105 protein-coding genes and 2 tRNA genes (1 of these 107 running past the window's edge) are annotated in these 113531 nt (G+C 62.1%); 41 read left to right on the top strand and 66 right to left on the bottom strand.

All coding sequences use genetic code 11. From position 1 onward, the window contains the following. A protein-coding gene (locus LPB73_RS00570) for an amidase (RefSeq protein WP_231079189.1) crosses the window boundary here: on the top strand, positions 1-1163 show its 3' portion. The gene continues 175 nt to the left of window position 1, outside the view; 1163 of the gene's 1338 nt are visible here — the last part of the coding sequence; its start codon lies beyond the left edge, outside the window; it ends in the stop codon at positions 1161-1163. A gap of 45 nt (positions 1164-1208) precedes the next feature. Here the strand turns inward: LPB73_RS00570 and LPB73_RS00565 are convergent, their stop codons facing one another. After that, positions 1209-1745 (bottom strand): cupin domain-containing protein, encoded by a 537-nt coding sequence (locus tag LPB73_RS00565; protein WP_089266238.1) that lies wholly within the window; start codon positions 1743-1745, stop codon positions 1209-1211. Positions 1746-1910: 165 nt separating this feature from the next. Between LPB73_RS00565 and LPB73_RS00560 the strand changes: the two genes are divergently transcribed. From LPB73_RS00560 to LPB73_RS00550, 3 genes are all read left to right on the top strand, one after another. After that, on the top strand, positions 1911-2126 hold the full coding sequence (locus LPB73_RS00560; protein ID WP_231079188.1) for a CsbD family protein: 216 nt from the start codon (positions 1911-1913) through the stop codon (positions 2124-2126). Positions 2127-2363: 237 nt separating this feature from the next. Continuing rightward, entirely contained in the window at positions 2364-3161 is a 798-nt protein-coding gene (locus LPB73_RS00555) for a rhodanese-related sulfurtransferase (RefSeq protein WP_231079186.1), read from the top strand. Beyond that, positions 3154-3381, top strand: coding sequence for a SlyX family protein (locus tag LPB73_RS00550; protein ID WP_231079184.1), 228 nt, complete (start codon positions 3154-3156; stop codon positions 3379-3381). The genes LPB73_RS00555 and LPB73_RS00550 overlap by 8 nt, the downstream gene beginning before the upstream one ends. Positions 3382-3543: 162 nt before the next feature. On the opposite strand, the gene LPB73_RS00545 is transcribed toward LPB73_RS00550, so the two are convergent. Together LPB73_RS00545 and LPB73_RS00540 are read right to left on the bottom strand one after the other, a co-directional pair. Then, positions 3544-5082: a class I adenylate-forming enzyme family protein gene (locus LPB73_RS00545; RefSeq protein ID WP_231079183.1), complete on the bottom strand. Its 1539-nt coding sequence runs from the start codon at positions 5080-5082 to the stop codon at positions 3544-3546. 149 nt (positions 5083-5231) lie between these two features. Further along, a complete protein-coding gene (locus LPB73_RS00540; protein WP_184512045.1) occupies positions 5232-5837 on the bottom strand; it encodes a nuclear transport factor 2 family protein in 606 nt (201 codons plus the stop codon). Positions 5838-5920: 83 nt separating this feature from the next. Between LPB73_RS00540 and LPB73_RS00535 the strand changes: the two genes are divergently transcribed. After that, positions 5921-8020, top strand: a complete 2100-nt coding sequence (locus tag LPB73_RS00535; RefSeq protein WP_231079182.1) for a S9 family peptidase — start codon at positions 5921-5923, stop codon at positions 8018-8020. 127 nt (positions 8021-8147) lie between these two features. On the opposite strand, the gene hemC is transcribed toward LPB73_RS00535, so the two are convergent. The 5 genes from hemC to LPB73_RS00510 form a co-directional block, all read right to left on the bottom strand. Further along, the gene (gene hemC, locus LPB73_RS00530; RefSeq protein WP_231079181.1) at positions 8148-9131 is read right to left on the bottom strand and encodes a hydroxymethylbilane synthase; all 984 of its coding nucleotides are present in this window, start codon (positions 9129-9131) and stop codon (positions 8148-8150) included. A gap of 109 nt (positions 9132-9240) precedes the next feature. Then, on the bottom strand, positions 9241-10728 hold the full coding sequence (gene mctP / locus LPB73_RS00525; RefSeq protein WP_231079179.1) for a monocarboxylate uptake permease MctP: 1488 nt from the start codon (positions 10726-10728) through the stop codon (positions 9241-9243). Next, positions 10718-10903, bottom strand: coding sequence for a DUF3311 domain-containing protein (locus LPB73_RS00520; RefSeq protein ID WP_093757178.1), 186 nt, complete (start codon positions 10901-10903; stop codon positions 10718-10720). Before LPB73_RS00520 ends, mctP begins: the two co-directional genes overlap by 11 nt. A gap of 220 nt (positions 10904-11123) precedes the next feature. Continuing rightward, complete coding sequence (locus LPB73_RS00515; RefSeq protein WP_231079177.1) at positions 11124-12236, bottom strand: NADH:flavin oxidoreductase/NADH oxidase; 1113 nt, start codon at positions 12234-12236, stop codon at positions 11124-11126. A 260-nt stretch (positions 12237-12496) separates the two neighbouring features. Continuing rightward, entirely contained in the window at positions 12497-12799 is a 303-nt protein-coding gene (locus LPB73_RS00510; RefSeq protein ID WP_231081288.1) for a hypothetical protein, read from the bottom strand. A 390-nt stretch (positions 12800-13189) separates the two neighbouring features. Between LPB73_RS00510 and LPB73_RS00505 the strand changes: the two genes are divergently transcribed. Then, the gene (locus LPB73_RS00505) at positions 13190-14992 is read left to right on the top strand and encodes a carbamoyltransferase family protein (protein ID WP_231079176.1); all 1803 of its coding nucleotides are present in this window, start codon (positions 13190-13192) and stop codon (positions 14990-14992) included. 111 nt (positions 14993-15103) lie between these two features. On the opposite strand, the gene LPB73_RS00500 is transcribed toward LPB73_RS00505, so the two are convergent. The 10 genes from LPB73_RS00500 to LPB73_RS00455 all read right to left on the bottom strand — a co-directional run bounded on the left by LPB73_RS00500 (position 15104) and on the right by LPB73_RS00455 (position 31190). Beyond that, positions 15104-16783 carry a methyl-accepting chemotaxis protein gene (locus LPB73_RS00500; protein ID WP_231079175.1) on the bottom strand — a complete coding sequence of 560 codons (1680 nt, stop codon included), beginning with the start codon at positions 16781-16783 and terminating at the stop codon, positions 15104-15106. A 285-nt stretch (positions 16784-17068) separates the two neighbouring features. Beyond that, positions 17069-18760, bottom strand: coding sequence for a methyl-accepting chemotaxis protein (locus tag LPB73_RS00495; protein ID WP_231079174.1), 1692 nt, complete (start codon positions 18758-18760; stop codon positions 17069-17071). A 54-nt stretch (positions 18761-18814) separates the two neighbouring features. Continuing rightward, positions 18815-20575, bottom strand: coding sequence for a methyl-accepting chemotaxis protein (locus tag LPB73_RS00490; protein WP_231079173.1), 1761 nt, complete (start codon positions 20573-20575; stop codon positions 18815-18817). A 529-nt stretch (positions 20576-21104) separates the two neighbouring features. Continuing rightward, positions 21105-23105 carry a methyl-accepting chemotaxis protein gene (locus LPB73_RS00485; protein ID WP_231079171.1) on the bottom strand — a complete coding sequence of 667 codons (2001 nt, stop codon included), beginning with the start codon at positions 23103-23105 and terminating at the stop codon, positions 21105-21107. A gap of 281 nt (positions 23106-23386) precedes the next feature. Further along, a complete protein-coding gene (locus LPB73_RS00480) occupies positions 23387-25390 on the bottom strand; it encodes a HAMP domain-containing methyl-accepting chemotaxis protein (protein ID WP_231079169.1) in 2004 nt (667 codons plus the stop codon). A gap of 88 nt (positions 25391-25478) precedes the next feature. Beyond that, positions 25479-27509 carry a methyl-accepting chemotaxis protein gene (locus tag LPB73_RS00475; RefSeq protein WP_231079167.1) on the bottom strand — a complete coding sequence of 677 codons (2031 nt, stop codon included), beginning with the start codon at positions 27507-27509 and terminating at the stop codon, positions 25479-25481. Positions 27510-27813: 304 nt separating this feature from the next. Beyond that, the gene (locus LPB73_RS00470) at positions 27814-28545 is read right to left on the bottom strand and encodes an amino acid ABC transporter ATP-binding protein (protein ID WP_231081024.1); all 732 of its coding nucleotides are present in this window, start codon (positions 28543-28545) and stop codon (positions 27814-27816) included. Between the two features lie 51 nt (positions 28546-28596). Further along, entirely contained in the window at positions 28597-29289 is a 693-nt protein-coding gene (locus LPB73_RS00465; RefSeq protein ID WP_068728918.1) for an amino acid ABC transporter permease, read from the bottom strand. Between the two features lie 3 nt (positions 29290-29292). Beyond that, on the bottom strand, positions 29293-30024 hold the full coding sequence (locus LPB73_RS00460) for an amino acid ABC transporter permease (protein ID WP_068728920.1): 732 nt from the start codon (positions 30022-30024) through the stop codon (positions 29293-29295). A 248-nt stretch (positions 30025-30272) separates the two neighbouring features. Then, complete coding sequence (locus tag LPB73_RS00455; protein ID WP_093757187.1) at positions 30273-31190, bottom strand: amino acid ABC transporter substrate-binding protein; 918 nt, start codon at positions 31188-31190, stop codon at positions 30273-30275. A gap of 161 nt (positions 31191-31351) precedes the next feature. Here LPB73_RS00455 and LPB73_RS00450 point away from each other — a divergent pair, with 161 nt between their 5' ends. After that, entirely contained in the window at positions 31352-32770 is a 1419-nt protein-coding gene (locus tag LPB73_RS00450; protein WP_231079165.1) for a DHA2 family efflux MFS transporter permease subunit, read from the top strand. Here LPB73_RS00450 and LPB73_RS00445 read toward each other — a convergent pair. From LPB73_RS00445 to cpdR, 3 genes are all read right to left on the bottom strand, one after another. After that, on the bottom strand, positions 32730-33551 hold the full coding sequence (locus tag LPB73_RS00445) for a gamma-glutamyl-gamma-aminobutyrate hydrolase family protein (RefSeq protein WP_120287183.1): 822 nt from the start codon (positions 33549-33551) through the stop codon (positions 32730-32732). The genes LPB73_RS00450 and LPB73_RS00445 overlap by 41 nt on opposite strands. A gap of 172 nt (positions 33552-33723) precedes the next feature. After that, a tRNA-Val gene (locus tag LPB73_RS00440) sits at positions 33724-33798 on the bottom strand. A gap of 128 nt (positions 33799-33926) precedes the next feature. Next, complete coding sequence (gene cpdR / locus LPB73_RS00435) at positions 33927-34286, bottom strand: cell cycle two-component system response regulator CpdR (RefSeq protein WP_015669438.1); 360 nt, start codon at positions 34284-34286, stop codon at positions 33927-33929. 292 nt (positions 34287-34578) lie between these two features. On the opposite strand from cpdR, the gene LPB73_RS00430 reads away from it, so the two are divergent. From LPB73_RS00430 to hisN, 3 genes are all read left to right on the top strand, one after another. Continuing rightward, positions 34579-35466: an N-formylglutamate amidohydrolase gene (locus LPB73_RS00430; RefSeq protein WP_120287184.1), complete on the top strand. Its 888-nt coding sequence runs from the start codon at positions 34579-34581 to the stop codon at positions 35464-35466. 226 nt (positions 35467-35692) lie between these two features. Continuing rightward, positions 35693-35857 carry a Flp family type IVb pilin gene (locus LPB73_RS00425; protein ID WP_175367776.1) on the top strand — a complete coding sequence of 55 codons (165 nt, stop codon included), beginning with the start codon at positions 35693-35695 and terminating at the stop codon, positions 35855-35857. A 619-nt stretch (positions 35858-36476) separates the two neighbouring features. After that, positions 36477-37259 (top strand): histidinol-phosphatase, encoded by a 783-nt coding sequence (gene hisN, locus LPB73_RS00420; protein ID WP_231079163.1) that lies wholly within the window; start codon positions 36477-36479, stop codon positions 37257-37259. A 10-nt stretch (positions 37260-37269) separates the two neighbouring features. On the opposite strand, the gene LPB73_RS00415 is transcribed toward hisN, so the two are convergent. Next, positions 37270-38163, bottom strand: coding sequence for a LysR substrate-binding domain-containing protein (locus LPB73_RS00415; protein ID WP_120287186.1), 894 nt, complete (start codon positions 38161-38163; stop codon positions 37270-37272). 94 nt (positions 38164-38257) lie between these two features. Here LPB73_RS00415 and LPB73_RS00410 point away from each other — a divergent pair, with 94 nt between their 5' ends. Beyond that, a complete protein-coding gene (locus LPB73_RS00410; protein ID WP_120288012.1) occupies positions 38258-39010 on the top strand; it encodes a sulfite exporter TauE/SafE family protein in 753 nt (250 codons plus the stop codon). Here the strand turns inward: LPB73_RS00410 and LPB73_RS00405 are convergent, their stop codons facing one another. Both LPB73_RS00405 and LPB73_RS00400 read right to left on the bottom strand, forming a co-directional pair. Continuing rightward, positions 39011-39649, bottom strand: coding sequence for a LysE family translocator (locus LPB73_RS00405; RefSeq protein ID WP_120287187.1), 639 nt, complete (start codon positions 39647-39649; stop codon positions 39011-39013). It lies immediately after the preceding gene. A 12-nt stretch (positions 39650-39661) separates the two neighbouring features. Further along, positions 39662-40609: an alpha/beta fold hydrolase gene (locus LPB73_RS00400; protein ID WP_120287188.1), complete on the bottom strand. Its 948-nt coding sequence runs from the start codon at positions 40607-40609 to the stop codon at positions 39662-39664. A 199-nt stretch (positions 40610-40808) separates the two neighbouring features. Between LPB73_RS00400 and LPB73_RS00395 the strand changes: the two genes are divergently transcribed. Beyond that, positions 40809-41285, top strand: coding sequence for an Hsp20 family protein (locus LPB73_RS00395; RefSeq protein ID WP_068730352.1), 477 nt, complete (start codon positions 40809-40811; stop codon positions 41283-41285). A 99-nt stretch (positions 41286-41384) separates the two neighbouring features. Here LPB73_RS00395 and LPB73_RS00390 read toward each other — a convergent pair whose 3' ends face one another. Then, a complete protein-coding gene (locus LPB73_RS00390; protein ID WP_184512060.1) occupies positions 41385-42230 on the bottom strand; it encodes a hypothetical protein in 846 nt (281 codons plus the stop codon). Positions 42231-42777: 547 nt separating this feature from the next. On the opposite strand from LPB73_RS00390, the gene gltB reads away from it, so the two are divergent. Both gltB and LPB73_RS00380 read left to right on the top strand, forming a co-directional pair. Further along, the gene (gltB, locus tag LPB73_RS00385) at positions 42778-47535 is read left to right on the top strand and encodes a glutamate synthase large subunit (protein ID WP_231079156.1); all 4758 of its coding nucleotides are present in this window, start codon (positions 42778-42780) and stop codon (positions 47533-47535) included. Positions 47536-47682: 147 nt separating this feature from the next. Continuing rightward, positions 47683-49140, top strand: a complete 1458-nt coding sequence (locus LPB73_RS00380; protein WP_231079153.1) for a glutamate synthase subunit beta — start codon at positions 47683-47685, stop codon at positions 49138-49140. Positions 49141-49285: 145 nt separating this feature from the next. On the opposite strand, the gene LPB73_RS00375 is transcribed toward LPB73_RS00380, so the two are convergent. Continuing rightward, the gene (locus tag LPB73_RS00375) at positions 49286-49588 is read right to left on the bottom strand and encodes an endonuclease domain-containing protein (RefSeq protein ID WP_231079152.1); all 303 of its coding nucleotides are present in this window, start codon (positions 49586-49588) and stop codon (positions 49286-49288) included. A 153-nt stretch (positions 49589-49741) separates the two neighbouring features. After that, positions 49742-50248, bottom strand: a complete 507-nt coding sequence (locus LPB73_RS00370; protein ID WP_231079150.1) for an adenylate kinase — start codon at positions 50246-50248, stop codon at positions 49742-49744. Positions 50249-50972: 724 nt separating this feature from the next. Here LPB73_RS00370 and LPB73_RS00365 point away from each other — a divergent pair. After that, on the top strand, positions 50973-51353 hold the full coding sequence (locus tag LPB73_RS00365; RefSeq protein WP_120287194.1) for a DUF930 domain-containing protein: 381 nt from the start codon (positions 50973-50975) through the stop codon (positions 51351-51353). 15 nt (positions 51354-51368) lie between these two features. Here the strand turns inward: LPB73_RS00365 and LPB73_RS00360 are convergent, their stop codons facing one another. After that, positions 51369-51623: a PepSY domain-containing protein gene (locus tag LPB73_RS00360; RefSeq protein WP_093757199.1), complete on the bottom strand. Its 255-nt coding sequence runs from the start codon at positions 51621-51623 to the stop codon at positions 51369-51371. Between the two features lie 231 nt (positions 51624-51854). On the opposite strand from LPB73_RS00360, the gene LPB73_RS00355 reads away from it, so the two are divergent. Next, complete coding sequence (locus LPB73_RS00355; RefSeq protein ID WP_231079145.1) at positions 51855-53555, top strand: GDSL-type esterase/lipase family protein; 1701 nt, start codon at positions 51855-51857, stop codon at positions 53553-53555. A 158-nt stretch (positions 53556-53713) separates the two neighbouring features. On the opposite strand, the gene LPB73_RS00350 is transcribed toward LPB73_RS00355, so the two are convergent. Further along, complete coding sequence (locus tag LPB73_RS00350; RefSeq protein WP_089266232.1) at positions 53714-54076, bottom strand: CsbD family protein; 363 nt, start codon at positions 54074-54076, stop codon at positions 53714-53716. 82 nt (positions 54077-54158) lie between these two features. Beyond that, a complete protein-coding gene (locus LPB73_RS00345; protein WP_175367770.1) occupies positions 54159-54893 on the bottom strand; it encodes an SDR family NAD(P)-dependent oxidoreductase in 735 nt (244 codons plus the stop codon). Between the two features lie 107 nt (positions 54894-55000). On the opposite strand from LPB73_RS00345, the gene LPB73_RS00340 reads away from it, so the two are divergent. Both LPB73_RS00340 and LPB73_RS00335 read left to right on the top strand, forming a co-directional pair. Beyond that, positions 55001-55780 carry an SDR family NAD(P)-dependent oxidoreductase gene (locus tag LPB73_RS00340; protein ID WP_231079144.1) on the top strand — a complete coding sequence of 260 codons (780 nt, stop codon included), beginning with the start codon at positions 55001-55003 and terminating at the stop codon, positions 55778-55780. Positions 55781-55897: 117 nt separating this feature from the next. Beyond that, positions 55898-56785, top strand: coding sequence for a TauD/TfdA dioxygenase family protein (locus tag LPB73_RS00335; RefSeq protein ID WP_231079140.1), 888 nt, complete (start codon positions 55898-55900; stop codon positions 56783-56785). A 52-nt stretch (positions 56786-56837) separates the two neighbouring features. Here the strand turns inward: LPB73_RS00335 and LPB73_RS00330 are convergent, their stop codons facing one another. Together LPB73_RS00330 and LPB73_RS00325 are read right to left on the bottom strand one after the other, a co-directional pair. Further along, entirely contained in the window at positions 56838-57803 is a 966-nt protein-coding gene (locus LPB73_RS00330; RefSeq protein WP_231079139.1) for a Bug family tripartite tricarboxylate transporter substrate binding protein, read from the bottom strand. A gap of 96 nt (positions 57804-57899) precedes the next feature. Beyond that, positions 57900-59297 (bottom strand): lytic murein transglycosylase, encoded by a 1398-nt coding sequence (locus LPB73_RS00325; protein WP_093757204.1) that lies wholly within the window; start codon positions 59295-59297, stop codon positions 57900-57902. Positions 59298-59559: 262 nt separating this feature from the next. On the opposite strand from LPB73_RS00325, the gene LPB73_RS00320 reads away from it, so the two are divergent. Next, positions 59560-60444, top strand: coding sequence for a UTP--glucose-1-phosphate uridylyltransferase (locus LPB73_RS00320; protein ID WP_231079138.1), 885 nt, complete (start codon positions 59560-59562; stop codon positions 60442-60444). 3 nt (positions 60445-60447) lie between these two features. On the opposite strand, the gene LPB73_RS00315 is transcribed toward LPB73_RS00320, so the two are convergent. Next, the gene (locus LPB73_RS00315; RefSeq protein ID WP_170849588.1) at positions 60448-61944 is read right to left on the bottom strand and encodes a sensor domain-containing diguanylate cyclase; all 1497 of its coding nucleotides are present in this window, start codon (positions 61942-61944) and stop codon (positions 60448-60450) included. A 199-nt stretch (positions 61945-62143) separates the two neighbouring features. Between LPB73_RS00315 and LPB73_RS00310 the strand changes: the two genes are divergently transcribed. Continuing rightward, positions 62144-62416 carry a hypothetical protein gene (locus LPB73_RS00310; RefSeq protein ID WP_089266229.1) on the top strand — a complete coding sequence of 91 codons (273 nt, stop codon included), beginning with the start codon at positions 62144-62146 and terminating at the stop codon, positions 62414-62416. A gap of 33 nt (positions 62417-62449) precedes the next feature. Here LPB73_RS00310 and LPB73_RS00305 read toward each other — a convergent pair whose 3' ends face one another. Continuing rightward, positions 62450-64132, bottom strand: coding sequence for an outer membrane beta-barrel protein (locus LPB73_RS00305; protein ID WP_184512070.1), 1683 nt, complete (start codon positions 64130-64132; stop codon positions 62450-62452). 264 nt (positions 64133-64396) lie between these two features. On the opposite strand from LPB73_RS00305, the gene LPB73_RS00300 reads away from it, so the two are divergent. Continuing rightward, complete coding sequence (locus LPB73_RS00300) at positions 64397-65374, top strand: KpsF/GutQ family sugar-phosphate isomerase (protein WP_410001886.1); 978 nt, start codon at positions 64397-64399, stop codon at positions 65372-65374. 6 nt (positions 65375-65380) lie between these two features. Here LPB73_RS00300 and LPB73_RS00295 read toward each other — a convergent pair whose 3' ends face one another. Beyond that, on the bottom strand, positions 65381-65929 hold the full coding sequence (locus LPB73_RS00295) for a carboxymuconolactone decarboxylase family protein (RefSeq protein WP_089265790.1): 549 nt from the start codon (positions 65927-65929) through the stop codon (positions 65381-65383). Between the two features lie 73 nt (positions 65930-66002). Here LPB73_RS00295 and LPB73_RS00290 point away from each other — a divergent pair, with 73 nt between their 5' ends. Further along, on the top strand, positions 66003-66344 hold the full coding sequence (locus LPB73_RS00290; RefSeq protein ID WP_115032956.1) for a winged helix-turn-helix transcriptional regulator: 342 nt from the start codon (positions 66003-66005) through the stop codon (positions 66342-66344). On the opposite strand, the gene LPB73_RS00285 is transcribed toward LPB73_RS00290, so the two are convergent. The 6 genes from LPB73_RS00285 to LPB73_RS00260 all read right to left on the bottom strand — a co-directional run bounded on the left by LPB73_RS00285 (position 66345) and on the right by LPB73_RS00260 (position 73028). Continuing rightward, complete coding sequence (locus tag LPB73_RS00285; protein ID WP_231079136.1) at positions 66345-66788, bottom strand: NfeD family protein; 444 nt, start codon at positions 66786-66788, stop codon at positions 66345-66347. 10 nt (positions 66789-66798) lie between these two features. Next, entirely contained in the window at positions 66799-67788 is a 990-nt protein-coding gene (locus tag LPB73_RS00280) for an SPFH domain-containing protein (protein WP_089265787.1), read from the bottom strand. 234 nt (positions 67789-68022) lie between these two features. Next, positions 68023-69060: a ferrochelatase gene (gene hemH, locus LPB73_RS00275; protein WP_231079135.1), complete on the bottom strand. Its 1038-nt coding sequence runs from the start codon at positions 69058-69060 to the stop codon at positions 68023-68025. 71 nt (positions 69061-69131) lie between these two features. After that, positions 69132-70292, bottom strand: coding sequence for a nickel/cobalt transporter (locus LPB73_RS00270; RefSeq protein WP_231079134.1), 1161 nt, complete (start codon positions 70290-70292; stop codon positions 69132-69134). Further along, positions 70289-70924, bottom strand: coding sequence for a DUF1007 family protein (locus tag LPB73_RS00265; RefSeq protein ID WP_231079133.1), 636 nt, complete (start codon positions 70922-70924; stop codon positions 70289-70291). The genes LPB73_RS00270 and LPB73_RS00265 overlap by 4 nt, the downstream gene beginning before the upstream one ends. A gap of 13 nt (positions 70925-70937) precedes the next feature. Next, positions 70938-73028 (bottom strand): M3 family metallopeptidase, encoded by a 2091-nt coding sequence (locus LPB73_RS00260; protein WP_231079131.1) that lies wholly within the window; start codon positions 73026-73028, stop codon positions 70938-70940. Positions 73029-73159: 131 nt separating this feature from the next. Between LPB73_RS00260 and LPB73_RS00255 the strand changes: the two genes are divergently transcribed. From LPB73_RS00255 to LPB73_RS00230, 6 genes are all read left to right on the top strand, one after another. Beyond that, positions 73160-73411: a hypothetical protein gene (locus tag LPB73_RS00255; protein ID WP_068728984.1), complete on the top strand. Its 252-nt coding sequence runs from the start codon at positions 73160-73162 to the stop codon at positions 73409-73411. Between the two features lie 877 nt (positions 73412-74288). Next, entirely contained in the window at positions 74289-75431 is a 1143-nt protein-coding gene (locus tag LPB73_RS00250) for a type III PLP-dependent enzyme (RefSeq protein WP_068728986.1), read from the top strand. A gap of 148 nt (positions 75432-75579) precedes the next feature. Then, a complete protein-coding gene (locus tag LPB73_RS00245) occupies positions 75580-76176 on the top strand; it encodes a GNAT family N-acetyltransferase (RefSeq protein ID WP_184512074.1) in 597 nt (198 codons plus the stop codon). A 54-nt stretch (positions 76177-76230) separates the two neighbouring features. Continuing rightward, entirely contained in the window at positions 76231-76617 is a 387-nt protein-coding gene (locus LPB73_RS00240) for a RidA family protein (RefSeq protein ID WP_231079129.1), read from the top strand. Between the two features lie 271 nt (positions 76618-76888). Continuing rightward, complete coding sequence (gene rnk / locus LPB73_RS00235) at positions 76889-77293, top strand: nucleoside diphosphate kinase regulator (RefSeq protein WP_184512075.1); 405 nt, start codon at positions 76889-76891, stop codon at positions 77291-77293. A 128-nt stretch (positions 77294-77421) separates the two neighbouring features. Next, entirely contained in the window at positions 77422-78867 is a 1446-nt protein-coding gene (locus LPB73_RS00230) for a homospermidine synthase (RefSeq protein ID WP_231079128.1), read from the top strand. Positions 78868-79082: 215 nt separating this feature from the next. Here the strand turns inward: LPB73_RS00230 and LPB73_RS00225 are convergent, their stop codons facing one another. The 12 genes from LPB73_RS00225 to LPB73_RS00170 all read right to left on the bottom strand — a co-directional run bounded on the left by LPB73_RS00225 (position 79083) and on the right by LPB73_RS00170 (position 88752). Further along, positions 79083-79823 carry an acetoacetate decarboxylase gene (locus tag LPB73_RS00225; protein ID WP_231079126.1) on the bottom strand — a complete coding sequence of 247 codons (741 nt, stop codon included), beginning with the start codon at positions 79821-79823 and terminating at the stop codon, positions 79083-79085. A 228-nt stretch (positions 79824-80051) separates the two neighbouring features. Then, complete coding sequence (locus tag LPB73_RS00220) at positions 80052-80390, bottom strand: hypothetical protein (protein ID WP_175367751.1); 339 nt, start codon at positions 80388-80390, stop codon at positions 80052-80054. 105 nt (positions 80391-80495) lie between these two features. Beyond that, positions 80496-81212: an MgtC/SapB family protein gene (locus tag LPB73_RS00215; RefSeq protein WP_231079122.1), complete on the bottom strand. Its 717-nt coding sequence runs from the start codon at positions 81210-81212 to the stop codon at positions 80496-80498. Positions 81213-81308: 96 nt separating this feature from the next. Further along, complete coding sequence (locus LPB73_RS00210; RefSeq protein WP_414716838.1) at positions 81309-82331, bottom strand: WD40 repeat domain-containing protein; 1023 nt, start codon at positions 82329-82331, stop codon at positions 81309-81311. Beyond that, a complete protein-coding gene (locus LPB73_RS00205; RefSeq protein WP_231079121.1) occupies positions 82331-83371 on the bottom strand; it encodes a CobW family GTP-binding protein in 1041 nt (346 codons plus the stop codon). Before LPB73_RS00205 ends, LPB73_RS00210 begins: the two co-directional genes overlap by 1 nt. Before the next feature lie 51 nt (positions 83372-83422). Continuing rightward, positions 83423-84316 (bottom strand): metal ABC transporter substrate-binding protein, encoded by an 894-nt coding sequence (locus tag LPB73_RS00200; RefSeq protein WP_231079120.1) that lies wholly within the window; start codon positions 84314-84316, stop codon positions 83423-83425. Positions 84317-84327: 11 nt separating this feature from the next. After that, positions 84328-85197, bottom strand: coding sequence for a metal ABC transporter permease (locus LPB73_RS00195; protein ID WP_231079117.1), 870 nt, complete (start codon positions 85195-85197; stop codon positions 84328-84330). A 5-nt stretch (positions 85198-85202) separates the two neighbouring features. Further along, a complete protein-coding gene (locus LPB73_RS00190; protein ID WP_175367748.1) occupies positions 85203-85961 on the bottom strand; it encodes a metal ABC transporter ATP-binding protein in 759 nt (252 codons plus the stop codon). Continuing rightward, positions 85958-86170: a hypothetical protein gene (locus LPB73_RS00185; RefSeq protein WP_231079116.1), complete on the bottom strand. Its 213-nt coding sequence runs from the start codon at positions 86168-86170 to the stop codon at positions 85958-85960. The genes LPB73_RS00190 and LPB73_RS00185 overlap by 4 nt, the downstream gene beginning before the upstream one ends. Positions 86171-86260: 90 nt before the next feature. Further along, the gene (gene crcB, locus LPB73_RS00180) at positions 86261-86635 is read right to left on the bottom strand and encodes a fluoride efflux transporter CrcB (RefSeq protein ID WP_231079114.1); all 375 of its coding nucleotides are present in this window, start codon (positions 86633-86635) and stop codon (positions 86261-86263) included. Positions 86636-86805: 170 nt separating this feature from the next. Next, the gene (locus LPB73_RS00175; protein WP_093757222.1) at positions 86806-87405 is read right to left on the bottom strand and encodes a superoxide dismutase; all 600 of its coding nucleotides are present in this window, start codon (positions 87403-87405) and stop codon (positions 86806-86808) included. Positions 87406-87510: 105 nt separating this feature from the next. Then, positions 87511-88752, bottom strand: coding sequence for an MFS transporter (locus LPB73_RS00170; RefSeq protein ID WP_231079113.1), 1242 nt, complete (start codon positions 88750-88752; stop codon positions 87511-87513). A 116-nt stretch (positions 88753-88868) separates the two neighbouring features. On the opposite strand from LPB73_RS00170, the gene LPB73_RS00165 reads away from it, so the two are divergent. Together LPB73_RS00165 and LPB73_RS00160 are read left to right on the top strand one after the other, a co-directional pair. Next, the gene (locus LPB73_RS00165) at positions 88869-89393 is read left to right on the top strand and encodes a GNAT family N-acetyltransferase (protein ID WP_093757224.1); all 525 of its coding nucleotides are present in this window, start codon (positions 88869-88871) and stop codon (positions 89391-89393) included. A gap of 144 nt (positions 89394-89537) precedes the next feature. After that, positions 89538-89981, top strand: a complete 444-nt coding sequence (locus LPB73_RS00160) for a DUF2147 domain-containing protein (protein WP_231079111.1) — start codon at positions 89538-89540, stop codon at positions 89979-89981. Positions 89982-89995: 14 nt separating this feature from the next. On the opposite strand, the gene LPB73_RS00155 is transcribed toward LPB73_RS00160, so the two are convergent. The 5 genes from LPB73_RS00155 to LPB73_RS00135 all read right to left on the bottom strand — a co-directional run bounded on the left by LPB73_RS00155 (position 89996) and on the right by LPB73_RS00135 (position 95493). Beyond that, a complete protein-coding gene (locus tag LPB73_RS00155; protein WP_231079110.1) occupies positions 89996-91147 on the bottom strand; it encodes a DUF3095 domain-containing protein in 1152 nt (383 codons plus the stop codon). A 91-nt stretch (positions 91148-91238) separates the two neighbouring features. Further along, positions 91239-92543, bottom strand: coding sequence for a type III glutamate--ammonia ligase (glnT, locus tag LPB73_RS00150; RefSeq protein ID WP_231079109.1), 1305 nt, complete (start codon positions 92541-92543; stop codon positions 91239-91241). A gap of 39 nt (positions 92544-92582) precedes the next feature. Continuing rightward, on the bottom strand, positions 92583-93914 hold the full coding sequence (locus LPB73_RS00145) for an FMN-binding glutamate synthase family protein (protein WP_068729021.1): 1332 nt from the start codon (positions 93912-93914) through the stop codon (positions 92583-92585). Further along, on the bottom strand, positions 93914-94600 hold the full coding sequence (locus LPB73_RS00140; protein WP_231079108.1) for a protein glxC: 687 nt from the start codon (positions 94598-94600) through the stop codon (positions 93914-93916). Before LPB73_RS00140 ends, LPB73_RS00145 begins: the two co-directional genes overlap by 1 nt. Next, entirely contained in the window at positions 94600-95493 is an 894-nt protein-coding gene (locus LPB73_RS00135) for a class II glutamine amidotransferase (protein WP_231079106.1), read from the bottom strand. The genes LPB73_RS00140 and LPB73_RS00135 overlap by 1 nt, the downstream gene beginning before the upstream one ends. A 134-nt stretch (positions 95494-95627) precedes the next feature. Between LPB73_RS00135 and LPB73_RS00130 the strand changes: the two genes are divergently transcribed. Next, the gene (locus LPB73_RS00130; protein ID WP_231079101.1) at positions 95628-96290 is read left to right on the top strand and encodes a helix-turn-helix domain-containing protein; all 663 of its coding nucleotides are present in this window, start codon (positions 95628-95630) and stop codon (positions 96288-96290) included. Between the two features lie 3 nt (positions 96291-96293). Here LPB73_RS00130 and LPB73_RS00125 read toward each other — a convergent pair whose 3' ends face one another. From LPB73_RS00125 to LPB73_RS00115, 3 genes are all read right to left on the bottom strand, one after another. Further along, on the bottom strand, positions 96294-97256 hold the full coding sequence (locus LPB73_RS00125) for a GlxA family transcriptional regulator (protein WP_231079100.1): 963 nt from the start codon (positions 97254-97256) through the stop codon (positions 96294-96296). A 48-nt stretch (positions 97257-97304) separates the two neighbouring features. Then, on the bottom strand, positions 97305-98561 hold the full coding sequence (locus tag LPB73_RS00120) for an aminopeptidase (RefSeq protein ID WP_231079095.1): 1257 nt from the start codon (positions 98559-98561) through the stop codon (positions 97305-97307). A gap of 94 nt (positions 98562-98655) precedes the next feature. Beyond that, positions 98656-98892: a ribbon-helix-helix domain-containing protein gene (locus LPB73_RS00115; RefSeq protein ID WP_089265762.1), complete on the bottom strand. Its 237-nt coding sequence runs from the start codon at positions 98890-98892 to the stop codon at positions 98656-98658. 234 nt (positions 98893-99126) lie between these two features. Between LPB73_RS00115 and LPB73_RS00110 the strand changes: the two genes are divergently transcribed. From LPB73_RS00110 to LPB73_RS00090, 5 genes are all read left to right on the top strand, one after another. Then, a complete protein-coding gene (locus LPB73_RS00110) occupies positions 99127-100677 on the top strand; it encodes a methyltransferase domain-containing protein (protein ID WP_231079093.1) in 1551 nt (516 codons plus the stop codon). A 412-nt stretch (positions 100678-101089) separates the two neighbouring features. Next, positions 101090-103567 carry a nitrite reductase large subunit NirB gene (gene nirB / locus LPB73_RS00105; protein ID WP_231079090.1) on the top strand — a complete coding sequence of 826 codons (2478 nt, stop codon included), beginning with the start codon at positions 101090-101092 and terminating at the stop codon, positions 103565-103567. A gap of 2 nt (positions 103568-103569) precedes the next feature. Continuing rightward, positions 103570-103914, top strand: coding sequence for a nitrite reductase small subunit NirD (nirD, locus tag LPB73_RS00100; protein WP_374725601.1), 345 nt, complete (start codon positions 103570-103572; stop codon positions 103912-103914). Between the two features lie 47 nt (positions 103915-103961). Continuing rightward, positions 103962-104783: a formate/nitrite transporter family protein gene (locus LPB73_RS00095; protein ID WP_089265759.1), complete on the top strand. Its 822-nt coding sequence runs from the start codon at positions 103962-103964 to the stop codon at positions 104781-104783. Between the two features lie 71 nt (positions 104784-104854). Next, entirely contained in the window at positions 104855-106573 is a 1719-nt protein-coding gene (locus LPB73_RS00090) for a bifunctional protein-serine/threonine kinase/phosphatase (protein ID WP_231079089.1), read from the top strand. 131 nt (positions 106574-106704) lie between these two features. Here the strand turns inward: LPB73_RS00090 and LPB73_RS00085 are convergent. Together LPB73_RS00085 and LPB73_RS00080 are read right to left on the bottom strand one after the other, a co-directional pair. After that, a tRNA-Met gene (locus LPB73_RS00085) sits at positions 106705-106781 on the bottom strand. 285 nt (positions 106782-107066) lie between these two features. Next, positions 107067-107828, bottom strand: coding sequence for an SDR family NAD(P)-dependent oxidoreductase (locus LPB73_RS00080; RefSeq protein ID WP_184512096.1), 762 nt, complete (start codon positions 107826-107828; stop codon positions 107067-107069). Positions 107829-107939: 111 nt separating this feature from the next. On the opposite strand from LPB73_RS00080, the gene LPB73_RS00075 reads away from it, so the two are divergent. After that, positions 107940-108455, top strand: a complete 516-nt coding sequence (locus tag LPB73_RS00075) for a CvpA family protein (protein WP_089265754.1) — start codon at positions 107940-107942, stop codon at positions 108453-108455. A gap of 86 nt (positions 108456-108541) precedes the next feature. After that, on the top strand, positions 108542-109324 hold the full coding sequence (locus LPB73_RS00070; protein WP_231079088.1) for an SDR family oxidoreductase: 783 nt from the start codon (positions 108542-108544) through the stop codon (positions 109322-109324). 73 nt (positions 109325-109397) lie between these two features. Here LPB73_RS00070 and LPB73_RS00065 read toward each other — a convergent pair whose 3' ends face one another. Next, the gene (locus LPB73_RS00065) at positions 109398-109811 is read right to left on the bottom strand and encodes a DUF3775 domain-containing protein (protein ID WP_089266221.1); all 414 of its coding nucleotides are present in this window, start codon (positions 109809-109811) and stop codon (positions 109398-109400) included. A 130-nt stretch (positions 109812-109941) separates the two neighbouring features. Here LPB73_RS00065 and LPB73_RS00060 point away from each other — a divergent pair, with 130 nt between their 5' ends. The 3 genes from LPB73_RS00060 (at position 109942) to LPB73_RS00050 (ending at position 112472) form a co-directional block, all read left to right on the top strand. Further along, the gene (locus tag LPB73_RS00060; RefSeq protein WP_231079087.1) at positions 109942-110793 is read left to right on the top strand and encodes an MBL fold metallo-hydrolase; all 852 of its coding nucleotides are present in this window, start codon (positions 109942-109944) and stop codon (positions 110791-110793) included. An 89-nt stretch (positions 110794-110882) separates the two neighbouring features. Continuing rightward, positions 110883-111725 carry a fumarylacetoacetate hydrolase family protein gene (locus tag LPB73_RS00055; protein ID WP_175367643.1) on the top strand — a complete coding sequence of 281 codons (843 nt, stop codon included), beginning with the start codon at positions 110883-110885 and terminating at the stop codon, positions 111723-111725. Positions 111726-111854: 129 nt separating this feature from the next. Beyond that, on the top strand, positions 111855-112472 hold the full coding sequence (locus LPB73_RS00050) for a glutathione S-transferase family protein (RefSeq protein ID WP_231079084.1): 618 nt from the start codon (positions 111855-111857) through the stop codon (positions 112470-112472). 79 nt (positions 112473-112551) lie between these two features. Here the strand turns inward: LPB73_RS00050 and LPB73_RS00045 are convergent, their stop codons facing one another. After that, positions 112552-113094, bottom strand: coding sequence for a methylated-DNA--[protein]-cysteine S-methyltransferase (locus LPB73_RS00045; protein WP_093757381.1), 543 nt, complete (start codon positions 113092-113094; stop codon positions 112552-112554). Between the two features lie 105 nt (positions 113095-113199). After that, entirely contained in the window at positions 113200-113403 is a 204-nt protein-coding gene (locus tag LPB73_RS00040; RefSeq protein WP_068729147.1) for a hypothetical protein, read from the bottom strand. Positions 113404-113531: the final 128 nt, after the last annotated feature.

The following is a 113531-nucleotide window of genomic DNA, read 5'->3' as shown; positions in this document are numbered from 1 at the left end:
GCAAGCCGGGGCCGCTCTCCGGCATCCCCGTCGCCATCAAGGACATCATCGCCACCACCGACATGCCGACAACCAACGGCTCGGCCGTCTATGCCGATCACGTGCCATCGGCCGATGCCTGGGTGGTTGAACGGTTGCGCAATCTCGGCGCCACCATCTTCGGCAAGACGGTCTCCACCGAATTCGCCTGGCGCCATCCTGGCCCGACCACCAATCCCTGGAACAGCAAGCACACGCCGGGCGGTTCGTCCTCCGGCTCCGCAGCCTCTGTTGCCGCCGGTATCGTGCCCCTGGCGCTGGGCACGCAGACGCTGGGCTCCATCGTCCGCCCCGCCGCCTTCAACGGCGTCGTCGGCTTCAAGCCGAGCTTCGGCGCTATCCCCCGCAGCGGCGCGCACCACCTCAGCCAGTCGCTCGACCACATCGGTTTCTTCGCGCGCAAGGTCGATGACGTCGCCTATGCGCTGTCACTGATCGCAGGCACCAGCGACAGCGATCCGCATGGCGCGCCGGTGCCGGGTTTCGAAATCTCCGTCGAGCGCGGTGTACCGCCGCTGCCGTCACCACGTCTCGCAGTGGTGCGCTTTGCCAAATTCGCCAAGGCCGAGAGCGAACAGCAACAGGTGTTCGAGGCCTCTGTCGCGCGACTGCGCAGCGCCGGCGCGTCGATCGAGGAACTTGAACTGCCCGAACTGGATCGCAGCAACTGGGACGCGATCAACATCATTCTGGCCGCCGAAGGGGCGGTGATCTTTGGCGATCTCGTCGCACGCTACCCTGACAAGACCAGCGATCACCTGAAGAAACTGGTGGAAACCGGCAGCGCCATCAGCGCGGCAGCCTATCTCAAGGCCAAGGCGTTGCAGATGAAGCTGCGTGCGGATTTCACCGCGCAGATGACGAATTACGATGCGGTGCTGACGCTGCCGGCCTATGGCGAAGCACCGGAAGGGCTGAGCTATACCGGCGATGCCGAATATTGCGCGCCATGGACCCTGATCGGCGTGCCCGCGCTGTCGCTGCCGGCCGGGTTCGGCAAGAACCATCTGCCACTCGGCCTGCAGGTGGTCGGCACCTATCTGAACGACTTGCGCACGCTGCGTGTTGCGAAGTGGATCGAGAGCGCGCTGGCGTTTTCGCCGGGATTGCCGGAGATCAAATAGCAAGAAGCCCTCGCCCGGTCTCGGGCGAGGGCCTCAGCTTGATGCTTACTTCTTCACCGCGCCATCGGGATGCGTGGGATCGACCCACAACACCGTCTCCGGCTTCTCCACCGGCTCGATGTCGATATTAATGGCGACCGCTTCGCCGTCGCTGCGCACCAGCACGCATTCCAGCACTTCGTCGGCACTCGCATTGATTTCCTGATGCGGCACGTAAGGCGGAACGAAGATGAAATCGCCAGGACCGGCCTCCGCGGTAAACTGCAGGCGATCGCCCCAGCGCATCCGCGCCTTGCCCTTCACCACATAGATGACGCTTTCGAGATGGCCGTGGTGATGCGCTCCGGTCTTGGCATCCGGCTGGATCGACACGGTGCCGGCCCAGAGCTTCTGCGCACCGACGCGCGCGAAATTGATCGCGGCCGCGCGGTCCATACCTTTCGTCGAGGGCACGTTGGTATCGAGGTTGTCAGCCGGAATGACGCGAATGCCGTCGTGCTTCCAGCGATCCGGATCATGGTCGTGAGAATGATCATGCGCGTGATCGTGCGGATGAGTGTGATCGTGGCCGTGACCGGACATTTCAATGCCTTCTTGGGTTCCGAAGAAATGCTGCCACCGCATGCGGCATCACGCCCCCGGGAGTGAGGAACATTCAATTGAGCTGGCAATTGTCTCTGCGAAGCTCAAGCAGCGCGTATCGAGAATGGTCTCGGAACTGCGTCTGCAACATGACAGGAGTATCCCATGGGTGCCACCGCAGACAAGATCAAGGGAGCCGCGAACGAAGCCATCGGCAAGGCCAAGCAGGGCGTCGGTGAAGCGACCGGCTCTGACCGCCTGCAGGGCGAAGGCCTGATCCAGGAAGGCAAGGGCCACGCGCAGAAGGCCGTCGGCGATGCCAAGCAGGCTGCCAAGGACGCTGCCGACAAGGCGTCGGATTTCGCGAACCGCAAACTTTAACCAATTCCAACCGGCGGAGTTTTGACTCCTCGGTCGCAGGTGACGCTGCAAAAGAAGCCGGTCCCGTAAGGGGCCGGCTTTTTTGCGTTCTGGCACCACGCGTTGCGCTGGTTGCGCCGGGTATGACATAGGTCAATACCTGCGCAGGGGAGCATCCGACCCAAAGCCCTGATGGCAACGATATTTCGGCCAGTTCCCGGACTTCCCCCTCGCTGGTCCGGCTGGTAAACCCCCGCCATGTTCAAGGTCGCCGCCCTTTACCAATTCGCTGCGCTGCCGGATTTTCGGCAATTGCGCGAGCCGCTGCGCGCCTATTGCGCCAATCTCGGCATCAAAGGCTCGATCCTGCTCGCCGAGGAAGGCATCAACGGCACCGTGGCCGGGACCGACGCCGCCATCGACGCACTGGTGCGCGAACTTGAGACCGGCGTGATGTTCAGCGACCGGCTGAACCATCTCGAGCTGAAATTCTCCCGCGCCAGCCTGATGCCGTTCCTGCACATGAAGGTGCGGTTGAAAAAGGAGATCGTCACCCTCGGCGATCCCCAGACCGATCCGACCAAGACGGTTGGCACCTATGTCGACGCCGCCGACTGGAACGATCTCATCGCCAACGAGAACACGCTGGTGCTCGATACGCGCAACGCGTTCGAAGTGGCGATGGGCACGTTCGAGGGCGCGGTCGATCCGGAGATCGCAAGCTTCGGCCAGTTCAAGGATTTCGTCGCACGCACGCTCGATCCCGAGAAGCACAAGAAGATCGCGATGTTCTGCACCGGCGGCATCCGCTGCGAGAAAGCGAGCTCGTATCTGTTGTCGCGCGGCTTCGCCGACGTCTATCACCTCAAGGGTGGCATCCTGAAATATCTCGAGGAGATCCCTGAGGTCGAGAGCCGCTGGCGCGGCGAATGCTTCGTGTTCGACCAGCGCGTCGCACTCGGCCATGGCCTTGTCGAGAGCCAGTCGATCAAGCCTGACTTGCCGATCAATTCGGAAGATTTTGCGATGCTGCGGGAGAGCGCATCCGATGAGTGAGACCGCAAACGACCTGACGGGCTTGCGCGAACGTATCGACGCACTCGAAACTCGCGTCGCCTATCAGGACGACACGATCGAGACGCTGAATACGACGATCACCGCCCAGTGGAAACAGATCGACATGCTGACGCGGCAGGTTGCCACGCTCGGCGAGCGGCTGCAGGAGGCCGAAAGCAACAGCGGTGCGCCGCGGAATGAACCTCCGCCGCATTATTGAGGCGGCGATCCCAAACTCAGCCGTCGTCCCCGCGGAGGCGGGGACCCATACACGCCGAAGAGTTAGAAAAGACGCTGTGGCTATAACTCTGCCGCTTGAACCATACTGACCGTGGTTATGGGTCCCCGCCTCCGCGGGGACGACACCTGATAGGCCAGTGCTCTAAACCGACAAATCCGCCGCCAGCTTGCGGTCTCGCAACTCGCGTTTCAGCACCTTGCCAATGGCGCTGCGCGGCAACACATCGACCAGCACGACATCGTTGAGTCGCTGGAACTTGCCGACACGCTTATTCGTCCAGGCCTTCAGCCCCGGCGCATCGACTGAGGCACCCGCCTTCATCACCACGAAGGCGACCGGTGTCTCACCCCACTCTTCCGACGGCATGGCCACGACAGCGGCTTCGAGCACGTCCTCGTGTTTCGTCAGCACGGCTTCGAGATCGCTCGGATAGACGTTGAAACCGCCGGAAATGATCATGTCCTTCTTGCGGTCCATCAGCTGCAGAAAGCCGTCTTCGTCAAAGCGCCCGACATCGCCGGTCCGGACATAGCGCTTTCCGGAAGCGTCGTGCCAGAACGTCTCGGCGGTCTTGCCGGGCTGGTTGAGATAGCCCTGCATGATGACGGGCGAATGCCCAACCACTTCGCCAATCTCGCCCTGGGCAACGAAATTTCCGTCCTCGTCGATCAAGCGAATCTCATGATCCGGTGCAGGCTGGCCGACCGTATGCAGCTTGGTTGGATGTTCATGGGCCAGCAACACGCAGGTGCCGCCGCCTTCGGTCATGCCGTAATATTCGGTCAGCCCGCCGGGCCAGCGTTTCAGCACATCCGTCTTCAGCGCCGCGCCGAATGGCGCCGAGGTCGAGAATTTCATCACGAAGGACTTCAGATCGAAACTATCGAAGTCCTCGACCGCCATAATGCGGCGATACTGCACCGGCACCAGCATCGCATGGGTCGCGCGATGTCTGGCGCTGAGTTCAAGGAAGCCCCGCGCATCAAACTTCTTCATCAGCACCAGGGTGCCGCCACCGGCGAGTGTCGGATTGAAACAGACCAGCGTGGTGTTGGAATAGAGCGGCGTCGACAGCACGGTGACGGCATCCGGCCCGTAGCCCAGCGGATCGAGCTGGCCATATTGCCGCCAGCGCATCCAGCAGGTGTGGATGATGCCTTTCGGCGTACCGGTCGTGCCCGAGGAATAGATGATATTGAAGACCCATTCCGGATCGATCGTCACCGGTGTGGGCTTCACGCCTTCCGGCACCAGCCATTGCGCGAACGGCTTTCCGGCCTTGCCGCCGTCCAATGCGATACGGGGGATCGAGGGATCGATCGCGGCCCGTGCGAATGACGCAGCCGTGGCCTCGTCCATAAACAAAATTTTTGCGGCCGCATCCTTCACCATCGCGGCGAAATCCGTTGGCGTCGATGATGGCGCCAGCGGCGCCACCGCCACACCGGCGCGCAGCGCGCCGAGGAACACGGCGGCATATTCGATCGAGGACAGCGCACAGATCGAGATCGCATCGCGCGGCTTGAGGCCGCTGGCCTGCAGTGATGCAGCGATACGGTCGATCAGCGCATCGAAGGCGGCGTAATCGATCTGGCGATCGGCATCGATCACGGCGATCTTGGTCGACTTGGACGCGGCGGTGTCACGGACCAGTGCATCGAGGGTGATGAAGTCGGGCATGTTGTTTCTCCCAGTCTTTTTTGTTCTTTATCAACTATTCACGTCATTGCGAGGAGCGGAGCGACGAAGCAATCCAGAGAGCGACAAGGAAAGACTGGATTGCTTCGTCGCCAAGAGGCTCCTCGCAATGACGGCTGAGGGTAAGGCGGCTACCGATCCAGCTTTTCGCCGTTCAGCCATTTCTTCCCACTGGCATAAAGCGCCTCCACCGCGTCGCCGCGCAGGCCGGGCATATCAGGCTTGATCTGATAGCCGATCTGGCTCTGCAGATAAGCGAGATGGCGATAGCCCTCGGGGAAGCTCGCGAGCAAATCCGCGTCGAGTTTCAGAGGCGCGCCCGGCACCACCGGATCCATGCGATCCTTTTCATAAATCGGCTGCCGCAGCACCATGCCCCATTTGCCGTCACGCTTTTCGAGGAAATCATAGAAGCGTCCAGTCAGCATCACGTCGACATTGACGCCGTGTACCAGCGCGCGCTGGGCAATGGTCATCTTGGTCTGCGAAATTGCGCGGTTGCCAGCGAGATCGATCGATTGCGCGCCGAGGAAATGCATGATCGAGACGCCCTTGGCCCAGCCGGCCTTGCTCATGGCAATGAACTCGTCGGCGGTGCCCTGGGTCCAGGTGGCCACCATGCGGCCATCGTCGAACCAGACGGTGCGGAAGCGGTCCCAATCGCCGGCATCGCGCCAGACCACCCAGTTTTCAATGAGATCGCGGATGGCAAGGCGGTCGATAATCTCTATATCCATGGAATATCCAATATGCGGGGCAGGCGCCGATGCGCGCGTGTTCCGTAATCATATCCGATCAGGCTTCCGCGAAAAGAGCGTTCATGACAAAGCAGACATCCTCCATGCCCGCGCCGGTTGCGCCGCGTCATCCGCATTCCTTCACGACCCACGGCATCACTGTGACCGATGACTATGCCTGGCTGAAGGATGCCAAATGGCAGGAGGTGTTGCGCGATCCCAGCGTGCTGGAGCCGGAGATCCGCACCTATCTGGAGGCCGAGAACACCTATACCGAGAGCCTGCTCGGCGGCACGGCGGCGCTGCAGACCAAGTTGGTTGCGGAAATGCGCGGCCGCATCAAGGAAGACGATTCCAGCGTCCCGTCGCCGGATGGCCCTTATGCTTATTTGCGGAAATTCCGCGAGGGCGGCCAGCATGAATTATTCGGCCGCATGCCGCGGGATGGCGGCGAGGCCACCATCGTTCTCGATGGCGACAGGCTTGCCGCCGACCACAAATATTTCAAATTCGGCGGCGCCCGCCATTCACCCGATCATGCGCTGGAAGCCTGGAGTGCCGACGTCAAGGGCTCGGAATATTTCACCATTCGCGTGCGTGACTGGGCCACCGGCAGCGATCTCGACGACGTGGTCGAGGAGACCGATGGCGGCGTGGTGTGGACGCTCGATTGCAAGTCCTTCTTCTATGTGAAGCTCGACGACAATCATCGTCCGATGCAGGTCTGGCTGCACAAGCTCGGCACCAAACAGGCCGACGACAGGCTGATCTTCGAGGAGCAGGATTCCGGCTGGTTCACCCACATCCATGAAAGCGCCAGCGGCCGCTTCTGCGTCATCGCCGGCGGCGATCATGAAACGTCCGAGCAGCAATTGATTGATCTCAACACGCCAGACGCGCCGCCGCGCCTCGTGGCGAAACGCGAAGATGGCGTGCAGTATTCGCTGGCCGATCGCGGCGACGAGCTGTTCATCCTGACCAATGCCGATGGCGCCATCGACTTCAAGATCGTCACCGCACCGCTGGCTTCGCCCGCGCGCGCCAACTGGACGGACCTGATCCCATATCGCGAGGGCATCTATGTCCTCGACATGGATCTCACTGCCGGCCATCTCGTCCGTCTGGAGCGTGCCAATGCGCTGCCGTCGATCGTGATTCGCGATCTCACCACCAAGGACGAACACGCCATCGCCTTCGACGAAGCCGCCTATTCGCTCGACACCATGGGCGGCTACGAATTCGATACGACCACGCTTCGCTTCGCCTATTCCTCGATGACGACGCCCTCGGAAGTCTATGACTACGACATGGCAACGCGCGAACGGACGTTGCGCAAGCGCCAGGAGATTCCGTCGGGGCACAATCCCGCTGACTATGTCACCACGCGCATCATGGCCAAGGCACATGACGGCGCCGAGGTTCCGGTGTCGATCCTGCATCGCAAGGACCTGGCACGGGACGGCAAGGCGCCGCTACTGCTCTATGGCTATGGTTCCTACGGCATGGCAATGCCGGCGTCGTTCTCCGCCAACCGGCTGTCGCTGGTCGATCGCGGTTTCGTCTATGCCATCGCGCATATCCGCGGCGGCGCCGACAAGGGCTGGGGCTGGTATCTCGACGGCAAGCGCGACAAGAAGACGAACTCGTTCGACGATTTCGCGGCCGCTGCGCGCGCGCTGATATCAGCGAAATATACATCCGAGAAAAACATCGTCGGCCATGGCGGCAGCGCCGGCGGCATGCTGATGGGCGCGGTCGCCAATCGCTCCGGCGAGCTGTTCTCGGGGATCGTCGCCGAAGTGCCGTTCGTCGATGTGCTCAACACCATGCTCGACGACACCCTGCCGCTGACGCCGCCGGAATGGCCCGAATGGGGCAACCCGATCGAAAGCGCCGCGGATTTCAAGACGATCCTGTCCTACTCGCCCTATGACCAGGTCGCGGCGAAAGCCTATCCGAAGATTCTGGCGATGGGTGGCCTCACCGATCCCCGCGTCACCTATTGGGAGCCGGCGAAATGGATCGCACGGCTGCGCGCGACGATGACGGGTGGAGGCCCGGTGCTGCTGCGGACGAATATGGGCGCCGGCCACGGCGGCGCGTCCGGGCGTTTCAACCGCCTGGATGAGATCGCGATCGTCTATGCGTTCGCACTGTGGTCGGTGGGGATGGCGGAGAGCTAGTCGCCACACACTCCGTCATGGCCGGGCCTGACCCGGCCATCCAACTTCACTGTCGTACATCAAAAGATGGATGCCCGGGTCAAGCCCGGGCATGACGTGGAGAGGGCAAAGTGTCGTATCGAACGGCCTAGTGCTCCGGCCGATTGGCCTCGATCAGCGCGCCGGCGCCCTTGTCGAGCAGCTCCAGCCCGACAGCCCGCCCAAGCTCGCGCGGACGATCCGCCGGCCCTATGCGCGTTACCTCAATGAACTGCCCGCCGGCTTCATCCAACACCGATGCGGTCAGCGACATCTCGTGCCCCGAGATCACCGAATAACCCGCGATCGGCGAATTGCAGTGGCCGTTCAGCACCCAAAGCACCTCGCGCTCGGCATCGCAGGACAGATGTGCCGCAGGGTCGTCGATCAGTGACAGATGACGCCGCGAGGCCCAGTCATGCGCCGCGCATTCGACTGCGACGATGCCCTGCCCCACGGCCGGCAACATTTCCTGCGGCGTGAAATCACGTGCGATGCGGCTCGCCAATCCAACGCGCTCCAGGCCTGAACGCGCCATGATCAGCGCGTCGGCAGGGCCGACCTCGCCGCCATCAGGCATCCGCTGCATCTCGCCACTGTCGAGTTTGCGCACGCGCGTATCGGCAGCACCGCGGAAGTGGATCACCTCAATCTCGGGAAACAGCCGGCGGATATAGGCGGCACGGCGTACGGCATTGGTGCCGATCTTGAAGCCCTTGCCATGCGTGCGCTTGAGATCGTCGAGGCTGACGCCTTCGCGCAGCACCAGCGCATCGGTCGGAGGATCGCGCACCAGCGTTGCACCAATCACGAGGCCCGGCGTGTCCTCGTTGCCCGGCATGTCCTTCAGCGAATGCATCGCCGCATGCAGCGTGCCCTTGAGCACGGCCGCGCGAATCTCCCCGACGAAAGCCCCGCCCTTGCCGCCATGCTTCAGGAGATTGCTGGTCTGGTCGCGGTCGCCGACCGGCTCGAATTTCACGATCTCGACGGCCAGTTCCGGCGCGACCACCGCCAGCCGGCGCGCGATCTCTTCGGTCTGGGCCAGCGCCATGGTGCTTTTGCGCGTGCCGATGCGCATCGATTCAGTCACTCAGGCAAGCTCCATCCGGCGGTCCCGCACAGGGATGGCGGGCATTCGCGCGGACAATAAAGCCAGCGCGCGCCGGAAACAATGCGCGCGCGGCTTTACAATGAGGCCGTTACGTGCCCGCCGCCTCGGCCGTTGCGACCGGCTTCGGCACCACGAGATTGACCAGCATTGCGACCGCGATATTGACGACGAGCGCAATCAGCCCGACATAGACCGTCGCCTGGAAGCTGCCGATAGACAGCAAGTGCAGCGGCTTGAGGCCGTCCGTCCAGGCCAGATATGTGCCGCCAAACAGGCCGACCACCCATCCGGCCAGCAATGCCGGCGCGGTGAACCAGCGGGTGAACAGGCCGAAGATCAAGGCCGGCAACGTCTGCAGGATCCACAGGCCTCCGAGAAGCTGCAGGTCGAGCGCGAACTGCGTCGGCAGATAGATGATCACCAGCAGCGCGCCGACCTTCACCACCAGCGACGCGATCTTGGCAACGGCTGCTTCGCCCGCTGAATCGACCTGCGGATTGACATAGGCCTTCCAGAAATTGCGGGTGAAAAGATTGGCCGCACCAATGCTCATCACGGCCGCAGGGACCAGCGCGCCGATGGCAATCGCCGCAAAAGCGAAGCCTGCGAACCAGCTCGGAAACAGCGTCTGGAACAGCGCCGGTACCACGTCATTATTGCTGGCGAGCTTCAACTTGGCGGCGTGGCCCATATAGCCGAGCAGCGCCAGCAGGCCGAGCATCAGTGTATAGGCCGGTAACAGTACGGCGTTCTTGCGGATGGTCGTGGCGCTCTTGCTGGCGAAGATACCGGTCAGCGTATGCGGATACATGAAGGCCGCGAGCGCCGAACCAAGTGCCAGCGTGGCATAGGCGACATACTGGCTGGGCTGCAGCAGGATACTGCCCGAGCCCTTGGCCTTGAATGCCTGATCGGCGGCGTCGAACACTGCGGCATAGCCGCCGAGCTTGCCGGGGATTACTGACACTGCCGCGATGACGGCGATATAGATCATGATATCCTTGACGAAGGCGATCAGCGCCGGGGCACGTAGGCCCGACGAGTAGGTGTAGAGCGCCAGCACGACAAAGGCCGCGATCAGTGGAAGTTCGCCTTCGAAGCCAAGCGCCTTCACAGCCGTGGCCATACCGATCAGCTGCAGCGCGATATAGGGCATGGTGGCGACGACACCGGTGATGGCGACTGCTGCTTCCAGCATGCGTGAACCATAGCGGCCATGCACAACGTCGGCGGCAGTGACATGGCCGTTGTCCTTGGCGACCTGCCACAGCCTCGGCATCACCATGAACACGATGGGATAGACCAGGATCGTGTAAGGCAGCGCGAAGAAGCCGTAAGCACCGACCGAATAGACCAGTGCCGGCACGGCGATCACCGTATAGGCGGTATAGAAATCGCCGCCGACCAGAAACCAGGTGATCCAGGTGCCGAACTGGCGGCCACCAAGGCCCCATTCGTCGAGACTGGCCAGCGTTTTCGGGCGGCGCCACTTCGAGGCGACGAAGCCCATCACGGTGACGAGCGCGAAGAAGAACAGAAAGACCGCAACCGCGGGAATATCGAGCTCAGTCTTCATTGGCGTAAGTCCGGTAAGCGAGCCAGGTCAGAAAGGCGGTCATCGGCACCCAGGCGAGCTGGTACCAGTAGAAGAACGGAAAGCCGAACAGCACCGGATCATGAAAGTTGTAGAACGGGACCCAGAGCAGACCCACGAACGGGATCAGCAGAAGCCATAAGAAATGGCGGGCCATGGCGGGGCTCCTCTCGATAGGCGGGCAGCGCCGGATGCCACGATTATTTTACGGCGCAGAATTTTGCGCTGTGTAGGTGCGACATTCTGTCATGTAAACACGATGCTGCCGCAGGGCTGCCATTCGCGGAGTGGACGCACCGCAACGACAAACACCCACACATCGCACCCGGCTTGCGGGACAATGTGTGGGTGTTGAAAGTCAGGCGCCTTGAAGTGGTTTAGCGGCCGCCGAATGTCGTATCGCCGAACAGCGCCTTTTGCGTCGATGGCTGCGAGCGCCAGTATTGCGGCGGCGCCTGCACCTGGCCGCCGAGCTGCGCCGCCGCGTGCCACGGCCAGCGCGGGTCGTAGAGAATGCCACGCGCGATGGCGACCAGATCGGCCTTGCCGGAGGCCACGATGTCTTCAGCCTGTTGCACTTCGGTGATCAACCCCACCGCAATCGTCGGCAGTCCCGTCGCCGCTTTCACGGCTTCGGCGAACGGCACCTGATAACCTGGCCCGAGCGCGATCTTCTGCTGCGGCGAGACACCGCCGGACGAAACATCCATCCAGTCGACACCGCGCTTCTTCAACTCATTGGCGAAGACGATGGTCTGCTCGACATCCCAACCGCCCTCGACCCAGTCCGAGGCCGATACGCGGACGCCCACAGGCTTGTGCGTGGGAAACGCGGCGCGTACCGCGTCGAATACTTCGAGTGGAAACCTGATCCGGTTCTCCAGGGAGCCGCCATAATTGTCGGTGCGCTGGTTGGAAATCGGCGACAGGAATTCGTGCAGCAGATAGCCGTGCGCCGCGTGGATCTCCAGCGCATCGATGCCGAGCCGCTCGGCGCGCTTCGCCGTGGCCACGAAGGCATCGCGGATGCGCTTGAGGCCGGCAACGTCGATCTCCTGCGGCGCCAGTTCGCCGGGTTTCTGCGGAATGGCCGAGGGCGCCTGGGCGACCCAGCCGCCTTTGTCGAGCGGGACCTGCTGGCCGCCATCCCATGGGGCGTGGCTCGACGCCTTACGGCCTGCGTGGGCGATCTGCATGCCAACGGCAATGTTCGAATGCTTGCGGATTGCCGCCAGCACCGGCTTCAACGCGGCTTCGGTCGCGTCATTATAGAGGCCGAGATCGCCGGGTGTGATGCGGCCGATGGCTTCCACGGCGGTCGCTTCGATCACCAGCATTGCGGCGCCCGACAGGGCCATATTGCCGAGATGGATCATGTGCCAGTCGGTCGCCCGGCCATCTTCGGCAGAATACTGGCACATCGGCGCAATGACGATGCGGTTTGGCAGCGTGAGGTCGCGCAGCTTGAAGGGAGAGAACAGGGCACTCATGAAGGTTCCAGGGTGGGAGGACCGAATTGCCTTGCGCGGGCGCGCAAGCTTGCCATGCCGACATTGGAATTTGGATGAGAAAACACAAGATGGCATGCCAAAAGCGACCTCAGCATTGTGCAAGGAGGGTAGCTTTCGACAAATCATTCCCGAAGGAGAGGCCCGTTTCCTGGAGAAAGGCGAGCCTGGAAAGCAAAAGGCGCCCCGGTTACCCGGCGCGCCTCTCTATCTCGTTCATTCAGCGCCGTGGCGCTTATGACTTAGTACGGGCAGACCACCCGGCCCCAGCGACGGCTGAAATAGCAGCCCGGCGCCACGAAGCGCGGTCCACCGTAGAAGCCATAGCCGCGACCGCCGCCACGATAGAAGCCGCCACCGCGTCCACGGCCCCAACCGCCGCCGCCACGACCGCGACCACCGCCACGGGCCTCGGCCGAGGTGCTGCTCGTGGTGAGCAACACCGTGGATGCGCCGATCAGACCAACACAGTAGACAGACACAAGCGCCATCGCTGCCAGGCAGCGGGTCACGATATTGTGGCGCGTCGTTTTGGTTTGAGCCATTCTTAGGAACTCCCATTCTGCAGAAGCACGGCTTTAGAATGCTTCCGGCCTCGAATCGTTCAGTGAGCAATTCTTGATTCACACAGGTGCTGAAACCAGAATAGTAATATGGCCATCACAAGGCGTGCACGCACGAACAACTTTACAATAGGGTCAAGCTCGAACGCCGGTCAAGTTGCCGGCAACGCTGTCACTACGAACGAATGCGCACCTTCACGCGGTCACCTCGCTTTTGACCTCCTGCGTTCATCTTCTCTTCATATTGCCTCGCACTATGCTGATCGCTGCACCTCGCAACTGCGAATATGCGGTCAGCCCCACCCGCCGCGTCTGCATTAGCAGCTCGATCCCATCATTCGTCCCTTCCCGCGAATTGTCAGAAGCCGATTCATGTCCAAACCCAGCTACATCCTCGGTCTCAACACCTACGATCACGACGTCAGCGCCTGCCTGCTGCGCAACGGCGCGCTGGCCTATGCGATCGAGAAGGAGCGGATTACCCGCGAGAAACACGCGACGGGGTTCTACAAGGAAGTGATCGACTACGTCCTCGACGCCGAAGGCATCACGCTGGGCGACGTCGACCTGGTGGTGAGCAATTGCTACATCCTGCCGGTTCCGGAGATGGAAGACCGCCTGATCTATCAGGACATGCCGGGCTTCCTGCCCGAATATGAACGGCAGGACGCCAGCGTCCATCCGCTGTTTCGGGCGCGCACCGGCAAGGTCAAAACGATCTCGCATCATCTGGCGCACGCCTATAGCGCGTTTGCCGTCTGCCCCTTCGAAGAGGGGGCGATCATGATCGTCGACGGCGTCGGCAGCTATCGCTCCGATGTGATGGAGGTCTATCCCGGCGACGAGCCGGGCTCGAAGCTCGCCCGGGAATCCGAGAGCTACTACACGTTCAAGGGCACGCAGCTCGATTGCCTCAAGAAAGTCTGGATGGAGCCGGACCGCGGCTTCCTCAGCGATGAATTCTACAACATGCCAGGCCTCGGGGCGCTTTATAGCCGGGCCTCGACCTATGTGTTCGGCGACTGGAACAAATGCGGTGAACTGATGGGGCTCGCACCCTATGGCCGCCGCGACCAGGTCAAGCCGCTGATGGATATCACCGACAACGTGCTCAGCGTGCCGCGCTGGACCCCCGAATACAACCAGCCCTATATCGCCGACAGCGATGGCAAGTGGGACACCCATCCGTCGATGCGGCATTGGGAGGATATCGCCTGGCGAGTCCAAGACGACACCGAGAAGGTGCTGCTCGCCCGCGCGCGCTGGCTGCGCGAGACGACCGGCGCGAAGAACCTCTGCATTGCCGGCGGCGTCGCGCTGAACTGCGTCGCCAATGGCCGCATCGCCCGCGAAGCCGGCTTCGAGAATGTCTGGATCCAGCCCGCCGCCGGCGACAACGGCATCGCGATCGGCTGCGCCTATTATGGCCTGCTGGAGGTACAGAAGCAGCCGCGCTCTTATGTAATGACCCACTCTTACACCGGCCGTGCCTATACTGATCGCGACGTCGAGGCAGCGACCCAGCGCACGCTGGTCAAGGCGCAGACCAGCACGGTGCGCAGCGACAATATCTGCCGCGATACGGCCAAGCTGCTCGCCGACCAGAAAGTGATCGGCTGGTTTCAGGGTCGCTCGGAATACGGCCCCCGCGCGCTCGGCAATCGCAGCATCATCGCCGATCCGCGCCGGCCGGAGATGAAGGACATCCTCAATTCACGCGTGAAGCACCGTCAGCCGTTCCGTCCGTTCGCGCCGATTGTGCTCGCCGAGCGCGCCAGAGAGATTTTCGAAGGCGATCAGGATTCGCCGTTTATGCTGATCGCGGCCCCGGTGCGCCCCGAATGGCGCGAGAAGATTCCGGCCATTGTGCACATCGATGGAACGGCGCGCATCCAGACCGTCACGGAAGACACCAATCCTGTGCTCTATCGGCTGCTGAAGGAATTCGATGCGCTCACCGGCGTGCCGGTGCTGCTCAACACGTCGTTCAACGTGAAGGGCGAGCCGATCGTCGAGACTCCGCGCGACGCCATGGCGTGTTTCATCAATACCGGCATCGATCACCTGATCCTGCACGATACGCTGGTGTCCAAGACATCGGCGCATCGTTTCGTCGCCCCGCTGGTGCGCACCTATATGGACATCGCGGGGCTGGTGTCGGCGAGTACGAGATAGAACGCTCGAAATCCGCAGGGCGGGCAAAAGCGCAGCGTGCCCGCCACCATCATCGAAAGCGCTACGGTGGGCACGGCGCAAGAGCGCCTTTGCCCACCCTACAAGTCATGATCAGGCTGCCCGCACCGCGTTCAGGAACTTGCTGACTTCATCCTTCAGCCGCGTGCTGTCCGAAGACAACGACTGCGCTGCAGCCAGAACCTGAGTCGAGGCAGATCCAGTTTCTGTTGCACCACGCTGCACATCAACGATGTTCGACGAGACCTGCATCGTGCCCTGCGCCGCCTGCTGGACATTACGCGAAATCTCCTGCGTCGCCGCGCCCTGCTCTTCCACCGCCGATGCGATGGTCGAGGCAATCTCGGACATCCGCCCGATCGTGTCTCCGATCTCCTTGATAGCGCCAACCGATTCCTGCGTCGCCGCCTGGATACCGGAGATCTGCGTCGAGATCTCGCCAGTCGCCTTGGCAGTCTGCTCAGCGAGTGCCTTCACCTCGGAGGCGACGACGGCGAAGCCGCGACCGGCTTCGCCGGCACGCGCCGCTTCGATGGTGGCGTTGAGCGCCAGCAAGTTCGTCTGGCCTGCGATGTTGTTGATCAGCTCGACCACATCGCCGATGCGCGACGCAGCGCTGGCGAGCTCGCCGACGCGATCATTGGTCTTGCGTGCCTGATCGACCGCCTGCCCTGCGATCGCAGCCGACTCCTGCACCTGTCGGCTGATCTCGTTGACCGACGAGGCCATTTCTTCGGTTGCCGATGCCACTGACTGCACATTGGCTGATGCCTCTTCGGAGGCTGCGGCAACCGTCGTGGTCAATTCCTGCGAGCGCTCCGCCGTGGCGGTCAGCGTACCTGCCGAGGCTTCCAGTTCGGTCGATGCCGACGACACCGTCTCGACGATCTCACCGATCATCGATTCGAAGTTGCGGGTGATGCTGTCGACGCGGCGACCGCGTTCGATCTTGGCTTCTGCATCGGCCGCTGCGGCTTCATCCGCCGCGCGCTTGTCGATCAGCGCCTGTTTGAATACCTGAAGCGAATCCGCCATCGTACCGATTTCGGTTTTCTCGCCCTGATGCGGAACATTTGCTGTCAGATCTCCTGTGCCAAGCGCCTGCATCGGCAGCACGATCGACGTAATGCCGGCGGAGACATCGCGCACCAGCAAGATAGCCGCACCGATGCCGACAACAATCGCAAACAAGAGCGAACCGATCACCATCTTGATGGCGACCCCAAAGCTGTCCGTCGCCAGTTCTCCGGCTGTCAAAGCTCCCTTGTTGTTGAGCTCGACATCCTTCTGCAGGGCTTCGTCCGCTTTGAAGCCAATCTGGTTGACCTTCACGTTCATATCTCGCGCTTCATCACGAGCGTTCTTGCGCGACAACGCAAGAACCGGCTGCAACGCCGCTATGTATTCGCTCCAGAGCTTGTTGAATTCGCTATACATCGCGCGCTCCTCGGGCGACGAAATCATCGGCTCATAGCTCTTGCGCGCCTTGTCGAGCATCTCAGCGTAACGCACCAGCGTATCGTCCTGGACCTTCGTATCTGCGGCATCGGTCGCAAGCAGATGTCCACGAACCACCGAACGATAGCTGATCGTTGCAGCGCGGACTTCACCCAGAGCGCGCACGCTCGGCAGCCAGCTCGTGACGATGTCGGATGTCGCTCCGTTGATGGTGTACATCTGCTTGATGGCCAGCGCGCCCATTGCAGACATGGCGAGCAGCAGGAACGAGACGACAAGAGTGATCTTGGTGCGGATGGACAGGCTGGCAAACATAGGTGATGGTCCCTCGGTTTTTGACCGTTGGCGCGCAACTGCACGAATGGCATTTTCTGGGTTTGAAGACACGGCATGCATTGGAGCTGCCGGCCGAGCGTCGATAGCTTTCAACGATCTCGTGATCGAGATTGTCCGGATAAAGTTAAGGAGCGGTGCATCATGACTGCTTCTTGTGCATGACTTCTCGAATGAGTGTGGCGCACACGCATAACAACACTATCGCGTAGGAAAGCCGACGCTCACGCGCCGGCTTTTTGCGCTGTACACTTGTGTTCAAGCCCGTCAGGCAGCGCGCACCGAGTTCAAGAACTTGCCCACTTCATTCTTGAGACGTGTGCTGTCCGATGACAGCGACCGCGCGGCCGAAAGCACCTGCGACGACGCAGAGCCGGTCTCGGACGCTCCACGCTGCACGTCAGTGATGTTCGACGAGACCTGCATGGTACCCTGTGCCGCCTGCTGGACGTTACGCGAAATCTCCTGCGTCGCGGCACCCTGCTCTTCCACCGCCGATGCGATGGTCGAGGCAATCTCGGACATCCGGCCGATGGTGTCGCCGATTTCCTTGATGGCGCCGACCGATTCCTGCGTCGCCGCCTGGATACCGGAAATCTGCGTCGAGATCTCGCCAGTCGCCTTGGCAGTCTGCTCAGCGAGGGCCTTCACTTCGGAAGCCACGACCGCGAAACCGCGACCGGCTTCGCCGGCGCGCGCTGCTTCGATGGTTGCGTTGAGCGCCAGCAGATTTGTCTGGCCGGCGATATTGTTGATGAGCTCGACCACATCGCCGATGCGCGCTGCAGCGCTGGCGAGTTCGCTGACGCGATCATTGGTACGCCGCGCCTGGTCGACCGCCTGATTGGCGATGCTCGCCGACTCCTGCACCTGTCGGCTGATCTCGTTGACCGACGAGGCCATTTCTTCAGTGGCCGATGCCACCGACTGGACGTTGGTGGAAGCTTCTTCGGACGCTGCCGCCACTGTGGTGGCGAGGTCCTGGGAACGTTCGGCCGTCGCGGTCAGCGTGCTTGCGGAGGCCTCGAGTTCGGTCGATGCCGACGACACCGTCTCGACGATTTCGCCGATCATCGATTCGAATTCGCGGGTGATGTTGTCAACGCGGCGACCGCGTTCGATCTTGGCTTCGGCGTCGGCAGAGGCAGCTTCATCTGCCGCGCGCTTGTCGATCAGCGCCTGCTTGAACACCTGAAGCGTGTCGGCCATCGCGCCGATCTCGGTCTTCTCGCCCTGATGCGCTACATGCGCCGTGAGATCGCCAGCGCTCAGCGCCTGCATCGGCTGCACGATCGAAGCGATACCCGACGACACGTCCTTGACCAGATAAATGCCGACACCGATGCCGATGACCGCGGTCGCTGCAATGATCACGATCACCGTCATCAGCGCCGAACCATAGCTCTCATCGGCCTTCTGTCCCGATGCTGCCGCGCCCTTGTCGTTGAATTCGATGGCCTTGCGCAGGGCAAAATCGGCTTTGGATCCCAGCGGATTGATCACATTCAGATTGAGCTCATGGGCTTCCTGACTGCCTTTGCCGAGATTCTTGCGGTCGAGTGCGAAGACTTCCTGACTGCGTGATACGTAGTTGTCCCACTCCTTGTTCCAGTCGTTGAAGATTGCGCGCTCTTCGGGGCTCGATACCAACTTGTCATAGGCAGTCCGCTCATCGGCGGCCCGCTTGACGATGGTGTCGATACCAGCCTCGGTCTTCTGCATCTGGTCAGCATTGGCTGCGAGGATGTGTGCGCGCACCAGATTGCGATAATCGATGGTCGTCGCCCGCAGCCCACCGAGAACACGGACGCTTGGAAGCCAGTTCTTCTGGATGTCCGACGCATTGGCGTTAATTGTCTGCATCTTGCTGACGGCAAGCGCCCCCATCCCCGTCATTGCGATTAACAGAAAAGCGATAACGATGATGATCTTGGCTTTGATAGAGGTGTTCGAGAGCATGGCTGGACGTCCTGTTATCGCTCAATAGAATGATCAGTTCTGATCCCGCATGGCCTAGGCCGCGCGAACAGAGTTGAGGAACCGCGCGACTTCAACCTTTAGCCGCGCGCCGTCCGACGACAGCGACTGTGCTGCTGAGAGAACCTGCGACGACGCCGACCCGGTCTCGCTGGCGCCGCGCTGCACATCCGTAATGTTGGACGAGACCTGCTGGGTGCCATGCGCGGCTTGCTGCACGTTGCGGGAAATCTCCTGGGTGGCGGCACCCTGCTCTTCGACGGCCGAAGCAATCGTGGACGAAATTTCCGACATCCGGCCGATGGTGACGCCGATCTCGCGGATGGCACTGACCGATTCGTCCGTGGCGGACTGGATGCTGCCGATCTGCGTGCTGATCTCGCCGGTCGCCTTGGCGGTCTGCTCTGCGAGCGTCTTCACCTCGGCCGCCACCACGGCGAAGCCGCGGCCCGCTTCACCGGCGCGGGCGGCTTCGATGGTCGCATTGAGCGCCAGAAGGTTGGTCTGCCCCGCGATGCTATTGATCAGCTCGACCACGTCGCCGATACGGCTGGCCGCCTTGGATAGCTCGCCGACACGGTCGTTGGTCTTCTGGGCCTGCTGTACGGCCTCGCTAGCGATACGCGCAGATTCCTGAACCTGGCGGCTGATCTCGTTTACCGATGACGCCATTTCCTCGGTCGCCGATGCCACGGATTGTACGTTCGTCGAAGCCTCTTCCGAAGCGGCTGCCACCATGGTGGTCAAATGCTGCGAACGCTCGGCAGACGACGTCAGCGTGCCCGCCGACGCTTCGAGTTCGGTCGATGCCGATGACACTGTTTCGACGATCTCGCCGACTGCGCTCTCAAAATCGTTTGCCAGCGTGATCATCTCGCGCTTGCGCTGCTCGGCGGCGATCTGCTCTTGCTGCTTTTGAGCGTCGGCTTCGGCGCGGGCGCGCTCCTGCGCCTTGACCTTGAACTTCTCCACGGCGCCAGCGACGTCGCCGATCTCGTCCTTGCGGCCCAGGCCCGGCAACACCACGCCGAAATTGCCCTCGGCGAGTTCTTCCATCGAACGGCTCAGCGCGCGCATCGGACGCCCGATGGTGAACACCGAGAACACGCAGGTCCCGATCAGCATCAGGGCGACCACACCACCGAGAATCAGCGAGTCTCGCTCGGTCGCAGCGGCCTCGTTCGCCGCAGCATTCGTTTGCTGCTCGACCTTCTCCTTAGCCAGATTGACGATCGTATCGGCCAGCTTGTCGAGTTCTGCACTCATGGGTAGCAGCACGTCGGTGCGGAGTTTCACGATCTCCGCACCCAGTGCAGTGACGCGCGTGGAGGCATCCGCAGACAATTCGCCAGCTTCGTTGCGCGTCGCCTGCAGATTCAAGATATCTGTGCGGATTACACCGATCTTGTCGCCGCCCTTACCGAGGGTCGTCATCATGTCGAGGAATTTGCCGATGCGCTCGCGCTCGTCCGGTGCGGTCGCAAGCTTGAGCATCTGAGCCGAAAATTTAAGGCCAGCGGTAGTACGCGCCGTGAAATAGTCGGCGGCCTTCTGGACATCGGCCACTTTCGTTGCCCCGAGGAAGTCACGCACGCCGATCTGCATGCCGCGAAACGAGGCCTTGGCCTCGGCAGCGTTCTGCGCAATGCCCTGATAGACGCCGGCCGTCTGATATGACTGGCGAACGCCTGCGCTTCCCATCGTCTGCATATAGATCATGACACCGAGGAGAAGAATGCCGAGCCCGGACGCAATCGCGAGCTTGGTGCCGATGCGCAGATTCTGGATGAAGGCCATGACAGTTCCTGGGAATGAAGCGGCAGAAAAATGAGTCGGGTCGTCCTTCGCCGGACGGAGTCCGGCGTCGCGTGAAATGGTCGAATGCTAAGCGGTTGTCATTTTTGGCGCAGCCCGGCGGCAATCCGACGGGCACGCGAAGCTTGGCGTGAGCCGATCCTGAACGAGAAGCGTCATCGGCTCATATGAGCGGGCGATACGTTCGATGATCGATCAAATCACCTGCTCATGGGCAGGAACCTACCATCGCGCTTCTGACACAAACGTTAACGCGCCGATGATGCCATCACTCAAATTGAGCCGGTACCGCAATGGTCGTCGAGCAATTCGGACTTTTCAGACAGTGATGGAGTTCGAGTTCAGGCATCAGAGGTTCTGAATTAACGATCTAAAATTGCAATCTCATCATGCGATACCCTGCACGGGATATTTCGAGGCCCTGAATTCTCTCGGAGCATACAGCGGCTTGAGTGGCGGTGTGCGGAGAACGCACCGTTACTCAAGCCAGTGAATTGCGATGTTGGAGAACTCAGGCCGCGCGGACCGAGTTCAGGAAGCGACTGACTTCATGCTTCAGACGGTTGCTATCTGACGAGAGCGACTGCGCTGCCGACAGCACCTGAGACGACGCGCCGCCGGTCTCGCTCGCGCCGCGCTGCACGTCGATGATGTTGGACGAGACCTGCATCGTGCCTTGCGCAGCCTGCTGCACGTTACGGGAAATCTCCTGCGTCGCCGCGCCCTGCTCTTCGACAGCCGAAGCGATCGTGGACGCGATCTCCGACATCTTGCCGATGGTCGTGCCGATCTCGCGGATCGCCGAGACGGAATCATCGGTCGCAGTCTGGATGCTCGCGATCTGCTGGCTGATCTCGCCGGTGGCCTTGGCGGTCTGCTCGGCGAGCGCCTTCACCTCGGACGCGACCACTGCGAAGCCGCGGCCGGCATCGCCGGCACGTGCCGCCTCGATGGTGGCATTGAGCGCCAGCAGGTTAGTCTGCCCCGCAATGGTGTTGATCAGCTCGACCACCGCGCCAATGCGGCCGGCAGCTTTTGACAGTTCGCCGACGCGATCATTGGTCTTCTGAGCCTGGTCCACGGCCTCATTGGCAATACGCGCGGATTCCTGGACCTGACGGCCGATCTCGGTGATGGACGACGCCATTTCCTCAGTGGCGGACGCCACCGACTGCACGTTGGTGGAGGCTTCTTCCGACGCCGTCGCGACGACCGTGGTGAGCTGCTGCGACCGATCCGCTGTCGACGTCAGCGTGCTGGCCGAGGCTTCCAATTCGGTCGACGCGGACGACACCGTCTCGACTATTTCACCGACCGTACCTTCGAAATCGTCGGCGAGCCGGATCATGTCCTGCTTGCGTTGCAAGGCCGCCGCCTGATCCTGCGTGATCCGTGCCTCGGCTTCCGCCTGGGCTTTCTCTTCCGCCTTGACCTTGAAGGTCTCGACAGCCTGCGCCATGTCGCCGACCTCGTCCTTGCGGCCGAGCCCCGGCAGCACCACGCCGAAATTGCCCTCAGCGAGCTGCTTCATGCCCGCCGTCAGGCCGGACAGCGGACGGATGATTCCGCGCGCGATCAGGAACGCAATCAACAGACCGGTGATGGTCGCCGCGCCAGCCACCATCTGCTGCAGCGTGATCGTGCCGGAAATGCGCTGCTCATTGGCTGTCGTCGCGCTCACGACCTCCTGCTGGATCGCGGCCTTGATGCCGTCGGTCTTGCGGATGGCGCTGACCACCATCGGCGTGATCGTATTGTAATAGAGCTGATCCATCTTCAGCAGACTGGCCGACGCCTTATCGAACCCGCTGGAATAGCTGACCAGGCCTTTCTTGATCGATTCGAACAGCGCTGAAAGACTCGGCGCCATATCAAATTTTTCCATCTCGGCGATCTGTTGCTGCGCGTTCTTCACGCTGTTGGCAAACAACGTCACATTGTCCTGGTCGCGACCTGCAAAGAACCGCCAGTTCGCCATCTGAACCAACAGAGTTTCGGATTGCAGGGTGGTCGCCCCTTGTGCGAATGGCGAGCTACGCGTCGCGAGCACGAGTTTCTTCAGGTCGGCCTGAAGCTTTTCACCTTCAGCAAGCAGCGCCTTGCGGCTGGCGAGCATCTCCTTGACGGTGTTGCCGAGATCGACTCGCTTGCTCTTCAAATCATTGATCGTCTTTTCGACCTCGCGATAGACCCCGCGACGCTCCTCCGAGCTCGCCTTGATCGTCTCTTCCAGCACACCACCGACCTGAGTCAGCAGCTTTTCGGCTTCAGCGAATGACGCCTCGTCCTGATCGAACGTGTAGCGCAGCATCGCGCGGCGAAGTGCCTGGAGTTCCGCCGAAATCTCCATCGAGCGCATCGCGTTGGCGGACTGGGCATTCATCGCCGAGACGTCGTCGCGAATTTCCGTAAGTTTCCACACGGCGAAACCTGCCATGCCCAACCCGAACAAGACGAGCGCACCGAAGCCCCCATACAGCCTGCCACGGATGCGGAGATTGAATAGCGACATGCGACATGCCCTTCTTGGGAGAACCACTGATAGCCGACCTTGCACGTCGCGAATCGCACCCGCAACGCAAGAGGCAATCTCGAATCCGATCATCGTTAGGTTGCGAGAACTTCGGGTTAATTTCAGCCGCGCAAACGCTTTAAAGTGGAATGACTTTTTGTCGCGCGTGTCATCGTTTAACTCACCAAAACAAACAGCCCGGACGCGATGACGCATCCGGGCTGTTTGCTAGTTGTATCTTACTCGTCGGGCGAACGCGCGTGATCGTGTGACGTTTTGTCCTATGCCGCGCGAACGGAGTCTAGAAACTTACCGACTTCGCGCTTCAACCGCGCGCTTTCGCCGGACAGTGATTGCGCAGCGGACAGGACTTGCGACGACGCTGAACCCGTGTTGCTCGCGCCGCGCTGCACATCCAGAATGTTCGAGCTCACCTGCATCGTGCCTTGCGCCGCCTGTTGAACGTTGCGCGAAATTTCCTGCGTCGCTGCGCCCTGCTGCTCGACGGCAGATGCGATGGTCGACGCGATCTCCGACATGCGGCCGATAGTGTCGCCTATTTCCTTGATGGCGCCGACCGACTCTTCAGTCGCAGCCTGGATGCCGGAGATCTGGTGACTGATGTCGCCGGTTGCCCTGGCCGTCTGTTCGGCGAGCGCCTTCACTTCCGATGCAACGACCGCGAAGCCGCGACCGGCATCGCCGGCGCGCGCCGCTTCAATCGTGGCATTGAGCGCCAGCAGATTGGTCTGGCCGGCAATCGTGTTGATCAGCTCGACAACATCTCCGATCCGCGCGGCCGCCTTGGCAAGCTCAGCCACGCGATCATTGGTCTTGCGGGCCTGTGCCACCGCGGAGTTGGCGATATTGGCCGACTCCTGAACCTGACGGCTGATCTCGTTGACCGAAGACGACATCTCCTCGGTGGATGACGCCACCGCCTGCACATTGGTCGAGGCTTCGTCGGAGGCCGCGGCCACCATGGCGGTGAGCTGGCGAGATTGCTCGGCGGTCGCAGTCAGTCCGCCCGCCGATTCTTCGAGCTGGCTCGAAGCCGATGACACGTTCTCGACGATGCTGCCGACAGCGCCCTCGAAATCGTCCGCGAGACGAATCATGTCCCGGCGGCGCTGAATCGCTGCCTGCTGGTCCTGCGTCAGCTTGGCTTCGGCCTCGGCGCGTGCCTTCTCCTCGGCCCGTACCTTGAAGGTCTCGACTGCGCGTGCCATGTCGCCGACCTCGTCCTTGCGGGCGAGACCCGGCAACACCACGCTGAAATCCCCGTCGGCGAGCCGCTTCATGCCAGCCGTCAGGCCCGACAGAGGGCCAATAATGCCGCGCGCGATCAGGAAGGCAATCGCTAGACCGACCACAGTGGCGACGCCGGCCACGATCTGCTGCAGCATGCTCGTCGTCGACATGCGGTTGCTGGTTGCGGCGACGGTTTGCGACTGAACCTGCTGGATGTCGGATTTGATGGTCTCGACCTTCCCGATCGCTTTCACGACAGTCGGGCTGATCGCCTTGTTGAAGATGCCGTCTGCTGTCTGCAGGCTGGCGGCAGCCTTCTCGAACTGGGCGGCGTAGCTCTTCAGGTTGCTGCGGATGGTGCCGAACAACGCGCTGAGCGTCGGCGGCATCTGCATCTTTTCCATTTCGCCAATCTGCTGCTCCGCGATGCGGACGTGATCCTTGAAAGATTCGATATGTTTCTCATCGCGGCTGACGAAGAAGCGCCAATTCGCAATCTGCACCATCAGCGTGTCGGATTCGAGCTTGGTCGAACCCTGGCCATACATGGTGTTGCGCGTGCTGATCACCAGCTTGCGTAGGCTAGATGACAGCTTGTCGCCGGCTTCCTGCAGCACTTCCCGTCCGGCGACCATCTGCTTGATGGCCTCGCCAAGCGCCTGGCGCTGCGCCTTCACGTCGGCAACGTCCTTCTCGATGGTGCGGTAGGCAGCGCGGCGCTCTTCCGAACGACTGGTCTTGATCACCGTGTCCAGGCTGGCTGTGACGCCGGCGAGACGCTTGTCGGCATCCGCAAGCGCCGCTTCATCCTGATCGAATGAATAGCGCAACACGGCACCGCGGATCGCGTGCAGTTCGGAGGCGATCTCCGAGGCGCGGATCGTGTTGGCCGAAAGGATATTCAGGGAGTCGACCTGTGTTCCAACTTCCGTCATCTGCCAGACGGCAAATCCCGAACTGGCGAGACCAAACAGAACCAGCGCGCCGAAACCGCCATAGAGGCGACCGCGGATACGGAGATTGAACAGCGACATCATTGGCTTCCTAGGTAGGACTTGATCTGGCTTCGGCGACGGGCGCCGTCTTCGTTGTGGCTTCCCCCATCATGGGAGAAGCATGAATTTATGCGGCCCGGACGGAGTCCAGGAACTTGCCGACTTCGAGCTTGAGCCGCGCGCTTTCGCCGGACAGCGACTGCGCCGCGGACAGCACTTGCGTCGAAGCCGATCCAGTCGCGCTGGCGCCGCGCTGTACGTCGGTGATGTTCGACGTGACCTGCATCGTGCCCTGCGCTGCCTGCTGAACATTGCGCGAGATTTCCTGGGTTGCCGCGCCCTGCTGCTCGACAGCAGAGGCGATGGTCGAGGCGATCTCGGACATGCGGCCGATGGTGTCACCGATCTCCTTGATAGCGCCGACGGATTCCTTGGTCGCCGCCTGGATGCCATTGATCTGGTGGCTGATGTCGCCCGTCGCCTTGGCGGTCTGTTCGGCGAGCGCCTTCACCTCGGACGCAACCACCGCAAAGCCGCGGCCCGCATCGCCGGCGCGCGCCGCTTCGATGGTGGCGTTGAGCGCCAGCAGGTTGGTCTGGCCGGCAATGGTATTGATGAGCTCGACGACATCGCCGATCCGGGCCGCTGCCTTGGCGAGCTCGGCCACACGCTCATTGGTCTTGCGCGCCTGCGCCACGGCCGAGTTGGCGATATTCGCCGACTCTTGCACCTGCCGGCTGATCTCGTTGACCGATGACGACATCTCTTCGGTCGATGACGCAACCGCCTGCACATTGGTGGATGCCTCGTCCGATGCAGCGACGACTGCAGCGGTCAGCTCCTTGGCCTGTTCGGCCGTTGCCGTCAGCGCGCCCGCGGACTCCTCGAGTCTGTTCGACGCGGAGGAGACATTGTCGACGATATTGCCGACAGCGCGTTCGAACGACCCGGCGAGCTCGACCATTTCGCGCTTGCGCGACGCCGCGGCCAGATTGTCCTGGTCGAGGCGCGCCGCAGCCTCATCGCGCGCCTTCTGTTCGGCGTTTGCACGAATGACCGTAACTGTCTTGGCGATATCGCCGATTTCGTCGCCGCGCTTGGCGCCGGGAATGACGACATCAAGATCGCCGGCCGCCATCTTGCCCATGGCGCCGTTCAGGCGCGTCATCGGCCGTGCGACGCCGACGAAAGAGAACACCATGGTGCAGATCAGCACCAGCACGACCGCGAGGCCGAGCGCGAGATTGACCTGGCCGGATCGTGCCATTTCCTCGGCGGCCTGCGCCCGGGCTTCTCCAACCGCAGCCTTGGCCGACGAGACCGATTGCGCGACCAGTTGAGATGCTGCCGCAGCGGCGGGCGTGATTTTGGTGCGGACGATATCGGTCTTCTGATCGTTACTGCCGATCGCTTCATCGGTGGCCGTCATGAACTTCTTCATGTCGGTGCCGAGCTGGATCAGGCCGCCCTGCACGAGCTCGCTGTCTTCGAACACGCTGGCCTTGGCCAGCGCATCGGTAAGGATCTTGGCCTTGGTGATGATCTGGCCCTTCTGCGTGACTTCATTCATCGACGCATAACGCCATGCGGCTGCCTGCACAGCGTTGATGGCATTGTCCGCGATCTTGAGCTGTCCATCGACTTCAGGCCAGTTCGTCGCCTCGGTCACGGCAGTGGTGAGGCGCAGCTGGTCGAGATGCCGGTTCCAGTCGATCACGGCGACGTTGCGGTTGCGATAGAGCTCGAGCAGTTTCTTCTGCAGACCGACGATCTCGTCGGCAGCGGCGAGATAGGTTGACGTCAGCGATTTAATCTTCGCGAAATTGTCCTTGTATTCCTGCCTGGTCGCCAGGGCGGACGCGGCATCGATGATGCGGTCCTGCGCAGCCTTGGCGGCCCTGATCTCGGCCGCGTTCTTGTCAATCTCGGGTGTCGTGATGGCCATACGCAGGCCTTGACTGGCCACCTGCATGGCGCGCATCTGGCCGTCGGCCTCCATCGCGCTATCGGCGATTTTCTGCTGCACATCGGCCAGACGGTTGACCTCCGAGATCGCGGTCTCGGTCCTCATCTGGTTCGCCACGACGCCCGCCGAGAGCAAGATGCCAACGAGACCGGCAAGACCCAATTTGTTGCCGACACTGTTGATCTTGATCATGCGATGCACTTTCCGGAGAAGGGCCAAGTCAGGACGCGCGCAAGCATGGCTCGCGCAGCCTCGGCTCGGGTCGTTGGAAGACGGTCAGAGAAGCATTGGGCAGAGGCTGAGAACGTGGCGTCGTGGAATTGTCCGTGAGGACAAAGACCCGATCGCTCCGGTGGAGTTCAATCAGCGGACCAACAGGCCCTCGCCCTCACGGTTGAAGGATACCACTCCATTTCTGACACATTCGTTAATTGCCCCGTCATGCAGCATTCAAGAATCTGCATAAACTTGAGGCACAAGCGCCACACTGCATGCGTCAGTGCGCGAGGATCTTCGACAGGAACTGCTGCGCCCGATCGCTGCGCGGATGGCCGAAGAAGTCTTCCTTCTGCGCGTCCTCGACGATCTCGCCGGCATCCATGAAGATGACGCGGTTGGCGACCTTCTTGGCGAAGCCCATTTCGTGGGTCACCACCATCATCGTCATGCCCTCCTTTGCGAGTTCGACCATGACGTCGAGCACTTCGTTGATCATTTCGGGATCGAGCGCCGAGGTCGGTTCGTCGAACAGCATGCAGATCGGATCCATCACCAGCGCGCGCGCAATGGCGACGCGCTGCTGCTGACCGCCGGAGAGCTGGCCGGGATATTTCTGCGCATGCGCCGTGAGGCCGACGCGTTCCAGCATCTTCATGGCTTTGGCCTTCGCCGCATCTTCGGAGCGGCCGAGCACGATGGTCTGGCCGAGACACAGGTTCTCGACGATCTTCAGATGCGGAAACAGTTCGAAGTGCTGGAACACCATGCCGACGCGCGAGCGCAGCTTCGGCAGGTCCTTCTTCATCGTCGTCACATTGAGCCCGTCCACCATGATGGTGCCCGCCTGCACGGGCTCCAGCGCATTTACGGTCTTGATCAGCGTCGACTTGCCTGATCCCGAGGGCCCGCAAACGACGACGACCTCGCCCTTCTCCACGGTCGTCGTGCAATTCTTCAGCACCTGGAACTGCGGATTGTACCACTTGCTGACTTTTTCGATGGTGATCATGGGCATGATGAGCGACCGATAGTTGGAGGCAAAGACTGAAAGCGAAAGTGGCTAGCGAATGATGCTGATGCGCTTCTGCAAGCGCTTCACAAAGAATGACGCGGTGAAGCAGATCAGGAAGTAGACCAGCGCCGCGAACAGATACATTTCGGTGAGACGACCGTCGCGCTGCGCAACCTTGGACGCGGCGCCCAGGAAATCCGTGATCGACAGCACGTAGACCAGCGATGTGTCCTGGAACAGCACGATGGTCTGCGTGAAGATCACCGGCAGCATGTTGCGGAACGCCTGCGGCAGCACGACATGGCGCATCACCTCGCGATAGTTGAGCCCGATGGCATAGCCGGCCATCACCTGCCCCCGCGGCACCGACTGGATACCGGCACGCATGATCTCCGAGAAGTAAGCAGCCTCGAACAGCGTGAAGGTCACGATAGTCGAGGCGTAGGCACCGACCTGCACGGGCTGATCGGAGCGGATGATCCACTGTCCGACATAGGGCATCAGGAAGTAGAACAGGAAGATCACCAGCACGAGCGGCAGCGAGCGCATCAGATTGACGTAACTCACCGCAAAACCCGACAGCACGGCACTGGACGACAGCCGCATCATCGCGATCAAGGTGCCGAGGATGAGCCCGAAGACCGTCGCAATTGCCGTCAGCGTGAGGGTGAACGCCATGCCCTGCTGAAACAGGTAGGGCAGGCTGCGCCAGATGACGTCGTAATCGAAATTGCTGAACATCGCTTATTTCCCCTCGTTGAAGCCGGGGATCGCCAGGCGCTTTTCGAGGATGCGCATTCCGATCGTCACGACGGCGCTGAGGACGAGGTAGATGGCGGCCGCAGCCGAGAAGGCCTCGAACACCTGGAACGAGAACTCCTGCATGGACCGCGCCCGTGCCGTCAGCTCAAGCACACCGATGGTGAGTGCGGGCGCCGTGTTCTTGATGGTGTTGAGAAATTCGGATGTCAGCGGCGGGAAGATGATGCGATAGGCCAGCGGAAGCAGGATGTAGCGATAGGTCTGCCAGGTGGTGAGGCCGATTGCCGTGCCGGCCATGCGCTGGCCCTTGGGCAGCGCATTGATGCCGGCGGTGATCTGCGCCGCGACGCGCGACGACATATAGAAGCCAAGCCCGAGCATCGCGGCAATGAACGGCCCGTTGCGCAGTTGCTTGATCCAGATGCCGAGATCGCCGGGCAAAAGTTCGGGAACGACGAAGAACCAGATGAACAGCTGCACCAGCAGCGGAATGTTGCGGAACATCTCGATATACGCATTGCCGACAAACACCGCCCAGCGCGCAGGCAGCGTCCGCATGATGCCGATCAGAGAGCCCATCACGAACGCGATGAACCAGGCGCAGAGTGCGAGCAGGATCGTGACCTGAAGGCCGCTCATCAGCGAGCCAAAATAGGTCCCCGTCGCATCAGGCGTCTGATCCCAGAAGATTCCCCAATTCCAGTTATAGTTCACGCATTCACCCCCACGCGCCGTCCACGCGAAAACCTGGCAACCTCAGGCAGAAACCCATGCAATGGCCGGGCCATTGCTTCTTCCCTCGCCCCGCCTGCGGGGAGAGGGTGGATCGAACGACCGAGAGTCGTTCGAGACGGGTGAGGGGGAGCCAGTGTTTTACTCGCTGCCTCCCCCTCACCCGTCTTACACGCGCTACGCGCATGTAAGACGACCTCTCCCCGCAAGCGGGGAGAGGTAAGCAAGAGTTAGTTGGCTGCGTAGGCGTCGGGATCAGGCGAATCCGACGGGCTGGCGAACGCCTTCTTCTGCTCGGCTCCCATCGGAACGTTCAGATTGAGGCCCTTGGGCGGAATCTTCTGCGTGAACCACTTGTCATAGATCTTGGCGCCTTCCGGGCTCTTGTAGAGCTCGGCAGTGGCCGCATCGACAACCTTCTTAAACGGCGCGTCGTCCTTGCGGAGCATGATGCCGTAGGGCTCAGCTTTCGAGAACGCGTCCTTGGAGATCACATAGGCGCTCGGATCGCGCGCACCGGCAGCAAGGCTGGCAAGCAGGATGTCATCCATCACGAAGGCCACAGCACGGTCGGTCTCGACCATCAGGAATGCTTCGGCGTGATCCTTGGCGGGAATGACGTTGATGCCGAGATTACGCGCGGCATTGGCTTCGGTAAGCTGCTTGATGTTGGTAGTGCCGGAGGTCGAGACCACCGACTTGCCCTTCAGATCGTCGATCTTGTCGAGCTTGGCGGCCTTCTTCGAGACGAAGCGGCTGGCCGTCAGGAAGTGCGTATTGGTGAACGCGACCTGCTTCTGGCGATCGGCATTGTTGGTAGTCGAGCCACATTCGAGGTCGACGGTGCCGTTGGCAATCAGCGGAATACGTGTCGCCGAGGTGACCGGATTGAGCTTCACCTCGATCTTGTCGTTCTTCAGCTCTTTCTTCACCGCATCGACGATCTTGTAGCAGATGTCCATGGCGAAGCCGACGGGCTTCTGGTTGTCATCGAGATAAGAAAACGGCACCGAGGAATCGCGGAAGCCGATGGTGATGGCGCCGGTGTCCTTGATCTTTTTGAGCGTGCCGGTGAGCTCCTGAGCGCCCGCCTGCGTCGTGCAGACCGCCGCGGCGATCATGGTCCCCAACAGATAAATTCGTTTCATAGTCCCTCTCCTCAACACAGTCCGATCTCACGCCGACGACTCTCTTACCGAGCGCCCCGGCACGACCGCCCGGGATGCTTGCACAATCGGGGCCAAAACGGAATTGCCCGATCGGAGGACAATGGTTTGTTCTGAGCTCCCGTTCCCCCTACAACCCGGTCATGAGTAACGCCTTGCATGCGCTTTGTGACGCAGGCGCCGCCGGCGCCACGGAAAAGATCGATGATATCAGCCATCCCGGCCTGGTGATCACCACCACGATTCTGGCCTCCAGCCTGGCCTTCATCGACGGATCGGTGGTGAATGTCGGACTTCCGGCCATTGCTGCGAGTTTTCAGGCCGATGCCGTCGACCTGCAATGGGTGATCAATGCCTATCTGCTGCCGCTCAGTGCACTTCTTTTGCTCGGCGGTGCAGCAGGCGACCGCTTCGGCCGCCGCAGGCTTCTGATCTGCGGAGTCGGCCTGTTCGCGCTGGCCTCGCTGGCCTGCGCTGTGGCGCCCAGCCTGCCTCTGCTGCTGGCCGCGCGTTTCCTTCAGGGCGTCAGCGCGGCGATGCTGATGCCGAACAGCCTGGCGATCCTCGGCCAGACGTTTTCCGGCGAAGCCAAGGGCCGCGCTATCGGCATCTGGGCTGCCAGCGGCGCTGCCGCCGGCGCGCTCGGCCCGGTGCTGGGCGGATGGCTGATCGACATCGGCAGCTGGCATCTCATCTTTCTCATCAATGTGCCGATCGCATTGGTGGCAATGGTGCTTGCCTGGCTAGGCATCCCCCGCGATCGACACGACAGCGACGAGCCGCTCGATAGTCTCGGCGCCATCCTCGCGACTGCGGGACTTGGCCTGACGACCTGGAGTCTGACCGAAGCTACGTCACATGATTGGACGGGTTTCACGCTTGGCGCGCTCGTCGCAGGACTCCTGCTGTTGCTCGTTTTCGTGTGGGTGGAAGGCCGCAAAGGCGAACGCGCGATGATGCCGCTCGCACTGTTCGGGTCGGCGAGCTTCGTCGGCCTGACGCTGCTGACATTCTTGTTGTACGGCGCACTCGGTGGGCTGTTCGTCTTGATGCCTTTTCTCCTGATCGAAGCCGCCGGCTACACGGCGACACAGGCCGGTGCCGCGCTGCTGCCCTTGCCGCTTGTCATCTCTTTGACATCACCGCTTGCTGGCTCGCTCGCAGCCAGAACCGGCCCGAGGATCATGCTGACGCTGGGACCGGTGATTGTGGCGATGGGTTTTCTGCTGGCGCTCCGAATCGGTCCCGACACCAGCTACTGGACCAGTGTCTTCCCCGCCATGGTCGTCATCGCCATCGGCATGGCCGGCGCTGTCGCACCTCTGACGACGGCCGTGCTGATGTCCGTCGATGCGCGTCACACCGGGTCTGCATCGGGCTTCAACAGCGCGGTCGCACGCACGGGCGGTCTTGTGGTCACGGCGCTGATCGGATCGGTTATGGCGGCAAAGGGGCCGGCGCTGATCAGCGCCTTTGCAGCAGCGACGGTCGCGGGTGCTGTGCTCTGTGTCGCAGCCGCGCTCAGCGCATTCCTGCTGATAGCGGCGCGGCCGCAGCCGTGAAGGCCCCACGCTGCCTGCGAGCGGCCACTGCCTCGCCGAAGGCCTGAAACAGCGTCCGGTTGATCGGGTTGATCTGCGGATCATATTCGGCGTGCCATTGCACACCGAGCGCGAAGCTCGGCGCATCGGCAATGCGGATGGCCTCGATGGTGCCGTCCTCGGCAATACCCTCGATCACCACTCGCTCGCCAGGGACATCGATGCCCTGACCATGCAGGGAATTGACCGTGATGGTCTCGCGCCCCAGCAGGCTGGCGAAGGTGCCGTTGCTGGTCAGATGCACGTCGTGGCGATCGGCAAATACGACGGCCGGATCGGGATGGATCTCGCCGCTCTCGAGCCGCGGCATGCGATGATTGATACGGCCGGGAATCTCGCGGATCTCGGGATGCAATGAACCGCCGAATGCGACGTTCATCTCTTGCAATCCGCGGCAGATACCGAAAATCGGGACTCCGCGCGCGACACAGGCTTCGATCATGGCCAGAGCCACCGCATCGCGGCCGTTGTCATAGGGCTCGTGACGGGCATGGGCTTCCATGCCGAACCGGGTCGGGTGGACATTGGCACGCGCGCCGGTGAGCAGAATGCCATCGACCAGATCGAGCACCTGACCGATATCGGTAATGTCGGGGGTGCCGGCAAACATCATCGGCAGGGCATTGGCCACTTCCGCGACCGCACGAAGGTTGTTTTCTCCGACCGCCTGGACGGAGAACCTGTTCTCAATGCGATACGCGTTGCCGATCACGCCGATTACCGGCCGGGTCTTCGTTGGCATCAGCTTCCGGTCGAAAAATCCTGGACCATTGAGCTATAGCCGAGTCACGGCGTGAACACGACTGGTTCCGAAATAAAACTGTCACTAATCGGAGCATTAGGGAAAGAAACGTCTCCCGGCGCCTGAAAAAGCGCCAATCCGGCAGTTTTCGAAAGTGTGAGGTGCGTTTGGATGGTGGGCGCGACAGGGATCGAACCTGTGACCCCTTCCATGTCAAGGAAGTGCTCTCCCGCTGAGCTACGCGCCCTAAGAACCGGTCGTTACGGGTGTGGGGTCTATAACGGGTCAAACCCGGACAAGCAAGGACGGCGGAGGGCCAATCCTTGCCTGATTTGCAGGAAATCCAAGAAAGAAATCCAGGAAAGCGGGCTGCCCTCAGGCCGCCAGCATCTTGTTCACTTCGCTGACCAATTCGCGCAGGTGGACCGGCTTGGACAGAACCTTGGCGTTTTTCGGCGCTTCCGAGTCGGAATTCAGCGCCACGGCGGCGAAACCGGTGATGAACATGATCTTGATGTCGGGATCGAGTTCGCTGGCGCGGCGCGCCAGTTCGATCCCGTCCATCTCCGGCATCACGATGTCCGTTAGAAGCATTTCAAAGGGTTCCTCGCGGAGTCTCTGATAGGCTGACATCCCGTTATCGTGGTGCGACACCTGAAAACCGGCGTTTTCCAACGCCTTCACCAGGAAGCGGCGCATGTCGTTGTCGTCTTCTGCGAGAAGGATTTTGTGCATGGCGGTTGGACGTCGAACCCGAATGAGAGGACCTGTTCGCCCACTAAGCCCGAGGTCTGGTAAATTTCGGGTGAAGGTGATCAGCGCAGACTGTGCATAAGCGTCTCAAGATGGTGCGCCAGAACGTCGTGAAACACAACAAATGAGCGCGTTTCTCGCGATCGCCGCGCCTGCGGAAGGTTTTTAACTTGGCAGACTTGTTTCGGTTATCGACAATGCAGCCTCACAAAGCGCCGGTTTTCTGCCAGACTGGGCAAACCGAAGAACGCGGCTGCAGGGACGATGCGCGACGATGACCCAGTTTGACGGTGAGCTGTCGCCTCCCTTCGAGATCGTCGAGCCGGCCAACTGGCGCGCCCCGATCATTTTCAATTCCCCGCATTCCGGCTCGGTCTATCCAGCGGAATTCCTCAGTGCGTCCCGCATTGACGTGACTGCGCTGCGCCGCTCGGAAGATTCGTTCATGGACGAATTGATCGCCGGATTGAGCGATCGCGGCTTCCCGGTGGTCCGGGTGCACTTCCCGCGCTCCTATGTGGACGTCAATCGCGAGCCCTATGAGCTCGATCCGCGGATGTTCAACGGCCGCCTGCCTAGTTTCGCCAATACCCGCTCGATGCGGGTGGCCGGCGGTCTTGGCACTATTCCCCGGGTGGTCGGCGACGGCCAGGAGATCTACCGCGAGCGGCTGGACGTCGATGACGCCCTCACCCGGATCGAGGCGTTGTACAAGCCGTACCATCGCGCCCTGCGCCGCCTGATCAACAAGGCGCACCAGACATTCGGCACGGTGATCCTGGTGGATTGCCACTCGATGCCCTCGATCGGAATTTCCCGCGAGGAGCCGCGCCGCCCGGACGTGGTCGTCGGCGACCGATATGGCACCAGCTGCGCCACTATCCTGGCCGAGGTGGTCGAAGACACATTCGGCGGCCTCGGCTATTCGCTGGGCCGTAACAAGCCCTATGCCGGCGGCTTCATTACCGAGCATTACGGCAACCCGGCCAGTGGGCTGCACGCCATCCAGATCGAGCTGAACCGGGCGATCTATATGGACGAACGCCGCCGTGAGCGAACCGCGCGCTTCGATCAGATTGCTGCCGATTTTACCGTCCTGGCCGATGCGCTGGCGAAGATCCCGCTGGACAGCCTCGGCCCGTTCCAGGCCGCCGCCGAATAGGCTGGGGCCGAACGGCTCGCCGGGTTCGAACCTTCGCTCAATCAGGTGGGGTATTTGGAACCGTGACCGCCGGGTCACGGCAGCGCTTATTTCGTGCGACAAATTGTCAATTTTCGCTGGATTTAGAGATGGGGCAGAGTTTTACCACCGGGATTAATGCAACTTTAGGTTATCCCCACCAGCGTGGTTCCGCGGATTGGAACCGCGTAAAATGGCAGGAGAGAACATGAAGAACATGATCAAGAAATTCTGGTCGGACGAATCGGGAGCGACTGCGATCGAATACGGGCTAATCGCCGCCGGCATCTCGCTGGCCATCATCGCCGTCGTCAACGGCCTCGGCACCAACCTCAACGGCAAGTTCACCGAGATCAACGGGTCGCTGAAGTAACCGCCACGACGTGGACACCGGCTTGAGGTTCTCAGCCGAATAAGTCTTGCTTGATGACTGACGTCGCAATGGGCCCGAGGCTGTCGGGGTGCCAGGCGACGAACAGGCCAGGCGACATAAAGACAATCGCCGGCAGCCACGTCGGCACGCCGTGATGCAAAACTCCTCCGACAAGAAAAAAGGACCGCTTGCGATAGCAAGCGGTCCAAGTCTAGGGAGGAAACGCCCAAGGAGGGCAGCGATAGCGCAAGCGCTACCGCACCGCAACAATATGCAGCCGCGACGCACCAAGTGCAAGAGTTTTCGGGCAAATTTCCATGCAAATTTCGCATGGTGATCGCACCATTCAGGCATAGGCGTCATAATTTCTACAAGCAAAATCAACGCGATATAGAAATGACAGTAGCTTTGACCTATTTAAGAAATGATCATATATTCATTTCATTGACCAATTTCTGATGCCGGACATCAGGAATCTTAGGGAAATCGCAATCCGATTCAGTGCTGTGGCTTAGGGGAATCGCAGAGAGATTTCGATCACCGCAGATGCGAGTCGTTGCCCTGCGCTGTATAGGAAGCGACACGTCCCCATCCAGCAGCCGCAACAAAGGACCTCTCCGTGACGGTCATCGACTTCAACGCCTTCATTGGTCGTCTTGCGACCTCGTCGGGCGAGACCATCCTGCCGTTCTTTCGCACCTCGCTGAGTATCGACAACAAGAACAGCACCGATTTCGACCCGGTCACGGAAGCCGACCGCGCTGCCGAAGCGGTGATGCGCCGGCTGATCAAGGCCAACTTCCCCCAGCACGGCATTGTTGGCGAGGAATTCGGTACCGAACGCGAAGACGCCGAATATGTCTGGGTGCTCGACCCGATCGACGGCACCAAATCCTTCATCTCCGGCTTCCCGATCTGGGGCACGCTGATCGCGCTGCTGCATCGGGGCACACCGGTCTATGGCATGATGCACCAGCCCTATATCGGCGAGCGCTTCAGCGGCGACAGCGGCTCGGCGCGCTACCAGGGCCCCAACAACACCACCCGCAAGCTTGCCGTGCGCCGCTGCGCATCGCTGAAGGACGCCACGCTGTTCACCACCAGCCCGCGGCTGATGGGCGACGCCGATCGCGCAAAATTTCACTACGTCGAAAAAGGCGTGCGGCTGACGCGCTACGGCGGCGATTGCTATTCCTATTGCATGCTCGCCGCTGGTCATCTCGACCTCGTCATCGAGACCGAGCTGAAGCCCTACGATATCGCAGCCCTGATCCCGATCATCACCGGCGCCGGCGGCGTGGTGACAACGTGGGAGGGCAAGCCCGCGCAGAACGGTGGCCGCATCGTCGCCGCCGGCGACCCGCGCGTGCATGAGGCGGCGCTGAAGATCCTCAACGCCTGATCGGGCACTGCTACGCCCGCGCTGCAGCCCGCAGATGCTCGATCATCTGCTGCGCGGGACGGGATAACGTCTTCAGGCTGCGAAAGCAGATCGCCAGTCTGCGGTTCGCCCAGGGATCGCGAATGCGGATCAGCGCCAGCGCCGTCGACCGCGCGCAGCGCCGTGCGGCGACTTCCGGCACAATCGCAATGCCGACCCCCGCCGCCGCCATCTGACACATCGCATCGAAATCCCGCATCTGCGCTCGGTAGCGCAGTCGCGCGCCCAGCTTCGCCGCATATTTGCCGATGTGGTTCTGCAGCGCGGTCGCGTTGGTGAGGCCGATGAAGTCGCGGTCGATGATCTCATGGAAATCGATATGTCGCCGGCCGGCGAGATCGCTGCGCGGCGCCGTCACCAGCATCAGCCGGTCTTCGTTGAAGGTGAAGCGTTCCAGACTGTCCGGCAGCGTATGCTCGGCAGCGAAGCCGAAATCGGCGATGCCGGCGGCGATCGCCTGGGCGATATCGGCGCTCTCGCGCTCCTCGACCTCGAGGCTGACATTGGGGTGCTCGCGTAGGAAACTCGCAAGCGCCTTCGGCAGATGTTCGGACAGGCCCACCGTATTGGCCAGCATCGACACACTGGCCTTCATGCCATTGGCATAGGCCGCCATGTCGCCGCGCATGGTCTCGACATTCTGCATGACGATGCGGGCATGGCCGAGCAGGCTCTCGCCAGCCGCCGTCAGCGTAACGCCGCGCCGGCCCCGTTTCAGCAATGGCACGCCGATCGTCGCCTCCAGCCCCTTGATTCTCGCACTAGCCGAAGCCAGCGCCAGATTGGCAGCGGCAGCACCCGCGGTGATACTGCGCGCCTCGGCCACCGCGACGAACAGCCTGAGATCGACAAGGTCGGCATGCATGGTGTTCTCCGCGCCAGCCTTCGTTAAAGACGAAGGCTTTCTCCGTAACCTCCAGATTGTGCCTGTGCAGCCGATCGGTCAATGTGCCTGCATCATGTTCGATTCCTCACTCATTCTGATCGCTGCAGTCTTCGCGCTCGCCGGCTTCGTCAAAGGGGTCATCGGCCTCGGCCTCCCGACCGTTTCGATGGGCCTGCTCGCCGTCGCCATGCCGCCGGTGCAGGCGCTGGCCATCGTCATCGCCCCCGCGATCGTCACCAATATCTGGCAGACTTTCGTCGGCGGCTATTTGCGCGACATCATCCGCCGGCTGTGGCCGCTGATGCTCGGCACCGCTTTCGGTATCTGGAGCAGCGGCGGGCTGATGACCGGCCCCTATGCGCGCTACGGCACCGTCGTGCTCGGCATCCTGCTGGTGATCTATGGTGCCATCAGCCTCGTGAAATTCCAGCTAAGCGTCGCAAAACAGAACGAAGGGTGGGTCGGCGGCGTCGTCGGCCTTGTCACCGGTGTCGTCGCTGCCGCCACCGGCGTGCAGGTGATCCCGTCGATGCCCTTCATGCAGTCGATTGGCATGGAAAAGGACGAGCTGATCCAGGCGCTCGGTGTCTATTTCACCGTCTGTACTCTCGCACAGGCCTTCAACCTCTCCAGCGCCGGTCTGCTGAATGCTTCCATAGCGCTGTCGGGCCTCGTTGCCATGGTGATGGCCTTTGCCGGCATGTTCATCGGCCAGATGGTGCGTATGCGGATGCATCCCGACCAATTCCGCCGCTGGTTCCTGATCGCGATGATGCTGCTCGGCGTCTATCTGGCCGGCGTCGAGACGTGGGAAATTCTGAAGTAACTAACGCGTCTCCAGCATCGCCACGCGGATGCCGAGATAGATGAAGACGCCGCCGAGGGCGCGGTTGATCCACATCATTGCCTGACTGGATCGCCGGACGCGGCTGGCGGCTTTGGCCGCGACAATGGCCGTGCCGAGCCCCCAGATCGTGCCCGTGCTGATGAAGATCAGCCCAAGTACGATGAAAGCCAACGCCTTGCTGGGCGCATCCACGTCGACGAATTGCGGCAGGAAGGCGAGAAAGAACAGCGCCACCTTCGGGTTCAGCGCGTTGGTGAAGGCGCCCTGCCAGAACACCTGCCGAAGCGACAGCAGCGGCTTTTCCGCAGCGTCGTTCGTTGCAACTGTCGATGCCCGCGCACGCAGCATCTGCACGCCGGTGTAAAGCAGATAGGCCGCACCGATCCATTTCACCGCTGTGAAGGCATAGGACGAGGCCGCCAGCAGCGCCGACAATCCGACCGCCGCGGCGAACACATGGACGAGGCATCCCGCACTGATCCCCAGCGCCGCCGCGACACCGCCACGCCAGCCCATCTGCACGCTGCGCCCGACGATATAGGCCGTGTCCGGCCCCGGCGTGATGTTGAGCAGGATGCCGGACAGGATGAAGAGCCAGAGGCCGTGAATACCAAGCATAGGATGTGTCCGTTATTTGAACAGCGGCGTCCCCGGCACGAATGCATCGAACGCCGCCCAGAATTGCTGCCGGTAGCGATCCTGTTCCTGCAGGATCTCGTGACGGGAGCCGGCGATCACCAGATGCGACCCGGCACGCAGGTGATAGGCGAATTCCTCGATGGCCGGCGTCGACACGACCTGGTCGTTGCTGGCCGCCAGCATCAGGATCGGCTGACGGATCTTCACGGGATAGCTGGCCTCGCGAAAGCCATGCATCCCACGGATCGCCGTATCGGCCCAGGCCACCGTCGGCGAGCCGATGCCGAGCGTCGCGTCCTCTTCGAGGATTGCCGCGTTGCGCGCATAGCGCACAGGATCGCTGGTCAGCTTGTTGTTGGGGAATGACGAGGTCCCGACCAGCTCACCATTGCCGCCGGGAATGTAGTTGCCGCCCTGCCCGGTCCAGCGCATGACACGCAACAGCAGCCGCGCCGGCAGCGAGGTCGAACGGCCCGGCAGATCGATCATCGGCGCCGACAGCACCATGCGATCGAACCAGCGCTTGCCGGAATGCGCCACACGCAGCATCACCGCGCCGCCCATCGAATGCGCCAGCGCGAAATAGGGCGGAGGGCAATCCGGCATCACCACCTGCTGCACGAAACTTTCGACGTCGATCTCGAAATCCGAGAAGCTGCGCACATAGCCCTTGCGGCCATCGCGCAACTGCCGCGACGAATGGCCCTGCCCGCGCCAGTCGATCATGGCCACTGCAAAGCCGCGGTCGCGCAGGTCGCGCACGGTCTCGAAATACTTCTCGATATATTCGCCGCGCCCGCTGAACACGCAGACCGTGCCCTTGCGCCCGGTCGTCGGCGCCCAGCGCGCGAAACGTAGCTCAGCGCCGTCCGGCGTCTTGATGGTGCCGGACACGGCCCCCTCGGGAACGGGGTTGGCGGGAATGGAGACGAGCGTCATGGCGGGGGACCGGTTAGGCAAAAAACGCGGGATTTCAAGGGCGGGAGACAGGTCGGCGCGAATCTTTCGGCCCCCCTTGCGAGCCGCCAGACCCCTCCCATATCAGCTTCATGCAGGCCTCTCTAGGCTGCATGACACGAAAGCCCGGCCCTTATGGCGGGCGGGTTATTGCAACAGTCGCTCAATGGAGGACTATCCAATGCGTAGCTATGATCTCACCCCGTTTTATCGTTCCACCGTCGGTTTCGACCGCCTGTTCAATCTGCTCGATCAGAGCACAGGTGACGCAGCGCCGGGCTATCCGCCCTACAATATCGAGCGCACCGGCGAGAACGAGTACCGTATCAGCGTCGCCGTTTCCGGCTTTGCGCAAAACGAACTCTCCATCGTCGCTAAGGAAAACACGCTGACGATCAAGGGCGAGAAGGCTGCCAACGAGAATGGCAGCAAGGCCGAAGTGCTCTATCGCGGCATCGCCGCCCGTGCCTTTGAACGCGCCTTCCAGCTTGCCGATTTCGTACAGGTGAAGAACGCCTCGCTCGAGAACGGCCTGCTTCATGTGGACCTCGTCCGTGAGATCCCGGAAGCCAAGAAACCCCGCAGCATTCCGATTTCCACCAGCGCGGTCAGCGCACCGCAGGTGGTTGACGGCTCGGCCGAGAAAGTCGCCGCGTAACCGCGACTTTGTACTTGAAGTATGTGAACTGAAGTAAGTGTAGTTGTTGAACGAACGCCCCGGAGCAATCCGGGGCGTTTTTTCTTGATCCGGCCCGGACTATTCCAGCCCCTGGGCAGGAGGCGGCGTTTCCGCAGCCGGCGGTGTCGCAGGCTTTGCTTCTGTCGCCGGCGCAGCGACTGTCGGAGCAACAGCGTCCTTCTTCTCGGGCACTGCCGGTGTTGCCGGAGCAGCCCCGGTCGTTTCCGGCGCCTTCGTCTCGGCGGGCTTCTGCTCCGTCACGGCCGATTGCTGCACGGGCGCAGCGGCCGGCGGCGTTTCAGGTGGTTTGACTGCGACCGGCTTGGTCTCGGCTGGCGTAACAGGCTTGGCCGGTGCCGCAACCGCGCGCGCCGGCGGCCGCTTCGGCAGCGGTACTGTCGTCGTGCGGCTCGCAACCTTCGGCGCGGGCGTTGCCGTCCCGGCCGTAAACGGCGGGCGGCGATATTGCGGCAGGGTCGGCACTGCGCCTTGCGGGCCGTAGCGCGTGTCGATTTCCTCGCTCATCCGGTCGCCCATGCGATAGGCCGGAATGAAGCGCAGGATGCGTCCGCTCCGCGCATCGATCACCAGCCGGCCGTCCTCGCCGTCGAGATCGATCGCCGCGACCGTGTAGATGAGGCCGCGCTGCTGCGGCATGCCGAGGGCGGAGAAGCCGGCCTCGCGCAGGATCGAATAGACCTCACGCAGCGGCAGCACCGCCAGATCATAGCCACGGCGCAACACGCCATAGGGGCGCGGCTCCGCATATTCCACGGGCGGCATAGCCGCATAGGGACCGCCGACATCGGAGACCTGCGCCACAACGGCAACGTCGCCGCGCATCGGCGGCAGCGCCTGCGCCTGTGCAGCACCACTCGCCAGCAACAGACCGGCCGAGGCCAGACATCCCACAAGTACCTTCATTGCATGCTCCTTCGACGCCCCCGCGCCCGGAGAGTGTTCAACTTCCTGAACCTCACGCTTCGCTCGCCTGCCAGCACCGCTGCCACAGGCGTTAACGAGCACTGCGCAACCTCACCGCTGAATCCGGCAGCCCTTGGGCCAGCCTTTGGCCGGAACGCGGCACCTCCGGGCTGAATGTGTCCACGCCAGCTTGGACAATTTGGCATGCGTTGTTGCTATGCGACGACGGACTCAAGCGCGCTTGTGTGCTAGATAAAAATTTGGCAAAGTCCTGGTTAGGACAGCATCACTGTCGCAATTTTTGGTGGCAAATCCGGCACAGGGTTTGCAACATAAGCAGGCGTCGCGACTAAAAAACACGCCTGCTGAGACGAAATGCCTTTAAGGCGAGATATGGGGTGGCCGCCGGGGACGATGGGCACCACCAGTCTGAATTCTGAAAACGAGGCTCGCAAGACGCGCGAGCGGTAGCCCGAACGGGTTCCGCGAGCGTCAAAGGTGCGCCGACAAGGGTGGCAGAACCCCGACGGGGGTTGAGAGGACGAAGATGAGCGGATCAGAGCACGAGCGCCAATTGATCGAAACCGGCACGCATTCGGCGGCCCCGGCTATCAAATCGGCTAACGTGAAAGACACCGCCATCAAACCGGAACTCCATACCTACCGTCCGCCGGCGCTGGGCCTCTATGACCCGTCGCAGGAAAAGGACGCCTGTGGCGTCGGCTTCATTGCCAACATCAAGGGCCGCAAGTCGCATCAGATTGTGTCTGACGCGATCAGCATCCTGTGCAACCTCGAGCACCGCGGCGCCACCGGCGCAGATCCGCGCTTTGGCGACGGCGCCGGTATTCTGGTGCAGATCCCGCATAAGTTCTTCGTCCGCAAGACTGCGGAACTCGGCTTCAGCCTGCCGGAGCCTGGCCAATACGCCATCGGCGCGCTGTTCATGCCGCGTGATACCGCGTGGCGGAAAGTCATTCAGGGCATCATCGGCGACCAGATTAAGGCCGAAGGCCTGAAGCTGCTCGGCTGGCGCGACGTCCCGACCGACAACGCATCGCTCGGCGAAAGCGTGAAGCCGACCGAGCCTGCCAACATGCAAGTCTTCATCGGCATCGGCAAAGCCAAGATCGCCGACGAGGACGAATTCGAACGTCGTCTGTACATTCTCCGCAAGTCGATCTCGCAGGCGATCTATCAGCGCCGCGAGCGCGGCCTTGCCGGCTACTATCCGTGCTCGATGTCGTGTCGCACGATCATCTACAAGGGCATGTTCCTCGCCGACCAGCTCGGCAGCTACTATGCCGACCTGCACGAAGAGGATTTCGAAAGCGCGCTGGCACTGGTGCATCAGCGCTTCTCGACCAACACCTTCCCGACCTGGTCGCTGGCGCATCCCTACCGCATGGTCGCGCACAACGGCGAAATCAACACGCTGCGCGGCAACGTCAACTGGATGGCGGCGCGTCAGGCGTCGATCGAGTCCGAACTGTATGGCAAGGACATCAGCCGTCTGTGGCCGATCTCCTATGAAGGCCAGTCGGACACTGCCTGCTTCGACAACGCGCTCGAATTCCTGGTGCAGGGCGGCTACTCGCTGCCCCACGCCGTGATGATGATGATTCCGGAAGCCTGGGCCGGCAATCCCCTGATGGATGAGCAGCGCCGCGCCTTCTACGAATATCACGCCGCGATGATGGAGCCGTGGGACGGTCCTGCTGCGCTTGCTTTCACCGACGGTCGCCAGATCGGCGCGACGCTGGACCGTAACGGTCTGCGCCCCGCACGTTATCTCGTCACCAAGGACGACCGCATCGTGATGGCGTCCGAAATGGGCGTGCTGGCGATTCCGGAAGAAGACATCATCACCAAGTGGCGTCTGCAGCCCGGCAAGATGCTGCTGGTCGACCTCGTCCAGGGCCGTCTGATCCCTGACGACGAGATCAAGGCGACGCTGGCCGCAAGTCATCCCTATAGCGAGTGGCTTGAACACACCCAGATCGTTCTGGAAGAGCTCCCGGACGCGGCGGCCAAGGGCCAGCGCTCCAACCTGCCGCTGCTCGATCGCCAACAGGCCTTTGGCTACACCCAGGAAGACGTCACCATCCTGCTGACGCCGATGGCGTCGCAGGGCGAGGAAGCGTCGGGCTCCATGGGCACCGACACGCCGATCTCGGCGCTGTCGAGCAAGCCGAAGCCGCTGTTCACCTATTTCAAGCAGAACTTCGCGCAGGTCACCAACCCGCCGATCGATCCGATCCGCGAAGAGCTCGTCATGAGCCTCGTCTCGATCATCGGACCGCGGCCGAACCTGTTCGACCTGCAGGGCGTTGCCACCACCAAGCGTCTCGAAGTGCGCCAGCCGATCCTGACCGACCAGGATCTCGAAAAGATCCGCTCGATCACCGATGTCGCCGAGTCGCACTTTGTCTCGCGCACCCTCGACACCACCTTCCATGCCGGTTTCGGCGCGGCAGGCATGGAGCAGGTGCTCGATGAACTGTGCGCCCGCGCCGAAGCCGCGGTGCGCGAAGGCGTCAACATCATCATCCTGTCCGACCGCATGGCTGGCTCGGATCGCATTCCGATCCCGTCGCTGCTGGCCTGCGCCTCCGTGCATCACCACCTGATCCGCACTGGCCTGCGCACCTCGGTGGGCCTGGTCGTCGAATCCGGCGAACCGCGCGAAGTGCATCACTTCGCCTGCCTCGCCGGCTATGGCGCGGAAGCGATCAACCCGTATCTGGCGTTCGAATCCATCATCGCCATGAAGGACCGGCTGCCGGTGCAGCTCGACGACTACGAAATCGTCAAGCGCTTCATCAAGTCGATCGGCAAGGGCCTGCTCAAGGTCATGTCGAAGATGGGCATCTCGACCTACCAGTCTTACTGCGGCGCCCAGATCTTCGACGCCGTCGGCCTGCGTCAGGAATTCGTGACGAAGTACTTCACCGGCACCCACACCAAGATCGAAGGCGTCGGCCTCGCCGAAATCGCCGAGGAGACCGTGCGTCGCCACAACGAGGCGTTCGGCGAGATCCAGATCTACAAGACCGCGCTCGATGTCGGCGGCGAATACGCCTATCGCAGCCGTGGTGAAGACCATGCGTGGAACGCCGAGTCGGTGTCGCTGCTGCAGCATGCCGTGCGCGGCAACTCGCAGGATCGTTATCGCGCCTTCGCCAAGATCCTCAACGAACAGTCCGAGCGTCTGCTGACGCTGCGCGGTCTGTTCAAGATCAAGACGGCCGAAGACGAGAAGCGCAAGCCTGTGCCGCTCGACGAAGTCGAATCCGCCGCGGACATCGTCAAGCGCTTTGCCACCGGCGCCATGTCCTACGGCTCGATCTCGCGCGAGGCGCATACCACGCTGGCCATCGCCATGAACCGGATCGGCGGCAAGTCGAACACCGGCGAAGGCGGCGAGGAGTCGGATCGCTACAAGCCCATGCCGAATGGCGACAGCATGCGTTCGGCGATCAAGCAGGTCGCGTCCGGCCGTTTCGGCGTCACCACGGAATATCTCGTCAATTCCGACATGATGCAGATCAAGATGGCGCAGGGCGCGAAGCCCGGCGAAGGCGGTCAGTTGCCCGGCCACAAGGTCGACGCGACGATTGCCGCCGTCCGCCATTCGACCCCGGGCGTCGGTCTCATTTCGCCGCCGCCGCATCACGACATCTATTCGATCGAAGACATCGCGCAGCTGATCTACGACCTCAAGAACGTCAATCCGACGGGCCAGGTCTCGGTCAAGCTGGTGTCGGAAATCGGCGTCGGCACGGTCGCCGCGGGCGTCGCCAAGGCGCGCGCGGACCATGTCACCATCGCCGGCTTCGAAGGCGGTACCGGCGCGTCGCCGCTGACCTCGATCAAGCATGCGGGTTCGCCGTGGGAAATCGGTCTTGCCGAAACCCATCAGACCCTCGTGCGCGAGCGGCTGCGTAGCCGCATCATCGTCCAGGTCGACGGCGGCTTCCGCACCGGCCGTGACGTCGTCATCGGCGCGCTCCTCGGCGCCGACGAATTCGGCTTCGCCACCGCGCCCTTGATCGCCGCCGGCTGCATCATGATGCGCAAGTGCCATCTCAACACCTGCCCGGTTGGTGTCGCCACCCAGGATCCGGTGCTGCGCAAGCGCTTCACCGGCCAGCCCGAGCACGTCATCAACTACTTCTTCTTCGTCGCCGAGGAAGTGCGCGAGATCATGGCCCAGCTCGGCTATCGCAACTTCGACGAGATGGTCGGCCAGGTGCAGATGCTCGACCAGTCGGCCCTCGTATCGCACTGGAAGGCCAAGGGTCTCGACTTCTCCAAGCTGTTCGTGCGCCAGCCCGAACTGCCCGGCCAGAAAATCTATCACACCGAAGATCAGGACCATCACCTGGAAGCCGTGCTCGATCGCGAGTTGATCAAGCAGGCGCAGCCCGCGCTCGATCGCGGCGCGCCGGTGAAGATCGACACCAAGATCAACAGCACCAACCGTTCGGCCGGCGCCATGCTGGCGGGCTCGGTGGCCAAGATCTACGGCCATGCCGGCCTGCCGGACGACACCATCAAGGTGTCGCTGAAGGGCACCGCCGGTCAGGCCTTCGGCGCCTGGCTGTGCAAGGGCATCACCTTCGATCTCGAAGGCGAAGGCAACGACTATGTCGGCAAGGGTCTCTCGGGCGGCAAGATCATCGTGCGTCCGCCGGCTCATTCCGCCATCGTGCCCGAAGAGTCGATCATCGTCGGCAACACCGTGATGTATGGCGCGATCGAGGGCGAATGCTACTTCCGCGGCGTCGCCGGCGAGCGTTTCGCCGTGCGTAACTCCGGTGCCGTGGCCGTCGTCGAAGGCGCCGGCGATCACTGCTGCGAATACATGACCGGCGGCATCGTCGTGGTGCTGGGCAAGACCGGCCGTAACTTCGCGGCCGGCATGTCCGGCGGCGTGGCTTACGTGCTCGACGAAACCGGCGACTTCCCGAAGCTGTGCAACATGGCGATGGTCGAACTCGAACCGGTTCTCTCGGAAGAGATGATCGCCGAGAACACCTATCACCACTCCGGCGATCTCGAAGCCCATGGCAAGGTGGACGTATTCGCCAACTTGCTCGATAGCGACATCGAGCGCCTGCATGTGCTGATCACGCGTCACGCGAAATATGCCGGCTCGGCCAAGGCTGCGATGATCCTCGCGGACTGGAAAACCTGGCTGCCGAAATTCCGCAAGGTGATGCCGGTCGAGTACCGCCGCGCGCTGCGCGAGTTGAAAGCGAAAAGCGCCGAGGCCGAACCGCAGATCGCGATCGGCGCGTAAGGAAAAAGGCCCTCATGGTGAGGAGGCGCGCAGCGCCGTCTCGAACCATGAGGGACAAATCACGCATCCTTCGAGACGCGGCCAAGTGGCCGCTCCTCAGGATGAGGACGGAATTTGGAACTTAAGAGTTCAGAGGCGTCAGTTGTAATGGGCAAGATCACGGGTTTTCTGGAAATCGATCGTCACGACCGCAAGTATGCGCCGGTTGCCGAGCGCCTGAAGGGCTATAACGAGTTCGTCATTCCGCTCAGTGAGAAAGACACCCGCGATCAGGCCGCGCGCTGCATGAATTGCGGCATTCCCTATTGCCACGGCACCGGCTCGGTTCAGCCCGGCACGCCCGGCTGCCCGGTCAACAACCAGATCCCGGACTGGAACGACCTCGTCTATAGCGGCAACTGGGAAGAAGCCTCGCGCAACCTGCACTCGACCAACAACTTCCCGGAATTCACCGGCCGCATCTGTCCGGCACCGTGCGAAGCCTCGTGCACGCTGAACATCGATGACAACCCGGTCACCATCAAGACCATCGAATGCGCCATCGTCGACAAGGCATGGGACAATGGCTGGCTGAAGCCGCAGGTCTCCGCTGTGAAGACCGGCCGCAAGGTCGCCGTGATCGGCGCCGGTCCCGCCGGCATGGCCTGCGCACAGCAGCTCGCGCGCGCCGGCCACGACGTCCATGTCTATGAGAAGTTCGCCAAGGCCGGCGGGTTGATGCGCTATGGCATTCCCGACTTCAAGATGGAAAAGCACATCATCGATCGCCGCGTCGCGCAGATGGAAGGCGAAGGCGTCACCTTCCATTACGGCAAGGCTGTCGGCGGCACATCACCCGGCGCCATCGACCCCGCCGAATTGCTCAAGGAATATGAAGCCATCGCGCTGACCGGCGGCGCCGAGCACGGCCGCGACCTGCCGATCCCCGGCCGCGAATTCGACGGCATCCATTTCGCGATGGACTTCCTGCCGCAGCAGAACCGCCGCGTCGGCAACGAGCCGCTCGGCGACGTCAAGGAGATCCTGGCCGGCGGCAAGCATGTCGTCGTCATCGGCGGCGGCGACACCGGCTCCGACTGCATCGGCACCTCGCTGCGTCAGGGCGCGCTGTCGGTGACCCAGCTCGAAATCATGCCGGCTCCGCCCGAGCAGGAGAACAAGGGTCTGACCTGGCCGAACTGGCCGCTGAAGATGCGGACCTCGTCGAGCCAGGCCGAAGGCGCCAAGCGCGAATTCGCCGTGCTGACGCAAAGCTTCGAAGGCGTAGACGGCAAGGTCACCAAGCTGAACTGCGTGCAAGTCGACGACAAGTTCAAGCCGATCCCCGGCTCGGAATTTGCGCTGCAGGCCGATCTCGTGCTGCTGGCCATGGGCTTCGTCCATCCCGTCCACGAAGGCATGCTGAAGACCCTCGGCGTCGATCTCGACCAGCGCGGCAACGTCCGCGCCCCGACGACCGATTTCGCGACCTCGCTGCCCAAGGTGTTCTCCGCCGGCGACATGCGCCGCGGCCAGTCACTGGTGGTCTGGGCGATCCGCGAAGGCCGCCTGTGCGCCCGCGCCATCGATCAGGCGCTGATGGGGACGACGACGCTGCCGAGGTAAGGGCCGCAGTTTCAAACACTACGCTTCAAGAGCCGCGCAACTCAGTTGCCGCGGCTCTTTTCTTATCCCTCCCCCTTGTGGGGAGGGTGGACGGCCGTAAGGCCGGCCGGGTGGGGGGAGCCCAGAGCTCCGATTATCGACTCCATCACGCCATCCAGATTCCGATCCACCTCGAAATTCCAGAACCGCATCCGCGAAATCCCTCGCCGCGCAAGAACGCATCCCGCGCTTCATCCCGACGCGCCGCCTCATCGAAATTATGCTGTCCGCCATCGACTTCGATGACCAGACACTCACGAAACGACACGAAGTCCACGATGATGTGCTTGATCGGCGCCTGCCGTCGAAAGTGAAAACCGAGCGGCTTCAGCGCACGCAGCTTCACCCACAGCTTCGACTCCTGCGGCGTCAGGTTTTTTCGGAGTACACGCGCATATGCGTTCGCCACGCCGTCCTCGCTTGCTGCACCACCCCACCCGACCGGCCTGTCGGCCGGCCACCCTCCCCACTGCCCGCAGCTTCGCTGCGCTTGAGGGAGGGATAAGAAGCGCGCGTCGATGCTTAATTGTACAGGTTCATGATGCTATCAAAAGCTGGCAGATCATGCCGTGCGCTGGCCCGCGATAAACGCCGTCAACTCTGCCGGCCTCGTAAACCGATGCACCTCGCCGGCAAAGTCCGCCATGCGCTCCATGTCACGCGCACGCTGGTCGCGCCTGTAGTTCATGACAAAATGCAGAAACTCCACATCGAAACGTTCTGGACATCCCGGCCCCGTATCGACACGCACCCGTCCCCAGCCCAAGGTCGTCCGACGCAAAACGCGCCACAGGCAAAGCCCGGTCGGATAATCCAGATGGATCAGCGTATCCGCGCGCGCCAGACGCGACACAAGCGTGCCACTGTAATTTCCATCCATGATCCAGCACGGTTCAGCCGCCAACGTCTCGACTGTCGTGCGCCAGACGTTGCTATCGGGCATGCGCCAACCAGGCTGCCAATAGTGACGGTCGAGATGGATCACCGGCAGGCCAGTGATTTCAGACAGCGCACGAGCTGCCGTACTCTTTCCCGCGCCTGGACAGCCAACAATCAAGATGCGTTTCAAAACAAGAACTCCGCGGAGCAGCAATGCCCTTTCCCCGCTCTTGCATAACGCAGCGAGTACGCCATGCTTGAGGGAGCAAGGGACCTTCGCCATTCTTACTCATGGCGGCTATGACTTTAACGACATATTTCGATATTGACATGATTCCTATAAAGGCTGACATTCCTATCACTCTGTCCAACGAGGGGCGCTTCTCGAGGGCGTCTTTGGAGGTGGGACAGGGTGCGGCGCCCGCGGACGTGCCTCGCAAGCACGGACTCGGGAGGTCCTGGGTAGCCGTCCGGGCCCACTACGGGGCTCTGCCGCTTGCGGCTGGACGGGTGCGGGTGAAGGCTGGCGAAAGCCGGCCGGATGACGGGCACGATGCCCGTACCCAGTACCCGGAAGCACGGCCCCGGGAACAAAAAAGTCGCGATGGAGCGCCGAAAGGCGTGCGCGCACCGAAGGTCGCTGTCGCAGGCAACCAACGGGACGCGCCACTGACGACAAAGTTGCGCCTTTCGGCGCTCTATCCTCCACATCAAAGGGGACCACCGGAAGGCCAACTTGCGCGGCGGCGCGGGACAGACGGCGCGTGCGCGCGTCGACCCCATTCATGACCGGGACTCGCACAGCGCGACCGGGCGCGCTGCGCATCCCAGAGTGGGTAGCCAGCAACCTCCGGACACGCTAAGCGGATGTCATCCCGCCGGTTCATCCTTCCAAACGTGTTGTCCCTTCCCGCATGAAATTCCTGCTTATTCCGCTCGGCCTTGTGGCGCTTGTCCCGCAGGCCCATGCCAGCGATGCCCGCTTCATGGCGGCCCTCGGCAAGCTCGATCCCAAGACCCGGCTGGAACAGGTCTGCGACTTCGAGGCGATGCGCCGGATCAGCAAGGGCGGCCCGCGCGTCGAGCGCGCCAAATCCGACGCGCTGATGCCGCCGCAACATCTCGGCAATACGATGATCGCCAAGGGCGGCGCCTATCGCGCGGGCGGCAAATGGATGCAGGTCGCCTTCACCTGCAAGGCGACGCCGGACCACAAGACGGTGCTGGATTTCACCTACAAGACGGGAACGGTCATTCCGCCCGCCAAATGGCAGTCTTTGGGACTATGGAAATAGACTAGCCTGCCGGCGTCAGTGCTTGGGCTCGTTCTTGGTGAGCGCGCCGCTATGCGGATCGACATGGACCTCGAAGGTCCGGCCGTCCTTCACGACATCGGCTTCCCAATGGCCGTCGTCGGCCTCAAGCTCTCTGATCTCCGTGTAGCCCAAGCTGCGCAGCTTCTCGGTGACCTGCTGTGCGGTCATCCAGTCCTTGCCCGGGGTATCTGCGGAAGCCCATGAGGGCAGCGCGAAAACGAGCGCAACGGCGAGCAGCAGTGACTTCATGGCAAACCTCCCTGATTTGTCACGACAACTCCGGGATTGCCGCTTTGTTCGGCACAGGCCTTGGCTGCGGCCTCGCTGTTCACCCTGCCGCTAAAAGTTCCGGGATTTGCTTGACGTTAACGCCGGGCGGCGCTTGATGGCGGGATCGCGGCTGCCCGCTTGCGGCCCGAATCCGGTAGTATGTCGAGCGGGAACCCGGGTCTGCGGACCCTGCGATTGCGGTCGAGGCGCATGTCACAGAAGCCCAACTTGCCGAGATGGCGGATCGATCACTGGCGTGCCGAAAAGGGCACGCTGATGGTGCTCGCCGTGGCGCTGGGCCTCCTGATCGGCATCGTGGCGCCGGCCTCCGCGCAGTTCTTCGGTTTCGGCGGTCCGCAGCAACCTCCTCCACGTCCGCAGCGCAATGTGCCTCAAGGCGGCGGTAGCGGCTTCGGCTGGTTCGGCGGCGGCAATGACAGCCCGTTTTTCGCGCCGTTCCAACAACAACAGGCGCCGAAGCGGGCCGCTCCGCGCGAGGACTATTCACGCGCACCATCGCCGGAAAAACGCGACGCACCGGCCGAGCGCAACGTGCTGGTGCTCGGCGACAGCATGGCCGACTGGCTCGCTTACGGCCTCGAGGACGCCTATGCCGAACAGCCCGACATGGGCGTGATCCGCAAGCACAAGACCGTCTCCGGCCTGCTGCGCTATCAGCCGAAGGGCGATCCCGCCGATTGGGCCGCGGCGGCCAAGGGCATTCTTGCCACCGAGAAGCCCGATGCGATCGTCGTCATGCTCGGCCTCAATGACCGCGTCGCAATCCGCGAGCCCGACAAGGCGGCCGAGAAGAAGGGCGCCAAGAAGGACGAAAAGAAAGACAGCGCCGCGGAAGTGAAGCCCGGCGACAAGCCGGCGGAGCCGGAAGCTGACGATGCAGATATTCCCGATCCCGGTTCGATCGTGACCGAGCGCGGCGCGCGCACCGGCGGCATGGTCGATTTCCGCGACGAGCGCTGGGGCGAACTCTACTCGAAGAAGATCGAGGAGATGATCAATGTCGTGAAGGCGAAGGGCGTACCCGTGCTGTGGGTCGGCCTGCCGGCAGTGCGCGGCACCAAGGCGACCGCCGACATGCTCTATCTCGACAATCTCTATCGCGACGCCGCGACCAAGGCCGGCATCACCTACGTCGATATCTGGGACGGCTTTGTCGACGAAGCCGGCCGCTTCCTGCAGCAGGGCCCGGATTTCGAAGGCCAGATCCGCCGGCTGCGTGCGGCCGACGGCGTCTATTTCACCAAGGCCGGCGCCCGCAAGATGGCGCATTACGTCGAGCGCGAAATCACCCGTTTGCTCTCCGGCCGCTCCGCGCCGATCGCGCTGCCGAGCGAGCCTGCGACGCCGGACCTCAATGCCGTGCCTGGCGCGCCAGCGCCGCGTCCGCTGGCCGGCCCCATCGTGCCATTGGTCGCCTCCTCGGTCGGCACCGATCAACTGCTCGGCGGCCCCGGCGTGAAGCCGGTGAGTGTCGATGCACTGGTCGCGCGTGTATTGGTCAAAGGCGAGCCACTCGCCGCACCGGCCGGCCGCGCCGATGACTTCGCCTGGCCGCGCCGCGAGATCGGCCGCGAACAGGCCAAGGGCGATGTTCCCGTCGCGGCGGCCACACCTGCTACCTCAGGCACGAGCGGCGCTGCGACGACAGGACCGGATGGCATCGTTCCGGTGATGGCAGCGCCGGCCGCACCGAAGAAAAAGCCGAAGCCCGTCATCGCCACCGAAGCGCCGTCATCCTTCGGTAGTTTCTTTGGCTTCGACGATGCGCCGCGCCGCGTGCCCGTCCAGCAGGCGCCCCAGCGCCCCCGCCCGGCCCAGGCACCCGGCCCGCGCCCGCCCGCCAATGTCGGCCCCGCCGCCTCCGCCCCCTCCGGTTTCTTCACGCGCTAATCGCGCGAAAAATTCCGACGCGAAATTTGAGAGTCAAAAAAAATCCCTCAGCCTTTGCGGGCTGAGGGATTTTTGCTTCTGGATATTTTCTTGGACGTTTTCTCAGATGCGACTGCTGACGCTTCTGCGGCGTTCGTTGTGTCAGCCGTGATCTGCTATCAATAACCGAAACGGTTCGGACGACGGCGCGGCGGACGCGTCATCAGCATCGCCAGCGCAAAGCCGATACCGCCTGCGATGAGCAGCGAGCCCAGCGGATTGTCGCGGACCTTGTCGGTGATCGCCTGCGTGCCGTCGCGATAGACGTCGCTGTCGAGTGCATCCTTGGCATAGCTGGTGGCCGCGTCCGATGCGTCGCGCACGGCATCCTTGGCCTGGCCATACAGGTTCTGCACGGTGCCCGTCGCTTCGCGCGCGCGGCCCGAGGCTTCAGTCCGCTCATCGCCCGTGGCTCGGCCGATCACACCTTCAACCTTGCCAGCCGCATCCTTGGCTGCGCCCGCAATACGGTCCTTGTCCATGTCCATTACTCCGTGAGGAAATTCTCGCCGGTGTAATGCCCGAAGCCAGTACTGGTTCCGCCGCGATGCAGGCGCCGTCAATTTAAAGGATCAAACCGCCATCGACGACCAGCGTATGACCGCAAACATAGGATGACAGCGGCGACGCAAGGAACAATGCGGCGCCGGCCATATCGGCAGGCGTGCCGAGGCGCTGCAGCGGGATCCTGGCAATCGCGCCTTCCAGCCGCTTCGGATTCGCTGTCGTGACCTTTGTCATCTTGGTGTCAACGAGCCCCGGCGCGATACCGTTGACACGGATGCCGTCTTCCGACCACGCCTGCGCCAATGTGCGCGTGAGGCCGACCGCGCCGGTCTTCGACGCATTGTAAGAGGGATTGCCCTTGGTGGCATGATAGGCCGCGGTGGAACTGACAATGATCAATCGGCCCTTGCTTGCCTTGAGCTGCGCATGAAACTTCGTCGCGCAGCCCATCAGGCTGATCAGATTGACTTCCATCACCTTGCGGAAGCCATCCATCTCGAACTCGCCGCGGCGATAGATCACAGCACCCTGCGCGAGGATCAGCACATCGACCCGATCGAGCTTCGGATCGAAGGCCTCGATGGCCGACGCGCTGCCAACATCGAGCTGGCTGTAGCCGAGGCCGTCGAGATCGGAACCTTCATCGATCGTGTAGTCGCTGGCCTTGGCGCGCGTACCGCACACATGCACGCGTGCGCCGCGCGCACGAAACGCCTGCGCCATACCATTGCCGATGCCGCTGGATCCTCCGACGATGAGCACCTGCTGGCCGCTGAAATCGAGTTCGTTCATCCCTGATCGTCCTTCTTGATTTTATCGGCACATGTTTGACCGCGCCGACGATCGGTGCAAGCCTTCAATCAAGCCTCACCATGAAGGCGCAAAATTCGGAGGATGCCTTGTCGGACTACAAACAACTCAGCCGCTCGGTGCGCGGCCTCACAGTTCTCGTCACCGGCGCTGCAAGCGGCATGGGCCGCGCGACGGCGCGCTTGTTCGGCGACGAAGGCGCCAATGTTGCCGTCACGGATATTTCGGCGGACGGGATTGCCGCGGTGTCGGATGCGATCACATCAGGCGGCGGCAGCGCACACGCATGGACCCTCGATGTCGCCGATCCCGATCGCATCCGCACAGTGGTTAGCGACGTCGCCGCGCATTTCGGCAGCCTCGATATCATCGTCAACAATGCGGGCATCTCGGTATCGACCGCGATCGACCAAGACGGCTATGACGCCGCGTGGGATCGCGCCATCGCCGTGATGCTGACCTCGCACCAGCGCATCATCCGCGCCGCGCTGCCGCACCTGCGCAAATCGCCCTCGCCGCGGATCGTCAACATCGCGTCCACCGAAGCGCTCGGCGCCACCGCACTGCACAGTCCGTATTCCGCAGCGAAGGCCGGCGTTACCGGCCTCACGCGCTCGCTCGCGGTGGAACTCGGCCGCGACGGCATCACGGTGAATTGCATCTGTCCCGGCCCGATCACGACGGGGATCACCGAACGCATCAGCGACGAACACAAGGTGATCTTCGCCAAGCGCCGCACCGTTTTGCGCCGCTACGGAGAGCCGGAAGAAGTCGCGCATATGACGCTAAGCCTCTGTCTGCCGGCCGCGTCCTATATCACAGGCGCGGTGATCCCGGTCGACGGCGGCCTCATGGCACGCAATGCTTGACGGCATTCACACCGGTTGACTTCGCACTTTGGGGGCGTAGCATTTTTCTCAAGCGGCACGGCATCGCTGGAAGCCGCAATCGAATGGGTCAACCATTCCACACGGAGGAAATTTGCAATGCCCGTGACGATCCGCAAACTGCATCCCTTTTTCGTCGGCGAAGTGACCGGCGTCGATCTGACCAAGCCGGTCAGCCCCGATGACGCCGTCGCCATCGAGCGCGGCATGGATGACTATGCCGTTCTGATATTTCCGAAGCAGGATATCACCGACGAACAGCAGCTCGCTTTCGCGCAAAATTTCGGCGAGCGAGAGAACCGAAAAGGCGGCTCCGTCACGAAGAAGGAAGACTACCGGCTCACATCGGGCCTCGCCGACGTGTCCAATCTCGGCAAGGACGGCAAGCCGCTGCCGAAAGACAGCCGGACACACCTGTTCAATCTGGGCAACTGCCTGTGGCACTCCGACAGTTCCTTCCGGCCGATTCCGGCGAAATTCTCGCTGCTGTCGGCACGCGTGGTCAATCCGAAGGGCGGCAATACCGAATTCGCCGACATGCGCGCGGCCTATGATGCGCTCGACGGTGATGCCAAGGCCGAGATCGAGGACATGATCTGCGAACACTCGCTGATGACGTCGCGAGGTGCGCTCGGCTTTCTCGACTACACCGACGAAGAGAAAGAGATGTTCAAGCCGGTGCTGCAGCGGCTGGTGCGCACCCATCCGGTGCATGGCCGGAAGTCGCTGTATCTGTCGTCGCATGCCGGCGCGATCCAGGGCATGTCGGTGCCCGAAGCCCGCGTATTGTTACGCGATCTCAACGAACACGCCACGCAGCCGCAATTCGTCTATGTCCACAAATGGACGCTGCATGACCTCGTGATGTGGGACAATCGCCAGACCATGCATCGCGTCCGCCGCTACGACCAGTCGCAGCCGCGCGACATGCGCCGGGCCACAGTCGCCGGCAATGCGCCGACGGTGGCGCAGCAGGCGGCGGAATAACCTGCCATCCAAAGACAGGCGCGCCGCACGATGCAGCGCACCCGTGTGCGTTCTAGATCCGCTCGATCTTTGCCTTCTCCAGCACCTCGCTCCAGCGCTTCACGTCGGAGGCGAGGAGATCGATGACCTCCTTCGGCTGCGAGGCCTTAGCCTGGCTGCCGAGCGACAGCAGCCGCTCCTTCACGCTCTCATCCTTGAGCAGTGTGACCGTCGCAGCGTTCAACCTTGCCACGACGTCGTCGGGAAGGCCGACCGGGCCAACGAGGCTGTACCAGCCCGGCGCGGCGTAGCCGGGAAAGCCCGCTTCGGCCACGGTGGGAATATCGGGGAAAGACGGGAAGCGTTCAGCCGTCGTCACGGCGAGTGCGCGGAACTTGCCGGCCTTGATCTGCTCGATCATCGAGATCGGCGGATCGACCATAAAGTCGATGCGCCCCGCGAGGACTTCGACAACGGCCTGAGCGCCGCCGCGAAACGGAATGTGCTGAAACTTCACGCCGGCCAACTGCCCGATCTGCTCGACGATCAGATGCGGGCCCGAGCCGACACCGGGCGTGCCGTAAGTGAGCGGCTTGTCCGGCTGCTTCTTTGCAGAAGCGATCAACTCGGCGAGATTCTTGAAGGGCGCGTCCGCATTACACGAGAACATGTAGGGCGCTTCGGAGACCTGGCAGATACCCTTGAGGTCATCGACCGGCTTGTAAGGCAGGCTCTTGTAGAAGGCCGACGACGCGCCATAGGTCGCGGTGATCAGCGAGATCGTGTAGCCGTCAGGCGCCGAGCGGGCGAGCTGCGCCCCGGCGAGCGTCGTGCCGGCGCCGGGCTTGGTTTCGACCACCACGGTCTGGCCGAGAATTTTCGACAGACCTTCGGCGAGCACACGCGAGGTTGCGTCGGTGCCACCGCCCGGCGCGAAACCGTGCAGCAGGGTGATGGACCGTTCCGGCCACGCCGCTTTGGCCTGAAATGGAAGAAGGCTTGCCGACAATCCGGCCAGCAGCGCGCGCCTGTTCAACATCGATAGTCCCCAAAGAATGCATCCAAGGGGACCAGCGTAGCATGCATGCTGCACTGCGGTATAATGTTATGCGCTATGGGCCTCTGCGCAGAACGCCTATCTAGCCCGGAGCCGATCCAGCATCTCCGACGATGCAAACCCGTCAGCGGGCGCGCCGACGGAGGCCTGGAAGTTGCGCAAGGCTTCGCGGGTCTGGCCGCCGAACTGGCCGTCCGGCGTGCCTTTGTAGAAGCCGCGCTGCGCCAGCAGCTGCTGCAGCTCAAGCCGTTCTGCGCGGGATAGCACGCGCTCCTGACGCGGCCATGGCTGCACGAAAGGCGGACCGCCGCGCAGGCGATCGGCAAAATGGCCGATAGCCATCGCATAGGCTTCAGCCGGATTGTATTTCATGATGACGCGGAAATTCGTCAGCATCAGAAAGCCCGGCCCCTGCGAACCGGCGGGCGCGAGCAGATAGGCCTTTTCCGTCATGCGCGGGAACGGCTGGTTGTTAGCCCGCTTGAGGCCAAGCTGCTCCCATTGCGGCAGGGTCATCGCCTTGGCCTTGTCGGCCAGCATGTAGTTGAAGCCTTGTGGCACGACGACCTCGTAGCCCCAGGTCTGACCGCTCTGCCAGCCATCCTTTTTCAGGTTGTTGGCGGTCGAGAAAATCAGATCGGTCGGATTGTCGACCACATCGCGGCGGCCGTCGCCGTCGCCGTCCACCGCGAAGCGCTTGAACGCGGTCGGCATGAACTGGGTCGGCCCGAATGCGCCGGCCCAGGAGCCGCGCATCTGTTCAGGCCTCAGATCGCCGCGATGCAGGATTTCCAGAGCAACCAGAAACTCATCCTTGAAATAGGCCTGGCGGCGGCCGACGCAGGCTAGCGTCGCCGTCGAGCGCAGCACACTGCGATCGCCGATCATCGTCGAGTAGTTCGACTCGATGCCCCAGATCGACGCGACGATGTAGCGATCGACGCCGTAGGCCTTCTCGGCCGCATCGAAGATGGTCTTGTACTGCGCCAGCACCTCGCGGCCCTTGGCCATGCGGTTGTCGTTCACCAGGATGTCGAGATAGTCCCAGATCGCCTTGGTGAATTCCGGCTGCGAATCCATCAGGTCCATGATTCGCAGATCCGGCGTCAGCCCGGCGGTGAAACGCTGATAGCTGTCCTGCGAGATGCCGCGGCGTGCGGCATCAGGCCACAGTCCGGCAATGCAGTTGTCGAAATTACCAGCGGCCTCGCGGATTGCCTGTGCAGTCATCAGCGGATGGCCGGATGCGCCGTCCTCGCCGCTCCAGGGCTGCGCTCCGGGCGCGCCGGGCAGTGCCGCCTGTGGCGGCGGGTCCTGGGTCTGCGACGATCCGCTAAAGATATTGTCGAACAGGCTGAAAGGGCCGCTCTTGCTCTGCGCCTGCGCCGCCACGGGCAGGGCTGCCGTAAGCAAAACTGCGCCGAGCGCAGCTACACCGCATGTCAGGCTACGCGCCATCTTCTTCGCAGATTTCATCACTATCCATCTCGGGAATCTGACCGGAATTTGGTCATGACTGTGGCATGACAGGAGGCCCGGTGAGGGTTTCCATCAGCTTAACACTATTCCAGTTTTGCCTGGCTGGGCGGACGTGCCGCGCGGCAGAAAGGATAATTGCAGACATGTAGCCCGGCACCACACATCCGCCTTTGTTCCCGGTTGCAAACGGAACCAGCAGGCGCAATCTTCGTTGGCCTGCCTGCGTCGTTCCCCTCCAAGGTCATTGCAAAGTCCCCTGATGAAAATTCGCAAAGCCGTTTTTCCGGTCGCCGGCCTCGGCACCCGCGTCCTCCCCGCCACCAAGGCGATGCCGAAGGAAATGCTGACCATCGTCGATCGGCCGTTGATCCAATATGTGGTCGACGAAGCCCGCGAGGCCGGCATCGAACATTTCATCTTCGTTACTGGCCGCAACAAGGGCATCATCGAAGATCACTTCGACCGCATGTTCGAGCTCGACGAGACACTCAAGAGCCGCAACAAGTCTGCCGAGATCGAACAGCTGGCGCTGTCCCAGCCTGCCGCCGGCGCCATGAGCTTCACACGCCAGCAGGCCCCGCTCGGGCTTGGCCATGCTGTCTGGTGTGCCCGCGATATCGTCGGCAATGAGCCCTTCGCCGTGGTGCTGCCGGATGAGCTGGTGCTGAATTCCCCGGGCTGCCTGAAGCAGATGGTCGACATTGCCAATGCCCTCGGCGAAAAATCCAACCTCGTTGCCGTCGAGGAAGTGCCGATGGACATGACGCATCAATACGGCATCTGCGGTGTCGGCGAGCGCCACCCAACCCACGAAGCCGCTTTCACCATCGACGGCATGGTCGAGAAACCCCCGAAGGGCACCGCGCCGTCCAACCTTTCGATTACCGGCCGCTACATCCTGCAGCCGGAGATATTCAAAATTTTGGAGACCCAGGAGCGCGGCGCGGGTGGCGAAATCCAGCTCACCGATGCGATGATCGGCCTCGCCAAGAGCCAGGCGTTCTACGGCGTGGAATTCGAAGGCGAGCGGCACGATTGCGGTTCGAAGTCGGGCTTCCTGCGCGCCAATATCGCGTTCGGCCTGCAACGCCCTGATCTGCGCGAAGGTCTGCGCGCCGAAATGCTGCGTTACCTCGGAGAGTAAGCGCTAGGCTGCAATCGCCTGATGCGCATCGCCTGCGATGACACACTGGTTGCGGCCTGCGGCCTTCGCCGCATAGAGCGCCTTGTCGGCAGCTTCGACCAGTCCCGTCCACTCCATCGTCACCAGCGGCTTCACGCTGGCGACGCCGATGCTGACCGTGAGCATCGCAGGATCGGCCGGCACCTGCTCGACGCGGCGCCGAATGGTTTCGGCAACCTCATAGGCATCCTGCACGGTCGCACCGGGCAGCAGCACGGCGAACTCTTCCCCGCCATAGCGCGCGGCACAGTCGCCGGCCCGCTTCGCCGCTCCTGCGATGCAATTCGCGATCGCGATCAGGGCAGTGTCTCCGGATTGATGACCGAAGCTATCGTTGAAAACCTTGAAATGGTCGGCGTCGATCAACAGCAGTGCCATCGGCCGTGAATGCCTGATGGCACGGCGCCATTCCAGCTCCATCGCCGCATCGAATTTGCGGCGATTGCGCAGTCCAGTGAGACCATCGGTCGTGGCCAGTTCTTCGAGCTTGTGCTCTGCGTGTGCGCGGCGGCCTATTTCGCGCGCCAGGAACAGTGTCACCGCGGTGATGAAGATAATCAGCGCCAGCATGATGCCGCCGATCTTGATCGCCTGCTGATACCACAGACTGTAGATGCCGGCCCACGGCCGGCCGACGATCACGAGCAACGGCCGACCGCTGTCGCGCCACACGTAGAGGCGCTCGATCTGGTCAACGACACCGACGCCCGAATACGACCCGTTGGACCGGCTCAGCGCCCGCATCACGCCGGGGGTCTTGCTCAGATCCCTGCCGACCACGTCGAGATCGAACGGCGTACGCATGATGACGACGCCGTCGCGGCGGATCACTGTGATGTTGTCGTCCTTGTTCAGCCGCAAGCGGCCGAACAGATCATGAAAGTAGGCGAACCGGATGGCACCCGCGACGACGCCGGCAAAATTGCCATCGACGTCGGTGATGCGGCGGCTCAGCACGACGGAATACGCGCCCCGGTGCAGCATCGGTTTGCTGACATAGAGCCCGCGCTCGCCGTCGAACTTGTGTACCTTGAAGAACTCTTCGTCGGCACTGCTCTGCTTGGCAGGATCGAGCGATGCCGCATCGATGATAAGATCGCCATGCGCATCGAACACCTGAATGGATGCAAACTGGCGCGCTGATGCCGCATTGTCGAACAGGATCAGCTGGCGCATTTCCTTGCTGAGCTTGTCGATCTCGGGCGTATTGATGCCGGAAATGACAGCGCGCAACGACAGATCGTATTGTTCAACGGTTCGACCTATATCAGAATCGATGGAGGTGGCGAGGTTCTCGGCAGTCTGTCGCGCGAGCGCTTCCTCGCCGCGGCGCATATCGAGCATCACAGTGCCGCAAACGGCCGAAAAGCCAATGATCGTGACCAGCGACGACAGAATCAACAGCTTGGCCGATAACGGCCAGCGTCGAATTCCCGTGCTTGCATTCCCCGACTTCATCATGTGCTCCGTACCCCACGGATCGCACGCGAATGCTTGCCGAGCGCTTAAGTACCGGCTTTGGGTTCCACACGGCGTTAACGAACGGTTGCGGAAAATGCTCGGATGACGCACTTCCGATGTCGATTTACCAAAATCGCGCTGTAGCGCCTGATCGCGCGGGCGCGTATGACGTTTGCGAGATTATACCGAGGACAATTCCGTGCCTGACTACGACCTGCTCCGCGCCTACCTGGCCAGCCAGACCAAGGACGAATTCGTGCTGAGCATGGATGCGATCGAGGAGATCATCGACGACGCGCTGCCGCGCGCGTCGCACCGGGCCTCGTGGTGGGAGACCGAGCGCGCGCCCGATGAGCACATGCCGCAGCGCGAGGCCTGTATCGCAGCCGGCTTCATCGCCATCCGATTGCCCGATGGCTCCGGTGTGAAATTTCGCCGGAAGACGGCCAAGTTCATGCGGAAGTGGAATTAGGACGAGCGACGTGGCGCCCAGCGATTTTGACGGCTACCGCTGCAGTCTCACGCCCAGCATCACCACGGTCGAGGCCGTGCTCGCGCCAAGGATGTTTGAATCCAGGATATCGCGGCGCACCTGCGCCTTGAGCTGGATTTCACGGTTCAGCTTGTAAACGAGATCACCCTGCAGCGAGTAGATCTTATCGAAGCGAAAGTTTTCCTGATAATCCTGCGTCACATAAGTGAACTTGCCCGTGGCCGTCAGCCAGCGCCGGAAGTCGTGATTGACCTCGACCGTATAGGTGCGCGTGAGAATGCCGGGAACGCCGGGAACGGTCGTCTCGTCGATCGACGTGGTCGAGACGAATTTCGCGGTCGTCAGCGGTGTGGCCGTCCAGATCAGCGACGCTGACGTCAGCAGGCCCTTGAGAACCTCCAGCCGCGTATCCGTATAGCTGCGCGCTGCATATCCGATCGACGCTTCGCCCGTCAGCAGACGCGTGAATTCGAACGTCGTACCGGCCTTGATATAGCCGCCGCTGGAATCGCGGAGATAGCCAAAGCGATCCGCCCGATCGTCGTGCACACGGACATCGCCCTGGACTTCGGCGAATGGCTTCAGACCCGGCAGCACTTCATAGGTGGCGCGGCCGACGCCGCCATACTGATTGAAATTACGGTCATTGTTGTTGGTCTGGGTGCCGTCGGTCAGTTTCGAATCCTGATAGACAGTGCGATCGACGAGACCATCGACCTTGATCTGAAGGCGGTTGAAGTCCTTCTCGACCCCGAGCGACCCACCAGTCGTCGTGAACAGCGGGAACTCCTTCAAGCCGGCCTGAATGTTCGGGCTGCCCGGATTATCCGCGCCGACCCGCATACGCATTTCGCTGTTAACGCGCAGGTCGCGGGCGACATCGAGACGACCGGCGATCTTGCCGTTGAATTCGGCGCGATCGACATTTTCGGGTGCCGGCGAAGTCTGGAATGGCGCTGCGGGAAACTGCTTCTCATAGCCGGTGAAGGATCCGCGCAGATCCACGATGATCGAGTGCCGCGTCCAGTCGGTTGCGGCCAGCAGCTCCGGCGCGACCTTGTAGAACGACGACCCCTTCGGCTGCACGAAACGCGCCGGATTGTTGTCGAAACCGCCATAGATTTCCACGGCTGACTTCACGAGAAAGCTGCCGACGCGCACGCCGGTCGGGGCATAAGGATCGGGATCAATCGGCAATCGCCGGCGCGGCGGCTGACCCACCACGGTGCCGGCAACCGACGGCGCAACGGGGGGCTTGGCGGCCTTGGCCGATGGCGGTGACGGCCGCGTCTCGGGCACCAGCGGCGGCGGCGGGCTGCCGGGGCCCACTGGCGGCTTCGGCTTCTTCGCGCCCGGATAATATTTGGTCTGCTTGCGCTTGCGGTTGAGCGCATCGAACCCGGTGCCGGCGGCGCCCGATGCAGCGGGCACCGGCGGCGTGATGATCGATTGCGGGATGCGATCCGGCGATAGCTGGCTGCTCTGCAGCGTTCCAGTTGGCTGGAGCGGCGCATCCGTCGTTCGGCGCGTCGGCAGATTCTGCGGTGACACGAAACCGCCCGGGACCGGCGCCAGCAGGTCTGACGTCAATGCTTGCGAGAATGCCGGAGATGGCGTGAGGAGGCTCAGGCACAGACATGCCGAAACCGCGCCGTTGGCCCAGGCGCGGTTGCGGCGGTCGCGTACTCGACCCATCCTCACGATCAGAAAAACTCCAACACTATCAAAAGCTTACAAAATCAACCAAGAGCGACGCCGGAGGCGCGCGCGACAACTCATGGTTAAGGGAGTTAAAACGCTTATGGTTAATGGCCCGTTGAGATCGCATCGGCGGGGTTTCGCCAGGCAGGCCCAGCCGTGCTAAGAGGACGGCGACACAGCCGGACAATTTACGGCCCCAGGATGCTATTGATGCCCCTCTCCAAGACACCCGGCCTTCCGACGAAAACGACGGCAGCGATGAGCGATCAGGCCATTGAAGCGATTGCCTCGGCGCTGCGTACGCTGGAGGCCGAAGCCAGCGGCGTCACTGCGCTGGCCACCGCGCTGCAGTCTGACCTCGGCCCGGCCTTCGTCGCGGCCGCCGACCTGATCCTCAAGGCCAAAGGCCGCCTGATCATCACGGGCCTCGGCAAGTCCGGTCATATTGGCCGCAAGATCGCCGCGACCTTCGCCTCGACCGGAACACCTGCCTTCTTCGTCCATGCCGCCGAAGCCAGCCATGGCGATCTCGGCATGATCACGCCCGACGACGTCATCATGGCGCTGTCGTGGTCCGGCGAGCAGCCGGAAATGAAGAACCTCATCACCTATGCCAAGCGTTTCAGGATCGGCGTGGTCGCGATCACCTCCGAAGCCACCTCGACGCTGGCCGAGGCCGCGGATGTCGCGCTGACGCTGCCGAAGGCGCGCGAGGCCTGCCCGCATAATCTCGCGCCCACGACGTCGTCGCTGATGATGCTGGCGATGGGCGATGCGCTGGCGATCGCGCTGCTGGAAGGCCGCGGCTTCACCTCGGTGGATTTCAGCGTGCTGCATCCCGGCGGCAAGCTCGGCGCGATGCTGAAATATACCCGCGACCTCATGCATTCGGGCGACGCCGTGCCGCTCAAGCCGCTCGGCACCAAGATGTCCGACGCGCTGGTGGAAATGTCCTCGAAGGGCTTTGGCTGCGTCGGCATCACCGATGGCAACGGCCATGTGGTCGGCATCGTCACCGACGGCGATCTCCGCCGTCACATGCGCGCCGACCTGATGACGGTCTCGGTCGATGAAGTCATGACCAAGAATCCCAAGACCATCAGCCGCGACCTGCTCGCCGGCGAGGCGCTGGAAATCCTCAACTCGTCGAAGATCACCGCACTGCTGGTGACGGATGCGCGAAAACCCGTCGGCATCGTGCATCTGCATGATCTGCTACGGGCGGGCGTGGCGTAAGCCACGTTAGCTGGCAGTTCGCAGGAACCTTGCCGCATTCGCTTCGAGTGGCAATGCCAAGCCGTTCGCGATGTACGACACCGTACGATAGAATCCACACAGCAGGATGATCTCGAAGATTTTCGCGTCATCGTAGTGAGCGGCCAGCGTCTTGAACTCCTCATCGCTGAGCGTGGCGCGGTGATGCAGCGCATCGACTGCCGCGATCAGAGCTTGTTCCGCTGACGACCAGCATGTCGCCTGTGAGTCACCGTCAACGGTCGCCCTCACCTCCGCTTCCGTCAGCTTCGCCGCGTCTGCAAAGGTCGCGACATGGACGCCCCATTCATATTCGCATCCGGTCAGTGCGCAGGTGCGATCTATGACAATCTCGCGCTCCCGCAGCGACAGCGGTCCGCGATCAAGCAGGCCAGCTGCGCGAAATTTGCTCCATGCCCTCGGATGACCGGCGATCACGCGAAACAGCATCAGCGGCGGCGCCCCGCGCATGATCGCATCGAATTGCGTCTGAATGTCGGAAGCATAAGGCGGCTGCAGCGGCGCGATGCGTGACATGCCCAACTCCTGCGCTACAATAATCGTAGCGACATGCTACATATTTTGTAGCGCCCTGCAAGAGAGTAATGTGATGGCAAAGTCCGTTTCCAAGCCGCCCAGACGCGGTGTGCGCGGCTCAACGACCGGCCGACCGATCATGGCGCTGCTCGACCTGCTGGGCCGGCGCTGGACGCTGCGCATTCTCTGGGAGTTGCGTGAGCGCTCCCTGACCTCGCGGGCGCTGCGCGAGGCTTGCGACGACGCCTCCCCTACCGTTCTCCAGGCACGCCTGAGCGATCTCAGAGACGCGGGTCTGATCGCGCTGCAGCCGGACGGCTATGGGCTGACGGATACAGGCCGGGAGTTGCAGGACACCTTCCTGCCACTGCATCACTTTGCGGAGCGGTGGAGCAAATCGCTGGCGGCTGACTGATCAGGCCACGTCCACCGTCAGACTGGCCCCATCCGCCTTCACGATCTTTACCCGCGTCCCAGCCGGCGTATCCGGGCCACTGACGCGCCAGACCGTGTCGTCGATGCGCACGATGCCCTCGCCGTCCATGATCGGCCGATCCAGCGTGCAGACACGGCCAACCAGCGCATCGGAGCGCTTGTTGAGGAACGGATTCGGATTGGCGCCGGGCTTCTGACGCGCGATCCGCCGCCACAGCGGCACGGCAGCGAGCGCGAACAATCCGAACAGCAGGATCTGCACTTGCCAAGTCGGCGTGACGATGAACGACAGCACGCCGACCAGGAATGCGGACAGCCCGAGCCAGAACATGAAGACGCCGGGCGCCAGCAGCTCCAGCGCCATCAGCAGCACGCCGAAGATCAGCCAGTTCCAGCTACCCAAAGTGACGAACATTTCGGCCATTGCGAAATCCCTAGCTGCGCGGCGGCGTTGTACCCGCCGGCGGCACCGATCCGCTGCGGCGCGCGGCAGCCTGGGCCGAGGTCGAGTTCTCGCCGAAGGTCGCCTTCGCGATCTCGCCGATACCGGCCAGCGAGCCCAGCATGCTCATGGCTTCCACCGGCAGCATGATAACCTTCTGGTTTGGCGATTCCGCAAGCTGGCCGAACGCCTTGATGTATTTGTCGGCGATGAAGTAATTCAGCGCCGCAACGTCACCCTTCGAAATCGCCTCCGACACCACCCGCGTTGCGTTGGCTTCGGCCTCTGCGGAACGCTCGCGTGCCTCGGCGTCACGGAACGCAGCCTCGCGGCGACCTTCGGCCTGCAGAATCTGGCCCTGCTTGGCACCTTCGGCACGGAGAATTTCCGACTGGCGCTGACCCTCGGCCTGCAGAATATCGGCGCGCTTGACGCGTTCGGCCTTCATCTGGCGGCCCATGGCCTCTACGAGGTCGGCCGGCGGCACGATGTCCTTGATCTCGATACGGTTGACCTTGAGGCCCCATGGGGAGACGGCGGCATCGACGACGCGCAGCAGACGCTCATTGATCTCGTCGCGATGCGACAGCACCTGATCGAGATCCATCGAGCCCATCACCGAACGAATGTTGGTCATGGTCAGCACGATGATCGCCTGATTGAGGTCGGACACTTCGTAGCTTGCCTTGGCCGCGTCGAACACCTGGAAGAACGCGACGCCGTCCACGGTGACGGTGGCGTTGTCCTTGGTGATTACTTCCTGCTCGGGGATGCTGATCACCTGCTCCATCATGTTCATCTTGCGACCGACGCGGTCGAAATAAGGGATGATGAGGTTGAGGCCCGGCGACAGCGTGCGGGTGAACTTGCCGAAGCGCTCAATGGTCCAGTCATAGCCCTGCGGTACGGTCTTCACACCGGCAAACAGCGTGAAGATGATCAGCAGCACAACGGCGATGGCGAAAATGTCGTAACCGGACATCAAAGTCTCCCTGCGGCAAAATGGACGCGCAACATATGGCGCCTCGTTGTTTTGTCGGCGTGGAGGATTTTAAGGTTCGAAATCGGGAAAAGCGAGAGCGCCGACGTGATCGCGAGCCACGGACCTCTCAGCCGTCATTGCGAGGAGCCCTTGCGACGAAGCAATCCAGTCTTCGCCTGTGGCTTCTGGATTGCTTCGCTGCGCTCGCAATGACGTGAATGGGTTGGAGCGCCCTTAGATCCAGCCCTGCAGCTCGCGCAGCACAAGCTGGCGGATCGTGTCCATGCCCTCATCGCTGTCGTTGAGGCAGGGGATCGCAGAGAATTGCTCGCCGCCATTATGCATGAAGATCTCGCAATTCTCCTGTGCGATTTCTTCCAGCGTCTCCAGGCAGTCGGCCGAGAAGCCAGGCATTACGACGGCAATGCGACGCACGCCGTCCTTGGCGAGCTGCTCGATGGTCTTGTCCGTATACGGCTGAAGCCAGGCGTCGAAGCCGAAACGGGACTGGAAGGTCAGCAACAGCTTCGGCGCATCCGGCCCGAGCCGCTTGCGCAGCGCTTCGGTCGTGGCCACGCATTGCGCCTGATAGGGATCGCCCTTGTCGATATATTTCTGCGGCATGCCGTGGAACGACGCCACAATCATTTCCGGTACGAAGGACAGCGTCGCCAGATGCTTCTCGATCGAGGTCGCCAGCGCACTGATATAATCCGGCTCATCATAATAAGGCGGGGTGACCCGCAGCGTCGGCTGCGCACGCATGGTACCGAGCACGCGGAACACTTCGTCGCAGACCGTCGCAGACGTCGCCGCCGAATATTGCGGATACAGCGGCACCACCAGAATGCGGTCGCAGCCCTTTGCAGTCAGGTCAGCGATGCGGGAACGGATCGACGGATTGCCGTAGCGCATCGCCCAATCCACCACGAGATGGGTATGGCTATCGAGTGACGCCGCGAGCTTGTCGGACTGCGCACGGGTGATCGTCTTCAACGGAGATTCGTTTTTCTCCGTGTTCCAGATCTTCAGATAGTCCTTGGCCTTGCGGCGCGGGCGCGTGGTCAGGATGACGCCGTTGAGGATCAGCTTCCACAGCAGGCCCTGGTTCTCGATCACGCGCGGATCGGACAGGAACTCTCTGAGATAAACGCGTACGCCGCGGGTATCCGCCGTGTCGGGAGTTCCGAGATTGACCAGCAAGACGCCGACGCGTTCCGATATCTCCAGGGTGGAGGCCGGTGGCTGCTCGAGGGAAACGACATTTGTCATGATGCCGGTGGCTTCGCGCTTTGGTTGGACCTTGTCAAGACGACGGACTGTCCATCAGGGCAGGACAGCGATCAGAAACAGGTGACGCGTTCGGCCGCGACATAGCCCAGCAGCAGGCCAACGCCAAACAGCATCACCAGCGCCGCCGCGCCGAACTCAATCCCCCGCATGACCAGCGCGCCACTGCCATCGCGGCCACCGGCCAAACGGCCGGCGAGACCCTTGGCGGAGACGGCGAGGACGGCAATGGTTGCCACGGTAATCGCGGTTCCCAGGCCCATCACGAAGGTGGCGGCGATGCCGGCCCAGAACATCCCCTGCGCCAGTGCGAAGACCAGCACGAGGATCGCGCCCGAGCATGGCCGGATGCCTACCGTGAACACGGCCGACAGTCCGCGCGCCCAGCCGCCGGGGCCGGCGAGCTGATCCGGCGTCGGGCCGTGGGAATGGCCGCAATGCTCATCATGAACGTGATCGTGATGACTGTGCTCATGGTGCGCATGCGCTGAAGCCGTCGCCTCGGCATGCGCCGTATGGGCGTGCGCATGAGAATGAGCGTGGCCATGATGATGGTCGTGGTGATGGTGGTCATGGCCGTGATCGTGCGTATGCGCGGACGCACTGGCATGGGCCACCGCGAGTTGCGGCCCCGCAACCGGCAGCGACGGCCGCAAGGCGCGGAAGAACCCGCGCCCCTTGCTCCAGACCAGTCGCGCGCCGAAGGCCGCGATGAGCCCATAGCTGGCGATCTCCACCCAGCGCTCGGTGCTGCACATGGTCTTGGCTGTGACATTTAGCAACCATGCGCCAATGCCGACGATCAACACGGCGACGAGCGCCTGCATCAGCGCCGAGACGAAGGACAATATGATACCGCGCTTGGCGGTCTCTTCATTGGCGACCAGATAGGACGAGATCACCGCCTTGCCATGGCCGGGGCCGGCGGCGTGGAAGATACCGTAGGCAAAGGAGATCCCCAGCAGCGTCCACACCGCGCTGCCGTCGGACTTGGCGGCACGGATGGTCGCCGACATCGCGCGATAGAATTCGGACTGCTTCGTCAGGAGCCAGCCAATGATGCCGCCAACCTGTGAGTCCGGCACACCCTTCGGCGCACCGAACGGGTTCTGCGCCAACACATCATGCAGCGCTCCATCGGCAATCACTGACGCTGCGGCCAGCACAGCGCAAGCCAACAGCACGTGGCGCATCGTCATTTTCTGGAGCATCATGGGCAATCGACCGTGATCTTGTTAGCGAACATGGCGCCGTAATTGCTGTTCTCGCCATTCATGAAAGTGTCTTCATTCATGGTCTGCGCCTTGGCGGCGCCGTCCGACGGGCGCTGGATCGCCATCGTGCAGGAGGCCGGCGCGCCAGCCAGCTTGATGGGGTCTTTCTTCTCCAGACCGAAATCGACGAAGAAGCTCGGATCGAAGATTTCCAGCTCCATCTTCTTGGCCTTGAACGGCGTCTTGAAGGGCAGCGTGAAGTGCAGCACCAGCGCCGCGTCGCGCTTCTCAAGATAATAGTCGACGGGATCGTTGAAGCGCTGCTTCTTGCCCTCGACCTTGGCGAAGGTGAAGAAGGCGAATTCCTTCAGCGACTCCACATTGGTCTGTGCCAGCGGCGCCAGTTCCTCGCGGGTATAGACGCCCTTGGTCTTGCTCTCGATGCCCTGCAGCGCATAGGTCGAGAACATGTCGTCGAACACCCAGGCATGACGCACACCTGTGATGGTGCCGTCCGGCGCGTAGATCAGTTCGCTTGATGCCGTGACGAAGACATGCGGATGGGCGGAGGCAGCAGTGATGCCGCCAGCCAGCGCAACAACGATCGCGATCAGACCCAAAAAGCGGTTCATCAGAAGTATCACCTCACGCTGCCTCAGGCTCTTCCAACAACCCGCGCCGCCGCAGCAGCGCATCCGGCGCGGGGGCACGGCCGCGGAACGCGATATAGGCCGCTTCCGGATCGACCGAACCGCCCGACGAATAGATGTCGTCATGCAGCCGCTTGGCCACTGCGGGATCGAAGATGTTGCCGGCTTCCTCGAAGGCGCCGAAGGCGTCCGCATCCATCACTTCGGACCACATGTAGCTGTAGTAGCCAGACGCATAGTGATCGCCGGAGAAGATGTGTCCGAACTGCGTCGGCCGGTGCCGCAGCGCGATTTCCTCGGGCATGCCGATCTTCTCCAGCTCCTTCTTCTCGAAGGCAGCGACATCGGCGGAGGCCGACGCCGGCTGGGTGTGGAATTCGAGATCGATCAGCGCCGACGACACAAACTCCACCGTGGCAAAGCCCTGGTTGAACTTGCGGGCAGCGATGAACCGCTTCAGCAGATCGTCGGGCAGCGGCTCGCCGGTCTGGTAGTGCTTGGCGAAAGTCTGCAGCACCTGCGGCTGCTCCTGCCAGTGTTCGTAGAGCTGCGACGGCAGTTCGACGAAGTCCGTGAAAACCGAGGTGCCCGACAGCGAGGGATAGGTGACGTTGGACAGCATGCCGTGCAGGCCATGGCCGAATTCATGGAACAGCGTGCGCGCATCGTCCGGCGACAGCAGCGATGGCTGGCCGTCGGTGCCCTTCGCGAAGTTGCAGATGTTCAGCACCAGCGGCGCCACGTCGCCGTCGAGCTTCTGCTGGTCGCGCAGCGAGGTCATCCAGGCGCCGGAGCGCTTCGACGGGCGGGCGAAGTAGTCGCCATAGAAGATCGCCTTGAGCGCGCCCGAGGCGTCCTTGACCTCCCAGACGCGGACGTCCGGATGCCAGACCGGCACGTCCTTGCGCTCGGCGAAGGTGATACCGAACAAGCGCGTCGCGGTGTCGAATTGCGCCGCGATCATGTTGTCGAGGGTCAGATAAGGCTTGATCGCCGCATCATCGAAATTGGCGCGGCGCTGGCGCAGCTTTTCGGCGTAATAGCGCCAATCCCAAGCGGCGAGCTTGAAGTTGCCGCCCTCCTCCGCGATCAGCTCCTGGAGCGCATCGCGGTCGGCCAGCGCGCGGGCGCGGGCCGGCTTCCAGACCCGCTCCAGCAGACCGCGCACGGCCTCCGGCGTCTTTGCCATGGAGTCTTCCAGGCGATAGGCCGCGAAGGTCGGGAAGCCCAGGATCTTCGCGGTCTCCTCGCGCAGCTTCAGGATTTCGACGATGGTCTCGTTGTTGTCATTGGCATTGCCGTTGTTGCCGCGCTGGATGAAGGCCTTGTAGGCCCTCTCGCGCAGGTCGCGCCGCGCCGCGCTCTTCAGGAACGGCTCCATCGAGGACCGCGACGTGGTGATGATCGCCTTGCCAGTCATGCCGCGCTCGTCAGCCGAGGCCCTGGCAGAGGCGACGAAGCTCTCGGCGAGCCCATCGAGATCGCCTTCGCCCAGCTCCATGAACCACTCCTGCTCGTCGCCGAGCAGATGATGGCTAAAGCTGGTGCCGAGATGCGCGAGACGCTCGTTGATCTCAGCCATCCGCGCCTTGGCGGTCTCGTCGAGGCCGGCGCCGGAGCGGTGGAAGCGGGTATAGGTCCGCTCCAGGAGACGCATCTGTTCGGTGGTGAGGCCGAGCTCGGCGCGTTTGTCGTGGAGCGCCACGATGCGGCCGAACAATACGGCATTCATCATGATCGGATTCCAGTGCCGCGCCATCCGCGACGACACATCCTTGTCGATCTCCAGGATCGCCGGATTGGAATGCGCCGACACCAGATCGTAGAACACCGATGCCACACGGCTGAGCAACTTGCCGGAGCGCTCCAGCGCCGTGATCGTATTGGCGAAGTCAGGCGCGGCCGGATCGTTCACGATCGCGGCAATCTCGGCCGAATGGTCGAAAAACGCCTGTTCGAAGGCCGGCATGAAGTGCTCGGGCTTGATCTCGTCGAACGGCGGGGTCTCGAACGGGGTCTGCCAGGCTTTCAGAAGCGGATTTTCGAGACCTTTCGACGCAACCGGCGAGACCGACGTTTCTGACATAAGAAATCCTGCTTTGAAGCCCAGAGAATGCGTCGATCTATACCACGCGATGGGGCTTTTTTGGGCCCTTTAGTGCTTGCCGCAGCAGGCTTTTTCGGAGAGATTGCGGCCCGAAACAGGACCTTGAGATTATGACCACCTCCACCGCCCCTCGCCGCATCTACTGGCCCAGCGTCATCACCGTCATCTCGGCGGCGATCCTGATCGGCGCGGAAGTGTTCGGCGCCGCCTTCGCGGGCGGCTGGGCACTGTCGATCCTGTTCGGCCTCTCCACCACCGGCGAGCACATCCTGCAGGTCTGCCTATTCCTGTGCGGCGTCGCCATCATGGTGGCCTTCCTGCGCACCGCCGCACGGATCGAGCCGTTCACCCGCCGCGGCTGATCGCTCTGCGCCCGCGCAGCTCCACTCTCCGGCTTCTCACACTCGACTGTCATCGCCCGGCCAGGCGCGCAATTGCGTGCTTGAATTGAGCGCCCCAGTAACCGACGCGGTTCGCGATTCGTCGCTGGCTACAGCGTTTATGGGATTCTCCGCTTTCGCGGAGGACAACAACCGAGAGCGAGATGACAGCGGGACGAGAGGACGACTACAGGACCATGACGCTGGTGTAGTTCAGCACTCCACACCAGCCTCAGACTACGCCAATTCCTTAACCGAACTTAACATCCGTTCATGTTGAGCGCGCTGAGTGCGTCTCGTTTGCAACGCTGCGCGATGGCGTTGAATAAAATGCCCCACAGCCCAAAAAAATTGTTGCGTAGCAGGGTCAAAGAACCTATTTCCGGTCTTGCCCAATTTCGCACGTGCCTGTGGTCGTGTGTCAGTCGGTAGGTATCCGGACAAGAGGCCGGACAGCCGCCAAGGGATGAAGAAGCCGAGGGTCGTTCGCGGAGTTTTGCGAAAGGCCAGCATCTCTCTCCAGAGATGCCGTTGAAGGTGACTTTGTTCTTTGCAACCGTGACTGGCAGCCGGAGGCGAACCGGCGCACCTCGTTCTCAACGGGGGACGCGACTTAAAGCAACGACGGAGCGGGCTTTTTTGGTCTCTGCTGGCTTTCCAACAGCCAGCGCGAATACCGAAGAGGCTTGTCCTTCATTGCCAGGTGTGCGGTAGGGTCACCCCCAACCAATCCACGGCAGCACTTACGGTCTGTACTTTTGGCTTTGTCACGCCTCCATCGCGTGCCTGGGTCCGAAAGCGCTGAACCGTCATCATTTTTTGAACGTGACCCTTTCGCGGGGCCGTTTGGGAGAGTGCTATGACCGAACGTATTCAGGAATTCCTCCGCGCCCGCCGCAACGAGGGCACCGATGTCGAGCCGTGCCTCGTCGTCGACCTCGAAGTCGTGCGCGACAACTTCCAGAGCTTTGCGAAGGCTTTGCCTGATAGCCGCGTGTTCTACGCGGTGAAGGCAAACCCGGCGCCGGAAGTGCTGTCGCTGCTGGCCTCGATGGGCTCGTGCTTCGACTGCGCGTCGGTGCAGGAAATCCAGATGGCGCTCGACGCTGGCGCCACGCCGGACCGCATCTCCTTCGGCAACACCATCAAGAAGGAACGCGATATCGCGCGCGCCCACGCGCTCGGCATCGGCCTGTTCTCGGTCGATTGCGCCGCTGAGGTCGAGAAGATCGCGCGCGCCGCTCCCGGCGCCCGCGTGTTCTGCCGCATCCTCTACGATTGCGCCGGCGCCGAGTGGCCGCTGTCGCGCAAGTTCGGCTGCGATCCGGAAATGGCTGTCGACGTGCTGGACCTCGCCAAGCGTCTTGGCCTGGAGCCCTATGGCATTTCGTTCCATGTCGGCTCGCAGCAGCGCAAGGTGAAGGCATGGGACCGTGCGCTGGCAATGGCCTCGTCGGTGTTCCGTGACTGCGCCGAGCGCGGGATCAACCTGTCCATGGTCAATATGGGCGGCGGCTTCCCGACCAAGTACCTCAAGGAAGTTCCGGCGGTCGTGCAATACGGCCGTTCGATCTTCCGTGCGCTGCGCAAGCATTTCGGCAACGCGATTCCGGAGACCATCATCGAGCCGGGTCGCGGCATGGTCGGGAATGCCGGCATCATCGAAGCCGAAGTCGTTCTGATCTCGAAGAAGAGCGACGAGGACGACGTGCGCTGGGTGTATCTGGACATCGGCAAGTTCGGCGGTCTCGCCGAGACCATGGACGAGTCGATCCGCTACGCCATCAAGACGCCGCATGACGGCGCCGAGATGACGCCCTGCGTGCTCGCCGGCCCGACCTGCGATTCGGCCGACGTGATGTATGAGAAGCTGCCGTATCCGCTGCCTGTGACGCTTGAGATCGGCGACAAGCTGCTGATCGAAGGCACCGGCGCCTATACGTCGACTTATTCGGCAGTGGCGTTTAACGGCTTCCCGCCGCTGCGCACCTTCCATATCTGAGCGTTGCAAATCTGACGTCGCTCACTATATCCGGCATCCACCCCGGATATGACTAATCGGAGAGCCGGCCCGCCGGCTCTCATCCCGTCACCTTCCAATTCTGGATGACAACACTCCGTGTGAAAAACGGAGTGGGGACCGACATGCCATGACCGATCTGCACGAGACCGCCACCAACAACACTGTTGCTTTGCCCATCGCAGCCCCTTCGTACGAGATCCGTGCGGAACGTGGCTCCGACGTCGCCGCCCGTGAATCTCTGCTGGATGTGTGCTTCGGCGCTTCGCGCCATGCCCGCACCTGCCAGCGACTGCGTGACGGACGACTGCCCGCCGAAGGCCTGGCCTTCTCGGCGGTGGTGCAAGGCAGGCTGGTCGGCACGATCAGGCTTTGGCATGTCGACGCCGGGGGCCGAGCTGCACTGATGCTCGGCCCCCTGGCGGTCGATCCGGGTGCCCGCGACCTTGGCCTTGGCGCCGCGTTGATGAATCACGCGATCGCCGAGGCCTCGGCGCGCGGCCATGGCGCCATCGTGCTGCTCGGCGATGCGCCTTATTATGCCCGCTTCGGCTTCATGCCCTGGAAAATGACCGATCTGGCGCTGCCCGGGCCGTTCGAGCGTGATCGCCTGCTCGGCCTCGAGCTGAAGCCCGGAGCGCTGGATGGCGCCCGCGGCATCATCTTCGGAAGCGGTAAATGGGTCCGCAAGGCTGCTGAGCCTGCCGATCTGGCCCACGCGGCTTGATTTGACCACCAAGACACGGCATTGCGGAGCTCACCTCCGCAGGAGAGCCCGGTAATGACGCGCAAACTGATTTCCACCGGATCGCCATTCGAAAAGACCGCTGGCTACAGCCGCGCCGTGGTCGATGGCGATTTCTGCTTCGTGTCCGGAACCACCGGCTACGATTACACCACCATGATCTTGCCGGCCGACGTCACGGCACAGACACAGAACTGCTTCAAGACCATTGAAGCCGCGCTGAAAGAGGCCGGCTTTGCCATGGCCGATATCGTGCGCGCGATCTACTACATCACCGACGCCAGCGACGCCGACAAGGTGTTCGCGGTGACCGGCGCGCATCTCGGCGAGATCAGGCCCGCTGCCACGCTCCTCGTGGTCGCCGGGCTCTACAAGCCCGAGATGAAAGTCGAAATCGAAGTCACCGCCAAGCGGCGCAGCTGATCGTCAACCGCGCGTCAGACACACCCGTTGGACGTCGCTGCTAGCAACGGCGCCATCGCCGGTTGACTTTCACTGCAGGATACATAGGTTTCGGCCATCATGACGAACCTGCCCCGCAACCGCTTACTGCTCCGCGCCGGTCACCTTCAAGCAGGAATGTGACCCGGGCGCACGCGCGCGTGCCGTCCGGGCTTGTTCGATTTCAGCATCCTCATCATTCTTGGCATGCTCGGGCGCTTTGCGCGCCGGGCGTCATTTGGCTGTGAAACCCATGATCCATTCCCTTCGAACTGAGCTGCCGCCCATCACACTCCGCCGCAGCGACCGTGAGCGTCTCGGCGTACTGGCCGAGGCCACTGCAGAGAAATACCCTGTGACCGCCGACTTTCTGGCCGGCGAAGTTGAGCGCGCGACGATCGTGCCCGACACTCATCCATTGCCCGGAATCGTCGGCATGGAGTCCGATGTGACGTTCCGCGACGATATCAGCGGGCAGGAAAAGCACGTCACACTGGTCTATCCGACCTCCGCCGACGTGGACACCGGGCGAATTTCGGTATTGACCCCGATCGGAGCCGCGCTTATCGGCCTTTCTGCGGGGCAGTCCATTACATTCGAGACGCCCTCGGGGGAACCACGTTCGCTGACCGTTCTCTCGGTCGGCATACGCCGCTGAGCTGCATTTAATACTGGCATCGAGATTTCATTCCCGAAATTTCATTCTGATGTCACATCGTCACTGTCCTTTCCCAACCGCGCACGACGCAGCGCGTTAATCTTGATCCTGTCTGGAGTTAGAAGCTGATGTCCTCATCCCCCGCCTCGCCGATCTACGCGAAGATCACTGGCCCCATCGTGATCGTCGGCTTCGGCTCGATCGGCAAAGGCATGGTGCCGATGATTGAGCGGCATCTCGACTACGACAAGTCGCGCATCACCGTGCTCGACCCCAAGGATGAAGGCCGCAAGGCGCTGTGCGACAAGCATGGCCTGCGCTTCATCCAGCAGGGGCTGACCAGGGAGAATTATCGCGACCTACTGACGCCGCTGCTCACCGAAGGCGGCGGCCAGGGTTTTTGCGTCAACCTGTCGGTCGATACCGGCTCGGTCGATATCATGGAGCTCTGCAACGAGCTCGGCGCGCTCTACATCGACACGGTCAACGAGCCCTGGCTCGGCTTCTATTTCGACGCATCGAAGGGCGCCGAAGCGCGCTCCAACTACGCTTTGCGCGAAACGACGCTGGCCGCCAAGAAGGCACGCAAGGCCGGCTCGACCACGGCCGTCTCCTGCTGCGGCGCCAATCCCGGCATGGTCTCCTTCTTCGTCAAGCAGGCGCTGCTGAATGTCGCTTCCGACCTGAAGCTCAATGCCCCCCAGCCGAAGACCAAGGCCGAATGGGCGGACCTGATGCGGCAGGCCGGTATCAAGGGCGTCCACATCGCTGAGCGCGACACCCAGCGCTCCAAGTCGCCGAAGCCGCCGGAGGTCTTCGTCAACACCTGGTCGGTCGAAGGCTTCCTCTCGGAAGGCGTGCAGCCGTCCGAACTCGGCTGGGGCACCCATGAAAAGTGGATGCCGGAGAATGCACACACCCATGAGGCCGGCTGCGGCGCTGCGATCTACCTGATGCAGCCCGGCGCCAATACGCGCGTGCGCACCTGGTGCCCGACGCGCGGCGCGCAATACGGCTTCCTCGTCACCCACAACGAGTCGATCTCGATCTCCGATTATTTCACGGTGCGTGACGCGTCGGGCGCCGCGGTGTTCCGGCCGACCTGCCACTATGCCTATCACCCGGCGGACGATGCGGTGCTGTCGCTGCACGAGATGTTCGGCTCCGGCAAGATGCAGACGAAGCACCACATCCTCGACGAAAACGAAATCGTCGACGGTATCGACGAACTCGGTGTGCTGCTCTACGGCCACGACAACAATGCCTACTGGTTCGGCTCGCAGCTCTCCATCGAGGAGACGCGTGAACTCGCGCCCTATCAGAACGCCACCGGCCTGCAGGTGACCTCGGCCGTGCTCGGCGGCATGGTCTGGGCGCTGGAGCACCCGACCGAAGGCATCGTCGAAGCCGACGAGATCGACTTCGAGCGTCTGCTGGAGATCCAGACACCCTATCTCGGCCCGGTGAAAGGCTACTACACCGACTGGACGCCGCTCGAAGGCCGTCCGGGCCTGTTCCCGGAAGATATCGACACGAGCGACCCGTGGCAGTTCAAGAACGTGCTGGTGCGTTGAACTGAGTGCTCAGCCTGAATGAGTAACGACGAAGGCGGCAGTGTCGGACACTGCCGCCTTTTTTGTACCTTCGCATTTTATGGTGAGGCTCTGCCTTCTCCCCACGTCATGGCCGGGCCTGACCCGGCCATCCATCTTCGTTGGACGGTGCAGAAAGGTGGATACGCGGGTCAAGCCCGCGTATGACGTCGGCGTGTGAGGAGGCCCTGGACAGCTCACTTCGTCAGATAATCAAACGCCACTTCGCCCAGCCCCAGCGTCAGGTCGCACTTGAAGTGCAGCGCCGACACGACTTCCTTCACCGGCAACCGCGCCACATCCGCGAGCGCATGTGGAAACAGGCCGAGCGCCGCAGGTCCGGTCCAGGCTTCCTTCAGATTGATCTGTTCCAAGTGATAGCGCACCAGCTCGCAGATGCGCGGCGTGCCGTCCACATGCGGGATGATCTTGAGAATAAAGTTAGGTACCTGCAGCGCGTGCATTACCGTGTCATGATCCACCGGCCGGTGCTTGTAGCCCATGGTGCCTGACGCGCAGAGCACCGAGCCGTAATGCAGCGTACCCACCAGTACGTCGCTTTCGACCACGATCTTCGGTGTCGCGCGTTTCTTCGGAAAGCCCCACAGCTCTCGCCCGCCGGCGATCGGCGCATCGTCGTCGAGATACATCGAGTGGATATAGACGCCCTCGACGCCGTTGAGGCGGACCGGAATCGCCTGCCCGGTTTCGGTGTAGTCGCCGAAGCCCGTGGAGTCCGGCATGCGGATGAATTCGTATTTGACGATGTTATCGACGATCTCCAGCGGCTCCGGCACCACGGCCTGCAGCGCGTCCATGTCGGTGCGATAGCTGATGATGAAATATTCGCGGTCGTAGAATTTGTAGGGCCCGCGCGGGAATGACGGATTGGTCAGCGGCATCGAATAGGCGTTACGCCTGACGTCGTCGATCTTCATGGTGCCCCCTATGAAACTGTTGGCAGGGAGTATGAAGGCGGTCGATGAAACTGGCGAGACTATTGTGCGGGCAGCGTCAACAAACACCGTCCTCATCCTGAGGAGCGCGCTCTTCGCGCGCGTCTCGAAGGATGGCGGCACACTGAGAGAACCCGGCCTCATGGTTCGAGACGGCGCAAACGCGCCTCCTCACCATGAGGGACTTTGACAGCGACCTGGAAAGCTCCGCTATTTCGTGGTGATCGGCGGCGCCGTTTTCTCCGCCGGCGCTGGTGGCAGCGCCGGCTTGGCACCGGCATCCCGCGCTTCCGCATCCGGACGAGCCGGCTGCGGCGGCGTTTCCTGCGGGCGCTGGCCGGTGGTCGCGGGTTCTGCGGGGGCCGACGGCTTGTTTTCGGCACCCGGCGTCGACTGCAGTGGCGGCGTCGCTTGGGCAAATCGAGCGGATGGTGGCGTCAGCGTGAGCCGCGCCATTGCCGACGTCGATGCGCCCAATCCTGCTGCGGTCGCCAAGATCGCGATCGTGAAATACGTCCGGAACACGCGCGTCTGGGTCGTCGGGATCATGGCATCCACCGCAGTTAATGTGCGGTGACAACGGGAGCCGGCCGCCAAAGTTCCCGAGCCGGAAGTCGCAGATCGCCGATGGCGCCCTGGACTTCCTTTGGACGACTAGTCCTTGGTGCTGACGTCCCATGTGGCGTTGCGCACGCCGGCATACGCCTCGAGCCGGGCGGCCACGGCATCCAGCTCCTTGGGATCGACGGCCGTCGAGACCAGCGTGGCCACGATCTCCTGCTGGGTGTCGCTCTGCTCGATCACATCGACATCGCCGACCGGATATTTTGCGGCTTCCAGCGCCTCCTGCAGGCGCTCGCGCATCTCCGGCACCACCTCGGGCGAGACCGTGAGCCGCACGTAATAGGTCACTTCCGACGACTTCGCGTCCAGCGGCGCCCGGTTGATCGCATTGACCAGCGGCCGCAGTAGCGTATTGCCGGCCAGCACGAAAAACGTAAGCGCGATAGCCTGTGCGATCATGTCCGCGCCGGCGCAGGAGCCCACCGCGGCCGAACTCCACAGCGTCGCCGCCGTATTGAGGCCGCGCACATTGGTGCCTTCCTTCATGATGACGCCCGCGCCGAGAAAGCCGATGCCGGAGACGACATAGGCGATCACGCGCACCGCACCATCGGCACCGTGCAGCTGCATTGCGAGATCGACGTAAGCGGCCGCCCCGAGCGCCACCAGCACATTGGTGCGCAGGCCCGCGGTGCGCTGGCGATATTGTCGCTCAGCACCGATCAGCGTGCCCAGCACAAAGGCCGTGGCCAGGCTGAGCAGCGTGTCGAGGAAGTCGTAGGTCTGGAATGTCGCCAAAAATCGCATGATGTCTGCATGCGTACAGGAAGTGACGGGCGGATGACAATGCCGCCTCGCACCAACCGTCGTGAACTCCCTCTCCCCACAGGGGAGGTGAAAGAGCTACAGCTCCAGCAGCCCGGCGTCGCCGTCCTGATCGGCAAAAGCCAGCAGCGTACCCTTGGCATTCCAGGCCAGCGCGCTGACGGGCTGCCCCTTGTTGGCGCGTACCAGAATTTCCGCGCCATCGGTCATGCGAACCATCAGGATGGTGCCGTCACTGTAGCCGGCGGCCAGGATGTCCTGCTTGGGATGACAGGCCACCATGGTGACCTTGGCCTTGAGCGGCGCCAGCATTGCCGGCTCTTTGCCCATCGGGCCGTCCTTGCTCGCGAACGGCCAGATGATGACCGTATCCGCGCCCGAGGTCGCCAGCCCCTTGCCGCCGGCGCTCCAGGAAATCGAGCGCACGCGTGCGGGATAGCCGGTCATGCGCATGTGCTTGCCGTCCACGAGACGCCAGCCATGCAGCGCCGGCTCATGCATCGCGGTGACCAGAAACTTGTTGTCCGGGCTGAAGGTCACGCCGAGATGCGAACCGGCCCATTCCAGCACTTCGGCATTGCCGGCCATGTTGGGAAACCACAGCGTCACGCCGTTGTAATGTGCAATCGCGAGCCGCAGCCCCTTGGGTGCAAATGCCAGACCGCCAACGGTCGATGGCACCTCGAAGAATTTCACTTCGCCCTTCGGCGCCTGCACGAAGGCCGTCTTGCCCGCCGACCACGCCACAGCGCCATCGGGATGCAGCGCAACACTGTCGATCCAGCGCCGTTTGGCGTCGGTCGCAAAGGTCGAGACTGTGCCGTCGCGATCGAGCACGACGACCTTGCCGTCGTCGCAGCCCATGACGACGCGCTTGCCGTCGGAGGTCGAGCACAGGATGCCACCGAATGCGACCTCGACGGGCGACATCGCACCCGCCGGATCGACCAGCGTGACTTTCTCTTCGGCGCCGACAAAGGCTGCCTTGTCGCCGAGAAAATGCACTGATGTGACCGACGCACCGATGGCCACCGGCAACACGCGGTCGGTGACCGAAACGATGGATTCCTGCTCCTGCAGCGGATTGAAATCGGACATCATCAGGCGGGGATGCAGCGTTCGAAGCCGTCGCGGATCAGCTGCTCGGGCAGATCGCGACCGATAAAGACTAGACGGCTTTCGCGCTTCTCGCCGTCCTTCCACGGCCGCTGATGATCACCTTCGAGCATCATGTGCACGCCCTGAAACACGTAGCGGTCGTCGTCGCCGGAGAACGACAGGATGCCCTTGGAGCGCAAAATCTTGCCGCCCTCCTTGGCCATCAGATCCTGCAGCCACGGCATGAAGGTCGAGGCATCGAGTGCCTTGTCGGTACGCAGCGACATCGAGTGCATGTCCTCGTCGTGATAGTGCTTCAAACCACCGTGGCCATGATCGTGGTGATGATGGCCGTGATCGTGGTCATGATGATCGTGACCGTCGTCCGCGTTGAGGAATTCCGGTTCGATCTCCAGAATGCGATCGAGATCGAAGGCGCCACGCTCCAGCACATCGGACAGCTTCACCTGCGCGCGTTCGGTCTTGTGCAGCTTGGCGTAGGGGTTGATGGCGCGGATGCGCGCCTCGACTTCGGCGAGCTCAGCCTTCGACACGAGATCGATCTTGTTCAGCACGATGACGTCGGCGAAGGCGATCTGGTTCTTGGCTTCCGGCGCATCCTTGAGGCGGTCGCTCAGCCATTTGGCATCGGCCACGGTCACGACGGCATCGAGCCGTGCATGGGCCTGCACGTCCTCGTCGACGAAGAAGGTCTGCGCCACCGGGGCCGGATCCGCGAGGCCCGTGGTCTCGACGATGATCGCGTCGAACTTGCCCTTGCGCTTCATGAGACCGTCGAGAATGCGCACGAGGTCGCCGCGCACGGTGCAGCAGACGCAGCCGTTGTTCATCTCGAACACTTCTTCGTCCGCGCCGATGATGAGGTCGTTGTCGATGCCGATCTCACCAAATTCGTTGACGATCACAGCGTATTTCTTGCCGTGATTTTCCGACAGGATGCGGTTCAGCAGCGTGGTCTTGCCGGCGCCGAGATAGCCGGTCAGCACGGTCACGGGAATTTTGTTGGCAGTCGCTTCAGACATGATCACTCCGGCGGGGTCTTGTGCAGCGCCGGCAGCAGGGGTGCCCCTGCGCTAACTGGTCAGCGCGCTCGTCAGCGCCTTTATATTGTGCCTGACCATATCAATGTAAGTGGGTGCATCGCCGTTTTCGGGCGTCAGGCTGTCGGAATACAGCGTTCCGCCGATTTTTGCCCCGGTCTCGGCGGCAATCCGGCGCATCAGCCGGGGATCGGCGATATTTTCCAGAAAAACCGCCGGAATTTTCGAGATCTTGAGCTGGGTGATGATGACCGCGATATCCTTCGCGCTGGGCTCCGAATCCGTCGAAACGCCCTGCGGCGCAATGAATTCGATGCCATAGGCCGCCGCGAAATAGCCGAAGGCGTCATGGGTCGAGATCACCTTGCGGTGCACCGAGGGGATGGAAGCCACAGCCGCCTTCACGTCACTGTCGAGGGTAGTCAGCTTCGCGAGATAGGCCTCGGCGTTCGCCTTGTAGATGTCGGCACCGGCCGGATCGGCCTTGGCCAGCGCATCGCGAATGTTTGCGACGTAGATCCTGGCATTGGCCACCGATTGCCAGGCGTGCGGATCCTCGTGCGAGTCGAGCTTGCGCGGTGCGATGCCCTGTGTCGCGGTGACGATGACAGCCTTACCACCCGATGATTTCACCAACCGCGGCAGCCAGCCTTCGAAGCCGAGGCCATTGACCACCACAAGCTTCGCATCGGCGATCTTTTTCGCGTCACGCGGCGTCGGTGTGTAGACATGCGCATCGCCATTCGGGCCGACCAGGGTCGTGACAGCGACTCGCTCACCGCCGACATTGCGCACGAAGTCACCCAGGATGGAGAAGCTGGCGACGACATCGATTTTGTCCTGAGTCTTTTCTTGCGCGCGCGCCGGGACAATCGCAGTGACGAGCGACAGGACGGCACAAATGACGAAGACGCTGGATTTCCGCATGACTGACACAACTACGCCTCAAGATGCCGGCCGGGGAACAACTGCCTCACCAAGCCACTGACATTGCCGAACAAAACCGAAAGTACGTAGAGCACCGCGGCGACCAGAATGATCGCGGGGCCGGACGGCACCTTGGTCTGGAACGACAGCACCAGACCGAAATAGCCGGAGACCATCGCGCTCGCGACGGAGATCATCATCATCCCCGTGATGTCGCGCGACCAGAACCGCGCGATACCCGCCGGCAGGATCATCAGCCCCACCGCGAGCAGCGTGCCGAGGGCGTGAAAGCCGTTGACGAGATTGACGACGACCAGCGCGAGAAACGCCAGATGCGCGGGTGCACCGGCGCGCGAGACCGTGCGGAGAAACACCGGATCGACGCATTCGATCACCAGTGGACGATAGATCACCGCCATCACCACCAACGTGATCGTCGCGTTGAACGCGATCACCAGCAGCGTCTGATCGTCGAGCGCGAGAATGTTGCCGAAGAGCACATGCAGCAGATCGATATTGGTGCCGCGCATCGAAACGATGGTGACGCCGACTGCCAGCGATACGAGATAGAACGCGGCCAGCGACGCATCCTCCTTGATGACGGTGACGCGCGACACGAGACCAGCGAGCAGCGCAACGGAAAAGCCTGCAATCAAGCCACCAAACGTCATCGCGAACAGATTTAGCCCCGAGAACAGGAAGCCGATTGCCGCCCCCGGCAGAATCGCATGCGCCATCGCATCGCCGACGAGACTCATCCGCCGCAGCATCAGGAACACGCCGATTGGCGCGCCTCCGAGTGCGAGCGCCACCACGCCGGCCAAAGCACGCCGCATGAATTCGAAGTCGAGGAAAGGCGCGATCAGCGCATCGTAAAACATGGCGATCAGGCCGCCCGAGAATGCGCGGCATCGACGACGCAGGTGCCCGCGCCATCGTCGAAGGCTTCGCACATGCGCCGCGCCTCCAGCAGGTTATCCGCCGTCAGCACCTGCTGGGTCGATCCCCAGGCCACGGAGCCGCGCGCCAGCAGCAGCGTCTCCGGGAAATGCGAGCGCACCATCTCCATATCGTGCAGCGCCGCCAGCACCGTGCGCTTTTCGGCATGCCAGTGGCGCACCAGCGCAATCAGGTCCGCCGACGTCTTGGTATCGATCGCATTGAACGGCTCGTCGAGCACGATAACGCGTGCGTCCTGCAACAACACCCGCGCAAACAGCATCCGCTGCATCTGGCCGCCCGACAGCGTGCCGATATTGCGATTCTCGAAACCATTGAGGCCGACAGAGGCGAGCGCCTGTCCTATTTGCGCACGCGCGGTCTTGCCAAGGCCGCCGAATATCCCGGTCGTGCGCCAAAGCCCTGTGCCGACGAAGTCGAACACCGAAATAGGGAATGTGCGGTCGATATCGACGCTCTGCGGCAGGTAAGCGATGTCGCGCGCCTTCAGGCCGCCAAGTGTGATCGCGCCCGTCAGCGGCTTCAGGATGCCGACGATGCCGCGAAACAGCGTGGATTTGCCGGCGCCGTTCGGCCCGACCACCGCGAGCAAACTGCCAGCGGCGATCTCGCCATTGAGGTGATGCACCGCCGGATGCCGGTCATAGCCCAGCGTGACGTTCTGGAAAGCGAGCTGTGCCGTCATGATGGCCTCATCGCCAGCAGAACCACCGCCCAGAGCGCTGCGGAGACCGCCAGGGCGGCCCCCAGCCGTGCGGGCAACGTCATGCGCAGGATCGACCAGGGCGCCGGCTGGGCCGGATGCGGGCTTGCCGGGCCATGGCTGTGACTATGATCGTGGCCGTGCGCGTGACCGTCGGAATGGTCATGACCGTGGGAATGGGAATGCGCCATGAGAGCGGGCCTGAGCCAATGGAGATCCGGCGCCAAGGCGCCTAACTGTCATTTATGTTATATTATAACATACCGCAAGCCCGGGAGGGCTCAGGCGAAGTGGCGGACCAGCGCCAGGCCGGCAAAAAGCCCGGCAATCGACAGCACCACCGACCCCAGCACATAGGCCAGGGCGAGGCCCAATTCGCCGCGCTCATAGAGCACTGCCGTATCCAGTGAAAAGGCCGAAAACGTCGTGTAGCCGCCGAGAATGCCGGTCATCAGGAACAACCGCCATGGCTGCGAGGCCTCACCCTTGTAAGCGAGATAGCCGGCGATCAGGCCCATCACCGCGGAGCCAGTGATGTTGATGATGAAGGTGCCCCACGGGAACGCCGTCCCCATGCAGCGAGCGCAGGTCATATTGATGACATGGCGCAAGGTGGCGCCAAGCCCGCCGCCGACAAAAACCAAAACATAATTCATCGAACACCCGCTGCGCTTGGTGGCTCACGTCATTCCGTTCTGCCGCAGCGTGTCTGCGGCGGCAAGTCGCAGCAGGCCGACCAAGACACGAAAACGTCACGACAACGAAAAAGGGCGGCAGCTCGCGCCACCGCCCTTCCCGCGCGTCATTAAACGCAAATCGAAAGCGATTAGACCGCCTTGCCGAACTGCTCGTCGACGTATTCCCAGTTCACAAGGTGATCGACGAACGCCTTGAGATAGTCCGGACGACGATTGCGATAGTCGATGTAGTAGGAGTGCTCCCAGACGTCGACGCCGAGGATCGGGGTCGCGCCATGGACCAGCGGGCTTTCGCCGTTCGCGGTCTTGGAGATTTCCAGCTTGCCGTTCTTGACCGAGAGCCAGGCCCAGCCGGAGCCGAACTGGCCAACGCCTGCAGCGGCGAAGTCGGTCTTGAACTTCTCGAGACCGCCGAGATCCTCGGTGATCTTCTTCTCCAGACGGCCGGGTAGCTTGTCGCCACCGCCGTTCGGCTTCATCCAGTTCCAGAAGTGGAGATGGTTGTAGTGCTGGCCGGCATTGTTGAAGAGCGCGGCATTCTTGCCGAACGAGCCCTTCACGATTTCTTCAAGCGATTTGCCTTCGAATTCGGTGCCCTTCAGCAGGTTATTGCCGTTGGTCACGTAAGCCTGATGGTGCTTATCGTGATGGAATTCCAGCGTTTCCTTCGACATATGCGGCGCGAGCGCGTCATAGGCGTAAGGCAGATTGGGAAGCGTGAAGGTCATGGGTCAAGATCCGCAATAATGGGAGAGTTGGCTTAACGGGAACCCTTATAGAAGGTTCCGCCCGGCTCCGACACTCCCATCTTTGCGATCCCGATCGCTTCGCGATCAGGCCGCGCTCGGCATTGCGGCGGAGACGGCATCGCGCCGCACTGGCGGCTTCACATTCATCAGCATCTGGAAGCATCCGGCGATCATCCCGATCACGACGGCGAATTGCCACGCACGGTCGTAATTGCCGAGATGCGAGAAGATCATTCCACCGCCCCAGGCGCCGAGGAAAGATCCCGCCTGATGGCTGAGGAAGGCGATGCCGGTGAGCGTGGCCATAAAGCGCAGGCCGAACAGCTGCGCAACGAGGCCGTTCACCAGTGGGACCACGCCGAGCCACAGCGATCCCAGCACGGCCGCGAAAATCATGGTCGTGGTAGGAGTTGCGGGAAAATAGAAGTAGGTGGCGAGCGCCAGCGAGCGGGCGATGTAAATTCCGCCGAGCAAAATCTGCTTCGGATAACGGCCGCCAAGCCAGCCAAAGGCATAGGAGCCAAACACATTGAACAGACCGACTATTGCCAGCGCGGTGGCGCCAAGCGACGCGTCGAGGCCGCAGATCGCCAGATAATTCGGCAGATGCGTGGTGATGAATACGAGCTGCAGGCCGCAGACAAAGAACGACAACGCCAGCACGATATAGCCGGAATGACCGAGTGCGGACTGCACCACTTCTCCCAAAGATTGCTGCAGCTCATCCGCCGGTGCGCGTTCGATCTTGTCAGACTGGCCAGCAAACAGCGCAGCGGGGAGCATCACCGCAGCGAGGCCGAGAAAGCCGATCAGCGCCACTTGCCAGCCCGCCGTCGAGATCAGCGTCTGCGCCAGCGGCGAGGCAATGACGAGGCCTAGCGAACCGGCGGCCGACACAGCCCCCATGGTGACACTGCGCTTGGCAGCGGACACACTGCGCGAGGCCACCGTCATGGTCATGCTCGACGCCGTACAGGACAGCGCGAGGCCGACGCAAAGGCCGGCGCCAAGCGTGAACACCAACGGCGTGGTCGCGACCATCATGAAGACGAGGCCGGCCGCATAAATCAAAACGCCGATGATCATCACGTGACGGGTGCCGAAACGATCGGCGATAGCACCGATGAAGGGCTGCGAGATGCCCCAGATCACGTTCTGCAAAGCGGTGGCCAGGGAGAAATCGGCCGTGGTGATGGCGGTGTCGCGCAGAATCGAGGGTTGAAACAGGCCGAAGCTCTGGCGCATGCCCATGGCCAGGCTGAGCAGCGTCGCCGCGCCGGCCAAAATCGCCCAGCGCTGGTATTTGGAGAGCTCCGCCTCGGTCATTCCAACGTTTCCTTGATCCCTAGAATATTATTCTCAGATAAGCACTGGATTCGACAGGTTTACTACCCTCGGACCGACCTATAAGGGCTGCACAGAGCGCAGAGGTGGCGACCGAAATGAGCATCGAAATCGAGATTGTGACCGGCGATGCCTCATGGCCGAGCGTCAAACCGCTGTTCGACTTGGTTTGGCCGCGCGAGGCGGTCGAGAAACTGCCCTGGGGACACGTGGTCTTCGCCTATCCCGAATTGCGGGTCATCGTGGAGGACGACGGACAGCCGGTCTGCCATGTCGGCCTGTATCGGCGCGAAGGCATATGGAAGGATCGCAAGACGCGGATTGGCGGCATCGGCGGCGTTGTGACGCATCCCGACTATCGTCGTCGCGGTCTGGCCAGTCTGGCGCTCACCGCCGCACTCCATACGCTGAAAGACGAACGCGCCACCGATTTTGCGCTGCTGTTCTGTGAACCGCACAATCTGGATTTCTACACCCGCCGCAACTGGAAGCCGTTCATCGGCGAGGTCTATGCCGAACAGCACGGCGAGCGGGTACGCTTCGATGTCATGACCCCGCTGGTGTCCTACCTGAAGCGAGCGCCGCATGAAGGCGAGATGGACCTGTGCGGGCTGCCGTGGTGACCGCCACCGGTTGACCTGAGCAAGCTGCGTCAAATCGAATCGATCATGATCATTTGAGACGCTGAGTAGTCTCAAACGCATCGCCGCGGCATTGCACAAATCCCATTTCTTGTTATGCAGACCGCCTGATCCGAGGAGACACGCATGGCCGCCAGATTCACTGTTATGATCGCATTGCTGGGTGCAGTGTTCGCAGGCTCCGCTGCGCAAGCCCAATCGGGCGGCGAAGCAACGGGTGTCTGGCAGACCCAGGCCGGCGATGCGCAGGTGCGGGTCAGCAAATGCGGCACCATCCTGTGCGGCACCGTCGTCTCGCTGCGCGACAAGATCGATCCGCAGACCGGCAAGCCGCCGATCGACGACAAGAATCCCGATCCCTCGCTAGCCAAGCGCTCGATGATCGGCATTCACTTGTTCTACGATATGCGCCCAACCGGAGCGAACACGTGGTCGGGCCGGATCTACAATGCCGATGACGGGAAGATCTATACCAGCAACGTGGCGCTGGTCGGCCCTAACACGCTGAAGGTCGAAGGCTGCGTCGGCGCATTCTGCGGCGGCGAAAACTGGACCCGCGTCGGCCGCTGATCAGGCGATCTCTTTCAAACTGACATAGCCTTCAATGCGGTGGCCGCCGAGGCATAGCCACCGCGCGCGCCGTCAATGAAATGTACGTGATCGCTGCGGATGGCTGACGGTGTGAAACACGTCATCATCGCAGCATCCTGGCGGTGCAGACCATAGCGCACCGTTCCTTCCGAGCCCGCCGCAACAAGACGCTGCTCCAGCGCGCGTTCGAGATCGGGCGTGCAATCCAGAATCATGCGCAGGCTGTCGTCATATTTGCGGAAATCCGAGTTCTCGACCAACTGCTGCACATAGGTCTTCGGCACGAAGCCGCCGACGCTAATGCCAAAACGCATCAACACAAAAACGAACAGCGTTCGCGTCGTCACCCAGATACGAAAGCGCGACAGCGATCTCGCGCCGCGGCCAGCTCGGATTTCGTAGCCGAGACCCGCAGGCGGCCACCTCAGCGCTGGGCCGCCGGCAGGCACGGGACGGCCCGCATTAGGACTGCGTTCGACCAGTGCGATGATGTCTTCGATAACGCGACGAAATGCGGATGGGTCGGCTCCCGCTGCAGCCGTCACCAACACCGACAGAATCAAACCATGTGCCGATGGAATTTCCTCGAAGCGACATGAGAGCCCGGAGAGATCGGGATAGGTTCCGACAGGTGCCGGCGTCACCGCGAATTCGCCGCGCTTCATCGCGGCCTCTGCCCAGCCCAATCCGCCACCGGAAAACATCGCATAGGACACATTCTTCGATGGACCAAAGCGCGCCACGCGCACATCCAGCCCCTGCGCGCGGATGTCTTTGATCGGCACCAGGGCCACGCGCATCGCGAGATCGAGATCGTGCTTCACCCAGGTGGCCGTTGCCGCCAATGCCCCGCGGGCGCGATCGAGATCGTCCGGCGAGACTGCGAAGCTCGCGCCATCGCCGCCGAACACGAAGGGGAATTCGCGGCCGTCCAACGCGTTGGTCACGGCAGCAATGACGGCAGCGCCGGCCATGTTGACGGCCTTGTAGCGCTGTTCGGCGATGGCCTTGGTGGATTCGACGATATCGGCGACGCCGATGATCCAGTCATCCGGCAGCGGCTTGTACAAGGACGGGTCCATCACCCGGTCGAAGCCGTAAAATACTGAAATGCCATCGTAAAATGCGCTGACGCCGGTCGTCATGGTGCGAAATGATCCTGCGGCGACGTTGCGTCAACCCAATGGCGCTCCTGAGTCAGGACTCATAGCACGCAATTTCGACGGACGCGCGGTATCAGCAATCCAAAGTCGTCTGCCGCTCCCATTCGGTGAGCTGACGGCAGTGCTCATTCCAGTCGCTGTGTTTGAGCTTGAGGTACGACCCGACCACGGCCTCGCCGAGTTGATCCTTCAACACGTCGGATGCTTCGAGCGCCCGCAATGCATCGAGCAGGTTCAGCGGGAGCTGCTTTGCCTTCGGCGCCTTCGCGCCTTCCGTATACATATTGATGTCGAGGCGCGGGCCGGGATCGCGGCTGTTGGCCATGCCGTCGAGACCAGCGGCGAGCAAGGTCGCCGGCAGCAGATAGGGATTCACCGCACCATCGGGCAAACGGAATTCGAACCGGCCCGCATCAGGAATGCGGATCATATGCGTGCGATTGTTGCCGCCATAGGTCACCGTGTTCGGCGACCATGTCGCGCCGGAGAGCGTGCGCGGCGCATTGATGCGCTTGTAGGAATTCACCGTGGGATTGGTGATAGCGCAAACCGCTTCGGCCGAATGAACGAGGCCGCCGATGAAGTGATAGGCCGTCTTCGAGAGACCCAACTCGCCGCTCTTGTCCTCGAACACGTTCGAGCCGTCCTTGGTCGACCATAGTGACGCATGGACGTGGCAGCCGTTGCCAGTGAGATTGGCAAACGGCTTCGGCATGAAGGTCGCCTTGTAGCCGTGTTTCTCGGCGATCGACTTGACCATGAACTTGAAGAAGGCATGGCGATCGGCGGTCTTCAGCGCCGTATCGAACTCCCAGTTCATCTCGAACTGGCCGTTGGCGTCTTCATGATCGTTCTGATAGGGCTTCCAGCCGAGCGCAATCATCGCATCGCAGATTTCGGCGACGATCTCGTAGCGCCGCATCAGCGCCTGCTGGTCGTAGCACGGTTTGGCCTGCTGATCGGCAGGATCTGAGATCGCGGTGCCGTCGGGCGAAATCAGAAAGTATTCGCATTCGACGCCGGTCTTGAGTTCGACGCTCTGCTCGGCGGCTTTTGCGATCAAGCCTTTCAGCACCTGACGCGGATTCTGCGCCACCAGCTTGCCGCCCATATAGAGATCCCCGGTGACCCAGGCGACGCCGGGCTTCCATGGCAGCAGCGTCAGCGTATCCATATCCGGCATCACGAGCACGTCGGGATCGGCCGGCGTCATATCGAACCAGGCAGCAAATCCCGCGAAGCCCGCGCCGGACTTGGCGACGCCGTCCATCGCGGTCGCCGGCACCAGCTTGGCGCGCATGCCGCCGAACAGATCGACAAAGGCAATGAGGAAATATTTGAGGTCGTGCTGTTTGGCTAGTTCGGTCCAGGTCGTCATTGACACGCGCTCCGAAGATCATCCAGCCATAACGGCTTGTTAGATATTGCTGCCGGGAATCCAGTTCGTCCCGGCGAGAGGGACTCTCGCCATGGCCGCCGACTCCATTGTCAGCGCTACCAGATCTTCCGGTTCGAGATTGTGGACGTGGCTCTTGCCGCAAGCGCGTGCGATGGTCTGCGCTTCCAGTGTCATCACCGAGAGATAGTTCGCGAGCTTGCGGCCGGCGACCACGGGATCGAGCCGCGCGGCCAACAAAGGATCCTGCGTGGTGATGCCAGCGGGATCGCGGCCTTCATGCCAGTCGTCATAGGCACCGGCCGTGGTGCCGAGCTTCTGGTATTCGGCTTCCAGCGCCGGATCGTTGTCGCCGAGCGCGATCAATGCAGCCGTGCCGATCGCCACCGCATCCGCGCCGAGCGCGAGACACTTCGCCACATCAGCGCCATTGCGGATGCCGCCGGAGACGATGAGCTGCACCTTGCGATGCATGCCGAGATCCTGCAGCGCCTTCACCGCCGGCGGGATCGCGCACATGGTCGGCAGGCCGACATTCTCGATGAAGACGTCCTGCGTCGCCGCCGTCCCGCCCTGCATGCCGTCGAGCACGATGGCATCGGCGCCGGACTTCACAGCGAGCGCGATATCGTAATACGGGCGTGAGGCACCGACCTTCACATAGATCGGGATCTGCCAGTCGGTGATCTCGCGCAATTCCTGGATCTTGATCTCCAGATCGTCAGGCCCGGTCCAGTCCGGATGCCGGCACGCCGAGCGCTGGTCGATGCCGACAGGCAAACGGCGCATGCCGGCCACGCGCTCGGTAATCTTCTGGCCGAGCAACATGCCGCCGCCACCGGGCTTGGCACCCTGCCCGACCACGACTTCAATTGCATCGGCCTTACGCAGGTCGTCCGGATTCATGCCGTAACGCGACGGCAGCACCTGATAGACCAGCAGATCGGAATGACCACGTTCTTCCGGGGTCATGCCGCCGTCGCCCGTGGTCGTCGACGTGCCCACCGCCGATGCGCCGCGGCCGAGTGCTTCCTTGGCAGGGCCGGACAGCGCACCGAAGCTCATGCCGGCGATGGTGATCGGAATCTTCAGATGGATCGGCTTCTTGGCGAAGCGCGCGCCGATGACGACATCGGTAGCGCATTTCTCGCGGTAGCCCTCCAGCGGATAGCGGCTGATCGAGGCGCCAAGAAACAGCAGGTCGTCGAAATGCGGCAGCTTGCGCTTGGCGCCGGCGCCGCGAATGTCATAGATGCCGGTCGCGGCAGCACGACGGATTTCCGCGATCGCGGCATCATCGAAGGTCGCGGACTTGCGCGGCGGCGTATGGATCCAGCGGTCTTGCGCGCTCATCAGTAGGACCCGACGTTGTCGATGTGGAAGTGATAGAGCTTTCGCGCGGAGCCATAGCGTTTGAACTCGTCCGGTCTGACGCCCTCGACGCCGGCCTCATCGAGCAGCTTCTTCAGCTCGACTTTGTGTTCGTCATTCAACGGCTTCTCGATGCAATCGGCGCCGAGGCTCGTGACCGTTCCGCGCACGAAGAGCTGCGCCTCATAGATGGAATCGCCGAGCGCTTCGCCGGCATCGCCGAGCACCACGAGTTTTCCGGCCTGCGCCATGAAGGCCGAGAGATGGCCGACCGAGCCCTTCACGACGATATCGATGCCCTTCATCGAGATGCCGCAGCGCGCCGAGGCATTACCGTCGATCACGAGCAGGCCGCCATTGCCGCTGGCGCCCGCCGCCTGCGAGGCATCGCCGGTGACGTGCACGCGGCCCGACATCATGTTTTCGGCGACACCCTGCCCGGCATTGCCGCGCACGGTGACGCGCGCCTGCTTGTTCATACCGGCGCAGTAATAGCCGACGTGACCGTCGATCTCGATCTCGACCGGAAAATCGAGACCGACCGCGATATTGTGCTGGCCGCGCGGATTGCTGACGGTCCAGTGCGTCGCGTTGGTGTTATCAGTCAGCGCATGCAGCGCGCTGTTGAGTTCGCGCAGCGGCGAGGACGCAAGATCAACCGAAGGCATCAGTGCCGCTCCCACAAATAAACTTTGGCGGGTTCGGGCTCCCAGACCTTGGCGACGTCGATGCCCGGCAGATCGACCAGCGCACGATATTCGGTGCCGAAGGCGACCCAGCGATCGGTCTCGGCCATCACGGCTGGCTTGCAGGCAATGGGATCGCGCAGCACGCCGAAGCCGGTCTCGGTGCCGATGACGAATGTGTAGAAGCCATCGAGCGCGGACAGCGACGACGTCATCGCATCCTGCAGCGAAGCACCGGCGGCCATTTGCGATGAGATATAGCCGGCGGCGACCTCGGAATCGTTTTCGGTGCGGAACGTCATGCCCTGGCGGATCAACTCGCGGCGAACGTCATTGTGGTTCGACAACGAACCGTTATGCACGAGGCACTGGTCCGTGCCCGTGGTGAAGGGGTGCGCGCCATTGGTTGTCACGGCGGACTCAGTCGCCATGCGGGTGTGGCCGACGGCATGGGTGCCGGCCATCGCGTTCAGACCGAAGCGCTTGGCCACGTCAGCGGGCAGACCGACTTCCTTGAACACAGCCATGCGCTTGCCGCGCGCAACCATGTCGACGTCTTTCATGCCGAGGAGCACAGATGCGACAGCAGCCTCGCGATCGGTGGGAACGCTGATGACGGCGTGGGTATCGTGCACCTGATACGAAATCGGTGCGCCGGCGATTTTACCAAGCGATGCCATCAGTTCAGCAAAATCGAACGACGGCGCAGCGCGCAGCGTCAGCTTGATCTGTCCGGCATCGCCGTCGCCATAAACAGCAAAGCCTGCAGAGTCAGGGCCGCGATCGCTCAGCGCTTCCAGCATGCCGGAGAGCAACCCGCCTAATTCGGGGGCCAGCTTTTGATCTTTCAGAAACAGACCGGCAATGCCGCACATGGCTCGCGTCTCGCTCGTTGAATGCGCGTGGACCTTGCCCGAAACAAAACCGCCATGTCAACCACAGAGAAAATAGTTTTCCTGACAAGAAATATTGCTATTGTCGGGAAATCAACGCTGCAGGAAACGCCATCGTGAAAGCGAAACCGAAGAAAACGAAATCATCGCCCGCGCGCTCAAAGCTGGAGGAGCTGCGCACCGGTTCGAACGCGCCGCTGGAAGTCGGTGGCTCGCTGGAATCCAAGATCGGCAATGAAGTGCGGCAGCTCCGCAAGGAGCTGGAGCTGACGGTGGCCGAGCTCAGCACATCGGCGGGCATCTCGACCGGCATGTTGTCAAAGATCGAGACCGGCAGCATCTCCGCATCGCTGGGCACGCTGAATGCACTCTCAAAAGCGCTCAACGTTCCGATCTCCAGATTCTTTCGCGAGACCGAGGAAGAGCGTGATTGCTCTTTCGTGAAAGCCGATACGGGCGTCAAAATCGAGCGACGCGGCACCAAGTCCGGCCATCACTATCAATTGCTTGGCCAGTCGATCCACGGCGAGCTCGGCGTCGAGCCCTATCTGATCACGCTGAACGAGGATGCCGAGGCCTATAGCAACTTCCGCCATGCCGGCGTCGAGATGATCTACATGCTAACCGGCAAGGTGCGTTATCGCCACGCCGATCAGACCTATCTGATGGAGCCCGGCGACACGCTGTTCTTCGATGCCGCCGCGCGGCACGGCCCGGAAGAACTGGTGAAGGCGCCTATGACGTATCTGTCTGTGATTATTTATCCGCGGCGGAGCTAGGCCTCACTTCGCCTTGCTCTTCCCCGACATCCGGTCCTGCGACGGTGGCACATCGAAGGCCCGCCGATACATCCGTGCGAAATGGCTGGCGCTGGCGAAGCCGCATTCGGCCGAGACCTCGACCACCGGCATGCTGGTCTGCTGCAACAGCGCGCGGGCCTTGGCGACACGCAGGGTCAGGTAATGCTGCTCGATGGTTACGCCGAGATGCGCGGTGAACAGCCGCTCGAGCTGGCGCACGGACACACCGGCCGCCTTCGCCAACTCGTCGCGCGGCGCAGGGCTGGCCAGACGCCGTTCCATCACGGTGATCGCCGAAAGCACGGCGCGATTGCTGGTGCCGAGGCGCTCGCGCAATGAAATGCGCTGGCTGTCGTCGCCGAGACGCACGGCGGTTTGCAGAAACCAGTCACTGACTTTCGCTGCCAGTGCCTGGCCGTGATCGCGGCGGATGATGGCATGCATCATGTCGAGCGCGGCGACACCACCGGCGCAGGTGAGCCGGTTGCTATCGATCTCGAACAGCGTACGCGTCGGCTCGATCTCGGGAAAGGCCTCGATGAATGCATCGAGATGCTCCCAATGGATCGTGCAGCGAACGCCATCGAGTATGCCGGCCTTGGCCAGAATGAACGGCCCACCGGAGACGCCGCCGATGGCGCAGCCCGAGCGCGCGAGGCGACGTAGCCACGCCAGCGTCTTGGCATCATCGAAACCAGCGGGATTGCCGCCGGCACAAACCAGCACCGTGTCGTAACGCACGCTGTCGGCAATGGTGTGATCGGACGCCACCGACAATCCGTTCGACGCCAGGATCGCGTCGGCGCCGGTCGAGATCTGCAGCCACTGATACAGTTTCTTGCCGGCCAGCACATTGGCGGCGCGCAGCGGTTCGATCGCCGAGGCGAAGGACATGAGTGCGAAGCCGTCGATCAGAAGAAAGCCGACGCGGTGGGGCTGGGCCATAGATTTGAAGACTCAGTTTCCGCGCCCGTTCAGATCATTGCTGCAGCGTTACGCCCACTCGCCCTTGCGGAACACCGGCACGCGACGGCCGTCGGTGTGGACACCGTCGATGTCAATCTCGCCGGAGCCGATCATCCAGTCGATATGGATGAAGCTCTTGTTGCCGCCCTGCGCCGCGATCTGCTCGGGCGTGAGATCGCCGCCATTGACGAAGCACTTCGAATAGCACTGGCCGAGCGCAATATGGCAGGCGGCATTCTCGTCGAACAGCGTGTTGTAGAACAAGAGGCCACTCGCCGAGATCGGCGACGAATGCGGCACCAGCGCCACTTCACCGAGCCGACGCGAGCCTTCGTCGGTGTCGAGCACCTTGTTGAGCACTTCCTCGCCGCGTGAGGCCTTGGCCTCGACGATCTTGCCGCCCTCGAAGCGCACGGCAATGTCGTCGATCAGCGTGCCTTGATAGGATAGCGGCTTGGTCGAGCGGACATGGCCGTCGACACGCGCAGCATGCGGTGTGGTGAAGACTTCCTCGGTCGGGATATTGGCGTTGCAGATGATGCCGTTCTTGGCGGTCGACGCGCCGCCTTCCCATTCATGGCCATCGGCAAGACCCACCACGAGATCGGTGCCGGGGCCGGTAAAATGCAGGGCATGGAAACGCTGCGCGTTCAGCCATTCGGTGCGGCTGCGCAGCGCCGCATTGTGCTTGGCCCAGGCGGCAATGGGATCGGCATTGTCGACGCGCGATGCGGCGAAGATCGCGTCCGCAAGCTTCTGTACGGCAACGTCGTCTTCGTCACCGGGAAACACCTGCTTGGCCCATGAGAGCGTCGGATAGGCGATGATATTCCAGTTGATGTCGAAGCCGGCGATCTTCTGCAGCGCCGGCTGATAGGCGATGGAATTCGCCTTGCTGGCGCGCGACACCTTGGCGGGGTCTTCGTTGGACAGCAGCATCGGATTGTCGCCGACGATGGCGAGGCGCGCCGTGTTGTTGCCGAGCGCTTTGGCCATGCCCTCATAGAGCCAGCCGGCGGCGCGATCGAACGACACATCGTGGCCGTAGCGGTAGCGCGCCAACGTCATCTCTTCATCGGAGAAAAACGGCGTCACCAGACCTGCGCCGGCCTTGTAGGCATGTTCAGCGATCTTGCGCACCAGCGGCAGCGCCGCGGCGGGGCCGGTCAGCAGTAGATCCTGCCCCGGCGCCAGTTGCAGCCCAACTTTCACGGCGACTTCGGCCAGACGGTCGAGCTTCACGGGATCGATGGGGGTGGACAAATTGCGCTGGTGAACGGTCATGCAGAGGCCCTGACTGATGTGGAAGTGGCTGGACCGAATGTAGGCGCAGATGCGCCTTGCCGCCAGCCGGTCCGCCGCAGGGCTTACCGGACGCCTACGACAGCCCGGACTGCGGGACGAGGGCCTGGTAATGGGCCAGCGCGTAAAGCCTGATCGCCGAGGACAGGTTGTTCTGCTGTCGGTTCTTGTCGATCTCGCCGACGAGCTGCGACATCGTGATCCGGCGCATGCCGGCGATCTCCTTCAGCGCCGTCCAGAACGCCTCTTCGAGGCTGACGCTTGTCTTGTGTCCGGCGACAACGATCGATCGCTTTACGACGGGTGATTTCACCGCGCCTCCTCCATTTCATTTCCGCCCAGTGGTCGTTTTTCTTTCAGGACAGCTTATACGGATTGGAACCCGCGGCAACAGATCAGATGATGCGACCTTAGACGGCTACGCATCGCGCAACCTGATATCAGAAACACAACCTCTGCGGCACAATCGCTACCTTGTTTTCGCGGCGCGCATTGAGCAGAAGCAGCATAGTGCACAACTTCGGATTCGACTTTCCTGACTGACTCGATGGATTCCACTACGCTCGCACTTCCGGACGCCCAGCACGCCGCCGATCAGATCGATCGCTGGATGAAGGAGCACGCCGTCTTCGCGCTGCTGATGGAGCAATCCGACAACGCATGTTCTGTGCTGCGGCAGTTTGCAACGATCAACCGCAACCATGGCCAGCATGACGTCGCTATCGACGCGCTTCTTGCTGCACTTGCACTGATGCCGACGGACGTCACCACCTGGCGTGAGCTCGCGACGGACTATCAATTGAGCGGTCGCGACGAACTGGCGGAAGCAAGTGCGTTGCGCGCGCTCGCCATCGATCCGGACCACGCGACGACATGGCTGCAATATGCGAGCCTCGCCTACCGGCTGCAGCGTATCAATGATGCTGAAGCGGCCTATCTGCGCGCTCTGTCCGGCGATGCCTCGCTTGGCGACGCTCATCTCGGCCTGGGCGTGCTGTATCTCGGCTCCCACCGTCCCGAGCAGGCGATCGTGCATCTGCAACGTGCACTATCCTGGGGCGGCATCGACGCGGTCACGCATCTTTGCCTCGGACAGGCCTTCTACATGGCCGGCCGGTTTGGCGAGAGCGCCGATGCCTTGACGATCGCAAACGGATTTGTGCCGCTGGAAGGCGTGACGCTGCGTCTCTACGCCCGCGCGCGTACCTTTGCTTCGATGCTGGACGGCGACATTCAGGGCGCAATCACCCGCTACCCGGCACTTGCCGGACAAGAGACCGAGCCATTGGATGAGGTCTTGCGCACCGCATTCGCGTTGTTCAGCGCCTATGGCATGCATGAAGCCGCTGCCACGGTCGGACGACTGCGACTGGAAGGCCAGCCGGACGATCCCGTGCAGCGCTACTTGCTGGATGCCGTCGGTGGACAGACACATGATCGCGCACCGGCAGCCTATGTGGAGGCGCATTTCAACGAATTCGCCGAGGGCTTCGACAGCAAGCTTGTGGACATTCTTGGCTACAAGGTGCCGCAGCAACTCGCCGATATGATTGCGTCCTGCCGACCGAGACTTGCGACCATTCTGGATCTCGGCTGCGGAACGGGGTTGACTGCAGAGCCACTCGGGCGGTTCGGCGCGCGACTGACCGGCATCGACCTGTCGGAGAAGATGCTCGCCATCGCAACACGGCGGAACGCCTATCACGACCTTATCAAGGCCGATGTCGTGAGCTATCTCGCGGACAGCCCGCGCAGCTTCGACCTCGTCTTCGCTGCCGATCTTCTGATCTATCTCGGCCGGCTGGAAGAACTCATCGGCCTGATTGCGCGCGTGCTCCCTGCGGGCGGCCTCTTCGCAGCGAGCATCGAGCGCGCGGGTCACGGCGACTTCACGTTGCTCTCGTCAGGCAGGTTCGCCCATAGCGAGAGATATTTCGAAACCTGCGCCGCGAAGGACTTCGAAATCGCATGCAAGGAGAATTCCGAGCTGCGCCTCGAAGCAGGGCGCCCTGCCCTCGGCACGCTTTATGTGCTGCGTCGCCGTGCCCGGCCGAGCACCGAGAACGGCCAGCTCACCACCGCAACAGACCACCAATAAATTGACGAGATCTTCGCCAAGCGCGCGTCCACCTTCGAACCTGTTGTCTGCACAGATCGGGAGCCATCTCGAACCTGAAGCGCACCGCACAAGATTTAATCATCTGCCTAGGAAATCAGTAATGCCGCTCGTTTTAATGGCACGACTGATCGCCGACAGCCGAGCTCATTTAGAAATAGTCGAAAAATCAGAATGTTATACGACAGGTACGTTGGCACGCCATTTGCTAATAATATCTACGTCAATGATGACCGCCGTCCGCCGGATGCTGAAACCGCTGCTGGTTTCAAGCGCAGGGACACAGCTCGCTTCCTGATTGTCAGGTGCGAAGCGGTCATCGTGACTCCATCCCTACCGGGCTTGGTGAGCGAGTTCCTGTTTCCGATCGGCAGCGGTCCAAACAGGTTTGCACATGCTCGATCAACCGAACGCAAAGAAGCAGAAGCTCGTCATCCTCGGCAACGGCATGGCCGCCGGCCGCGTCATGGACGAGCTGTTCGCACGCGCACCAGACCGCTACGACGTAGTGGTGTTCGGCGCGGAGCCGCGTGTTAATTACGACCGCATCATGCTGTCGCCGGTGCTCTCCGGCGAGAAGGCATATGACGACATTCTGATCCACACCGATGAGTGGTACGCGACCAACAAGGTTGATCTCAGGCGCGGCGAACTGGTCGTCGCGATCGATCGCGTTGCGAAAACCGTCACCACACAGTCCGGCGCGGTCGAGACTTATGACACGCTGATTATCGCAACCGGCTCGAAGCCGATCCTCATTCCGGTACCCGGCGCGGAACTGCCCGGCGTCGTCACCTATCGCGATCTCGACGACGTCAACTTGATGCTCGATGCAGCTGGCAAGGGCGGCCACGCCGTCGTCATCGGCGGCGGCTTGCTCGGCCTCGAGGCTGCAGCCGGCCTGGCCATGCGCGGCATGACGACGACCGTTGTCCATCTGATGCCAACACTGATGGAGCGCCAACTCGATCCCAACGCCGCCTATCTGTTGCAAAAGGCGATCGAGGCGCGCGGCATCGAGGTGCTGACCGGAGCCAACACAGCAGCCATCCTCGGTGACACATGTGTCGAGTCAGTCCGGCTCGACGATGGTCGGACCCTACCGGCCGATCTCGTCGTGATGGCGGTCGGCATCCGCCCGAACACCGCACTCGCCAAGCTAGCCGACCTCAACGTCAAGCGCGGCATCGTCGTGGACGATCATCTGCGGACCAGCGACGACAACATCTATGCGGTCGGCGAGTGCGTCGAGCATCGCGGCCAGTGCTACGGCCTTGTCGCGCCCCTGTATGACATGGCGAAGACCCTCGCGGCGACCCTCGCCGGCGAAACCGTGGACGGCTATATCGGCTCGACCACCTCGACCAAGCTGAAAGTCACCGGCGTAGATCTGTTCTCGGCCGGCGATTTCGCCGAAGGCGACGTCAAGGATGAGATCGTGCTACGCGATCCTGCCCGCGGCATCTACAAGCGTGTCGTCTTGCGCGACGACCGCATCATCGGCGCGGTGCTCTATGGCGATACGGCCGACGGCTCGTGGTATTTCGACCTCCTCAAAAAGAACGTCGATATCGGCGCCATGCGCAACGCGCTGATCCTCGGCCAAGCCTATCAGGGCGGCGTTGCCCTCGATCCGGTCGCTGCTGTCGCAGCGCTGTCCGACGATGCCGAAATCTGCGGCTGCAACGGCGTCTGCAAGGGCGCGATCACGCAGGCGATCACCGCCCACGGCCTCACCACCCTCGACGATGTGCGCACCCGCACCAAGGCATCGGCTTCCTGCGGCCAGTGCACGGCGAAGGTGGAATCGCTGCTCGCGGCCACGCTTGGCGACAACTACTCCGCCGCCGGCCGCAAGCCGATGTGCAAATGCACCGACCTCACCCATAGCGAAGTCCGTGGCTTCATTCTCTCGAAGGAGTTGAAGTCCGTTCCCGCCGTGATGCAGGAACTGGCGTGGAAAACCTCTTGCGGCTGTCCGTCCTGCCGCCCGGCGCTGAACTATTATCTACTCTGCGCGTGGCCGGGCGAATATGCCGACGATGCGCAGTCGCGCTACATCAACGAGCGCGTCCACGCCAACATCCAGAAAGACGGCACCTTCTCCGTCGTACCGCGCATGTGGGGCGGCCTGACCACCCCCGACGAATTGCGCGCCATCGCCGACGTCGCCGACCGCTTCAAGATTCCGACGGTGAAAGTCACTGGCGGCCAACGCATCGATCTGCTGGGCGTGCGGAAGGAAGACCTGCCCGCGGTGTGGGCGCAGCTCAATAGTGCGGGCCTCGTCTCCGGCGCAGCCTATGCCAAGGGCCTGCGCACGGTGAAGACCTGCGTCGGCTCCGAATGGTGCCGCTTCGGCACGCAGGATTCGACCGGTCTCGGCGTCAAGCTCGAGCGCTTCATGTGCGGCTCATGGGCACCTGCGAAGGTAAAGCTCGGCGTCTCCGGCTGCCCGCGCAACTGCGCAGAATCCACGGTGAAGGACATCGGCGTGATCTGCGTCGAATCCGGCTACGACATCCACATCGCCGGTGCAGCGGGCCTGCATGTCCGTCAGACCGATCTGCTTGGCCATGTCGATACGGAGGACGAGGCGATCGAATACATCGCCGCCTTCATGCAGATGTACCGCGAGGAAGCGGGCTATCTCGAACGCGTCTGGAAGTGGGTCGAAAACGCCGGCCTCGACAAGGTACGCGCGGCGATCATGGATGATGCCGACAACCGTCGCGCGCTGCTGGCGCGCTTCGAGAAATCACAGCGCGCGGTCCGCAGGGATCCCTGGGCCGAACGCGCCGCCGGCCGCGAACAGCATGAATTTACGCCGCTCGCAACACTCAACTCGATTATAGCCGTCCCAGCAGAATGAACATGACAATGGTCCCATCCAACGACTTCTGGTTCGACGTCGGCCCACTGCGCGCGATCCCGCAACGCGGCGCGCGCACGGTGAAGACTCCGCGGCGCGAGATCGCGGTATTCCGCACCGCCAGCGACGAGGTGTTTGCGCTGGAAAATCGCTGCCCGCACAAGGGCGGTCCGCTTAGTGAAGGCATCGTGCACGGTCGCAAGGTCGCCTGCCCACTGCACAACTGGATCATCAACCTCGATGACGGCGAAGCCTCGGGCGCTGACAAAGGCTGCGCGCGCAGCTTCCCGGTCAAGCTCGAGAACGGCCGCATCTATCTCAACATGAGCGTCGCCGCCGCCCCATAGGTGCACGCCACATCAACCGACCCCGCTCCAAAGAAAGTTTTCAAGTAATGGCCTATCTCGTCCCTTCAGAATTCGTGACTAAGATGGTGGATGCCGGCGAATCCAAGATTTTCATGTCCACGCGCGACACCATCATCCGCGCCTTCATGGCCGGCGCTATCCTGGCACTCGCCGCGGTGTTCGCCGTTACCGTCACGGTGCAAACAGGTTATCCGATTATCGGCGCGATCCTCTTCCCAGTCGGCTTCTGCATGCTCTATCTGCTCGGCTTCGACCTGCTCACTGGCGTCTTCGTGCTGACGCCCCTGGCATTGCTTGACAAGCGCCCCGGCGTCACCGTCGGCGGCGTGCTGCGCAATTGGGGGCTCGTCTTCGTCGGCAATTTCATGGGCGCGATCATCGTCGCCATCATGATGTCAATCGTATTTACCTTCGGCTTCTCGACGCCGCCGGACAAGGTGGGGCAGGTGATCGGCCATATCGGCGAAGGCCGCACGCTCGGCTATGCGCAGTATGGCGCAGCCGGCATGCTGACGCTGTTCATTCGCGGCATGCTCTGCAACTGGATGGTCTCAACCGGCGTGGTCGGCGCGATGATCTCAACGACCGTCAGCGGCAAAGTCATCGCGATGTGGATGCCGGTCATGGTCTTCTTCGCGATGACGTTCGAGCATTCGATCGTCAACATGTTCCTGTTCCCCGCCGGCCTGATGCTCGGCGGCAAGTTCACGATCATGGATTACATCATCTGGAACGAGATTCCGACCGTGCTCGGCAACCTCATTGGCGGCCTTACCTTTACCGGCCTGACGCTGTATGCAACGCACATCAAGACAGCTCCGAAGCGCGTTGCTAGTCTCGCCCGCTAGGCCGCCCCGCAATCCTCGCAATACGACGCCCCGGCTTCTCCAGCTGGGGCGTCATTTTATTAGTGTGACCCATGCCGCGTGAATTGACGATTTCGATCGGCCAGCATTCGGACAGGGGCCGCAAAGACACCAATCAGGATTTCCACGGCGCCCTGATTCCGACCGAGCCGCTGTTGAGCCTCAAAGGCATTGCCGTCGTCATCGCCGACGGGATCAGCAGCAGCGCGGTCAGCGGCGAAGCCAGCGAATCTGCGGTCAAATCGTTTCTCACCGACTATTACTGCACATCCGAATCCTGGTCGGTGAAGACATCGGCGCAACGCGTCATCGCTGCGACCAATTCGTGGCTGCAATCCCAGACCCAGCGCGGCCGCTACCATTACGACAAGGATCGCGGCTATGTCTGCACGCTGAGTGCAATGGTGATACGCGCACGCGCAGCGCACCTCTTTCATGTCGGCGATTCCCGCATCTATCGCGTATCGGACCGCGCACTCGAGCAACTTACCATCGACCATCGCGTCGTAATCTCATCCGAGCAGAGCTACCTCGCCCGCGCGCTTGGCGTGAACCCGCAAATCGAGATCGACTATCAGGTGCTGCAGATCGACGACGGCGATGTCTTCATCCTCGCCACCGACGGCGTCTATGATTTCGTCAGCGCGCGCTTCATCACTTCGGCGATCGCCGATCACGCCGACGATCTCGACGCTGCCGCGAGGCTGATCGTCGACGAGGCCTATGCACAGAACAGCCCGGACAACCTCACCGTACAGATCGTGCGGATAGATGCGGTGCCGGATGGTGAGGCCAGCGACATTCTGATGCCGCAATTGCCGCTGCCACCACTGCTCGAAGCTCGCGCGGTGTTCGACGGCTACAGGATCGTGCGCGAACTGCATGGCAGCAGCCGTAGCCACATCTATCTCGCGATCGATCTGGAGAGCGGCGAACAGATTGTCATCAAGATTCCGTCGATCGATCTGCGCGACGACCCGGTCTATCTCAAGCGGTTCATGATCGAGGAATGGGTGGCGCGGCGCATCGACAGCGCGCATGTGCTGAAGCCGTGCCGACAGTCGCGCAAGCGCAACTACCTCTACATCGTCGCCGAATTCATCGAAGGCCAGACGCTGAAGCAGTGGATGCTCGACAATCCGAAGCCGGATTTGGAAACCGTGCGCGGCATCACCGAGCAGATCGCACGCGGCTTGCAGGCGTTCCATCGGATGGAGATGATCCATCAGGACATTCGGCCAGACAATATCATGATCGACAAGACGGGCACGGTGAAGATCATCGATTTTGGTTCGACCCGCGTCAACGGCGTCGCCGAAGCTGATTCACCCGGCAAGCACAGCGACATTCTCGGCACGCCGCAATACACCGCACCCGAGCTGTTTCTCGGCAAGCGCGCCACGTCGAGTTCCGACCTCTATGCGCTTGGAATTCTGACCTATCAGATGCTGTCCGGGACACTGCCTTACGGAGCGGAGGTCGCGAAGGCGACGACGGCCGCACAGCACCGCAAGCTGCGCTATCGATCTCTGCTCAACGATGCCAGCGATATCCCGGAATGGATCGACGGCGTGTTGCGCAAGGCCGTGCACCCCGACCCGGCGAAGCGCTACGACGAACTCTCCGAGTATGTTTACGACCTGCGTAATCCGAAGGCGGAGTTTCTCAATCCGTCGACCGTGCCGCTCCTGGAGCGCAATCCGAACATGGTCTGGAAGGGCCTGTCGCTGCTGCTCGCTATAACTGTCATCGTATTGCTGTCGAGGCGCTAACGGCATCGTCAGTTGGCGCCTGCATCACTGCGGAAACCTCACATTCTTTCCCTGAAAGGCATCCGTCGCCACGCCGAAAAAGCCGCCCAGAGGGCGGCTTTTCGTTTTTTCTGAAATATCAATTAGATGTTTGGTTGCGGGGATAGGATTTGAACCTATGACCTTCAGGTTATGAGCCTGACGAGCTACCGGGCTGCTCCACCCCGCGCCAAACCTTTCGGAAAACCAGAGACGAAACGAAGTCGGCCAACGCCAAGGCGTCGATCGATCCCAGTCCGGAGGCTTCCTGAGAAGGCAACCGGGGCAAAGCCCTCGGTGCGAGGGGTATGTACCAATGCCAGCCTGCTTTGGAAAGGGGCTGCGGCGATCTTTTTGCGCTTTTATGACGGTCCGGAAACGCGCCAATCTGCCTTGTTTCGGCACAGTCCGGCCCAGTGACGGACCGCACAGAGCCAAACAGCCTTCAAAGACCCGCTGGACGCCCTCTGGCGGCCTAGTTCAGCAGAAAGCCACCATCCACAGTCACGGTGCTGCCGGTCATGTAGCGCGAGGCCTGCGAGGCCAGCAGCAGAATGGCACCGTCGAGGTCGCTCTCATGACCGACCCGGCGCTGCGCGATGCGCTTGATCAGCTTCTCGCCCACGGGCGTGTCCCAGGCGGCGTGGTTGATGTCGGTATCGATGTAGCCTGGCGCCAGCGCATTGACGCGAATGCGGTGAGCGGCGAGTTCCAGTGCCAGTGCCCTGGTCGCCTGCACGATGCCGGCTTTCGAGATCGCATAGGGCGACACCGCCTTGGTCAGCCCGAAGCCGAGGACGGAAGCGATATTGACGATATTGCCCTCCACTTTATGCGCGATCATGCGGCGCGCGGCTTCGGTCGCCGCGAAATAGGCGCCCTTGAGATTGGCCCCGATGACCGCGTCCCAATCCGCCTCAGTCTGATCGATGGCCATCTTCTCCACCGCGATGCCGGCATTGTTGATCAGCACGCTGACCGGCCCGAGCGCAGCTTCAGCGGCATCGAACGCCTTTGCGATCGAGGCATTGTCGGTGACGTCCATCGACACCGCGACAGCGCGCCCCCCCTTGTCCGTGATTTCCTTCTGCAGGCTCTCTAGCTTGCCCATTTGCCGCGCTGCGAGCACCACAGCTGCACCATGCGCGGACAGCACGCGCGCAAATTGCCGGCCGAGGCCCTGCGAGGCTCCGGTGATGAGGATGGTTTCTTTACTGACGTCGAATATCCCGGACATGGCATTTCCCTTTGATTTTGCCCTAGTGATACCCGGCCTTGCCGCGATCGCAAACCGGCGCGCTCAGCCGATTTCTTTGAAGCGGAATTGCCGCATGGGGACGAAGCCGCGATGAACAGTTTCGATGTCGTCGTTTATGTCGGCCTGATCGTCGCCATGGTCATCGGCTTCCGCGCCGGCCTCTTGCGCAGCGCCGTGACCATTCTGGGCTATCTGCTGGCGATGCCGATCGCCGTCTGGATCACCGGGCTGATCGCGCCGCAACTATCCGGCAGCGCCGCCGCTTCGACCACGCAAAATTCATTGCTGTTCTTCGCGATCTTCCTGGTGTCAGGCATCGTGCTCGGTTCGCTGCTGCGCATGGCAATCAACGACGTGATCGGCCACGAGATCGGCATCGGCGACCGGCTCGGCGGCGCTTTGCTCGGCGCCATCCGCGTCGGCCTGATCGCGGTAACGCTGGTGCTGATCTTCGACCAGCTGGTGCCGGCCGACAGGCAGCCAGCCTATATGACCGGCTCACAGCTGCGGCCCCTGCTGTCGCTGGCCGGGCAGAAGGGCGTCAAATCGCTGCCGCCGGACGTGACCGCCACCATCGAGCAATGGAAACGCGCGCATCGGCTCTGACGTCGGCGCCCTTATCAGGCCGCTTGCGACGAGCTAGACTGTCCCCCTCTTTTCTTCGCCAGTTCGACAACTTCAGGAGTGATATCGTGGATCTTGGAATCAAAGGCCGCCGCGCGCTTGTTTGCGCATCCAGCAAGGGCCTCGGCCGTGGCTGCGCCGAAGCGCTGGCCGCAGAAGGCGTGCATGTCACGATGACTGCACGCGGCGGCGACGTGCTGGCGGCAGCCGCTGCCGATATCCGCAAGGCCTATCCGGGCGTCGAGGTCACCGAAGTCGTCGGTGACATCACCACGGTCGAAGGCCGCGAAGCTGCGCTAAAGGCAGCCGGCCAAATCGACATCCTCATCAACAATGCCGGCGGCCCGCCACCCGGTGATTTCCGCAACTGGACCCGCGACGACTGGATCAAGGCCATCGACGCCAACATGCTAACGCCGATCGAGCTGATCAAGGCGACGGTGGACGGCATGATGGAGCGCAAGTTCGGCCGCATCGTCAACATCACCTCGGCCGCCGTGAAAGCGCCGATCGATGTGCTCGGCCTGTCGAATGGTGCACGCAGCGGCCTGACCGGCTTCATCGCCGGCCTGTCGCGCAAGACTGTGCGTGCGAATGTCACCATCAACGGCCTGCTGCCCGGCCCATTCAACACCGACCGCCTGAAGGGCGTTGCCGCCGGCCAGGTCAAGGCGACAGGTCTTTCGGTCGATGAGATCCTGGCCAAGCGCGCGGCCGAAAATCCGTCGGGTCGCTTCGGTGAAGCCGATGAATTCGGTCAGGCCTGCGCCTGGCTGTGCGGCGCTAAATCCGGCTTCATCACCGGCCAGAACATCGTGCTCGATGGCGGCGCTTTCCCCGGCACGATGTAACTCGGCAGCATCTCAAGACCCAAAAAGGCGATCGGCTGCACGGCCGATCGCCTTTAGTTTTTGGGTTGCGCAATCAGTGGACGGGTGTGGTGCGTTCGCTGGACCAATCGACGCCGAATTCTTCCAAGCCTTCGGCGAGGAGATCGCCGAGCAAAGGCTCGCCGAGCAGATAGCGCGCGGTGCGCCCGTTGCGGCCTTCTGCGGCTTCGCGGCGCAAGTCGCTCCATTCCTCGATAGTGGCGTCGCCGCGTCCCAGCCGCATCAGGGCGACGAGGTCGATCTGCTCGTCCTCGGTGAGCGCGCTGATGAAGCCCGCGATTTCCCGCGCCACGGGATCTTCGCCATTGTCCTCCAACACATCGATCATGTCGTCGTCCGCACCATTGGAGCCGGAATCGGGATCCGAGGCGATATCCTTGGCATCGAACTGCCGCGCCTTCTCGATCAGAAAGCCCACTTTCTCGGATGAAATCGCTAGTTCTGGCATCGCACGCTCCTCGCTGCAGGGCCCGGTGTTCCACTCAGACAACGCGCAGCCCCGCGAGATGATCCATTGCGCGCCACGCCGGAAACCCGCATCTTTCCAGCCCTAAAAAGAACAATGGGGTGAACGCCTGATGCAATGGACGGTCGGCAAGGTCAGGATCACGCAGATCATCGAAGGCGAGACGATTGGCAGCACACGCTTCATTCTCCCGCAGGTCGGCCCCGATGAAGTTCATGCGCTGCCGTGGCTGATGCCGGAATTTGCATCCCCTGAAGGCCGGCTGAAAATGTCAATCCATGCGCTGGTCGTGGAAACGCCCACGCAAAGGATCATCGTTGATACCTGTCTCGGCAACAATAAGCAGGGCCGTTCGGTCCCGACTTGGAATAATCTGCACACCCCGTTCCTCGAGAACATGACAGCAGCCGGCTTCGCGCCTGACAGCATCGACACGGTGCTGTGCACCCATCTGCATGTCGATCATGTCGGCTGGAATACAAAACTGGTCGCCGGCCAATGGACGCCGACATTCCCGAATGCACGCTATGTGTTCGGGCAGCACGAATACAACTACTGGGCGGCGCATAGCGATACGGCGCCGCATCTCGCCGTGTTCAACGATTCCGTAAAGCCGATCGCCGATGCGGGGCTGATGGATCTCGTTGCCAGCGATGCGCAACTCTCGGACGAGGTTACGCTGATCCCGACACCGGGCCACAGCCCCGGCCATATGAGCGTGCATATCAAATCCGCAGGCGAGGAAGCGCTGCTGACCGGCGACGCCGCACATCATCCGGTGCAGATGGCGCATCTCGACTGGTCGTCCACGGCGGATGCCGATCCCCTGCAATCCGCCGTATCGCGGCGCGCATTGTTCTCGCGTTTTGCGGATACGCCGACACTGGTGATCGGCGGTCACTTCGGTGCCGGCCACATCATGCGCGAGGGCGATGCTTTCAGATTTGCCGCGCTGCAGCACTGATTTTTGCGGCTCTGACCTTTCTGTCGCGCGGTTGAATTTCCCCGCGCCCTGTTCCACAACCTTTCAGGCAAGCCCCAAGGGAGACGACAATGAAGCTCGTAAGATACGGCGCGTTCGGCAGCGAAAAGCCGGGACTGATCGACAAGGACGGCAAGCTGCGTGACCTCTCCGGCCAGGTGAAGGATCTGGCTGACGATGCATTTGCGCCTGCCAATCTTGCCAAGCTCGCTGCGCTCGACCCGGCGTCGCTGCCTGCAGTAAGCGGCTCGCCGCGCATTGGCTCGCCCGTTGGCGGCAAGCCGAAATTCATCGCCATCGGCCTGAACTATGCGGATCATGCGGCGGAATCCGGCATGCCGATTCCGTCAGAGCCCATTGTTTTCATGAAGGCGCTCAACAGCCTGTGCGGCCCCAATGACGATGTGGAAAAGCCCCGCGGCTCGACCAAGCTCGACTGGGAAGTCGAACTCGCCATCGTCATCGGCACCAAAGCCAAATATGTGACCGAAGCCGATGCGCTGAAGCATGTCGCCGGCTACAGCGTCTGCAATGACGTTTCCGAGCGCTTCTTCCAGATCGAGCGCGGCGGCCAGTGGACCAAGGGCAAGTCGCACGACACGTTCGGCCCGCTCGGCCCGTGGCTGGTAACATCAGATGAAGTCGGCGACGTGCACAAGCTCAGCATGTATCTCGACGTCAATGGCAAGCGCTGCCAGACCGGCTCGACCGCGACCATGATCTTCAATGTGCCGCAGATCGTGTCGTATCTGTCCGGCATGATGACGCTGATGCCCGGTGACATCATCACCACGGGCACGCCGCCCGGCGTCGGCCTCGGCATGAAGCCGCCGAAATTCCTCGAAGTCGGCGACGTCATGACGCTCGGCATCGAGAAGCTCGGCGAGCAGAAACAGAAAGTGGTTGCGGCTTAAGGCGTATCACTTTCCTCGTCATTGCGAGGAGCGAAAGCGACGAAGCAATCCAGAAGGCCACAAAGCAAGGACTGGATTGCTTCGCTGCGCTCGCAATGACGACCAATAGAACTGAGTAAAGGACCAAAAATGAAGCTGACTTTTTCTCCGGGTTCGCCCTTCGCACGCAAGGTGCGCATCGCAGCGATCGAACTCGGGCTGATCGACAAGATCGAACTGGTGGCGGCTTCGGTCGCGCCGACACAGAAAAACGAGACCTATTCCCATGACATCAGCCCGGTCAGGAAACTACCGGCGCTGATCTTGGATGACGGCAATGTCATCGTCGATTCCTATGTCATCACCGAATATCTCGACGAGCTCGCCGGCGGCAACAAGCTGATCCCGGCCGCGGGTCCGGCGCGCTGGAAAGTGAAGAGCGAGCATTCGATGCTGCAGGGCATGACGGATGCGATGCTGCTGTGCCGCTACGAGGTCGGCGTGCGCCCCAAAGAGTTTCTGTGGCAGGCTTGGTATGACGATCAGTGGGATCGCGCATGGCAGGGGCTCGCACGTTTCGAAAATCATCCGGACATCCTGACGCGTCCGCTGGATGCGGCGCAGATCGCGCTCGTCTGCGTGCTCGGTTATGCCGACTTCCGCTTTCCTGATTGCGGATGGCACAAGGCGTTTCCGAAACTCGACGCCTTTCACAACAAGATGCTGCAGCGGGAATCGGTCAAGATCTCCGTTCCGCCAAAGGGTTAGGGTCGAAAAGCGGCCTGACGCAATTTCACGTCAGCTTGCGAAAATTCTGCGTCAGGCCTGCGGCAATCTTGCGGCAGGCCTAATCGAACAGCGAGGGCGTGTGATTCACATACGCGCCCTCGATGGCGAGCATCTTGAGCTTGGTCTCGACGCCGCCATTGGCCGAAAATCCGCCCGGCTTGCCGCCGGCGGCCAGCACCCGATGACACGGCACGATCACCGGACACGGATTCTGCCCCATCGCCTGCCCGACATTGCGTGACAGTTCGACACCGCCGAGCTTCTTGGCGATATCGCCATAGGTCAGCGTTGCGCCCGGCGGGATCTGGCGGGCAATCGCATAGACGTTGCGATTGAATTCGGGGACGTCGGTGAGATCGAGATCGATATCGAGAAGATCGACCGGCTTGCCGGTCATCAGTTCGACGATACCGTCGATGGCGGCCTGTACCGCCGGCGGCGGCGCGGCTTCGACGACCTCCGCATGGCGCTGCTTGATGCGTACACGGGTCTGTTTTTCGTCCGGCTGCGGCAATTGCACAGCAACGATGCCACGATCGGCCCATGCGATGCCGCAGCGGCCGATGGCGGTGTCGAAGAGAGTGAACTGAACGTCGGTCATATGAGCCTCCATCGATCGCATCAGCATCCGATGTGGTGAGGTCCGGAGTTTGCGACGATCTTCAGCCATTCGCCACCCGATTCCGGAGCGGCAAACAGCTTTGTCTCAGCTCTGCTCGCGCGACGGCATTGAGGCGGCCTTGTGGATGAAAGCCTGGCCGAGCATGTCGAGGATTTCCTTGGTGGCCACGAACATGAACACACCCGCCTCGGTGTCGAAGGAGATGCCGACCACGGTCGGATCAGGCTGGAAGTCCAACAGGCTGTAGCCCTTCAGCGGGAGGGCGGGAACTTCTTTCGGATTCGACATGTCGGTCTCCCGCGTCAGTGAAAGGCTCGTGAAAGCCGGAATAACGAGGGCTTAGACAACAATTCGGAGCACGCCAAGGCGTTATTTCGTAGCGTTGGCCGGGCTTCCAACAACAATCGGGACCGCAT

The sequence above is a fragment of the Tardiphaga sp. 37S4 genome (genome assembly GCF_021044645.1).
GTDB lineage: Bacteria > Pseudomonadota > Alphaproteobacteria > Rhizobiales > Xanthobacteraceae > Tardiphaga > Tardiphaga robiniae.
The sequence above is the reverse complement of the archived record's forward strand: the minus strand, read 5'-3'. Positions and strand labels throughout refer to the sequence as shown.

What these genes read in the sequence shown, in the direction of transcription:
- LPB73_RS00565 (WP_089266238.1), bottom strand. Translation starts at nt 1,745, where the DNA reads ATGTCCGGTCACGGCCACGATCACACTCATCCGCACGATCACGCGCAT.
- LPB73_RS00560 (WP_231079188.1), top strand. Translation starts at nt 1,911, where the DNA reads ATGGGTGCCACCGCAGACAAGATCAAGGGAGCCGCGAACGAAGCCATC.
- LPB73_RS00555 (WP_231079186.1), top strand. Translation starts at nt 2,364, where the DNA reads ATGTTCAAGGTCGCCGCCCTTTACCAATTCGCTGCGCTGCCGGATTTT.
- LPB73_RS00550 (WP_231079184.1), top strand. Translation starts at nt 3,154, where the DNA reads ATGAGTGAGACCGCAAACGACCTGACGGGCTTGCGCGAACGTATCGAC.
- LPB73_RS00545 (WP_231079183.1), bottom strand. Translation starts at nt 5,082, where the DNA reads ATGCCCGACTTCATCACCCTCGATGCACTGGTCCGTGACACCGCCGCG.
- LPB73_RS00540 (WP_184512045.1), bottom strand. Translation starts at nt 5,837, where the DNA reads ATGGATATAGAGATTATCGACCGCCTTGCCATCCGCGATCTCATTGAA.
- LPB73_RS00535 (WP_231079182.1), top strand. Translation starts at nt 5,921, where the DNA reads ATGACAAAGCAGACATCCTCCATGCCCGCGCCGGTTGCGCCGCGTCAT.
- mctP (WP_231079179.1), bottom strand. Translation starts at nt 10,728, where the DNA reads ATGAAGACTGAGCTCGATATTCCCGCGGTTGCGGTCTTTCTGTTCTTC.
- LPB73_RS00520 (WP_093757178.1), bottom strand. Translation starts at nt 10,903, where the DNA reads ATGGCCCGCCATTTCTTATGGCTTCTGCTGATCCCGTTCGTGGGTCTG.
- LPB73_RS00515 (WP_231079177.1), bottom strand. Translation starts at nt 12,236, where the DNA reads ATGAGTGCCCTGTTCTCTCCCTTCAAGCTGCGCGACCTCACGCTGCCA.
- LPB73_RS00510 (WP_231081288.1), bottom strand. Translation starts at nt 12,799, where the DNA reads ATGGCTCAAACCAAAACGACGCGCCACAATATCGTGACCCGCTGCCTG.
- LPB73_RS00505 (WP_231079176.1), top strand. Translation starts at nt 13,190, where the DNA reads ATGTCCAAACCCAGCTACATCCTCGGTCTCAACACCTACGATCACGAC.
- LPB73_RS00500 (WP_231079175.1), bottom strand. Translation starts at nt 16,783, where the DNA reads ATGTTTGCCAGCCTGTCCATCCGCACCAAGATCACTCTTGTCGTCTCG.
- LPB73_RS00495 (WP_231079174.1), bottom strand. Translation starts at nt 18,760, where the DNA reads ATGCTCTCGAACACCTCTATCAAAGCCAAGATCATCATCGTTATCGCT.
- LPB73_RS00490 (WP_231079173.1), bottom strand. Translation starts at nt 20,575, where the DNA reads ATGGCCTTCATCCAGAATCTGCGCATCGGCACCAAGCTCGCGATTGCG.
- LPB73_RS00485 (WP_231079171.1), bottom strand. Translation starts at nt 23,105, where the DNA reads ATGTCGCTATTCAATCTCCGCATCCGTGGCAGGCTGTATGGGGGCTTC.
- LPB73_RS00480 (WP_231079169.1), bottom strand. Translation starts at nt 25,390, where the DNA reads ATGTCGCTGTTCAATCTCCGTATCCGCGGTCGCCTCTATGGCGGTTTC.
- LPB73_RS00475 (WP_231079167.1), bottom strand. Translation starts at nt 27,509, where the DNA reads ATGATCAAGATCAACAGTGTCGGCAACAAATTGGGTCTTGCCGGTCTC.
- LPB73_RS00470 (WP_231081024.1), bottom strand. Translation starts at nt 28,545, where the DNA reads ATGATCACCATCGAAAAAGTCAGCAAGTGGTACAATCCGCAGTTCCAG.
- LPB73_RS00465 (WP_068728918.1), bottom strand. Translation starts at nt 29,289, where the DNA reads ATGTTCAGCAATTTCGATTACGACGTCATCTGGCGCAGCCTGCCCTAC.
- LPB73_RS00455 (WP_093757187.1), bottom strand. Translation starts at nt 31,190, where the DNA reads ATGAAACGAATTTATCTGTTGGGGACCATGATCGCCGCGGCGGTCTGC.
- LPB73_RS00450 (WP_231079165.1), top strand. Translation starts at nt 31,352, where the DNA reads ATGAGTAACGCCTTGCATGCGCTTTGTGACGCAGGCGCCGCCGGCGCC.
- LPB73_RS00445 (WP_120287183.1), bottom strand. Translation starts at nt 33,551, where the DNA reads ATGCCAACGAAGACCCGGCCGGTAATCGGCGTGATCGGCAACGCGTAT.
- cpdR (WP_015669438.1), bottom strand. Translation starts at nt 34,286, where the DNA reads ATGCACAAAATCCTTCTCGCAGAAGACGACAACGACATGCGCCGCTTC.
- LPB73_RS00430 (WP_120287184.1), top strand. Translation starts at nt 34,579, where the DNA reads ATGACCCAGTTTGACGGTGAGCTGTCGCCTCCCTTCGAGATCGTCGAG.
- LPB73_RS00425 (WP_175367776.1), top strand. Translation starts at nt 35,693, where the DNA reads ATGAAGAACATGATCAAGAAATTCTGGTCGGACGAATCGGGAGCGACT.
- LPB73_RS00415 (WP_120287186.1), bottom strand. Translation starts at nt 38,163, where the DNA reads ATGCATGCCGACCTTGTCGATCTCAGGCTGTTCGTCGCGGTGGCCGAG.
- LPB73_RS00410 (WP_120288012.1), top strand. Translation starts at nt 38,258, where the DNA reads ATGTTCGATTCCTCACTCATTCTGATCGCTGCAGTCTTCGCGCTCGCC.
- LPB73_RS00405 (WP_120287187.1), bottom strand. Translation starts at nt 39,649, where the DNA reads ATGCTTGGTATTCACGGCCTCTGGCTCTTCATCCTGTCCGGCATCCTG.
- LPB73_RS00400 (WP_120287188.1), bottom strand. Translation starts at nt 40,609, where the DNA reads ATGACGCTCGTCTCCATTCCCGCCAACCCCGTTCCCGAGGGGGCCGTG.
- LPB73_RS00395 (WP_068730352.1), top strand. Translation starts at nt 40,809, where the DNA reads ATGCGTAGCTATGATCTCACCCCGTTTTATCGTTCCACCGTCGGTTTC.
- LPB73_RS00390 (WP_184512060.1), bottom strand. Translation starts at nt 42,230, where the DNA reads ATGAAGGTACTTGTGGGATGTCTGGCCTCGGCCGGTCTGTTGCTGGCG.
- gltB (WP_231079156.1), top strand. Translation starts at nt 42,778, where the DNA reads ATGAGCGGATCAGAGCACGAGCGCCAATTGATCGAAACCGGCACGCAT.
- LPB73_RS00380 (WP_231079153.1), top strand. Translation starts at nt 47,683, where the DNA reads ATGGGCAAGATCACGGGTTTTCTGGAAATCGATCGTCACGACCGCAAG.
- LPB73_RS00365 (WP_120287194.1), top strand. Translation starts at nt 50,973, where the DNA reads ATGAAATTCCTGCTTATTCCGCTCGGCCTTGTGGCGCTTGTCCCGCAG.
- LPB73_RS00360 (WP_093757199.1), bottom strand. Translation starts at nt 51,623, where the DNA reads ATGAAGTCACTGCTGCTCGCCGTTGCGCTCGTTTTCGCGCTGCCCTCA.
- LPB73_RS00355 (WP_231079145.1), top strand. Translation starts at nt 51,855, where the DNA reads ATGTCACAGAAGCCCAACTTGCCGAGATGGCGGATCGATCACTGGCGT.
- LPB73_RS00350 (WP_089266232.1), bottom strand. Translation starts at nt 54,076, where the DNA reads ATGGACAAGGACCGTATTGCGGGCGCAGCCAAGGATGCGGCTGGCAAG.
- LPB73_RS00345 (WP_175367770.1), bottom strand. Translation starts at nt 54,893, where the DNA reads ATGAACGAACTCGATTTCAGCGGCCAGCAGGTGCTCATCGTCGGAGGA.
- LPB73_RS00335 (WP_231079140.1), top strand. Translation starts at nt 55,898, where the DNA reads ATGCCCGTGACGATCCGCAAACTGCATCCCTTTTTCGTCGGCGAAGTG.
- LPB73_RS00330 (WP_231079139.1), bottom strand. Translation starts at nt 57,803, where the DNA reads ATGTTGAACAGGCGCGCGCTGCTGGCCGGATTGTCGGCAAGCCTTCTT.
- LPB73_RS00325 (WP_093757204.1), bottom strand. Translation starts at nt 59,297, where the DNA reads ATGAAATCTGCGAAGAAGATGGCGCGTAGCCTGACATGCGGTGTAGCT.
- LPB73_RS00320 (WP_231079138.1), top strand. Translation starts at nt 59,560, where the DNA reads ATGAAAATTCGCAAAGCCGTTTTTCCGGTCGCCGGCCTCGGCACCCGC.
- LPB73_RS00315 (WP_170849588.1), bottom strand. Translation starts at nt 61,944, where the DNA reads ATGATGAAGTCGGGGAATGCAAGCACGGGAATTCGACGCTGGCCGTTA.
- LPB73_RS00305 (WP_184512070.1), bottom strand. Translation starts at nt 64,132, where the DNA reads ATGGGTCGAGTACGCGACCGCCGCAACCGCGCCTGGGCCAACGGCGCG.
- LPB73_RS00300 (WP_410001886.1), top strand. Translation starts at nt 64,397, where the DNA reads ATGAGCGATCAGGCCATTGAAGCGATTGCCTCGGCGCTGCGTACGCTG.
- LPB73_RS00295 (WP_089265790.1), bottom strand. Translation starts at nt 65,929, where the DNA reads ATGTCACGCATCGCGCCGCTGCAGCCGCCTTATGCTTCCGACATTCAG.
- LPB73_RS00290 (WP_115032956.1), top strand. Translation starts at nt 66,003, where the DNA reads ATGGCAAAGTCCGTTTCCAAGCCGCCCAGACGCGGTGTGCGCGGCTCA.
- LPB73_RS00285 (WP_231079136.1), bottom strand. Translation starts at nt 66,788, where the DNA reads ATGGCCGAAATGTTCGTCACTTTGGGTAGCTGGAACTGGCTGATCTTC.
- LPB73_RS00280 (WP_089265787.1), bottom strand. Translation starts at nt 67,788, where the DNA reads ATGTCCGGTTACGACATTTTCGCCATCGCCGTTGTGCTGCTGATCATC.
- hemH (WP_231079135.1), bottom strand. Translation starts at nt 69,060, where the DNA reads ATGACAAATGTCGTTTCCCTCGAGCAGCCACCGGCCTCCACCCTGGAG.
- LPB73_RS00270 (WP_231079134.1), bottom strand. Translation starts at nt 70,292, where the DNA reads ATGATGCTCCAGAAAATGACGATGCGCCACGTGCTGTTGGCTTGCGCT.
- LPB73_RS00265 (WP_231079133.1), bottom strand. Translation starts at nt 70,924, where the DNA reads ATGAACCGCTTTTTGGGTCTGATCGCGATCGTTGTTGCGCTGGCTGGC.
- LPB73_RS00260 (WP_231079131.1), bottom strand. Translation starts at nt 73,028, where the DNA reads ATGTCAGAAACGTCGGTCTCGCCGGTTGCGTCGAAAGGTCTCGAAAAT.
- LPB73_RS00255 (WP_068728984.1), top strand. Translation starts at nt 73,160, where the DNA reads ATGACCACCTCCACCGCCCCTCGCCGCATCTACTGGCCCAGCGTCATC.
- LPB73_RS00250 (WP_068728986.1), top strand. Translation starts at nt 74,289, where the DNA reads ATGACCGAACGTATTCAGGAATTCCTCCGCGCCCGCCGCAACGAGGGC.
- LPB73_RS00245 (WP_184512074.1), top strand. Translation starts at nt 75,580, where the DNA reads ATGACCGATCTGCACGAGACCGCCACCAACAACACTGTTGCTTTGCCC.
- LPB73_RS00240 (WP_231079129.1), top strand. Translation starts at nt 76,231, where the DNA reads ATGACGCGCAAACTGATTTCCACCGGATCGCCATTCGAAAAGACCGCT.
- rnk (WP_184512075.1), top strand. Translation starts at nt 76,889, where the DNA reads ATGATCCATTCCCTTCGAACTGAGCTGCCGCCCATCACACTCCGCCGC.
- LPB73_RS00230 (WP_231079128.1), top strand. Translation starts at nt 77,422, where the DNA reads ATGTCCTCATCCCCCGCCTCGCCGATCTACGCGAAGATCACTGGCCCC.
- LPB73_RS00225 (WP_231079126.1), bottom strand. Translation starts at nt 79,823, where the DNA reads ATGAAGATCGACGACGTCAGGCGTAACGCCTATTCGATGCCGCTGACC.
- LPB73_RS00220 (WP_175367751.1), bottom strand. Translation starts at nt 80,390, where the DNA reads ATGATCCCGACGACCCAGACGCGCGTGTTCCGGACGTATTTCACGATC.
- LPB73_RS00215 (WP_231079122.1), bottom strand. Translation starts at nt 81,212, where the DNA reads ATGCGATTTTTGGCGACATTCCAGACCTACGACTTCCTCGACACGCTG.
- LPB73_RS00210 (WP_414716838.1), bottom strand. Translation starts at nt 82,331, where the DNA reads ATGATGTCCGATTTCAATCCGCTGCAGGAGCAGGAATCCATCGTTTCG.
- LPB73_RS00205 (WP_231079121.1), bottom strand. Translation starts at nt 83,371, where the DNA reads ATGTCTGAAGCGACTGCCAACAAAATTCCCGTGACCGTGCTGACCGGC.
- LPB73_RS00200 (WP_231079120.1), bottom strand. Translation starts at nt 84,316, where the DNA reads ATGCGGAAATCCAGCGTCTTCGTCATTTGTGCCGTCCTGTCGCTCGTC.
- LPB73_RS00195 (WP_231079117.1), bottom strand. Translation starts at nt 85,197, where the DNA reads ATGTTTTACGATGCGCTGATCGCGCCTTTCCTCGACTTCGAATTCATG.
- LPB73_RS00190 (WP_175367748.1), bottom strand. Translation starts at nt 85,961, where the DNA reads ATGACGGCACAGCTCGCTTTCCAGAACGTCACGCTGGGCTATGACCGG.
- LPB73_RS00185 (WP_231079116.1), bottom strand. Translation starts at nt 86,170, where the DNA reads ATGGCGCATTCCCATTCCCACGGTCATGACCATTCCGACGGTCACGCG.
- crcB (WP_231079114.1), bottom strand. Translation starts at nt 86,635, where the DNA reads ATGAATTATGTTTTGGTTTTTGTCGGCGGCGGGCTTGGCGCCACCTTG.
- LPB73_RS00175 (WP_093757222.1), bottom strand. Translation starts at nt 87,405, where the DNA reads ATGACCTTCACGCTTCCCAATCTGCCTTACGCCTATGACGCGCTCGCG.
- LPB73_RS00170 (WP_231079113.1), bottom strand. Translation starts at nt 88,752, where the DNA reads ATGACCGAGGCGGAGCTCTCCAAATACCAGCGCTGGGCGATTTTGGCC.
- LPB73_RS00165 (WP_093757224.1), top strand. Translation starts at nt 88,869, where the DNA reads ATGAGCATCGAAATCGAGATTGTGACCGGCGATGCCTCATGGCCGAGC.
- LPB73_RS00160 (WP_231079111.1), top strand. Translation starts at nt 89,538, where the DNA reads ATGGCCGCCAGATTCACTGTTATGATCGCATTGCTGGGTGCAGTGTTC.
- LPB73_RS00155 (WP_231079110.1), bottom strand. Translation starts at nt 91,147, where the DNA reads ATGACGACCGGCGTCAGCGCATTTTACGATGGCATTTCAGTATTTTAC.
- glnT (WP_231079109.1), bottom strand. Translation starts at nt 92,543, where the DNA reads ATGACGACCTGGACCGAACTAGCCAAACAGCACGACCTCAAATATTTC.
- LPB73_RS00145 (WP_068729021.1), bottom strand. Translation starts at nt 93,914, where the DNA reads ATGAGCGCGCAAGACCGCTGGATCCATACGCCGCCGCGCAAGTCCGCG.
- LPB73_RS00140 (WP_231079108.1), bottom strand. Translation starts at nt 94,600, where the DNA reads ATGCCTTCGGTTGATCTTGCGTCCTCGCCGCTGCGCGAACTCAACAGC.
- LPB73_RS00135 (WP_231079106.1), bottom strand. Translation starts at nt 95,493, where the DNA reads ATGTGCGGCATTGCCGGTCTGTTTCTGAAAGATCAAAAGCTGGCCCCC.
- LPB73_RS00125 (WP_231079100.1), bottom strand. Translation starts at nt 97,256, where the DNA reads ATGGCCCAGCCCCACCGCGTCGGCTTTCTTCTGATCGACGGCTTCGCA.
- LPB73_RS00120 (WP_231079095.1), bottom strand. Translation starts at nt 98,561, where the DNA reads ATGACCGTTCACCAGCGCAATTTGTCCACCCCCATCGATCCCGTGAAG.
- LPB73_RS00110 (WP_231079093.1), top strand. Translation starts at nt 99,127, where the DNA reads ATGGATTCCACTACGCTCGCACTTCCGGACGCCCAGCACGCCGCCGAT.
- nirB (WP_231079090.1), top strand. Translation starts at nt 101,090, where the DNA reads ATGCTCGATCAACCGAACGCAAAGAAGCAGAAGCTCGTCATCCTCGGC.
- nirD (WP_374725601.1), top strand. Translation starts at nt 103,570, where the DNA reads ATGACAATGGTCCCATCCAACGACTTCTGGTTCGACGTCGGCCCACTG.
- LPB73_RS00095 (WP_089265759.1), top strand. Translation starts at nt 103,962, where the DNA reads ATGGCCTATCTCGTCCCTTCAGAATTCGTGACTAAGATGGTGGATGCC.
- LPB73_RS00090 (WP_231079089.1), top strand. Translation starts at nt 104,855, where the DNA reads ATGCCGCGTGAATTGACGATTTCGATCGGCCAGCATTCGGACAGGGGC.
- LPB73_RS00080 (WP_184512096.1), bottom strand. Translation starts at nt 107,828, where the DNA reads ATGTCCGGGATATTCGACGTCAGTAAAGAAACCATCCTCATCACCGGA.
- LPB73_RS00075 (WP_089265754.1), top strand. Translation starts at nt 107,940, where the DNA reads ATGAACAGTTTCGATGTCGTCGTTTATGTCGGCCTGATCGTCGCCATG.
- LPB73_RS00065 (WP_089266221.1), bottom strand. Translation starts at nt 109,811, where the DNA reads ATGCCAGAACTAGCGATTTCATCCGAGAAAGTGGGCTTTCTGATCGAG.
- LPB73_RS00060 (WP_231079087.1), top strand. Translation starts at nt 109,942, where the DNA reads ATGCAATGGACGGTCGGCAAGGTCAGGATCACGCAGATCATCGAAGGC.
- LPB73_RS00055 (WP_175367643.1), top strand. Translation starts at nt 110,883, where the DNA reads ATGAAGCTCGTAAGATACGGCGCGTTCGGCAGCGAAAAGCCGGGACTG.
- LPB73_RS00050 (WP_231079084.1), top strand. Translation starts at nt 111,855, where the DNA reads ATGAAGCTGACTTTTTCTCCGGGTTCGCCCTTCGCACGCAAGGTGCGC.
- LPB73_RS00045 (WP_093757381.1), bottom strand. Translation starts at nt 113,094, where the DNA reads ATGACCGACGTTCAGTTCACTCTCTTCGACACCGCCATCGGCCGCTGC.
- LPB73_RS00040 (WP_068729147.1), bottom strand. Translation starts at nt 113,403, where the DNA reads ATGTCGAATCCGAAAGAAGTTCCCGCCCTCCCGCTGAAGGGCTACAGC.